Source organism: Cystobacter fuscus DSM 2262 (genome assembly GCF_000335475.2).
In the GTDB taxonomy this organism is placed as follows: Bacteria; Myxococcota; Myxococcia; order Myxococcales; family Myxococcaceae; genus Cystobacter; species Cystobacter fuscus.
Genome location: NZ_ANAH02000075.1, coordinates 1 through 91,427 on the forward strand (window position 1 = coordinate 1; position 91,427 = coordinate 91,427).

The following is a 91,427-nucleotide window of genomic DNA, read 5'->3' on the forward strand; positions in this document are numbered from 1 at the left end:
CTTTACCTGGCGCACTCGAGTCCTTTGACACTGTTTGGGTTATTCGGGCTGGGCCTGGGCCTCCAGCCGTCGCTCATACAAGCGGAACCAGAGCGCGATGCCCGCGTCGGCCCGCACCAGGTGGAAGTCCCCGCGGGCGGGATGCCGGGGCTTACTGTGGCGCAGCAGCGCGTAGTCTTCCGGCTGGATGAGCCACAGTTCCGTCCGGACCAGGAACCACGCCACCAGCCCTCCCACGACTGGGAGACCACTGCGGTAGCGGAAGACCACCCAGGTGTGCTCCGCGTCGATGGGCGTGGCGGCCACCAGCGCCTGGGTGAGGCCGCCAAAGCGGGCGAGCACCAGATGGGGAAAGAGGATGCTGGCGGACCTTCCCACCTCGTCCCGCGCGGCGGACCAGGTCCGGGCCCTGCTGCCCGAGCTGTTGCCTGAATCCGGAGCGGAGCTCGCGCACCTGGCGGCCCGCCTGCGGATGAGTCCCCGCACGCTCCAGCGACGCCTGCGGGACGAGGGCACGTCGCTGGAGGCCGAGCGCGAGGCCTTCCGGCGGCAGCAGGCGCGCGTGCTCCTCGAAGCGGGCACCCCCATCGCCGAGGTGGCGTGGCGGCTCGGTTACTCCGCACCGAGCGCTTTCCATCACGCCTTCCGTCGTTGGACGGGCCAGTCCCCACGGGAATGGCTGCGGGGCAGGTAACCCTTCAGGGACCGCGCGCAAAGAGTTTCCTGGTAGATACGCCTCCGCATGAAGCTCGAAGACATCCAGCCAGAGTGGCTCACGGAACTTCTTCGGGCCGGGGGCTCACTGCCTTCGGGAGCAGTGGCCGCGGTGCAGGTGAACCACTCGTCGCGTCATTTCTCCACGGTGGCGCGGCTGCAGGTCCAGTACACCGCCGACGCGCCTTCCACCGCGCCCACGGCCCTGTTCCTGAAAAGCAGCAACCGTCCCTCGGAGGGGGTGTTCCACGCCGAGGTGAAGCCCACGCTGCGAGACGCCCCCGCGATTCGCTGCCTGGGCAGCCGGGTGGAGCAGGAGGTGACCTGGCTGCTCTTCGACGATCTGAGCGGGACGCATCTCTCACTCCCCGAGGACGTGCCCCCCACTCGGGCCATCTATGAGCAGATGGTGGACTGCCTGGCGGGACTGCATGTCCAGCGCTGGGAGGACGCTCAGATGCGCGAGCGGTTCGCCACCCGGAATGGGGATCCGTCCTACGGCTTCCTCTTCAAGCAGACGCTGGGGGCTTTTGGTGGGTTCGTGGACGCGCTGGAGGATCGCCTCTCCGGCGAGCGCCGCGCGCTCTACGAGCGGGTGCTCGAGGTCTGGCCTCGCATGTGCCTGGAGCGAATCCAGCGAGGACACGGCGTGACCATGATCCACGGCGACGCCCATCCGTGGAACTTCCTGCTCCCGCGGCCAGGTCAGGCGGGGAGGCTCTTCCTGGCCGACTGGGCGGACTGGCGCTTCGACTCAGGCACTCACGATCTGGCCTTCCTCGTCTCGCTGCCCTGCTTCCCGGAGCAGCGCGCGCGGATGGAGCAGGAGCTGGTGCGACGCTACTGCCAGCGTCTGAACGAGGGCGGCGTGCGTTACGGATGGGAGGAGTGCTGGCTCGATTACCGCAAGTCGGTGATCGGCAACCTGCTCTGGCCGGTGTTCTGGTGGTCGCTCGGCAGCCCCAGCAGCATCTGGTGGCCCAACCTGGAGCGGGCGGTGCTCGCGTTCCAGGAGCAGGGCTGTGAGGAACTGCTCTGAGCGCGTTGGTGAATGCCTCCTGACCCACTTCTTCAACGAAGACGAGCCCACTCCATGGGAGATTCCTGGGAGGCTCACCGAATGCCAGAGGCAAGCGATCGGGTAGCCACAGAGAGAGGAGCAGCAGTGACGACCAAGCCGGTGAAGGGACCCCAGTCGTACTTCCCGTCGATCGAGAAGACGTACGGCCGCCCCGTGGAGGAATGGTTCAAGGTCATTCGTTCAGCGCCCGTCAAGGGGCACATGGAGATCGTGAAGTGGCTGAAGTCCGAACACGGTCTCGGCCACGGGCACGCCAACGCACTCGTGGCCTACTTGCGGGAGCAGGACGCCAAGTAGAGGGCCCCGCTGCTGAGAGGTGGCAGGGAGCGCTCAATCCGAACGCCCCCCGAGGGCCTCAGGTCGCGGGAGTTCCCTCCCTCCTGACTCTCTCTGGTACAAGGCCTTTGACACCTCCTCTGGGCCAGACGAGGTACGCCACACCAGCCCACTTCACCACCGAGAACGCGAGTGTCGAGGCGGCGATCAGCACGCCCATCCCCATCGCGACGACGAGCACCTGCGTGACGATGCCGAGCACCAGACCGAAGGTCACGAAGTAGCCGCGACGAAAGCCGTGATCGAGACCCGCGCTCATCGCGGCGACCGCGCCCGCGCCGGGCGACAGGCTGATCGCCCAGGAGGCGGCGAAGAAGGTGAGCCAGACGGACAGGGCCATGCCGGCTTTGTAGCACGGCCCTGTCCGTCCCCGTTCACTGGGGCAGCCTCGGGCCCGCGGCCCTGTCCCGCCAAGTATGGGACGAGGATCGAGAACTTCCGGCGGTACAAGGCGTCGGCTGCCGATCGCCTTCAGATCGCGGACCGCCAGCGCCCGTCGCGGAACAGGTAGAGGTCCTTCGGGCCGAGGGAGTACAAGCCGTCCTCCGCTGGCAGCAGCCGCAGGCAACTGCCGGGGCGGGCGTCGCCGTCGAAGCGGTCGTCCGGGACCAGGCGGTCACCCAGCAGGCGCAGGATGTGGAAGTCGCTGACGACGAAGACCTCGCCGCCGAAGTCGGCCACGTCCTGCAGCGTTTCGCCGCGTCCGGTGTCCACCGTTTCCCAGAGGTCCCCCCGGCCGCGCACCAGCATGCCGCCGTCCCCGACCGCGTACACCTGCCCGTCGGCGGCGCAGCAGACGGCGTTGAGGTTGGCCGACGTGGGGCTGTCGATGCGCGCCCAACGCCCTTGCACGTCACCGCGCCACACCTCCCCCTGCCAGCCCACTGCGTAGAGCTCGTCGAGCGAGAAGCCATGCAGGCCCTCGAAGCCGACGACGCCGTGGTCGTCGGGCCGCGGGCCCGGGCCGATGGCCCGCCACTGTGCGGGGCCGTCCCGCACCAGCACCTCGCGGCCCATGCCGCAGGCGAGAACGACGTGGTTCACCGCCGTCAATGCGGCGAGCGCATGCCGCGCCTGGTGCAGTTCGCCTTCCGCCTGCCGCAGCGTCTCGGTGTTGATCTCGAACATGTCCCGCCCGGCCCCGATGAACACGAACACGCGCTGCTGGCCGGGTGGCTTGACCGTGGCGGCCGCGACGGCCGCCCATCCGACCGACGTCGGGACCTTCTCCACGCCGCCGTCGACGAAGCACAGGAAGGTCGAGTTGTTCAGCCCTTTCGCCGACAGCTCGTCGAGCGCCTTGGCCACGAAGCAGTAGTCGTAGAAGGGCGCGCAGCCAGCGAGGAACGTGGATTCGGAATGGTTCATGGGGATGGAGGCGCGAAGTTCTGGCGCAGCGTGAAGAACAACTCCAGGAGACAACACGAATGAACTCTTCTTTTTCAGAGAGCGTCCACTCCAGCCGTAGGCCAGGAAGGCGCCTTCCATTCCATGGACGATAGCGAGAGGCCGCCTATCGTCGCCCACGAGCGCAGGTGCATAAACAATGATGCCGAGTTCGTCGGGGAAGACCGCCATATCAGCACCAATCCATGACGACGACATCAAGGGTTTTATCCAGCACCTCAAGAGCAACCTTGTGCGCGGTGCTTTTCACGCCAACGACAAAGCCGTATCCGCATGCTTCTTAGAGCAGGACGAGGAGCGCGAGCACCGGGCCCACTCGGGGGAGCGCTTCAGCCAACGTCCCGGAGCGTCCAGCCCGCGCGAGGCCCTCGGCTCCCCTCGCCACCTCCGCGGCTTGCCCGCTCGTCCTCGCGGCGCGGGAGAAGCGCTCGAAGGCCCGTTCCGCCGCGGTGAGCTCGCGGTCCAACTGTTCCCACTGACGCGGCTCGATGTCTTTGCGCGCCCGAGACAGCAGTGACCTGGCCTTGTCCAGGTCCACCTTTCCAATCCACGACCGTTCCGGTGCCGGCTCCATCGGCGCGGAAACGAGCCGGATGCGCGGGCCCGAAGTGGGAGTCGACGCGAAGGCGTGGGGCCGCGGCATCGGCTGCGGGGCGGGCGCGCTCGCGCAGGCGGAGAGCAGCACCAGGAGCGCGCTCCAGGTTCGCAAGCGCATCGTCACGTCCTTTCATCAAGCAGCGGGTAACCGCGCGTCCTGCTTGGGGCCTTCCATCGCCCTGCCCACGGGTTCGAGTCCCGTACTCCTCGCCACGAGCGAGGATGTGGCGCGCGAGGCCCTGACCCGGAGCCGCCGCGAGGGCCTCAGGTGACGGGAGGACCACCCTCCTGGCTCTCTCCACCCTCCGCATTGCCTCCCGGAGTGGGCGTGGCTGCCAGGGCCTGGCCGATATCCACCGCGATCTCCGGCTCGTCCTTCACCAGGTGGAAGAACTCGCGGCGGAACGCCTCGGGGGTGAGCTGGCAGGTCACCGCGAAGCGCGCCAGCTCTCCCGGCCGGGAGAAGTCCTCGCGCTTGAGCCGCAGCATGAAGCTGCGCGCGATGCGGTAGCGATCCGAGTCCACGTCCACCATGCGCACCCGGGGCCGCCCGGTGGCCGGGTCCTTCATCTTCTCGAAGGAGATGGGCTGGAAGCGCCCGTTGATCATGGCCACCACCGCCTCGGTTCCCCCCTCGATGATGTAGCGCGCCGCGCAGTGGCCAAGGTCGCGCGTGTACTCCATGTCGAACGGAATGGGGTCCGCGCAGCGCACCTCGTAACCGATGTACTTGGAGACGATCGTGGACTTGATGCCCAGGACCGCCAGCCGCGCCTTGACGGCCTTCTCGAGCACCTCGGCCAGGGGCACGTCCGCCACGTGCAGGTTGCCCATGTGGTCGCGCGGCAGCTCCGTGTAGCGCGCCAGATCCTCGGGCTCGATGCAGTCGGCGAGCCCCTCGGCCAGGAGCGCGATGCCATCCGGGCGCCCGTACGCGAGCCGCTTGATGACGGAGCCGGCGAGCAGGTCCACCACGGTGGAGAAGGGCACCTTCTTGCCACGGAACTCCTCGGGGATGACGGTGACGGTGGCGCCCACCGCCTTGCCGATCGCCAAGGCGAGGTGTCCCGCCTTGCGCCCCTGGGCGACGACGAAGTACCAGCGCGACGTCGTCTTCGCGTCCACCATCAGGTTCTTGACGATCTCCACGCCCACGTGGCGCGCCGTCTGGAAGCCGAAGGTGCTCGTGTCGTCGGGCAGGTCGATGTCGTTGTCGATCGTCTTGGGCACGTGCACCACGCGGATGCGGCCCCGCGTCTTTTCGGAGATGATCTGCGCGAGCGTGGCGGTGCCATCGCCGCCCACCGTGACGAGCATGCCCACACCCAGGCGCTCCAGCCCGTCGATGGTGCGCTGGAGGTGCTCGGGGGAGCGTGTGGGGTTGGCGCGCGAGATGCCGATGTACGAGCCGCCGCGGAAGTGGATGCGGCTGGTGTCCTCGATGGTGAGGGGAATGACGTGGGAGGTGTCTCCCTCGGCGAGCCACTTGAAGCCATCCTGGATGCCGAGTACCTCCACGCCCGCGAGGCAGGCTCGGATGGTGGCCGCTCCAATCACGCTGTTGATGCCCGGGGCAGGCCCCCCGGCGACGACAATGGCGAGCTTCTTCATGAGTGCGCGTGTCTCCCGTGAATTCCTCGCCGCATCCTCCCCCGGAGCGACGGCTGAACCCAGCGAGAAAAGGTCATGAATCGCGCTCGAGGTGCAGATGGGAGCCGACGAGCCGGATGCCCGCGGCGTCGAGCATTCTCGACTCGGGTGTGTTGCGTGTGATGACCGTCTTGCCACTCGCGATCCAGTACCACCGCTTCACGGTCGCGCCCGGCTTGAGCTCGGAGCGCAGAACCTTTTCGGCGGCGCGCTTCTTCGCGATGAGAACCTTGACCTCCCCAGTATTCGCCGGATGGACCTCGACCGCGATGAGCGGAAGGTTCGATTGGGTCGTTCCCAGCAGATAGTCCCATCGATTCTCGTTGCCACGCTCGGCCGAGGTTTGAGCGTCGAGATCGAGCGAGTCGATGACCCGGACAGCAGCGGACTCAACGACCCGTTCGCGGTCACCCTTTCGAAGGGCCCGTTTGCCCGGATGGACCGCAGCCACGAGCGCGCTCTCCTGCTTCAGCGCCTTGCCGACGCTCACGAGTCCTCCTCGTTGACCGCATCGGAGATGGCTTTTCCGAACCGCCCACTGAAGTCAGTCAGCCCACCCCAGCCCGAGGTCGTCGCATCATCTGCACCTGGATCGAGGCTGGAAATGTCCCGGCTGTGGACACGGAGTTCCTCATCGAATTCCAGAGCGTAGGTCCTCGTGGACTTATGGAGTGCCTCGCTGATGAACCGCGCATTCTCCGCCCCGGCGGGTAGACCGAATGCCTCACGCAGCCTCCGAGCGCCTTGCTTCTTGTCCCGCAGGGACTGGATGGCGAAGACGACATCCAGCACGACAGGCGAGTGGGTCGACAGGACGACCCGATAGCCGCGCCACAACAGATCGAGGACCAAGGCCATGACCGCCGTCAGGGCCTGCGGATGGAGACCCATTTCAGGCTCTTCGATGATGACCCATTCGATGTCTTCATCCTTCCTTCTGCTCCGCTCGGGAAGAACCCGGTAGAGGCCGAGAAGTAGCGGAGTGAACTCTCGCTGCCCCGCAGTCCAGGTCATGAACGGGAGCTGTGTCTTGCCGTAGCCCAGCTGAAGCCGGGTCTGCAATCCAGCCTTCTCCAGCCGCACCGTGCCCCCATGGAAGACGGCATTGTCGATCAGGGTGCGCACCCCCTGCTTCAATCGTCGCTCCACTGGAAACAGATCTCCCGCCTGTTTTCCGGTGAAGCGGTCATACAGGCTCTGGCTGAACAAGCGGGCAACGGCCGGTGTATCCGCCTTGAGCCGCATGAAGGGCGCTGGCCACCCCTCCGTGATGAGGAGGGCACGATGTGCCGGGACGAAGAACACGCGGCCTTTTGCTCTCTTGGCACGTAGCAGCTTCTCTGGGCGCAATGGCCGACCGTTGATGGATACACGCGTCTTCCCCACCCACGCCGTGCTCATCCCCTCACCGAAATAGGCGTCCAGCAACTCGTTCTTGTCCTCCAGGGAAGTTCCGGCATCACGCAACGCCGAGACGATCTCGCCACTGTCAAGCCCCAGCTTCCACGTCTGGAGCAAGAGACTCTTCCCCGCCGCCTGGGGACCCACCAGAACGGTCAAGTCTCCAAACTCGATGCGAGCATGTGCGATCTGCCCGAGATTGCGGACCTCCAGAACATCAGCAGCCACATGTCCTCCCAGAGGAAGCGGACGCTGACACAGGGCGGGAGACTTCAACAAGCATCCTCAACCAACCCACCCTCCACTGGCCCTCGGGTTGCACGGTCCGCCCCGCGTGCTCCAGTCCCTCCTCGAACTACTCTACCCGCCCGCGTGCATCGCCTGCGCGAAGGTGATGCCCGTGCGCGCCGCCTTCTGCGAGACGTGCGACCTCGCCGTGGAACGGCTGCCCACCGCGCGCTGCCGCACCTGCGCCGAGCCCGGCGCCTTTCCCCGCGACACCTGTCCCCGCTGCCACGACGCGCCGCCGCCCTTCTCCCTCGCCTGGGCCCCCTTCGCCCACGAGGGCCCCGTCGCCCGCGCCATCCACCGCTTCAAGTACGAGGACCATCCCGAGCTCGCCCCCGTCCTCGGGGAGCTGCTCGCCTCCGAGTGCCGCCACTTCCTCTCCCAGGCCCCCACGCTGCTCGTCGCCCTGCCCCTGCATGGCAAGCGCTTCCGCGAGCGCAAGTACGATCAGGCCCAACTGCTCGTGGAGGCCCTGGCCCGCGCCACGGGCCGCGAGGCCAGCCTGGGCCTGCTCCACCGCGCCCGCGAGACGCGCCGCCAGGTGGGCCTGTCCGAGGCCGAGCGCGCCCTCAATGTCTCCCAGGCCTTCCGCGCCTCCGCCTCCGTGGCCGGACGGGACGTGCTCCTCGTGGACGACGTGCTCACCACCGGCGCCACCGTCCGCGCCGCCGCCACCGCCCTCCAGGACGCCGGGGCCCTCCGCGTGGAGGTCCTCACCCTCGCCCGCGCCTTCTCCCTCGCCTGAACCCCGGCCTCCGGACACCGGGCCCGCCCCCTCGCACGTTCCTCGACATTTCAGTTGCCTGCCCGCTCCCAACAGCGCATGCAGGGAAGGCTGCCCGAAGTCCGGCTGTTCACCGGCGCCGGGAATGACACCCCGGTCCCCCCTTCCGACGGACGAGGAACACGGATGTCTCGTACCCCACGGCTCGCCCCGCGCTCTCCTGCTCCCTGGCTCGCGACACTCCTCGTGCTCGCCTGCCCGCTCATCGCGCTGGCCGCCCCCAACCCGAGCGCCGCCGAGGCCCAACAGGAGGCCGAACAGGCCCTCTCCCTCGCCTCCTCCCCCCGAGGCGCCGCGCACCTGCTGCGCATGCAGGCGCTCGAGCCGGACCTCGACGATCTCACCCTCCTGGCGAAGACCTATACCGAGGTGGCCACGAGCCGGAAGTTCGTGGACCCCGGCACCCGCGCCACCGCGCAGTTCCTCATGCTGGACCTGGAGCGCGCCCGCGGCCGGCTCAACCGCGCCGCCGAGTGGCAGGACTCGCTGGGCTTCGTGCGCGACTTCTACGTCGTCGGTGGCTTCGACAACGAGGGCAAGGCCGGCTGTGACACCGACTTCGGCCCCGAGGCGGCCGCGCTCGACCTGTCCGCCCGCTACTCCGGCGCCAAGGGCCCCGTGTCCTGGCGCCCCCTGTCCGTCACCCCCAACGACGGCTACATCGACCTGGGCGCCGCGCTGCGTCCCAACCGCGAGGCCGTGGCCTACGCCGTCACCTGGCTGGAGGCTCCGGCCGAGACGCGCGTGGCGCTCGGCGTGGGCACCTCCGGCGCCTTCCGGCTGTGGGTGAATGGTGAGAAGGCCGCCACCAGCGACCACTACAACCTGCCCCGGCCGGATCAGACGCGCGTCTCCGTGCGCCTGCGCAAGGGCCTCAACCGCGTCCTCGTCAAGGTGTGCCAGGAGTCAGGACCCCTCGGCTTCTACCTGCGCCGCGATCCCCCCGGCCGGCTGCGCGTCACCCTGCCCTCCTCCGCTCCCGTGATCGCCAAGGGCACCACCCCCGCGCCCCAGCTCCTGCCCACCCTCACCTCCTCCTTGAGGGACGCGGTGGCCCGCGCCCCCGCGGACGCCGCCCTGCGCGGTGAGTACGCCACCGTGCTCGACTACTTCCGCGCCTTCGACGAGCGCGAGCACACCGCCACCGTGGAGGCCGAGCGCGCCGCCCGCGCCGCCCCGAACGACGCGCGGCTGCAACTGCTCGCCGCATCCACCGCCCGCGAGGATCTCAACCAGCGCCGCCTCTTCCTGGAGGCCGCCACGCGCGCCGATCCCTCGCTGGTGCGCGCCCGCGTGGCGCTCGCCGAGTTCGAGCTGGAGCGCGGCCACCCCGAGCGCGTCCTGGAGCTGCTCACCCCCGCATTGACGAGCGCCCCCGACTCGGCCGGTGTCCGGCTCACGCTCGCCCGGGCCCACGAGGCGCTCGGGGAGTCCGCCCGCGCGCACAAGCTCGTGGAGGAGACGCTCCTGCGGCTGCCGCGCATCCCCCGCGTGGTGCGCGCCGCCGCCAGCTCCGCGCGCTCCCTGGACCGGCCCGAGGAGGCCGCCTCCCGGCTGCGCGTGGCGCTCGCGCTGCGCCATGACGACCGCACCAGCCGCACCCTGCTCGCCTCGCTGCTCGCCGACCGTGGCCAGCTGGAGGCCGCCGTGCGCGAGCACACCCAGCTGCTCTCGCTCTACCCCTTCGACAACGGCTCGCGGCTGAAGCTCGCCGAGCTGCGCGCCGCCAATGGCCAGCTCGACGCGGCCACCACCGGCTTCGCCGAGGCGCGCGCCCTCTCCCCGGACGAGCCCGATCTGTACGAGCGCGAGGGCCGCGCGCTGCTCGCCGCCAGCCACCGCGAGGAGGCCATCGCCGCCTTCGAGCGCTCGCTCGCGCTGCGCCCGCAGAACCCCACCCTCAAGGATGCCCTGCGTGCCCTCAAGGGCGAGGCCGCCAGCGCCGGCGCCCAGTACCTGCTGGACCCCAAGGCCCTGGCGCGCGAGGCCGACGGCTACACCAACGAGGACGCCGTCTACCTCGCGGAGACCACCTTCGTGCGCGTGCAGAAGAGTGGCCTGTCCGGCCGGCTGCACCAGTTCGCCGTGAAGGTGCTCAACGCCCGCGGCGTGGACGCCTTCCGCACCTACCCCGTCACCTACTCGCCGGATCGCCAGGAGGTGCGCATCCTCCGTGCCCGCATCACCAAGCCGGACGGCTCCGTGGTGGACAGCTACGGCGAGAGCGACCGCAACATCAACGAGCCCTGGACGGGCATGTACTACGACGCGCGCGCCAAGATGCTCTCCTTCCCCGCGCTCGCCGCCGGGGACGTGCTGGAGTTGCAGTACCGCGTGGACGACACCGCCCAGGACAATCTCTTGTCCGACTACTGGGGCGACGTGGAGAGCGTGCAGGGCGTCTATCCCAAGGTGAGCTACCAGTTCCTCGTGGAGATGCCCCAGGAGCGGCCCCTCTACTGGAACGAGAAGAAGCTGCCCGGGGTCGCCTACGCCCACGAGCCCGTGGAGGGCGAGCGCGTGCTGCACCGCTGGAGCGCCAAGCACGTGGCCAAGGTGGTGCCCGAGCCCGGCATGCCCGGCTGGGCCGAGGTGGCCGCCAACCTCCACGTCTCCACCTACCGCACCTGGGACGAGGTGGGCCGCTACTGGTGGGGCCTCGTGAGGGATCAGCTCACGCCCAACGAGGAGCTGCGCCAGACGGTGGAGACGGTGCTCAAGGGTGTGGACCGCAAGGATCAACAGGCGGTGATGCGCGCCATCTACAACTTCGTTGTGACGAACACGCGCTACGTGGCGCTGGAGTTCGGCATCCACGGCTTCAAGCCGTACCGGGTGGACCGGGTGTTGTCGCGGCGCTTCGGCGACTGCAAGGACAAGGCGAGCCTCATCCACGCCATGTTGAAGGTGGCGGGGGTGGACAGCCGGCTGGTGCTGCTGCGCATGCGCGACCTGGGCTCCATCGGCGAGGAGCCGGCGAGCCTGGCGGCCTTCAACCACGCCATCGTCTATGTGCCGCAGTTCGGCCTCTACCTGGACGGCACCGCCGAGTTCCACAGCGCGCGCGAGCTGCCCAGCTCGGACCGGGTGGCCAACGTGCTGGTGGTGGAGCCGGGCGGCAAGGCCTCCTTCCTCACCACCCCCGAGGCGAAGCCGGACGACAACGCCACGCGCCTGGCCATGGACGTGACGCTGCGTCCGGATGGCAGCGCCGAGGTGGGCGGGGCCACGACGGTGGGCGGGCAGATGGCGCCCGAGTACCGCCGCGCCTACAGCTCCGTGTCCTCGCGCAAGTCCACCTTCGAGCGCGCCTGGGCGCAGAGCTTCCCCGGCCTCACCGTGCGCGACGTGAAGCTCAACGACACCACGCGCCTGGACGACGACGTGAAGGTGGACTTCCGCATGGCCATCCCCCGCTTCGCCGAGGCACTCCCCGGTCAGTTGCGCTTCCTGCCCTTCGGCACCGGGCGCGCCTATACCCAGACGTACGCCGCGCTCGCCGAGCGCCGCTTCGATCTGATGATGAGCGGCCCGTGGGTGAACCGCTTCACCTTCCGCTACACGCTGCCCGCGGGCTACTCCGTGGCCGAGCTGCCCCCCACCCTCCAGGAGGAGACGCCCTTTGGCCGGGTGCGGCTCACCTACAAGCAGGAGGGACAGCAACTGGTGTGCGATGGCGAGGTGGCGCTCACCTCCGCCCGGGTGAAGGCGAACGACTACGCCGCCTTCCGCGCCTTCCTCGGCCGGGTGGATCAAGGCTTCTCGCGCAAGGTCACCCTGCGCGGCCCCGCATCGCCCACCGCCCAACGCTGACCTCATCCCGGGGGGCCGCGTGTAACGCCCCCGGGGTTGGCGCATCCTGACCCTTCGCGCGACCGCCCGGACGAGGACTCCGGGCCCGCGACGGGGGGGCGCTCATGATGAAGCTGGCGTTGTTGGGAGATAGCTATCCGACCCAGGTCCGGGTCAATCCCCGGGCCCTCGGAGAGCTGGAAGTCGTGTGGGTCGGGCAGTCGCGTGAGTCCTTCTTCCGGGAGGTGCCCAGGCTCCGGCCCCAGGTGCTCGCGCTGGACTTCATGGACCTGGGCCAGGTGCCCACCGAGCTGATTCCCGGGATGCTGGAGAGCACCGGCGCCCGCCACGCGCTCATCAGCTACCGCCTGCCCCACTCTCCCCTCATCGACGCGCTCCGCTCGCCGCGCGTGAGCTTCCTCCGGGGGCCGGTGCCCCTGAGCCTGCTGCGCCTGCGCGTGAACCGGAGCCTCGACGACCTCGAACGCGCGGGCAGGCCCGTGAGGCAGGCCCCCATGAGTCAGGCCCCCGGCGCCCGCGCCCCGCGCTTCAGCCCCGAGCAGCTCGGCCGGTTGATGGAGCTGTCCACCCAGGAGGGGTGCGAGTGCGCCCCCCAGCTCGCGCGGCTCGTCGGTGGCCTGCGCGGCTTCTGGGAGTACACGGCGGGCTGCGAGCAACACGACGAGAAGGAGCAGCGCCTCCACGAGCTGCTCGACCGGCAGATGACCCGCGCCCGGGAAGCCCTGGAGGAGGGGCTCGTGGCGCTGCTGGAGCACGGGAACCTCCGGCTCTGAGTCAGTCCAACAGCGCGGCGAGCAGCCGGCGCACCTCGGCGGGGCCATTCACCCGGTAGCCGGCGCGCGACTCCTTGCCTCCCGCGTGGATGGCGATGCCGTCCTCGGGGAGCGCGGCGAAGAGATCCTCGTCCGTGCGATCATCGCCGATGGCCACCACCCGGGTGCCGGGAGTCAGGCCCTCGGTGACGCGCCCCACCACGCGGCCCTTGTTCACGCCGCGCGCGCGCACCTCCACCACCTTGTCGCCGGGCAGCACCTCCAGCGGTCCCTGGGCGAAGACCTCGCCCAGGTGCAGGCGCAGCTCGCGCGCCAGGCGCGCCCCGAGCACCGGCTCCACCTGCCGGTAGTGCCAGGCGAGCGACGCGGACTTCTCCTCCACCAGGGCGCCGGGCACGCGCGCCGCGAAGGACTCGAGGATGGGGCGCACCAGACTCTTCCACTCCGTGGGCACGTCACGCAGGGGAGTCCAGGCGGACGAGGGCGTGGGACGGGACCACAGGCCATGCTCGGCGTACAGGCCCGCGTTCAACCCACCCACCCACGCCTCCAGCACCTCGCGGCCGCGGCCACTGACGATGGAGACCCGGGTGTGGGGCCGCTCGGTGAGCCGCCGCAAGAGCGTGAGCAACTCCTCGTCCGGAGCGGCCAGCTCGGGCCGCGGCGCGAAGGGCACGAGCGTGCCGTCGTAGTCGAGCAGCAGCAGCAGCTCGCGCGCCTCGCGAAGGAGGGGGAGCACCTCCTGGGCGCCCTGGGGCTTGACCCGGGGAGGCGCCGTGGGCGTGGCCTGGAGCGCCGACAGGAAGGAGTTCACCCAGAAGTGCACGTCGCGGTCGAGCACCCGGGTGCGCAGCGCGCGCATGCGCCGCTTGCGCTCCTCCTGGGGCATCTCCAGCGCGGCCTCCAGCGCGTCCGCCATGCCCTCCACGTCGTAGGGATTCACCAGGAGCGCCTCGTCCATTTCGTCCGCGGCCCCGGCCAGCTCGCTGAGCACGAGCACGCCGTCCTCGTCCGGGCGCGAGGCGCAGAACTCCTTGGCCACCAGGTTCATGCCGTCGCGAATGGGCGTGACGAGCATCACGTCCGCGGCGCGGTAGAGGGCCGCGAGCTGCTTCTGGTTCAACGAGCGGTAGAGGTAGTGGATGGGGACGTTGTGCACCTAGCCGTACAGGCTGTTGATGCGTCCCACCAGCTCGTTCACGCGCTCGCGGTAGGTGGCGTAGTCCTCCACCGTGGTGCGGCTGGGGACGGCCACCTGGACGAAGCGCAGCTTGCCGCGCCAGGCGGGCTCGCGCTCGAGCAACCGCTGCACCGCCAGGAGCCGGCGGGGAATGCCCTTGGTGTAGTCCAGCCGGTCCACGCCCAGCATCAGGCGCTGCTCGCCGGCCTTCTCGCGGTGCCCGCGCACCTCCTCGAGCACCGCCGGCTGCCGCACCAGCTCCTCGAAGGACTTGGCGTCGATGCCCATGGGGAAGGCGCCGACGCGCACCTGGCGCCCGTCCTGGGCCACGTGGTCTCCCACCTTCTCCAGCCCGAGCAGTTGCATGAGCGTGCTGGCGAAGTGCCGCACATAGGAGCTCGTGTGGAAGCCGATGAGGTCCGCGCCCAAGAGGCCCCGCAGCAGCTCGAGGCGCCGCGGCAAGGTGCGGAAGATCTCGCTCGAGGGGAAGGGAATGTGGTGGAAGAAGCCGATGCGCGCCTGGGGCAGGCGCTCGCGCAGCAGGGCGGGCACCAGCATGAGCTGGTAGTCGTGCACCCAGATGGTGTCGCCGGGCTGGTAGTGGCGCACCACCAGCTCGGCGAAGCGCTCGTTCACCTTGCGGTAGACTTCCCAGTCCCGATCCTGGCGGGGCACGCGCTCGAGGAGGTAATGGCACAGCGGCCAGAGGACCTGGTTGGAGTAGCCCTCGTAGAAGCGGCTCACCTCGCTCGAACTCAGGTAGAGGGGCACGCAGCGCTGCTGGGCGAGCTGCTCCTCCACCGAGGCCTTCTGCGCGGGTGTGAGCCGCGAGACATCTCCGGGCCAGCCCACCCACAACCCGCCCGAGTTTTCATGCGGGCCCCTGAGACCGGTGGCGAGCCCTCCAGCACTGGGAACCACGGAGACCCCGTCCTTGTCCGCTTTGACGGTGACGGGGAGCCGATTGGAGACGAGCAGGAGTCTGGACATGACCCCCGCGTCTCTAGCTGGCCGGGCGCGGATGGGTCACCGGAGAATCTCCGGAGGTGCCTGCTTTAGAACCTTCAGCCGCGCCCCGAGGGGCCCACCCCAGCCGGGCGAGCAGGGCCGGCTCGCGGCCCGGCTTCCAGATGAACGCGTCCAGCAGGTAGTGCGTGGCCTGGGGCAGCGCGAGCAGGGGCACCACGAGCGCCAGCACGTCCGCGGGCAGCACCAGGCCCGACTCGCCGAAGAGCCGGGGCCGCTCGTGCCACACGAGTCCGTCCCAGAGCCACTCCTCGCCCAGGGCGAGCACCACCAGCACGCCCAGCACCGCGGGCGCTCCCGCGCGCACCACGGGGGCGAGCGCGCCATAGCCTCCTTCCGCGAGCCGGCCCCGCGCGTAGCGCAGCAGCAGCACGAAGTAGGGCACCCCGTGCAAGAGGACGTTCATCACCGTGAAGGAGAAGTCGTCCCGGGCGAGCACGATGCCCCCGAACCACGTCACCACCGTGGCGAGCACGAGCAGCACCTTGCCCACCTGGAGCCCCTCGCCGCGCACCGCCCGCGCACCCTGGAAGCCCGCCCACGTGGCGAGCACCCCGCCCTGCACGGCGAGCGCCGCGGTGCCCACCCAGGCGGGAAGTCCGGCGATGAAGTCCTCCTCGACGAACCACCAGAAGGCGCGAGGCAGGTGGGCGTGCCACCACACCACGGGGCCGAGCGTGGCGGCGTAGATGGCGGCGGCATCGAGGGCGCGCTCGGTGGAGGAGGCGCGGGCCTTGCGTCCGTAGAGGGCCACCCAGCCGTACTGCTGGCGGATGAAGTGGAACAGGGCGGTGTAAGCGAAGAGGCGCCAGAAGAGGCCGGGGGACTGGCTCCAGGCGAACACGCCCAGCAGGTACGCGGTGAGCGGCGCCGCCGTGTAGAGGCCGGGCCGGCGGCGCAGCTCCTCCCCATCCGCGTAGGTGCGCAGGAGCGTGGACCAGACGTGGGCCACGTCCACGCCGACGACGAGCAGCACCCAGGCCCACGGGGGCGTCTCGCCCACCGCGCCCAGCCCCGGCGCGGCGAGCACGAGCCCCACCGACACGAGCGCGCTGCCCGCGAAGACGGCGAGGTCCACGCCTCGGCCGAAGAGCCACGCCTGGGAGGGAGCGAGGAGACGGGGCATGGGCGGGGCTCAGGGCCGATAGTGCTGGATGCGAGAGCCCGGCACCCGCTGGGCCAGGCGCTCCATGCCGCTGGCCACCTCCGCGAGCACGCGCTCCTTGTCGATCGTGAGCAACCGGCGATCGCGCAAGAGGAGCCGGCCATCCACCATGACGGTGTGCACGTCGCTGGCGCGGGCGCTGTAGACGAGGCCGGCCATCGGATCGTGGAGCGGCTGCCAGTGGGTGCCGCGGGTGTCCACGAGGACGATGTCGGCCTGGTAGCCGGGCGCGAGCGTGCCGAGCCGGTCTCCCATGCCCAGCGCGGCCGCGCTGCCCCGCGTGGCGATGTCGAGCACCTCGGCGAGGGGCATGACCTCGGAGTCGAGCGCGTCGTGCTTCTGTGACAGGGCGAGCAGCCGCAAGGCCTCGAAGAGGTCGAGCGTGTTGCTGCTCACGGCGCCGTCGGTGGCCAGCCCCACGGGGACGCCCGCCTTGCGCAGGGCGCGCACGGGGGCCAGGCCCATGCCCAGCTTGAGCGACGTCTTGGGCGCATGGGCGATGCCCACGTGTGCGCGGTGACGGACGAGCAGCTCGATGTCCTGGGGCAGGAGGCCGCCGCCATGGGCGATGAGGGTGGGCACGCCGAGCACGCCCGTGTCCTGGAGCACCTGGATGGGCGAGAGTCCCCGCCGGTTCACGCTGGCGAGCGTCTGGTTCATGTCCTCGGCGGCGTGGATGTGGATGCCCACGCCGAGCCGGTTGGCGTGCCCCACGCACGCGCGCAGCAGTCCGTCATCGCAGGTATAGGGCGCGTGGGGAGCCATGCACGTGGTGATGCGCCCCTCCGCTCCGCCCTTCCAGCGCTCGGCGAAGGAGGCGGTCCGCGCGAGCTCCTGGTAGCCCCGGCTGGAGAACGCCGTCCACCCCAGATGCGCCCGCGTCCCCGCGCCCTCCACGGCCCGGGCCACCTCGTCCATGGAGAAGTAGTGGTCGGCCACCGTGGTGATGCCGCCCTCGATCATCTCGATGAGGCCGAGCATCGCGCCCCAGTACACGTCCGCGTCGGTGAGGTTGTTCTCCAGGGGCCAGATGAAGTCGTTGAACCACCGCTCGATGGACACGTCCTCGGCCAGTCCGCGGAAGATGACCATGGACACGTGCGCATGGGTGTTGATGAGCCCGGGCATGGCGATCATCCGCTGGCCCTCGAGCACCTCCACCCCGGGCGCCAGCGGTGCTCCAGTGGGGCGGATCTCCGAGATCCGCGAGCCCTGGATCAGGATGTCTTGATGGCGCGCCAGGGTGAGCACGCCGCTCGCGCCCGGAACGAGGGCGTCACAGTCACGGATGCACGTCTGGCGTGCCTCGGGAGTGGAAGCGCTCATGGGGTGGACGGCGACAGGGACAGCAACGCGCGGTGGAGGGACAGACGCGAACGGCTCTGGAACTTCGTCTCGTGATTCATGGCGGGAGTCTACCCAGGCGCCCCGCGCGGGGACATCCCCGCGAACCGTGGGCCTCGCCCCAGGGAAGCCCCGGGCGCGAGCCGGCCCGGAAGCGAAGTCCCGGCCAGGGGCTCACCGGTCTCCCGAGCCCGCCGCGCCGAAGGTGTCGCACGCCTCCAGCGAGCCCTGTTCGAGGCCCCGGCGGAACCAGGAGACGCGCTGCGCCGAGGAGCCATGGGTGAAGGACTCGGGGACGACGTGGCCGCGCGAGCGTCTCTGCAGCGTGTCATCGCCAATCGCCGAGGCCGCCTTCAGTCCCTCCTCGACGTCACCCCGCTCCAGCACCTGGCGTTGCTTCTGCGCGTGGTGGGCCCAGATGCCCGCGAAGCAGTCCGCTTGCAGCTCCTGGAGGACCGACAGGCCATTGGCATCCTCCCGGGAACGGGCACGCATCGCCTGGACGCGCCCGGAGACGCCCAGCAGGTTCTGCACGTGGTGGCCCACCTCGTGCGCCACCACGTAGGCCTGGGCGAAGTCCCCCGGCGCGCCGAAGCGCTCATCCAGCTCCTGGAAGAAGCCGAGGTCCAGGTACACGCGCTGATCCCCCGGACAATAGAAGGGCCCGACCGCGCTCTCCTGGAAGCCACAGGCCGACTCCACCGCGTCCGAGAAGAGCACGAGGTGGGGCTCGACATAGCGCACCCCGACGGCGGACAGCAGCGCGGGCCAGGTGTCCTCGGTGTCGGCGAGGATGACGGACACGAAGTCCCGCAGTTGCGCCTCGGCGGGACTCTCCGCCTGGGCTCCCGCCCCTCCCGTGCCCACCCCCACCGAGGGGCCCTGGGAAGACGGCGGGAGCACGTCCTCGGGATTGCCCCCGAGCAGGTACACCAGCAGGGCCACCACCAGGGACACCGCCCCGCCCCCGTAGGCCAACGGGCGCCCCACGCCCTGACCGCGCCGATCCTCGACGTTCGCGCTGCGCCGTCCCCCTTGCCATCTCATCCGCGTCCCCTCCTGACGAACCCCGTGACGCTGGAAGGTAGGCAGCCTGGTTCGTCCCATCGACCCTGTCAGGCCATGCGCCCGGGTGACAGGAAAGCAAGCGGGGAAGCAACCGCACGGCGAAGTGCTCTGGAGGGCGTCATCCCGGAGCGAGCTTGCGCACGAGCTCGGACCACTTCTCGTCCAGGTAGAAGGTGTGCTCCCGGACCTCGTCGAGCAGGGCCTGACGCACCTCCTCGCCGCCCTCGCGCACCAACTCCTCGAGCCGCGCGTGGGCCTCTTCCCACCGGCCCTGGAGGAAGGCGAGATAGGCCAGGTTGCCCCGGACGATGGGCTCGCGCGGTGCGCGCCGCAGACAGTCCTCCAGCATCTCCTGGGCGCGGCGCAGACAGTCCTCCACGGCGCTGGTGGCGCCCCGCTTCCAGCACTGCCTGGCCTCGCCGATCCACATCCGGCCCGCCTGGTTGAGCCCCACGGCCACTTCCTGGAGGACGGCCGCGTCGGTCGACTCGCCGAACCGGCGCACCAGCTCCGCGTAGAACTCCTGGGACTGCTCGGCGAGCCCCCTCGCGCCGAGCGCATGACCCCGCGTGCGCAGCGCCCGGGCCACCTGCTCCTGGAGGGCCGGCTCGGACGACTCCCCGTAGCGCGCCACCACCTCGTGCAGACACCGGTGGGCCTCCTCGAAGCGCTCCTGCTTCACGTAGAACCACCCCAGGTTGGTGAGCGCGCGGCAGTGCTGCTCCCGGCACCGGGGCACGGGAAGCGCGACGTAGCGGCGGAGTGCCTCCTGGAAATGGGACTCACTCCGTGCCCACTGCCCCTCGTTCCAGTCCAGGAGCGCCAGACCATGGTGGGTGTCGGCGATCATCTCCTCATCGAGCGAGTACATGGGCAACTCGGCGCACCCGCGCAGCACCTCCTCGTAGTGGGCCCGCGCCCGTCCGGCGTCCCGCGAGGATTGATACATCCACCCCAGGTCGAAGAGCGCCCGGAGCACCACGCCCCGCGTGGCGGTGTCCGTCGAGTCGCCATGGCGCCGCGACAACTCGACGAGGCTGGCCAGGGCCTCGTCCACGCGGCCCTCCGCGTGGAAGACATGCGCCAGCCCCCGATGCGCCTGGACGGCCTGCACCCGCAGCCAGTCCTCGGGGACATGGCCATAGCGCAGCATCATCTCCTTGAAGGCGGCCCGGGCCCGGTCGAACCGGCCCTGGAAGCACAGCAACCAGCCCATCCGGTATTGAGCGGCCGGCACCGCGTCGTACGGAGGGGGCCCCTGCGTCGAGCCGAAACGCTGGACCACCGCCTCGTAATGATCCCAGGCGTCTTCCCGCCGTCCCTGCTGCTCGGCGATCTCCCCCAGCTCCAGGAGCGCGCTCGCGATGTCGGACTCCCAGCGCTCCTCGCTCCCGCGCATGCGCCGGAGGAACTCCTCGTGACAGCCGCGCGCCTCCTCCCAGCGCCCCTCCGCCTTGAGCAGCTGCCCCATCCGCACCAGGAAGACCACCGACTCGGCGACCTCGCCGCCCCCAGCGAGGGCGTCATCGCGACGGACGAGTTCCCGCCAGTCCGCCAGGGTCTGCTCCACCAGACGTACCCGCTCCCACCCCGGGGCGCTCCCGTCCGGGAGTTCCCGGGGTGCCGCCTCCGCGTCCCGCACCAGATCGGATGGCTGCTCGGGAGGTGGCTGCTCGGAACCCATCCGCTGGAGCGTGACGCGTCCGCCTGGGACGAGCAAGTCCCCTCCAGGTGCCTCGTGCCAGGGGACGGGGCGCGGCCTGAACATCCCTCGCGGCGAGCGCCCGGCCAGGAGCGGAACCGGCGGGCAGGAGGGCATCCGGGGGAGCGACCCCTGTCGATGTGAATGAGCGGCGCACCCGCGTGTTACCGCGCGCCTTGGTGACTTCATTGCCCCCTTCACCGTCCCTCGCCGCCATGCGTTGTCTGTGCACGCTGATGCTCGCGCTCGCGGGTTGCCAGCCCGGGCCGCCCCAGACGTACCGGCCGCCCTCGCCCGTCGTCCACGTGTCCTCGTGGGGTGACTTCAAGAGCAGGTTCTTCGGAGCCCCGGCCTCCTCCGTGGAAGAGGACCTCGATGCCGCGCAGGCGGCGTCCGAGGGGATCCGCGCGGTATTGCTGGCCCTTCCCCAGAAGGAGCGTGGACGCCTCCTCACCCGGTGGCTCCCGGCCGCCCCCGCCCCCACCTCCGAGTCCTCCGCGCCCGCTCCGGCCGACGCGGGGGTACAGCCCGTGGCCGTGCTCCCCACGCCTCCCGCGCCCCCCAAGGAGGTGGACCTGCTCACCACCGTGCGCGGACTGTTGGAGAGCCAGGGCTCCCGCGATCTGGCGCTGGCGGCGTTCTTCCTCGGTCCGGAGCCGGTGGCGCGCGCGCGCCAGCGGTTGCGGCTGCCTCCGGAGCGCATCAGCCTGGAGAAGCTCGCGGGCCGGCTCCCCAAACGCGAGCTGCGCTACGCGCGCGAGGCCCGGAAATGGGCGGGGCTCTATGGCCTCGCCTGGCCGGTCGAGCGCGGCTGGCGGTTGTCGTCCCAGTTCGGCCCGCGCTTCCATCCCGTCATGGGCAAGGTGCTGGAGCACCAGGGCGTGGACATCCGCATGCCGGTGGGCACCTCCGTCCGAGCCCCGGCACAGGGCGTGGTGGTGGGTGTGAGGGAAGGCCGCGCGAATGGACGCTGGCTGGAGCTGCGCCATGAGGGCGGGCTGCGCACCATCTTCTGCCACCTGTCGCGCGTGGAGGTGAAGCGGGGGCAGAAGGTGAACCGGGGGCAGCTCGTGGCGCTCTCGGGCCAGACGGGCCGCGTCACCGGGCCCCACCTCCACTACCAGGTGAAGCACTCCGGAGCCTGGGTGGATCCGGTGGGCATCCGCGCCTCCGCCGGGCTGGTGGCCACACCCCTGCCCTGGGAGTCCGAACCCCAGTCGGCCCCCACGCAGGCGGCGATGCATTAGGGCCGGCGGGAGCGCTCGTCCAGCTCGCGCAGGGGCAGCAGCCGCTCCAGCAGCGGCCCGCCGTGCTTGAGCCGGGCGATGCGCTGTGCCGGGTAGATGCCCCGCTGCCCCGTGAGCAGGTACGCGGTGACGGTGACGATGAGCACGTGGGGCAGCACCCCCGCGCCGAGCAACTCCACCGCCATGAGGGACAGCGCCAGGGGGGTGTTGGCGGCGGCCCCGAAGAGCGCGGCGAGCCCCACGCCCGCGGCCAGCTCCAGCGGCAGGCCCAGCGGCCGCGCCAGCAGGTTGCCGAGCGCCGCGCCCACGACGAACAGCGGCGTCACCTCCCCGCCCAGCAAGCCCGTGCCGAGCGTGAGGAGGGTGAAGAGCAGCTTGAGGGCGAAGGTCTCGGGCGGCAGCGTGGGGTCCACGAAGGCGCGCTCGATGAGGGGCAGGCCCAGGCCGAGGTAGTCGCTCGTGCCCACGGCCTTCCAGAGCACCACCAGGAGCGCACCGCCCAGGGCCATGCGGAGCGCTAGGGACGGGACGGCCTTCTCCATCCGCTTCTTGAGGAAGTGCACGCCCTCCACGAACACCACGGCCACCGCCGCCACCGCCGCACCGAAGACGAGCCACTTGCCCATGACGCCCGGCGAGAGCGCGAGCGGGGAAACCGCCGGGTACGCCGTGTGGTGGATGCCCAGCGAGCGCGTGACGAAGTCGCCCACCAGGGCGGCCACCAGCGCGGGGACGAGCGCCTCGTAGTTGAGGCGGCCCACGCTGACGACCTCGAGGCCGAAGACGGTGCCCGCGATGGGGGTGCCGAAGACGGAGCCGAAGCCTCCGGCGATTCCCGCGGCGAGCAACTCCCGGCGCGTCGTGGGCGAGACCTGGAGGCGATGGGCCACGGCGTCGGCGAGGCTCGCGCCCATCTGCACGGCGGTGCCCTCGCGGCCCGCGCTGCCGCCGAACAGGTGGGTGAGCACCGTGCCCAGCAACGCCATGGGCGCCATGCGCGCGGGAAGGCGTTCGCCCCCCTCGTGCACGGTGTCGATGACGAGGTTGTTGCCGCCCCGGATGGACGCGCCCCACCGGCCGTAGAGGGCGCCGAGGACCAGCCCCGCCAGCGGCAGGAAGTAGACGAGGACCTCGTGGCGGGTGCGCCAGCGCGTGGCTTCTTCCAGGAGGAAGAGGAAGATCGCCGAGGCCACACCACACACGAGGCCCACCAGGGAGCCCAGCACGAGCCATTGCCCCAGGGCCCGTGCGCGCTTGTCCAGACTCATCTCCCGCCGTCTCCCTCATTTCAAGGTCAGCAGGGCCCCCGTTACCATGAGGACGACCCCGAGGCCGAGCCGCCAGTTCATGGGCTCCTTCAACAGGAGCACGGAGAGCAGCACTGTCAGTGCGAGGCTGAGCTTGTCGATGGGCGCCACACCCGCGAGGCGGGGCCGAGTTGGAGCGCCCGGAAGCAGGCGAGCCAGGACAGGCCGGTGGCCACCCCGGAGAGCACCAGGAAGAGGAGCGTCTTGCGGCCCAGGGACGGCAGGACGTGGTGCTCGCCCCGGGCCAGGGCGATGCCCCAGGCGAAGGCGAGGATGACGACGGTGCGCAGGGCCGTGGCGAGCGTGGACGGCACGCCCTCGACCCCCACCTTGGCGAGAATCGCGGTGAGCGCCGCGAACAGGGCCGATAGCAGGGCATAGCTCCACCACGTCATGGTCGTGCCCCTCGGGAGCAACCTCTCTTGGAGGTGTTCTTCTTCATGTCCTACCCGTCTGCCGAGGATTGCACACCACGCCCCACCGGGCGGAAGTGTTGAAAAAACACAGAAAATCACCAGCCGCGATGGTTTTGCCCGCGAATGACGTCTTTGAAGTCTCGAGAGAGCCGCGCCTCGTCTTCACTGGAGGCGCTCGGAGGGGGAGCCCATGTCGTGGGTGGATTTGAATGGCTGGTGGAGACGCAACCCGCGGGGATGGAGGGGGCTGCATCCGCCACCGCTCGGACCAGCGGAACTCTGGAGCGACCTGCGCTGGCACCGAGCACTGTATGTCGAGGATGGCTTGCCCTTGAGGCAACAGGCCATGTTCCTCGCGCTCCGGGTCGTCCAGCGCGTGTCCTACAACCTGGGCTGGCGAGCCGGAGGCCGACCATGAGCCAGCCGCCGCCCGAGGCCCATGCCCTCGTCCTCGCCCAGCGCAACTTCGACGCGCTGAGCGAGGAAGAGCGCCTTCACTGGAGCGGCCAGTTCCCGAAGGCGAAGCCCGCGCCCACGCTGCCCTATCCCGAGCGGGTCATCATCGAACTCGCCAATACCTGCAACCTGGATTGCCCCATGTGCCGCATCGGCGCCAATGGGGTGAACCTGACGCGCGTCATGCCCCTGGAGGCCTTCCGCGAGCTGGCCACCCAGCTCTTTCCCCACGTCCGGCAGGTCCGGCTCAACGGCCTGGGCGAGAGCACACTCATTCCGGAGTTCGGCGCATACCTGGACGTGCTCGCACGCCATCCCGTCCAGGTGGAGCTCATCACCAACGCCACGGGAAGCGTGCCCATCTACACCCGCATGGTGGATGAAGGCGCCACCCTGCTCTTCTCCTGGGACGCCGCCCAACCCACGCTCTTCGAGCGGCTGCGGCGCCCCGCCCACTGGGACGTGCTCTCGAGGACCGTCCAGGCCGTGGCGGAGCATGCCGGACGAGCCCGGCGCGAGCGGCAACTCTTCCTGCTCTTCACCCTTCAGGGCGCCAACCGCGCGGAGCTGCCCGAACTGGTGGAACAAGCGGCGCGCTGGGGCATCCCCCACCTGCTCGTCAACGTGGTGAAGCAGCGCAGTGATGCATGGATCCAACCGTGTCTGAAGGAACTCCTCGCCGTCTTCGCCGAAGCGGAGTCGCGGGCCCGGCGCACCGGGGTGCGGCTGTTCCTTCCGGACACCCTCGCCGGGCATCGCGTACCCCTGGGCAGCGCGTCTCCCACCGCGGGCTCCGGCTGTGATCGCCCCTGGAAGGAGGTCGTCATCCGGTGGGACCTGGATGTCCAGGTCTGCAACATGTTCAATCCCTACACCTATGGGAACTTGGCCCTGCGCCCCTTCGAGCGAATCTGGAGGGGAGCCTTCGCGCAGCTCTTCCGGGAGAACATCAACAGCGCCCACTGCCACCCCTACTGCCGGGGCTGCTACTACTTGAAGGACGTCCATGTCCGACGGGAATGAGCTGCCCCCACCTCCGCGCAACCTGTTCATCGAGGTGACGACGGAGTGCAACCTGCGCTGCCGGCAGTGTCACATGTGGCGCTCCCAGGAGCCGTCCACGTCCCTGAGCACCCGGGAAAAGACGGCACTGCTCCCCCCCTTCGCCGCCTGGTCTCCCCAGGCACTGGTGGTGCTCACCGGCGGCGAGCCCCTGCTCAAGCAGGAAGAGTTCTTCTCGTTGACGCGAACCTGCCGCCAGAACGCGCTGCGCGTCTCGGTGAACACCAACGCCACCCTCGTGCAAGAAGACACCCTGGAGCGGCTGCTCACCGAGGGCCCCCACTATCTGGTGGTCTCCCTCGACTCGCATCGTCCCGCCCTGCATGACTGGGTACGCGGGAGACCCGGCACATACGCGCGGGTGCTCTCGCTGCTCCAGCGGCTGCTGCACCGGCGCAACGCCTCGAGGAGTTCGGACCTGAGCATCCTCGTCAACACCATCATCTTCGAGGGGAACGTGGAGGAGCTCGACGCCCATGTGACGTTCCTTCGGGGACTGGGAGTGGATGGGGTGAGCTTCCAGATGCTCGCGCGCACCTTCATGCGGGCGTCCCGCGAGGACGTTTTCTTCGCGAGACACTTTCCGCGAGAAGTCTCCCGCGTGGAGGCCGCCATCGAGCGGCTGCTCAAGCTGAAGGCCAGGGGCGCCCCCATCGTCACGACCGAGAACGACCTGCGTTGGATGAAGCTCTACGCCCGGGATCCGGACTTCCTGGGGGAGCAGGTGTGTGGCAGCGCGGAGCGCAACATGATGGTGGACCAGCAGGGGAATGTTCAGCTGTGTTTCTTCATGCGCGAGCTGCTCGATGGACGCGTGATTGGCAATGTCCGCGAGAAGAGCCTGCGCACGCTGTGGGAGTCGGACCTCGCCCGTCATGCCCGTGGCGTGATGGAGGGCTGCCGCAAGAACTGCGGAATGCTGAATTGCCACCGGAAGCAGGAGCTCTCATGAGTCAGAACCCCTTGCCCGCACTGCCCCTGTCCGTGGTCGTGCCTTGCTACGGCCGCGTGGAACTCACCCGGAAGCTGTTGTCCTCGTTCGCGGCCGCGCCAGATCGCTTCCAGGTGGTGTTGGTGGATGACGCCTCCCCCGAGCCGCTCGGCCAGCTCATGGACGAGTTCCGCGCGCACCTGGACATCGACTACATCCGGCAGCCGCGAACACGAGGCCCCGCCGCGGCCCGGAATCGGGGGCTGTCCGCGGCCCGGCACACCTTCGTGGCCTTCACGGACAATGACTGCATCGTGCAGCCGCACTGGGCCCGGGAGCTGACCACCCACCTTCGAGATGCCTCGCCCCAGGTCGCTGGCGTGGGCGGCCGTACGCTCGCGGTGGGCACGGACATCTTCAGCCGCTATTACAGCTACCACAAGCTCCTGGATCCCCATGCGCATCAGGGCCGCTACCTGTATGTCGTCACGGCCAACTGCGCGTTCAAGCGGAGCACCCTGGACGAGGTGGGTGGCTTCGATGAAGACCTCCGTCGGCCGGGAGGAGAAGACCCTGGATTGTGCTTCAAGCTCCTGCGGCGCGGCTACGTGTTGAACTACCGGCCCTCGGCGATCGTCCATCATCATTACCGGCCGGGCCTCGTCGACTTCGCGCGCACCTTGTTCCGGTACGGCAGGGGCTGCCGCATGCAGACCGACCGGTACATGCCCGACCTCGCAACAGCCCCCACGCCGGTTCCGGCGGGTCCCCCCGGTGAACGCGATGTGACCTCCAGGTCCGCCTGATGGCCGCCGGCCACGGACGTCCGGAGCAGCGTGCCCTCAGAGGTTGGCCTCCAGGCTCACGAAGACGCGCCGGCCCTCCATGCGGTAGTCGAAGGGATAGTCGTGCGTCTTCACGAGGTAGCTCTCCGTGTCCAGCAGGTTGGACACCTTGAGCTCGGCGGCGGCCCACGAGGTGAGTTGATAGCGCACGTTGGCATCGAGCCGGAACCAGGCGGGCACCTGCTCCGGGCGCAGGGAGCGGAACAAGGGATCCACCCTGTCCTCCTCGCGGCGCAACACGCTGCCCTGGTAGCGGCCCTGAAGCGCGAGGCTGAAGTGCTCGCGCTGGTAGCTCGCCCCCGCCTTGGCCAGATGCGCGGGCGCCCAGGCGAGGTCCCCTGCGCGGCCCGCCCCCTCGAGCAGGTGCACGTAGGTGTAGTTGCCGAAGGCCGACAGGCGGCCCATCCCTCCCAGGCCCACCTCCACCAGGAGCTCGGATTCCACGCCCACGTTCGTCTGGGACATGAGGTTGTCCTGCACGTTGCTGGCGGAGAAGCCGATGAGGTTCTCGTAGCGCGAGTGGAACAAGGTGCTGCGCCAGCTCAGCTGCGGGCTGATGCTCCAGTCGGCGTTGAGTTCGAAGGTGGTGACCTGCTCGGGGCGCATCCTCTCGACATTGGCTTCCAGTATCCAGGTGTTGGAACCGAAGAGTTCCCCGGGCGAGGGAGCCCGGAAGGCCCGGCCGCCCTGGAACTTGAGGCTGAACACGGGGCTCGGCGTGAACACCAACGAGATCCGCGGGCTGACCTGCTCATAGGACTTGAAGCGGCGGGGCGTCCCGGGCTGTTCGAGGTCGCGGTAGTGGAAGAACTTCAAGTCGTAGCGCAGCCCCATGGTCAGCGAGAGGGGAAGCGACAGCAACCGGTTCCAGGCGAACTGGGTATAGGCGCCCACGTTGCTCAGGGGCTCACCGAGGATGGACTCGTAGAGGGGACCGAGCCGCACCGGGGTCGGGGGAGAGGGAGGGTCCTCCGAATCGACGGAGAGGTCGGCGGTGGCGTAGTGCACGGAGTCCCCGCCATACAACGTGGCGGAGTACTCCACGCCCCCCAGCAGGCTGAGCCCCTCGCCCGGGGAGCCCGAGAGCTGGGCGCGCCCGAAGAGTTCGTCCTGCGCCGTCTCGAGCACCTCGGTCACTCCAAAGCGGTAGCGCCCGTCCTCGGCGCCGCTCGGATAGAAGCGCACATGGCTTTCATACTCGCGCCGCTGGTACTTGAAGACGTACTCCTGCGCCAACGGGCCACCCGGCCGCGAGCGGTAGCTGGCCACGGCGATGTGCCGCCGGTCTCGCATGGGGCCGTCAATATCGGGCACCCACTGGCGCCAACCGTGGCCGGTGCCGTGGTTCCAGTCCTGCAGGTGGTACTGCAGGGACAGGCCGCGCAAGACACGCGAGGGCTCCAGCTTGACGAAGAGGTACGAGCTGTCACGGCGATCGTTCACGAGGAAGCGCTGGAGCGCTCCCGAGGCATCGGTGCGTCTCGAGCCATCATGGGAGAGATAGGAGAACCCGTCCGTGTGCTGGTGCTGGAAGCCGACCACCGCGGAGAGGTGCCGGGAACGGGTGACCGCCACCGCGTCCACCGCCGCCGTACCCAGGTTGCCAACGCGCACCCGAGCCTCGTTGTTGATCTCCAGCCGCTCGTCATCCTCCAGGGTATGGGACGAGGAGAGCGTGTTGAGGGCGATGACGCCATTGATGGCGCTGGAGCCATACAGGGCGGAGGCGGGGCCCCGGAGGATCTCCACGCTCTTGACCAGGAAGAGCGGGGAGATCTCCCAGGTGAACGCGGTGGCCAGGTCGCTGTCGTTCATGGGAACGCCATCCAGCAGCAGCAGCAGGTGGTTGTTGTTCCACCCCTCCCAGAGGCCGCGAGTGCCCACCGTGGTGCGCTCGTAGTCATGAGAGGGAAAGAAGCCGGGCTGGCTGAAGAGGATCTCGTCGATCGTCGCCCAACCGAAGCGGCGCATCTGCTCGCGCGTCACCACCGAGGCCACGCCGGGAGCTTCCCGCGCCAGTTGGAGACGTTTGGAGGGAGTGGACAGCTCCACCCGCAGCAACTCCTCCAGGGTGAGGGACTGGGTCCACTCCGGTGGGGCCTCGTCCTCCTCGGGGACCTCGTGCGCGAGGGCGCAAGTGGAGCACAGGACGGCGGCCAGGAGCATCCCGCGACGACGGGACGCGAGGGGAAACGAACGAGGCATGGAGATTCAACCCGAAACGGTGGGGTGGGAATGGAGGGCGGGAGACTCGACCAGGGCGCGCAGCCGCTCACGCAGGGCGCGCATGTCGATGGGCTTGTCCAGTGCCCGCTCCTGGTGCTTCTCGATGAAGGCGCGCGTCACCTCGGTGAAGGCGCCCCCGGTGATGAAGAGCACCCCTCGGGCCTGCTCGGGGTTGGTGCGCTGGAGCTCCGTGAAGAACTCCATGCCACTCATCTCCGGCATCATCAGATCGCACAGGATGAGATCGAAGGGCGGACCCTGGCGCACCCGGAACAAGGCCTCGTGCGCGCGCGTGGACACCAGCACCTCGTGCTCGCGGCCCAGGGCCCTGAGCAGCGCGGTCCCCACCAGGGGCTCGTCATCCACCACCAGGATGCGCGCGCGCCGCACCGCCCCGGGCGGGGACTCCTCCCGGAGCCGGTGGCCCACCGGAGCGGAGCAGGCGGAGAGCACCACGGTGAAGGTGCTGCCGCGTCCCGGCTCGCTCTGCACCTCGATGCGCCCCCCCAGGTTGGTGATGATGCCCTGGCAGACGGACAACCCGAGCCCGGTCCCCACCCCCACCGGCTTGGTGGTGAAGAAGGGGGTGAAGAGGCGGGCACGCACATCGGGCACCATCCCGCTGCCCGTGTCGGTGATGGACACCCGCACCCGCCCATCCTCGCCCAGGCGCGTGGAGACACGGATCTCGTTGTGCTCCGAGGCGCCCGCCTCGATGGCATGCGCGGCGTTGATGAGCAGGTTGAGGAAGACCTGGGCGAGCCGCACCTCGTTGGCCTCGACGCAAGGAACGGCCTGGAAGTCGCGCACCAGCCGGGCCCGGTGACGGATCTCGTTGCTGGCCATGTTGATGGCGCTCTCGAGCGTGCGCCGCAACTCCGTGGGCTCGCGCTTGCCATCATCCCCGGCCGAGAAGGACTTGAGGCTCTGGACGATGTGCTGCACGCGCCCGCAGCCCTCGCGCGCCTCGGAGAGGGCGCTGAACACCTCGTTCCACTCCTCCTCCTGCGGGCAGGGCTGATCATCCGGGGTGCCCTGGCGGGAGAAGCGGCGCAATTGGGGAATCTCCCGGAGCGCGAACTGGATGTTGGCGGTGACGTAGGCGAGCGGGTTGTTGATTTCATGCGCCACGCCCGCGGCGAGCGTGCCCAGGGAGGTGCGCCGGTCGGCGACGATGAGCTGATCCTGCGCGCTGCGCAGCTCGCGCACCTGGGTCTCGATGAGGGCGCGCTGCTCGTACAGCCGGTCCAACATGCGCGAGAACGCCGCGGCCAGCGTGCCCATCTCATCGTGCCGGGAGAGGTCCAGCTCGCCCCGGGCCTCGTGCTCGCCCTCGGAGATGCGAAGGGCCACGCGGGTGACGCGCTTGAGCGGCCTCATCACCAGCGTGCCCACCACGAAGGCGGCCAGCACGCCACTGGCGAGGATGAGCGCGGAGATGCCCGCGGCGAGCTGCTGCGTCCGCAGGCTCTCCTGTTTGAGACGGGCGAGGTTGAAGCCCAGCAGCAGCATGCCCCGCTGGCCCCCGCGCGTGTGGATGTCGACCCGCGCGAACACCTCGTCCCCCCAGATGAAGGACGCCCGGGGATCTTCCAGGGAATGACTCGGCACGCGTTCCGGGTGCCACGCGGCCAGGGGCGTGCCGTCCTCGCGCAACAGCAGGCCGAAGAGCGCCTCCGGGCTGGAGGCGAGGGTCTCCAGGTGACGCTGCCCGTTGGCCGCGTCCCCGAAGTCGAGCGCGGGCTCGGTGGCGCTGGCCAGCAGCCGGGCGATCTCCAGCGTCCGGTCCAACATTCCCCGCCGCGCCTGGTCATTCATGCGCGCGGGGAAGAAGAGCAGGAAGAAGATGGAGAAGGCCGCGAAGAGCAGCACCACCAGGATGACCAACCGGGCCCTCAAGGAGGAAGGACGAAGCTGGAGGATCATGGTGTGCTCCGGGCGGGTTCGACGAGGTGGGAGAGGCTGAGCAATCCCGCATCGAGGTCCGCGCCCTCCGCGCGGGCCGCCGCGAGTTGGATGAGGATGATGGGCGAGTTGCCCTGCAGGCCGAGTCCGATGGCCAGGCCCCGCTCCAGCTCGGTCCTGCTGCCGGCGAAGGAGAGGATGGACAACTGCCGCGTCACCCGGGCGATGCTCGTCGTGTCGGCCTCGAGTCCCTCGCACGCGTAGAGCGCCACCACGCGTGCCTGGGAGAGGTCATCCTTCAGTTGCGTCGGATCACGGAAGCCCACGAGGACGATCCGCACCGACCGGCCCAACACACTCCTGCCCCGTGAGGCCGACTCCAGTGCACGGATGAACTCCTGGCCCTGGCCTTCCGACTCCGCATTGCCCTCGCGATAGAGGACGGCGATGGTCAGGGGCGGAGGCCGCACCCCCATCCGCCGGTCATAGGCGAGGATTCGCACCAGCAGCGAGGCGCGAAGGTTGGGCGGCAACCCCTCGGCGCGCGCGGCCTCGCTGCCGAGCAGCACGAACATCAGCCCCAGGGCCGTCAGCCACGCGCCGGGTCTGCGCCCACGACGGCCCTTCCCTGACTTCGTGCCCGATGACTCCCACTCGCGATGCATGCTCCCCCCCCGAGGGCAAGCCCAGTGATTGCTACTCAATGTCTCACGAGGACTCACGGAGGGCGATCCCGGCGGCCTGCGCTGTTGCATTCCGGAACCAACGACAAGTGATGAAAAGTGGGTCCCTCGGTCTCGCCACGGGGGATATCGTTTTCCTCGGGCAGGCGAACGACCGCTCGCCGTTCCACCTACCCTCCACATTGCATGACATGGCCCTCTGGCAATTGCGCTGGAGGTCAATCTGTCCGCTCGAGGCGAACCCAAGCGGCGTGAAGGAATGCCGCGGCGAGCGCCGCCCTCCGGAGCTCAGTGCAGGCCCGGCGTGGACTCCGCCTCGAACGACTCCTCGCGCCGCGCCGTGGCCTCCCGGGTGGGCTGGTAGAGCCGCGTCAACCAGAGCGACTTCCAGGACTCGTTCTTCTTCTTGGCCCATGGCATGGCGGCATCCTGGTCGAGCTCTGTCTCCAGGTTGGCGAGCCACTGTTTCAGCGCGGGGTCGGGCTCCGTGAATCCTTCCGCGTGGTAGCGGTGCAGCTCATCCGCCCACCGCTTCTGCCGGGCGGCCGTGGCCTCGAGATCCACCTGCAGCCGCACCGCCAGCACGCTCCCCGGCTCCACGATTCCCGGCATGACCGGGTCCTCGGTGATCAACCGCAAGAAGTCCTCGCCGATGCCCGCGCCCCACAACCCGGGCGGCACGTAGAAGTCATCGCCCTGCCACACCACCACCCGTCTCTCGGGTCCCCCGCCGCCGGACCAGAGCAGCGGCCGTGCCTCGCCCTCCCGGTCCTGGTGGGTGCGCACGATGAGCTGCGCGGCCTGGATGGGGTACTCGGGCCGACCCCCGTGGGGCAGATGGAGGATGTAGGAGATGAGGTGCTCGTGGGGCTTGGGCTTGCGTCCACCTTGCGCCACCCAGCAGGACATCGCGAAGCCCTCCTCCCGCCCACTGAGCTGCCCGACATCCTTGTGCTCCATGGTGGGCAGGCTGAAGCGCTCCTCGAGGAAGTGGGTGAAGCGGGGGGAGTGCAGCGTCTTGAGCAGGGGCCACCACGTCCGCAAGAGCGGCGCATAGCCCCAGCGCGCGAAGTAGTTCATCACCCCCAGGTAGGCCGGGTGGTTGTAGTGGGTAGCCAGCTGCTCGGTGAGGAAGACTTCCTCCATGAAGAGCAGCGCGCGCCGGATCATGTGGAGCGCATCGGTCAGCTCCTGGGGCGTGGGCTTCGAACCGGCCTCGCTCACCAGGGGGGGCGCGTCGGAGTTCGGTGGCGGGGGGTTCACCTTGGCCTGGCGATCCAGCTCGGTGATCTCCTTGAAGATCTCCCGGAACAGCTTCCGGGCGCCCGGGCCTTCCAGCAGTTGATCGAGCGCGGTGGCCCGCTCCACGAAGCGAGGGAAGCGCTCCTCGTACCCGGTGGGCACCGGCATCCACTCATGGCGCACGCGGGCGAAGAGCCTCGCGGTCGCGAGCCTCCTCCCCGACTCCACTTCCCCGCGGACGGACCGGAAGATCGTGAGCGCGGTGTGTTCGCCCAGCCGACGGTACGCCTCCCACTGGGCCTCGTCGTAGAACTGGTCCCCGGTCGTCTCATGCGGGAAGGCCGCGTTGCGCGTCTTGTATTGCAGGATGTCCGGCGGCTCGTTGCCCAGCAGCGAGGGCTTGATCAGCAGCAGCACGCCACTGCTGCCATCCGGGTACTCGAGCTCCCCGGCGACGACGGTGCGGCGCGACAGGCCCGTGTCTCCGTCCGGACGCAGGGGGGACAGCTCGATGCGCAGCTCCACGCCGAAGTCCTCGCGGATGCGCCGCACGGCGTTGGCGAAGTCATCGAACGAGGTGTCCGCGTCCATGCCGCAATCGGAGACGATGATGAACCGGCACTTGCGGCGGACCAGCTCGTAGAGCGCCAGGTTCTCGAAGTGGGCGCCATCCGAGAGCAACACGTCGCGGCCCTTGGCGCGCGAGCGGCCCAGCAGTTCCTTGTAGAAGGGAAGCCCGACACACAGCCGCTCGTACCAACGCCGCCGGGCCCGGGTCGGGTGGGGCCACCACAGCCCCAGCCGGAGGTTGAAGGCGGTCATGAGGAAGGTGACGGCCGGGCCCAGCCGCATGGACATGGAGCCCATGTGGGAATTGAAGGCCGCCGCGGAGGCGGTCATGGCCGAGGCGAGCGTGGGCACGCCGCCGCCTTCTTGACGGATCTTCTCCCACCCCTTCCATTCGGGGCCCACCGAGAAGCCCGCGCTCGAGAGCACCGCGCTGTCCGCGCCCCGGTAGAGATTGGCCATGGGATCTATCGACGAGAGATCATTGGCCGCGCAGCAGATGAGGTGGAGCGGCCCGGGCCGCGGCTTGAGCCGATCGAGTGGAAAGTCATCCAGGGAGTGGATCTCGGTCTGACCGGGTCCCTGACCATGGGCCGCGCCGATGAAGGTGCGCGCGATGCGGTCCCGGTAGAAGGCGTGCAGCCCCACGGAGTTGGCGTCGGAGAGGAGCAGGGTGAGCGCGGTCAGGACGACGACCATCCCCACGAGCTGGGGCAGCCACTCCTTGTCCATCGCCCGGAAGACGAGCATCACCGCGCCGAGGAAGCTCAACGCCAGGACGGTGTACGCCAGGAGCTGGGGCAGGTACGACCGGAGGCGACTGCCCGCGCTGGGGCTGACCGGCCGGGTCGTCCGGCGGCTGAAGAGCTGTTGCAGCCGGGCGAAGACGGCCGAGAGCACCATCACGGTGGCCACCACGCCCGTCTGCAACAGGGTGTAGACCTCCTTCAGGTTCGACGTCAGGAAGAACACTCCGGCCAGCCAGAAGCACGAGAGGACCGACCAGAAGCTCGCCAGGAGCAGCAGCCGGCTGATGACCCGGCCCATCGCGGCCCGGTCCGTCCGCTGCATCCAGGCCGTGGCGAACCGGGAGCCCAGCCATCGCAGCAGCACGAGGGCTCCGGCCGCCCCCACCCAGGCGATGGCGGGGTCGAACACCTGGAGCCGCTCGCGCCAGGCAGGAGCATCCTTCGTGGCGGGCCACCACACGGCGTGGAAGGCCTGGACGTTCGCGGGGTGGGCCTGAACGAGCCATTGCCAGAAGAAGAACACGGCACCCACCGCCAACACCGCGGCGTTGAGGTAGTAGCCGAACCTGCGGCCCTCGCGCTCCTGGGCCTCCTCGTCGGGATTCGCGACCGGGCGGCCGCGGTTGAGCATCACCCGGTTGTCCTGCCGGAACAGGAGCACCTCCCAGAGGAACAGCGCCCCACAGGTGATTCCGACCATCAGGACATACGAGACGGCCCGCGCCACCCACGGAGGCGAGCCCTCCCAGCCGAGCAGCAACAGCCAGGCGAGCAGCAGCCAGAGCAACAGCACCAGGACGAGGAAGGAGAACGCCGCGAGGAGGGAGGGAAGGATGGCGCTCAGGGCCGCGACGAGCATCCGGCCCGTGTCGAGACTCAGCAGTCCCAACCGGGGGTTCAGGAAGTTGCTGAACTCGCGCAGGTGACGCACCTCCGCGAAGCGTGCTCCGCGAGCGCCCTGCTCCTGGGTCATGGGGAAGAGCGCGGCCTTGTCCTGGGAGGCGGGCTCCTTCAGGTGGTAGTGACGCCACGCCGTCCAGAAGCCCCCGATGTACCCTCCGCCCGAGACGGTGGAGAGGTAGTCGAACATCTCCAGCAGTCCCAGTTGTTGCAGGCATTGCAGCAGACCCAGGTTGAAGGTCGCGCTGCGGATGCCGCCTCCGGACAGGGCAAGCCCACACAAGTCATGCCGTGGACCGGTGAGGCCGGGCTCCGCGGGGGCCGGGGCTCCGTCCGAGGAAGGCTCCCGCCGCGCCAGCCAGCGAGCCTCGTCCAGGTACTGCCTTTCATGCGCCAGGAGTCGGTCGAGCCGCGAGGCATCGTCCTCGAGGGGAGCAGGGGGGCCATCCATGAAGTGTCACGGTAGGCGACCCGAGGACCCGGGCCGAGTGTACCGGAGGGTCGGAGAGCTTACGGCACCGAACGGACCCCGCGTCTGCGAGGCCACTCCTCCAACATCGCCCAAGTGAGCAGGAAAAGGCTTCGGCGTGAAACTTGTCCATCTGCATCCTACTCATCCACCCCACATTGCCCAAAAGACAACATCCTCCACCAACGATTCCGCGCGGGTCCAGTACGCCCTCAGGAAGCATGAGAATGTTCACATCAAGAATCCCCACGGTGGGGGGGGCCCACGACCATGGGAACATTCAAGCTCACAGAACAGCAGTTACGCGCATTTCAGGGCGCTCCTATCGCCCAATGCCCTTCCAATTGGATAGAGCTGGAATACCTGCACGCAGATGGCGATCCTGTCACCGGAGCGAAGTACACCGTCAAGGATGCACACAGCGGTTTTTGCTCAACGGGAACTCTCGATGAACGCGGCCAGGCACACGTCAAACTCCCCGTGGGAGTGACTCAAGCCACGTACGCTTTTCATGATGACCCGGACATCCTCCAGGTCAAAAAGCAGCCACAGCCCCATGGCCAAGAGGCCGCTCCCGGATGGATGGAGAGGACCACACGGATATTGATCGACTCTGGATCTTGGGCCTGGGGTGTCATCCAGGGAGACTTCAATGAAGATCCCTCGATTGGACAAACCATCGCGAACACCATCATCACGATGATTCCTGTCGTCGATCAGGCTGCAGACATCCGGGACCTGACCGCCAACCTGAAAGTCCTCATCTGGGATGAAGAATACGACAACTACGCCGCGTGGACCGCGCTCACTCTAACACTCATTGGCATCATTCCCATCCTGGGCTCTCTGCTGAAGGGGATTTGCAAGGCAATCAGGCTGGGCGCACGCAGGGTATCCCTGAAAGACCTGAGTCCACAACACGTTCAAGATCTCATGGGTGCCGTGAACAAGCTCGATCCGGACCTCAAGTCTCGTATCCTGTGGTATCCGTGAGCGAATCGATCTAGAGGAAACTGAAGATGGGACCAGAGCTGGCCAACAAATTGAAGCAACATGCCTTGTGGGTCGAGTCCAGAGGCGAGCGAGGAGAACGACTCACGCTTGAGGATGCCGAACTGCCTGGGTGTGCATTCCAGGCCCAGGAGTTGACCGAGGCGGAACTGCCTGGTGCTTGCTTCGACGGAGGAAATTTGAGCGAAGCGAAGCTTTCCGGAACCAACCTTGCCTCGGCCTCGTTTGTTCATGCCAACCTTGTTGGCAGCCAGTTGATCAAAGCCAATCTGGATTACGCCACGCTGAGAAGCGCTGACCTGCGAAACGTCAACGCCTTGCGTGCGAGCTTCTATGAGGCACAACTCCAAGGCGCGGATCTATCCGGGGCGCAACTCAGTGGGGCATACCTCGTGAACGCCAACCTGGAATCCGCTAATCTGAAGGGTGCCCAGTTGGACGGAGCAATCCTCCATGGAGCCAATCTCACGGGAGTGGATCTGCGAGGTGTTTCAGGCCTCTCTTCCATCCAAGCATCTTGGATCGTTCAAGGCGCTGAACACGCCCGACTTGAAGGGGAAGCCCTCCTCACATGGTTGAAAGTCGCGGCGGGAACATAGGCGGGCAGTTGGGTCACCGCAGTCACCGTCAAGGACAGCTCAAAGCCAGCTCGGGCTCTCGCGGCCCAGGCCCTTCAAGGCCCGCTCCGCCGCCTTCACGCCGAACCAGTTGGCCTCCTCGAAGAGCGCCAGTCCTCCCAGGTCCGAGTGCGCGAAATGCAGGTGCTCGCCCAAGCAGCCCCGCGTCGCCGAGGCCCGCGATCAAGACCCGGGTCATGTGCCGGTGCGGACGCGGCGCGGTGGACGCGGCACGAAGCGCGGCACTCGCTCGATGACGGCCGCGTATGCCGGCCGGCGCTCCAGGCTCCGCTGCTCCATCATCGGGATGCTGGCGAGCTGGAACATCGCGTATATGCAGGCGGCTCCCACGAACACCCACCACGCATCCGGGTCGGCGGCGATGCCGAAGATCGCGAGCGAGACCCAGAAGCTGACCTCGCCGAAGTAGTTGGGGTGCCGCGACCACGCCCACAGACCCTGGTCCATCACCTGGCCGGGCTTGCGGATCCGAATGAACCGGTGCATTTGGATGTCGGCCGCGAGCTCGAGCGCCACTGCACCCACGCCCACGACGACCGCCAGCGCGTCCAGCCACCCGAGGTCGCGGCCGGTGCGGGTGAGGACGACGTAGACCGGCAGCATGCCGAGGAACACCTGCAGCGTGGGGAAGACGTGGATGCCCATGAGGTCGGCCGCCGCCTCGGCCCTGCCGGCGCGCTCGCGCACCATGGGGTAGCGCCAGTCCTCGTGGTGCAGTCCGGGGAAGGTCTGGACCCAGTTGGCCGTGAGCCGGACCGCCCACAGCACGATCACCCCCATCACGAGCCAGGCGCGGGGCTCGTCGGCCGGTGTCCCGGACTCGACCCACCAGGCGAGCATCAGCAGCGGCGGCAGCACGCTCCAGTACGCGTCGTAGAAGCTCGAGTTGTGGTGCAGCCGGCTCGCGCCGAAGATCACCAGCGTCGCGATGAGGTCGGCTATCAGCCCGTCGAGCCACAGCCACGCGGTCTCGGGACCCCACGCGAACCACGCAGCACCCGCGGCGATCGCCACGATGTACGCGATCACGATCCGCACCATGGACTCGGTCCTGCTCGCCTGCGCTGTGGTCATGCCGCGGACCGTACCTAGAACACGTTCCAGTTCGCCAGCGTATAAGCGGGATGGGGGACCTGTTGAGGGGGGGGCTGGAACCGAGAGGTGGAGGAGGGCTGCTGACGGGTGCCAGGCGGGCTGTGCGCCGTGCTGGTGGAGAGACGGTGCAGCCCTAACCGGCGTACCGGCGGCGTTGACGAGCGAGTTGGCGGGAATGGATGAGACAACCTCCAGGGCTGCGGGTGAGGTGCGCCGGAGCCAAAGACAGACATGGCTCCGGCACACTCATGGCAAGGCAGCAAAACGATAAAAACCGGCATTCCAGGCCACCCCCACACTGCCGGTGAATGTTCACCAGTCGACAGGTGACCTGGGGCGTCGCGGCTGGCGTCACCTCACCGAGACGTCGTCCAGCTTGAACACGGTGACGAGGGAGCTGCTGTTCGTGGCGCCGAAGCGCAGCTTCACCGTCCGGCCCGCGTACGCGGCCAGGCTGTAGGAGTACTGCACGTAGCCGGTCCCCTTGTTGAGGTTGGAGAAGCTCGCCAGCGTCACGAGCACCGTGCCCGAGCTGTCCACGAGTTGCACGGCGAGCTGGTCGGACTGGTAGACGGTCGTGGTCTCGCTGCTGGTGATGTACAGCCAGAAGGACAGCGTCGGCGCGCTTCCGGCCGGCAGGGTGAGCGTCTGCTCGGCGGAGCCGTAGTAGTAGGTGGCGCGGCCCAGCTCCAGGTTGCCGGAGCCGCTGTGCGGCGAGGAGCCGCCGTTCATCCAGAAGGCCTGGTTGTACAGCGTCCACGGGCTGGAGGAGCCCTCGAAGCCCCCGTTGACGACGAGGTCATTGAGCACCGTCACGGGGACACCCGCGGAGGTGGTGACGTTGCCCGAGGTGTCGAAGGCCTTGCTCGTCAGCGTGTAGCTCCCGTTGGTGACGGTGGTGGCGTCCCACGTCACGCTGTAGGGCGCGGTGTCGTCCGAGCCCAGCAGCGTGGTGCCCTGGTAGAACTCCACGCGGGCCACCGCGACGTTGTCCGACGCGCTCGCGGACACGGTGACGCCGCCGCTCAGCGTGGCCCCGGCCGTGGGCGCGGTGATGCTGGTGGTGGGCGGCGTGAGGTCGTTGTTCACCGTGACGTTGACGGCCGTGGACGTGGAGGTGTTGCGGGCCGCGTCGTAGGCCTTCGCGGTGAGCGCGTACGCGCCATTGGCCACGCCGCGCGTGTCCCACGTCACGCTGTACGGGGAGGAGTAGCCCGTCGCGATGAGGGTGCTGCCCCGGTAGAACTCGACGCGGGAGACGCCCACGTTGTCCGCGGCGCCCGCCGTCAGGGTGACGGTGCCGAGCAGCACCGCGCCCGCCGAGGGAGCGGTGAGGCTGACGGTGGGCGGCACGGTCTCATTGGCCACCGTGACGGACACGCCGGAGGACTGCGCCACGTTGCCGGTGGTGTCGTAGGCCTTCGCGGTGAGCGTGTACGTCCCATTGGCCACCAGCGTGGTGTCCCAGCTCAGGCTGTACGACGAATACGAGGAGGAGCCGAGCAGCGTGGTGCCCCGGTAGTACTCGACGCGGGAGACGCCCACGTTGTCGGACGCGGCCGCCGTCAGGGTGGCCGTCAGGCTCAGCGTGGACCCCTGCGCGGGCGCGGTGATGCTGACGGTGGGCGGAGTGAGCTCGTTGTCCACCGTCACGCTCACGCTCGTGGACGTGGCGTAGCCGGCGGCATCCCGGGCGGTGGCCGTCACCGTATGGGGGCCATTGGCCACCGACGCGGTGTTCCAGGTGTACGCGTAGAACTTGGGGTCCGAGGCCGAGAAGGGCTGCGTGAGGGTGACGATGGGGGCGCCATCCACGGAGAACTGCACCGAGGTGACGCCCACGTTGTCGGAGGCACTGGCGGCGAGGTTGTAGCGCTGCTTCAGGGTGGCCCCGGCGGAGGGGAACAGCATCGTGCACGTGGGAGGCGTCGTGTCCGGCCCGTCCTTGATGATTTCCGCGCTGGTCAGTGCCTCGGAGCCGCTGACCCCTCCCGCCACGAGGACGCGCAGCGGCGTGCCATTCAGCAGCGTCGCGGAGTGCGAGCTGCGCGCGGTGTGCAGCGCGCCGAACGTGCTCCAGGTGCCGGTGGTGGTGTCGTAGGCCTCGATGGAGGCCACGGCGCCGCCGGAGTCGTTGCGCCCTCCCACCGCGAGGATGCGCGTGGAGTCCAGGGTCACCAGCGGGAAGGAGACGCGCCCCTGCGCCATCGGGCTGATGGCCTGCGAGGTCTGCGTCGCCGGGTTGTAGATTTCGGCGGAGCCCGGCGAGGACACGCCGCCCGCCGTGAGGATGCGTCCGTCGGAGAGCAGGACGACACCCGCCAGGTAGCGCTCCGTGACGAGCGCGCCTCCCGGGCTGAAGGTGTTCGTCGCGGGATTGAACAGCTCCACCTGGGTGGAGACATCCGTGGCGCCGGAGAAGGCCGTACCGCCCAGCACCGCCACCCGGCCATCCTTCAGCAAAATGGCCGAGGCGTCCATCCGTGCGGCGGAAAGGCCCGGGCGCAGGAAGGTCCACGTGCCCGTGGCGGGGTCATAGAGCTCCACCGACGCGAGATAGGTGTCGTTGACGTTGTAGAGGCCGCCCACGACGAGCACCTTTCCGTTGTTCAGCTTCACGGCCTCGTGGAAGCGGCGGCGCTGGTAGAGCGAGCCGGTCAGCGTCCAGGTGCCCGTGGCCGGGTCGTAGATTTCCGCGCTGGCCAGGTTGGTGGAGCCGTTGTTGCCACCCATGACGAGGACGCGGCCATCGTCGAGCAGCACGGCGCGGTGACTCGCGCGCGCGGAATTCATGGAGCCCGTCGCAGACCACGTGCCCGTGGCCGGATTGAAGATCTGGGCCGAGCTGAGCGAGCTCGTCGACGTCGCACCGCCCGCCACCAGCACCCGTCCATCCGCGAGCCGCGTGGCGGTGTGGCTCCAGCGCCCCGAGACGAAACTGCCCGTCCACTCGACGACGTCCTGCCGCGCTTCCCCGATGGGGGCTGACCCAGACTGCGCTCCGCCCTGCTCCGAACCACAGCCAGCGCTCAGCGCCACGAGTGTGAGCAGCCACAGTGATACAAATTGTTTCGACTTGATGACGTGCATGGGTGTCTCCGGCCCGTTGCTCTACCGCTCGCGCAACATTCACGAGCGGTGAGAGGTCACCTCCCCCCGGTGCGAGCCGTGTGCCAGTGTTCCTTCAGACAGCAACCGCTCGAAAAAGAGGGGACTCCCGTCCAGATTGGAGCTCCTGCGCGCTCCAGATTGGAGCGGAGTGCGCCATCCTGGCTCAGGCCACGGCGCTAAACCCCCACCGCCCCGGTCCCGCGCGACCCTGAACACCGGCTCAATCGCCGAGGTGTCGCAGCGTCTTCCGGTAGCGGTCGGCGTTGTGCACGTAGTGGGGGCCCGAGCCTTCGAGCACGTGCCGCTGGCCTTCGCTCACCTGCTTGACGACGCGCGCGGGAGCGCCGAGCACGAGCGAGCCATCCGGAATCTCCGTCCCCTCGGTGACGAGCGCGTGGGCGCCGATGAGGCAGCCCTTGCCGATGCGCGCGCCATTGAGGACGGTGGCGCCGATGCCGATGAGGGTGCCGTCGCCCACGGAGCAGCCATGAAGCATGGCGCGGTGGCCCACGGTGACGTGCGCGCCAATCACCAGCGGCATGCCCGCGTCGGTGTGGAGGATGGCGCCATCCTGGATGTTGGTGCCCTCGCCCACGTCGATGAGGTCCATGTCCCCGCGCAGCACCGCGCCCCACCACACGCTCACGTCGCGGGCCAGGCGCACCCGGCCGATGACGGAGGCCGTGGGCGCAATCCAATACGCGCCGGGAATCACCTCGGGAGACACATCTTCCAGTGCATAGAGAGGCATGGCCCGGCACCCCACCGCAACCGCGCGCCCGAGGCAAGGTCCTTCGAGCCCCAGGCTCGCGCCCGTCGCGTCACGTGTGCCCGTGCCTGTGCCACGTGCTGTGCCACCCCCGCCGTGCGATGGACAAATGGCCGGAATCGCTGGCGTCCTCCACATGCGCGGCATGGCATGGCACATGCTCATGCGCCGATGAGCCGATGAGCCGATGAGCCGATGAGCCGGTGACCCGATGGAGGGGGGAAACAGCATGACGGTGTGGAAGCAATACGGCCTGGTCGTCTCCGTGGTGATATGAGCTGCTGTTGAGGGTGGACGGCCTGTTCGATGACAAGCCCGTGCAGGTGACGCAGGTCTCCAGCAGCCAGGACTCGCAGCTCACGGTCCAGTTCCTCAAGGGGAACAAGCCCAAGAAGGTCACCGGCACGGACCTGGAGCGGCTGGTGCTGCGGTTCTGGCTGGGAGAAAACTCACCGCAACAGAGCGCCCTCTCGCACGAGCTGCGCATCCGCGTCAGCCACGTGAATGGCCGGGACGAGTACCGGGTCATCCACCGCCGCCCGGACCAGACGGTCTGGTCCCACCACTGCCTCAATCCTCCCGCCGAGCCACCTCCACGCCCCACACCGCCCGTCGACCTGCGCGTCTCGTTCCTCCCCGGCTGGTCCATCGACGCGAAGATGGCCTTCGTCTCCGCCGATGACTCCGTGGTCACCATGGCGTGCCGCAAGGGTGCCATCGCCACCTGTCTGGACTGGAAGTACGCGCCCTGGAAGCAGGGCGCCTCTGCGAGCGGCGCCACCGCGGCCGAGGCCTTCGGCGCCTGTCTCCAGGCGAAGCGCGCGGCCTTCTGCATCGGCTCGGGAGACCCCCGGAGCTTCACGAAGAACGGGACGCCCATCGTCGTCGGGGACCGCGAGAAGCAGGCCGCGTCCCAGAACCTGGGTGACCCGGCGTTCCTCGAAGCGCTCTGGAATCCCCACGGCGCGACGTGCCTCAACGCGTCCAACCGCCGCCGCAAGGACGACGCGGACGTGCCCGCCCCCGACTGCGCCCTGCCCCAGTGCACCAGCCCCCAGTCCGAGTGGTTCATGAAGGCCAGCCTCTCCACGAGCGTCCTTCCGCAGTGAGGGGCCCCCTGTGCAACGTCACTCGCGCGTGGCCTCCTCGTATTCCTCCCGGAGGAGCGGGTTGAGAGTGAAGGCCCGCGCGAGCAGGTCCTGCCCCTCGCGGGCCACGGCTTCATCCCGGGACGCCCGCGCCTGGAGCAGGAGGAGGGCGCCGCGAAGGGCCTGCGCATGGGGCAGGCCCGGGTCGATTCGCAGCGCCTGCTCGGTCTGCGTCAGCCCCCTTCCTTCACGAAGGACCCCGCCCGCGCCGGAGGCTGGGCGCGCGCCAGCAGCCAATACACCCGCGCCAGCTCCTGATGGGCCTCGCCATAGGAGAACAGCGCGACGGCCCTCCGCGCCTCGGCGAGCGCCCGCTGGAGGTGTGGCAGGCCCGGCAGGCCACGCCGCGCCGCCCAGGCCGCCGCCACCTCTTCGAGCTGCGCGCCCACGACGTGACACTCCACGCACCGGGCGTCGAGCCGGAGGGCCTGCTCCAGCGCGAGGCGTCCCTCGTCGAGCCTCGCACCGGCGTCTCCGCCCTCGCGCAGCGCGAGCAGCGCGGACAGGTGCCGCACGCGGGCGAAGCGGAACCACGTCCTCCCGTAGTCCGGGTTCGCGCGCCGGGAGCGCTCCAGGTACTCGAGCGCCCGCTCCAGCAACGGGCGCGGGTCCCCGCCCCGGCGCAGCAGGTACTCCGTCTGGAGCAGCGCCGCGTCGGCGGCCGCGTTCAGCGCGGAGTAGAAGCCGGGGTCGATGCCGAGCGCCCGGTCCGCGGCCCGCAGCGCCTTGCGCACGTGGGGCTCGGGGTCCACGCCGCGCTGGAAGTCGGACTCGGCCAGGTCGGTGTACAGGTCCACCTGGTTCACCTGGGCGAACAGGTAGGTCGGGTCGGCCGCCGCGCGCTCGAAGCACTCCGCCGCGCGCGCGAAGGCCTCGGTGGAGTCCCGGCCATGTTGCCGCAGGTAGAGCCCCTTCGAGCGCAGCACCAGGCCCAGGTCATTGAGCCCCCAGGTGAAGTCGGGCCGGAGCTCCAGCGCCTTCGAGCGTATAAGCGGGATGGGGGACCTGTTGAGGGGGAGGGCTGGAACCGAGAGGTGGAGGAGGGCTGCTGACGGGTGCCAGGCGGGCTGTGCGCCGTGCTGGTGGAGACGCGGTGCAGCCCTATTGGGCACACGTCGGCCCAGGTGGCCCCCCAGGGGGAGGCAGCAGGGGCGTGGGCGTCTTTGGCCGCGTGACTGCTCGAGGCTCAACACCACGCCTGCTGGGGTGGCCCCTGCGCTGCAGCCAGCTGAGCTAGCCCGCTTCAGCCCTCGACTTCGGGCAGGTCGCGCAACCAGCGGGCCTCGCCCGGCGCCGGGCTCCGCGCGGAACTCGTGGCACGCTGGAGCACCCGGAGCACCTCGGCCGGGTCGCACTCGTACAGCCCCGAGCTCCAGGCGGGATTGGCCTCCACCACCGCCCAGCCCCGTCCCTCGATCCGGCCCACGTCGAGCACCACCGCCGGCGGGAACACGCCGCCCGCCCGGGCCAGCACCTCCGCCGCGAATGTCCGCGCCGCCTCCACCTCGAAGGCCGCACCCGAGGACTCCTCGCGCTCGCCCTTCCACGCATACGGGCTCGTGGCCACCACCCGGCCCTCGAGCACGAAGCAGCGGTACTCATCGCGCCAGTCCACCGGCTCGGCCGTCACCACGGGCAGCTCTTCCTCCAACAGGCCGGGGCCCGGCAGCGCGTCGGCCGAGGCGTAGACCGCCGCCCGGAACCGCTTCTCGTCGGCGGGTTTGACGAATCGCGGGAAGGACTCGCCCCGGGCGTCGCCCAACGTGGTGAAGCGCACGTCCCGGCGCAGCAACTCCACGGGCAGCGAGGTCAACGTGTCGGCGGCGGGCTCGAGCAGCGCCAGCTTCAGCGCCCTGCCCACCGTGTCCGCGAGCAGCGACTCGCCGTAGAAGACGAGCGGCTCCTCGGCGAGCCGCGCGGGCGGACGCCGATCATGCAACCGGTGCACGCTCCAGCCCAACCGGGTGGCTTCCGTGGCGAGCGCGATGGAGTCCGGACCAAAGCGCGGAGAGAGCACGAGGACGGGAAGTGGGTGGACGCTCATGGCTTCTCCTCAATTTGCCAGGGACGTCCGCCTGACACATCCTCGGTGTGAGGAAATCTCCATGCCCACACCGCTCCCCACTGAAATCACCCTGCTTGGTTGGTCCGTCGTCCTGCTCCTCGTGCACGTCTTCCTCCAGAGCGGCCTGAACGCACGCGAGCGCGGGCTCGCCTGGGGCGCGGGGGCGCGCGACGAGGGACATTCACCGCTCGGCAAACACGCGGGCCGGGCGCAGCGCGCGCTCGACAACTTCAAGGAGACCTATCCGGCCTTCATCGCGCTCGCGCTCGCGCTCACCGTCACCGGCCGCACGGGCGGCACGGGAGAGACGGGCGCATGGCTGTGGTTCGCCGCGCGCGTCGTCTACCTGCCGCTCTACCTGCTCGGCGTTCCGTGGGTGCGCTCGGGGGTCTATTTCGTGTCAATCATTGGCCTGGTGATGATGCTCGGCCATCTGTTGTGATCCGGCCGCCGCCGCGGAACCCTCAAAACTCCTTCAGCATGGCGAGCCGCTGTTGCGCCAACGCGCACCCGAGGACGTCCGCCGGGGCTGACGGCTAGCGACCCGCCGCGCCCTCTCTCACGCTCCCCGCAGGCTCTGCTTCGGCGTCGTGGCGTCTCCCCTCTGACCCTCGCCGTCCGCCGCTGGCCCTTGGGGCTTTCACCCGTCCGACAGGACAACGCCCGCAGGTTCCGTATGCCAAGAGCCCCCGCGAAACCTCCCGCCGCTGCACGCTCCCGGCGCCCCACGGAGCGCAACCGCAAGCCCTCCCCACTGCCGCGACACATCGAGATCCGGCAGCGCCGATTACCCGTCACCCTGAGCGCGGCCTTGAAGCAGGCACGCAAGGGGGCAGGCATGACTCAAGCAGAAGCAGCCGAGGGCATCGGTATCGCTCCCGAGGTGTACGGGCGCATGGGGCGGGGGGGCGTGCTGGGGAGCTTCGCCTCGTGGACAGCGAACGGATCGGCGCGCAGGTGCTCCGGCTGACCTACGTCCCCGCCTGACACTCCCCGCTTGGAAGCCTGCCGACGCTGGCGCAGGACTCCTGGCGCGGGATCTCGGTGGCGCTAATCTCCCTCCTCGTCGCCAGCGTCACGGCTCAGGCGTTGGCCCTCGTCTCCGCGATCAACGAGGACTTCATGCCCGTCCTACGCTCGCGCCCAAGGTGACGAGAAGCTCGTCCAGTTGCTGGAACGTCTCGACCAGCGCATCCGCCGCCCCGGTGCCGGCAGCGTCGAGAGCTTCCTTCGAGGGGTAGAGCTCGCTCAGGACCAGCAGCGTCTTGCCCCCTTTTTCCTCGAAGGTCACCGTGGTGACGGACCCATTGTCACCACCTTCCTCATTGGTCCAGACGAGGCGCGAGTGCGGTGTCACTTCGGTGTACCTACCGAAGAACGCCATCCCTTGGCCGAACACCAGACGGTACTTGCCCCCGGTACGAACATCCATCTCGCAGGAAACCAGGGTCATTCCCATCGACTTCGGCACCCACCACTTCTTGAACAGCTCGGGCTTTGTCCACGCCTCGAACACGATGCGTGCCGGACCATCGAAAGTTCGCGTGACGACGATCTCACGCTCGGACTTCCGTTCCACAGTCGTGCGGTTCTTCATGGGTGTGGGCTCACTCTCTCTTCTTGCGTCCATCGACCTGCTCGTTCCGTTTCAATTCCTCGACAACCTTGTCCAACTCGTCGAAGCGTGCGTCCCAGAGCTGGCGGTACCTCTCGAGCCATGCCATCTCTTCCTCCAGTCGGCGCGGGCCGATCTTGCAGGTCCGCACGCGCCCGACCTTCTCCGTGATCACGAGCCCGGCCCGCTCCAGGACACCGACGTGCTTCTTCATGCCCGTGAGGGTCATGTTGAACTTCTCGGCGAGGTCCGTGATCGAGGCCTCCGCACGCCCGAGCTGCTCCAGAACACCGCGTCGGGTGGCGTCGGAGAGCGCGGCGAACGAAGCATCGAGGCCGACATTTACATACTGAACCATGTGGTTCAGTGTCTAGCACGCGGATAGATGGCACGCAAGGGCAGTTCGAGCGCGCGCTGCTTGAACAGCTCGCGGTGGTGCGGACGGGAGCCGCCCGAGCTGTGTGCCAGGCCCGTGTAGGGGGCCGAGCACCCCCATAGGGCACCCTGCTGCCCAGGCCGCCCTCCCATCAGGGCGCGGCAAGAGCCTGAGCTGGGCCTGTGGGTTGTCTTGAGCGCCTCAACACCACGCTGCCTGGGGTGGCCCTCGCGCCGGGGCTAGCCTCGCACCTGCAGTGGCCAGGCCCAGGTGCTTCAGAATCGCGCGCACCCCTCGTGCTCCCTTCACGTACGCCAACACCCTTAAGCCTGCCTCCACACCTCACGCAGGCGAACACGTCCAACGCGAACGTCCTCCTCGGCCACTCTGCCTGGTCCACTCGCGGCGTCCTCTTCTTCTTCGGCTCCTTCCTGGCCGCTGCCTCAGGCGCCACGCTCGCCTCCTCCGCTCCTGCTTGGGGGAGCAGGCGCAGCGTTTCCTACGGGACGCGGGTCTGGTCGTCAGGAGTGCGGGCTGCCGAGCATTCAGGACAGGTCTTCTTGAGCTGGAGGGGCGAGGAGCCGTCCCTGGATCCTGGCGCTGGTGGCGCTTTGGATTCTGGCCAACACGCCCGGTGTGTATGCCCTGCACCTTCAGCGGACCATCCCCACTGTAGCGCCTCGAAAGCGGCTGCAAGGGAGGGGTTCATGCGGAGTTGGACACGGTTCGCGGGTGCGCTCGTGTGCGTCTGGCTGGCGGGGTGCGTCGAGTCGAAGACGGAAGAGGGGGGAGCGGAGGTCCCCGACACGACACAGGACTGCATTCCGACGAGCTGTGATTCCGCTGGCGCGAGCTGCGGCCTGCTCGGGGATGGATGTGGTGGAACGCTGAACTGTGGAACCTGCGCCGCGGGGACGACGTGTGGCGCGTCGGGCGCGGCCAATGTCTGTGGGGCGGGCTCGTGCACGCCCAAGACGTGTGCCGAGCTCGACGCGCACTGCGGACAGGTGAGTGACGGCTGTGCCGCGGTGCTCGACTGTGGCCGGTGCGCGGCCGGGCAGAGCTGTGGCGCTTCCGCCGCGAACCAATGCGCCACGCCGCCGCCCGCCTGGGGAACGATCAGCTGGGTGGGGTTGGGCGGTCCGCTCGCCTACCGCTCCGTGACGGCCAACCCGGGGGGCACGCGCATCTTCATCGGCACGGCGAGCGGCGGCGAGGACCGGTTGCAGGCGCTCACCGCCGACAACACCCCGGTCTGGTTCCAGCCGTCGGAGATCGAGATCACCCAGCTGCGCATGTCCCCGGATGGCCTCGGTGTCTTCGCGACGGGCTATCCCGTGCGGGGCATGCCCCGGCCCGAGCTGACCTACCGCTACAGCCTCAATGGCGCGAATGTCAGCCTGCTCGGCAATTCCATCAGCGATGACTGCGGGCTCAAGGCCGCGGGGACGAACAGTGGCCAGGTGGCACTGCTCTCGACCTGTGCCTTCTACACGACGCTCCGGCTTCGCCCGAGCGCGACGTGGGAGTTCGAGCCCGAGGACACCTTCCGGATGTGGCGGGTAGCCGTCGATGGCCAGGGCAACATCCTCGTGGCCGGCTACACCACCGGGCCCACGGCGCTCGGGGACAAGCACTTCGGGGCGCAGGGCCAGCGGGGCCTGTTGGTGGTGAAGTTCAACCCCCAGGGCGGCGTGGTGTGGGCGCACGAGCTGATTCCCGAGGGCGGCGAGGCCCTGCCCAGCGCGATCGCCGTCTCGTCGCTCGGCACGGTGGTCGTGGCCGGCACCTTCCAGGGCATCGCCCACTGGGCGTCCAAGGATTACGACAGCGCCAACGGCGCCACCTTCCTCCTGACGCTTGAGGCCAACGGGGCCTCGCGCTGGCTGCGCCAGTCCCGGGTGGCCGACGCGGTGATGGCGCTCGATCCCTCCGGACGCGCCTTCCTCGCGGGGCGGGCGGCGGACTGCGCGGGCGGCATCCGCATCGAGGAGATCAACCTCGCGGGCGACCCGCTCGGCACCAAGCGCCTGGGCTGTGGGGGCAACCTGGCGGCGAGGGACGCCGCGGCGCTCGGGCACGACCTGGTGCTCCTGGGCGCCTATTCCGGCGCGAACGACTTCGGCAATGGGACGCGCACGGACGCGGACGGCTCCGGGACCTTCCTGCTCCGGATGTCCGCGCCGTAGGCCCCAAGGCTCGGGCGGCCGGGGACGAGCGCTCCCCGAGCCGCTGGCCCACGCGGTGCCGGCGCGACCTGGTGAGCACCTGGTGGAGGTAGCGCCCCGGTGTGGCTCTCCTTCACCTGGGCCACGTCCTCGGGGGTGCCCACGGCGAGCAACTGGCCGCCGACCGCGCCGCCCTCGGGTCCCATGTCGATGACCCAGTCCGCGCTCTTGATGACGTCCAGGTTGCGCTGGGGCTCTTGACGGCCCCTGCCGCGCTCCCAGAAGGGGCGCGGCAGGGGTGCTCTTGGCTGGGGCGGCTGGAGCCTCTACCCCACTCCCCCCCGCCATTCATTGCTCACGAACTACCGGCAGGTGGTGTAGCTCGCCCACAGCGGCGAGCCGCTGGCGCTGTACACCACGAGGTTGCAATCCTGCTGCATCCACAGGGTGGCGCCCGCATTGTTCCCGGTGGTCGTATTCCAGAGCGCACTCATCGAGCTCGGATACAGCACGAGGTTTCCATCCGTCTGCATGACGAAGGTCGAGGTGACCTTGCCCCAGGTGCCCGTGTTCCAGAGCGCACCCTTCTGGTCGTAGAGCACCACGTTCCCGTCGGTCTGGTGGGCGAGCCAGAGCTTGCCGTCGCAAGACCAGAGCGTCTGTCCGGGCGCGAGCGCCTGGCCACTGCTCAGAGTCCCACAAGCGGGAGGCGGATTGCTGTAGAGCAGGCGGGTGGTGGAACCGCTGCCCGCGTTGCTCACCTTGTTGTCCGGGGAGTTGATGACAATCGCCGCGGCCACCGTGGCGGGAGAAGCGCCCGGGTTGCTCTGGAGGTACAGCGCCGCCGCGCCGGCCACGTGCGGGGAGGCCATGGACGTGCCGGTCTCCGGCCGGGAGGTGCCGTTGAGAGCGGCGGAGACGATGTTGACCCCCGGAGCGAAGACGTCCAGGCAGGGGCCAAAGTTGGAGCCCTGATAAACCTGCGAGTTCCCGAGGAACCTGGAGTCCGTGCTGTCGACGGAGCCAACGGTGATGGCATCGGCGACACGCGCGGGCGAAATGTAGCACGCGTCAATGGTTGGGGAATTGTTGCCCGCGGCGACGACGATGGTGACACCCGCGGCGATGGTATTGCGCACCGCGGCGTCCAATGCGTCGTTGGTGGTGCCTCCCAGGCTCATGTTGGCCACCGCGGGCTTGACGTGATTGGCCGCCACCCAATCCAGGCCCGAGATGATGCCCGAGAGGGAGCCGCTTGCATTGCAGCCGAGGACGCGCACGGAGTGGAGCCGGACGCCCTTGGCCACGCCCCAGGTGGTGCCGCCCACCGTGCCGGCCACGTGCGTGCCGTGTCCATTGCAGTCAGTGGCTCCATAGCCATCGTTGATCGCGGTGAAGTCCCCCGAGGCCCGGCCACCGAAGTCCGGGTGGCTCGTCATGATGCCCGAGTCGATGATGTACGCATGCACCCCGGCGCCGGTGCCGTTGTAGCTATAGCTGCCGTTCAACGGCAGCTTGAGCTGATCGATGCGGTCCAGGCCCCACGTCGCATTGGACTGGGTTGCCATGGCGTGAACCTCGCCATCCTCCACCACGAAGTCCACTTCGGGCCTGGCCGCGAGTGCGCGCGCCGCCGCCTCGTTGGCCTGCACCGTGAAGCCGCGCAGCGCGTGGGAGTACGTCTGGAGGACGGTGGCGCCACGCTGGAGGGCGAGCGCCTGGGCGACCTCGGGAACCCTGGAGGCACCGAGGGTGGCGGCCTTCAGCACGACGATGTATTGCCCGGGGATGGCATCGGCGGATTTGCGGAACTTGCCCCCGGGAGTGGAGGCCGCGTCAAGCGCGGACTCCTGCGTGCCGGTCTTCAGGGCGAGGTCTGCCGTCTGTCCCAGGTCCCCGGTGGCGTCGAGGGACGGGCTCCCGCATGCGGGCAGGAGGGTGAGGCCACCGATGAACATCAGGTTCTTCCAAGCGGGTTTATGCAAGGCGGTTCTCCAGTAGGACGTGTACCCCTCTTTCGTGGGGGAGCGGTCGTATGGCTCCCACGGAGCAGAGGGTGAGGGACGCGGACGGGAAGCCCATGAGCCGCACGCCGGGCCGGCGCAGAAGCTTTTCATCTCCAGCAGACACACGCCAGCCCAGCCCAGCCGCCTTCCCAGGAGGGGCGCGGCAGGGGCATCAGGTCTCTTCGCTGGCTGTGGCGGCTTGAGCCTCAACACCCTGCGCCCTGGGGTGGCGCTCGCGCCGGGGTCAGGCTCGCACCTGCCGCGGGCAGTCCCAGGTGCTCCCAAATCGCGCGCACCCCTCTGGCTTGCTTCACGGCCCGCCAGCACCCGCCGCCTGCCTCCACACCTGACGCAGGTGAAGCCCGTCCACCGCGAATGTCCTGCGCGGCAGCCCCGCGAAAGTCTCCTGGCGGCGTCCTCTCCTTCCTCCGCTCCTGCCTCGCCCCTGCCTCAGGCGCCACGCTCGCCGCCTCTGCTCCTCCCTGGGGGCGCGTCACGCTCCTCTCCTCCGCTCCTGCTTGGGGGAACCTCTGGCGGGGATGAGCGAGCCATGAAAGCACACCTCTCGTGGCCTGGCATACCTGCCAGCGGCGAGTCAGGCCTTCGGTCGAGGTGGATGAGGACCATGTTCGCCTCAATGGGAGAGCGGCCAAGCCTCCGCTTTGAACCACTCGGGATGATGAAGGGTGACATCCCCGCGGGAGCCAGGCGCGCCTTGGAGCTCGTGCCCAGGGAGCAGGGTGACTTCAGGCCGAGCCACCAGCAGTGCACGAACTTGATTGCGCACGTCAGCCGCGCGCTGGGAGTCCACCGCGACACGCTCCACGTCGTCAGAATGCAGCCATTCTCGGTGAACAACGGCATCGCCGGTGAGGAGCACCGGCCCCCCCGGTAGGGCGAGGAGAGCCATGACGTCCTCCCGCGCATGGCCACCGCCACGCAGCAGCACGACGCTGCCATCTCCGAACAAGTCGAGCGAGGCATCGAAAGGCGGGAGGGCGCGCGTGTCGTGGAAGTCCACTTCGCGCCAACGAGGCGCCGACAGGCCCAGCACCTTGCCGGCCGTTCCCAGCCCACCGATGAAGGTCGCGCCCTCGAAGGACGCGGCGGCGCCAATGTGATCGTCGTGCAGGTGCGAGATGATGACCCATCGGGCGCGGGCTGGCTCCAGTCCGGCCTCTCGCATCTGTGCGTCGAGCGTCCTTCCCTCGCGTCCGCGGCTCTCGAAGAGCCAGCGCATCGGCACAGGCAGAGCGGACTCGCCCTCTCGGGCGACGGACGTGGAGAGCCCGCAGTCGAACACAATGAGCCCTTCTCGCGGATGTTCGATCACGAAGGCAGGAGCCGGCCGCCATGGGCGGTGCTCACCGACCAGGAGCGCCGACATGCGGTTCATTCCCGTGTTGAAGACGTGGAGCCGAAAACCGGCCACCGCCGCGGGCATCGGATAGGGACCGGGAGGCGGCTGGGCCCCACTCACGATAACGGGACGGTAAGGGAGCAGGACGGCTCCGAGCGTGACGAGCGCACCCGCACTCAGCAGGCCCAGCGCCACGAGACGGCGACGTCGAAGACTCAAGGGCATGGCCTCACAGTGCGGGAGATTGACATGGAAGTGCTCCGGGTGAAACGGGCCAGCTGGGCGTGCGCTCCTTCTGAGGTATATCCCTGCTCCCAGAACAGGACCACTCCGTGGTTACGCCTGGGAGACGGGCCGCATGTTGCTTCAGTGTGAGCAGGTGCCGGTGGCTCCCCCGAGGAAGGGTGTCAGACGATTCGTAGGAGACGAGGTGTCGGATCGAGTCCTTTGACACCTTCCCCGCACGCCGGGCCGGCGCAGAAGCCTTTCATCTCCAGCAGACACACGCCAGCCCAGCCCAGCCGCCTTCCCAGGAGGGGCGCGGCAGGGGCATCAGGTCTCTTGGCTGGCTGTGGCGGCTTGAGCCTCAACACCCTGCGTCCTGGGGTGGCGCTCGCGCCGGGGTCAGGCTCGCACCTGCCGCGGGCAGTCCCAGGTGCTCCAGAATCGCTCTCACCCCTGCTGCTCCCTTCACGTCCGCCAGCACCCGCCGCCTGCCTCCACACCTGACGCAGGTGAAGCCCGTCCACCGCGAATGTCCTGCGCGGCAGCCCCGCGAAAGTCTCCTGGCGGCGTCCTCTCCTTCCTCCGCTCCTGCCTCGCCCCTGCCTCAGGCACCACGCTCGCCTCCTCTGCTCCTCCCTGGGGGCGCGTCACGCTCCTCTCCTCCGCTCCTGCTTGGGGGAGATCCTCGATGGCGCGCACCTGCTCGGGGTCCGTCACCGTCACGCTCGGGTTGGGACGGCCCGAGTACATGAGGAACGTCACGCGCAGGGCCTTCTGCGATTGCTCGGCCTGGACGTCCGACGCGAAGACACTCGTGGAACCGCCGAACCCGAGGCTCAGAACACCGCACAGGAAGGCCGCTTTGAATGAATGGCGAGACATGTATTTTTCTCCCGGGTACTGGATGACCTACTGGATGTTCTCGTGGCCGTGGCCTTCGGCGATGTCCGACCAGATCATGAAGAAGCCGCAGAACTGCGTATAGAGTCCCCGATTCGCGGTCCGCGGATCGGTAATCACATTGCCCGAGTTGTCGAGGTTCGTCGCGGGAGAGCCACCGGGCTTGTGGCTCCACGTGCCATTCTCGCCGAGCCGATACCAGTGATAGTCAAGCCCCGGCGCGACCACCAGGGCGGCGCCGCTCTTGAAGTTCAGGAGGGTGCTCGGGTCCGGGCTGCGCGAATGTGTTGGTGGCCTTGTTGTTGGTGTAGTTGTAGCAGTTGTTGCTGCCCTGCCGGTCGTTTCCATTCCAGTAGCTCGGCTCGAAGCTGAGCCGGCCCGGGTTCAGGACGTTCCACACCTCCCACTTGGACAGTGCGCGGTTGTAGACGAGGACCTCGTCGAGGCGGTCATTGAACCGGTAGTAGCCGCGGTTGTCGATGATGGTCTTATGGACCGGGTCGTGTCCGTCATCCGGATCCACTCCGACAGCGTGAAGCATCCCGTGCCAAAGTTCAGCGACGAGGAGTTGTTCACGCGGATGTACTTGTCTCCAGACAGGTCCATTCCCGAGGAACTCCAACCGTAGGACGAGGCCCGACCGCCGTAGACGTTCCCCGTCTGCCCCAGTCCACTCGTGCCGACGCCCACGCCCGCTGTGGCGTCCTCTCCGATGGCTGTGGCGGCTCCCTCGACTGTGGCACCTGCCCCGCCTGCCAGCCCGAGGAGATGAATCGCTGCGGCGTCTGCATCCCCAGGTCCGAGGGCCGCTGCCCCGACAACGTCCACTGTCCCGCCGCCGCGAGCCCCCAGGGCCTCATCGCCGCTCCCCGGCGTCCTCCTGCCACAACAAGGGCCGGGTGAGCGCCCACAGCCAGATGGCCATCTCCTCGGGGGTGTGGCGCATGTCCTCCAGCCAGGACTCGAGCACCCCCAGATATGCCGAGGCCAGGAAGCGGCTGCGGATGGCGAGCGGCGCACTGCTCACTTCCTGCCGGAAGTGCTTCTCGACGACGGGAGTCATCAGCCGCTCCACATGCCGCCGCAGGTACGTGTCGAAGCGCCCCGCCCCCGCCCGGCCGAACATGAGCCGGTAGAACTCCGCGTGCGCGGCGGCATGCTCGAACCAACGTACGAGGAGCTCCGGCGGCAGCCCCGGTGCCTTGGGCCACAGACCCTCGTTCCGCCGCGCCTCCGCGTCCAGCTCGTCCAGCACCTCCCGCATCGTCTGTACGAGCAGCTCCTCCTTGGCGCGATAGTGCAGGTAGAAGGTGACGCGGTTGACCCCGGCCCGTGTGGTCAGATCCCGCACGGTGATGGCGCCGAAGTCCCTCTCCCTCAGCAGGCCCAGCAGCGCGTCCCGCAGGACGCGGCGTGTGCGCCGCACTCGAAGATCGTCTTCCACCCGCCTGGACGACACTGGAGTGCTCCGTGTCGCTTTCGCGACGCCCCGCGCCCCGGTGTCCGTTGCTCTTTTCCTCACGCCCGCCGATTCAATCAACTACCGCGTGTCGGAACAACAGCGTGACTCGACACCGACCCCCCCTCTGCCTGGATGGTGTCCCTTGCAAGCCGCCCTCATCACCAACCCACGCTTCCTCGTGGAGCCGTTCGCCGAACTCGAGCGGCTGCGCGCCGCTGGCCCCCTGCATCACATCGAGGAGCCCACCGGCCTGCGCTTCTGGCTGGTGACGCGCTTCGCCGAGGCCTCCCAGCTCCTCAAGGACCGGCGCATCGTCGTGCACCGCCCCGGCGGTCAACGCATCAGCGCCGTCACCCTCTCGCCCGACGTCGATCGCATGATCGGCCGCTCGATGCTGGCCTCGGATCCGCCGGATCACTCGCGCCTGCGGAGCCTGGTGTCCAAGGCGTTCACGCCCCGCTTCGTCGAGGAGCTGCGCCCCCGCATCCAGCGGCTCGTCGACGAGCTGATCGACGCGGCCGAGCCCCGCGGCCGGATGGATCTCATCAACGACTTCGCCTTCACCCTGCCCATCGTCGTCATCGCCGACATGATGGGCCTGCCCGCCCAGGACCGCCACCGGGTGCGCTTGTGGTCGGAGGCCATCACGGAGTCCATGAGCACCCAGTACGAGGAGAACCCGGCACGGGACGCGAAGGCGCGCGACTTCGTGGACTACATGCGGGCGCTCATCGACGAGAAGCGCCGCTCGCCCGGTGAGGACCTCGTCAGCAAGCTCACCCAGGCCGAGGAGGGAGGCTCGCGGCTCGACGAGCACGAGTTCCTGTCGATGATTGGCTTGCTCATCTTCGCCGGGCACGAGACGACGGCCAACCTCATCGGCAATGGGATGCTCGCCCTGCTCACCCAGCCCGAGGCGCTCGCCCGGCTGCAACGCGAGCCCGCGCTCATCCCCTCGGCCATCGAGGAGTTCCTGCGCATGTTCGGCCCCGTCACCGTGGCGCCCCGCTTCGCCGCCGAGGACATCGCGGTGGCGGGAGAGACGATCCGCCAGGGGGACATGGTGATCATCTCCCTGGCCTCGGCCGACCGGGACGAGCGGCAGTTCTCCCACGCCCAGACGCTCGACGTGACGCGCGAGAGCGCCCGGCACCTGGCCTTCGGACAGGGCATCCACTTCTGCCTGGGCGCGCAGCTGGCCCGCATCGAGGCCGATGTGGCCTTCACCACCCTGCTGCGGCGGCTGCCCGGACTGCGCCTGGACGCCCCGCTCGAGGCCGTGCAGTGGCGGGCCAACATGATCCTCCGGGGCCTGCAACGGCTCCCCGTCGCCTTCTGACCGGTGACACTCCGGCCTCCCACACGGGAGGCCGTATGTCCTCGGACAAACGCGCCGTGGGGTTGAACCCCTGACCGTCCGTCAGAGGGACGACGGGTGACCCTGGAGGCTTGCGCCGACGTCTGGATGAAGATATCCTCACCGAATGAAGAATCGCTCACCGCGAGTGCCGAGGAAGAGGATGCTCCGAGAGCGCCTGCGCGAGGAGACGGAACAGACCCTCCTCGAGGCGGCCGAGCAGGTCTTCGCCGAGCAGGGCGTGCTCGGCACGCGCATCGAGGACATCGCGAAGCGCGCGGGCGTGGCCGTGGGCACGCTCTACAACTACTTCGAGGATCGCGAGGGGCTGCTCGCCGCGCTCATGACCCGCCGGCGCACGGAGCTGGTGAAGCTCCTCGACGAGGTGAGCGAGGTGAGCCGGGGCAAACCCTGGCTCGGGGAGTTCGAGTACTTCCTGCGCGCCACGCTCTCGCACCTGGAGCAGCACCGGCGCTTCTTCGCCATCCTGGTCCAGGGCGAGTTGGGCACCCTGCCCCACACCGGCACGGCGGAGGAGCCGGGCGGCTCGGGCTTCGATGACGTGTATGCCTGCGCGAAGCGGCTCGTCCAGCGCGGCGTGGCCGAGGGCCAGCTCAAGCCCGCCTTCGCGGCGCTCTACCCGGGGCTGCTGCTCGGCATGCTGCGCGCCGCCATCGTCCAGGAGCGCTACATGGACACGCCCGCGCCGCTGCTCGGGCTGGTGGAACCCTTTCGCGACTTCTTCCTGACGGGGGCGGGGAAGGAGCGCTGAGCCGTGCATTCACTGCCGCCCTTGATGTGATTTGGGAGAGTCTTTCAATGCAATCCAGTGACTACAATCCGTTTTCAGCCGCCGTGCAGGCGGATCCCTATCCGTATTACACGACGCTCCGGGACCAGGGTCCGGTCTATTTCAACGAGCAGTTCGGCTGGTACATCGTCAGCCGTTACGAGGACGTCGTCGCCATCATCAAGAACCCGGCGGTCTTCTCCTCCGTGCGCGCCGTGGTGTCACCGGACAAGTTCGACGCGGCCGAGCAGGTGGCGCCCCAGGCCCTGCGCCCCGTACGCCGGGGGGTGCTCATCGGCGAGGACCCGCCCACCCACACGAAGAACCGGGGACTGGTGAGCAAGGCGTTCACCCCCAAGCGCACCGCGGAGATGGAGCCCCGCATCCGGCAGCTCGTCCGCGAACTCATCGCCCGGTTGCCCCGCTCGGGCGAGTTCGATCTCATCCGGGACCTGGCCGAGCCGCTGCCCGTCATCGTCATCGCGGAGATGCTGGGCGTGGAGCCCGAGCGCCGGCACGACTTCAAGCGATGGTCCGATGACGCCGTCGCCACCGCCTACGCCCTGGTCCGTGGCACGGACCTGTCCCGCATCGAGGACAGCGCCCGCGAGATGAATGCCTACATGGTCCAGTCCCTGGACGCCCGACGCCGGGAGCCCCGGGAGGATCTCACCCAGGCGCTGCTCGACAACGGCGTGCGCGAGGGCGTGCTCTCGGTGGAGGACGCGGTCGACTTCTGCCGGCTGCTGCTCTTGGCGGGCAACGAGACCACGACCAACCTGCTCGGCAATGGCATGCGCGCGCTACTCGGCCAGCCCGACCAGGTGCGCAAGCTCACGCGCGAGCCCGCGCTCATCCCCAACGCCGTGGAGGAGATGCTGCGCTACGACTCGGCCGCGCAGGCGCTCTTCCGCAAGACGACCCGCGAGGTGGAGGTGGCCGGCACGCGCATCCCCGCGGAAGCGAGCGTCCTCGTGCTCGTGGGCTCGGCCAACCGCGACCCGCGCAAGTTCCCGGAGCCGGACCGCTTCGACGTGACGCGCGACATCGTGGGCCAGGTCGCCTTCGGCCATGGCATCCACTTCTGCCTCGGGGCGTCCCTGGCGCGGCTGGAGGCCCGCGTGGTGCTGGAGGAGCTGCTCACCCCGGACCGCCAGCTCTCCCTCGTTCCCGACCAGCAGCTCAAGAACGTGGAGCACTTCCTCCTCCGGGGCCTCAAGTCCCTGCGCGTGCGCACCGAGCCCGCCCCGGCCTCCCTCGCGAACGCCTGAGCACCACCGGCAGCTTCGCACAGCAGCGCGACGAAGCCTTCTTCCAATCCTCTCATAAACAGAACACCGCCAAGTATCGCAACTGCGAGTTGCGGTGAGTGAAATCCAATTCTATTCATCATCGCAACTTGGAGTTGCGGTCCACCGCGTGTGCGGAGGGGACCGTTTGCGACTTCTTGGGGAGAACGACCATGGCATCCACGAATGATGTTTCCCGGAGACCCGCGACCTTCCTGCTGGCGAGCTCGGGGGCGCCGGGGCATCTGCTTCGCGTCCTGGACCTCGCGCAGCAGCTCACCGCTCGGGGCAACCGGGTGCTGTTCAAGGCGAAGGCGAGCCTGGCGGCCGATGTGAAGGCCGTCGGCGCGGAGCACCTGCCGCATGAGCGGATGCTCGACGTCCAGGACATTGGCGATCTCGCCCAGCTCACGAGTCTGCCGCCCTGGATGCCGTCGATCCCCTTCGGCATCACGATGTTCCGGAGCATCGGCCAGGCGAACAACGTCCAGCTCGCGCGAGAGCTGGAGCCTGTCTTGAAGCGCGAGAAGGTGGACTGCGTGGTCCACGACATCTTCGAGATGGGCGCGGCCTGGGCCGCCGAGCGCGCCGGCATTCCCTGGGCGAGCGCCGGGAACATGGGCACGGTTCTCACGGAGGATGAGCTGCCGTTGCTCTTCAGCGCGATGCCATCCATGAAGCCCTTCTTCCGGTTCCCCGCGCTGACGCACCTGCTGATGGGCCAGCTGATGCCGTTGAACGAGGCGAGGGCCCAGCTCGGTCTGTCCCCCTATCGTGGCCGCCCGGCGCACCTCGTCCAGGCCGCGGCCTCGCCCAAGCTCCACATCATCATGGGCCACCGGGGACTCGCCGGGGACATTGCGCTGCGCGACAACCAGCTCTTCGTCGGGTCGACGACCGCCAACATCTCCACGAGCCGCAAGGAAGCGCCGCACGTCGAGCCCGGGACCGTGATCGTCAGCACGACGACGACCCATGCGGACAATGGCTTGTTCCGGCGCGTGTTGGAGGCGGTCTCGCCCATGAACGTCCCCGTGCTCGCCACGGCCGCGGGGGCCCAGGACATCCCCTCCGGGCTCGGCTCCCACATCCGTATCGAGCGCTACGTTCCCCACGACGAGGTGTTCCCCAAGGCCCGGGCGTTGATCACCCACGGGGGTTGGGGCGCGGTGGGTCGCGCCCTGTACACGGGTCTGCCCATGCTGGTCATCCCCCTCGTTGGAGACCAGACCCTCAACGCGTCGCTGGTCGAGCGCGCGGGGCTCGGGCGCTACCTGCCCCTGGAGAAGGCGACCCCCGAGCGGATCCGCTCCGAGTTGCAGGCGCTCCTGGCCGACGAGTCGCTGCGGGCCCGCGCCCGGAAGGTCGCCTCGGAGATTCAGCAGCTCAAGAGCGGGCAGGTCGCCGCGCGCGCCCTCGAGAAGCTGGCCTTCGAGGGGAACGTGGACGTCAAGAGCATTTCCGCCGCGGCCTAGCCTTTCTGGCGTCATGCTACGGGTTCCAGCAGTTGGCGGGTTGATTGATGATACGCACCCAGAATTTCGTGTCGTTGCGGATATCCCCATAGGCATGAAAGCCCCAGCCCCCGCCTCCGTCATGGTGCTCGGCCATTCTCCAGCCCGTGCCGAAGTAGTTGACACAGATTTGGTCGGCGGTGGCCTGACTGCTCAACCACGTACCGGGAATGGGTTGCGTGGTCGCGATATGGCCATGTACCCAGCCACTATAGAAGTCCGTATACAGCCCCGCCCGGGTTGGCGAACCATCATTCTTGATACACAGCACGGGCAACGCGGTCATGCAAGAGGTGTCTCCTACGTAGGCGTTGCATGAATAGGAACCGACGGGGCAACCCACGAAGTCCACGCCTTACGCGTTTTCGTGTCTGATTTTTACCCAGGTCATTCCTCTTCCACCGCTCGCCAGAGCGGGCACCGATCCAACCACAACAGACAGCATCCCCGCTCCCACCAAATGAAGCAGTTTCATTGTTCCTCCACTCCATTGCGGACTTGTTCAAAGCGCTCGCCAGTGACTCTGCGGCGATGAGCGCTTGAAAACAATGAAGAAAGGGCCCAGAGCCATCAATCGTTGGTGACTTCACGTATAGCATTCTGGATATATTCGCCGTTCGTTGTCTTTCTCTGTTCCACGGGGCAGTTATTTTCTGCACGTTCAACCAAACCTCGGCGTGACGCTGACGGGCGAATCGGAAATCGTCAGCGTCAAGTGCCGCCACTGCCGGTTGGAGAAAACCTCGACGTATTCGAAGAGCAACAGCCGCGCCTGTCTCATGGGAAGGCGGCGGGAGTCGAAGCCGTGAGTGGCGAGCCCTTCGCCAGCCGACTGATGCCAGCTGACGAAGCGACCGGATTTATGAATTTGTTTTCCTGGAGGGCAGGAATCAGGACGTGCGAGCTGCGTGCGTGAGCGTCTGTTTGTTCTCCAGCATCCATTCCCGGACTGTTTTTGCGGGTCTGCCGAGAATATAGGGGACGTCATCTTGAACGGTCGCCATATAGGCCATTCTTCCATCAAGGATCTGCCTTACGAACTCAACGCCCCCTTTTGCGTACCAGGCCTCACCTGAAAAACCTGGCGACTCAATCATCCGGCTGAAGTCATTGACTCCCTTCATCTCGCATTTGATTTCCAGGCCGGTCACTTCACTCAAGAGCTTGGCTATTTCGTTTCCGTTCAGACTTTCGGTGCTCAACCAGTAATTCTGTCCCGCGTGGCGGCCCGGACCATCGACGAGGATCTTCGCTGCAACGGCAGCAATATCTGACGCGGCAATGTATCCGATCCTTCTGTCTTCAAAAAAAGTTGTGTACGTAAAATTCTTCGGAAGAAAGAGCCCCGAAAGGGCTTCCATGAACATGTTCGGATGAAGATGCGTCCACGCAATGCCACTGCTCTCAATGTATTTCTCAATCATCTGGTGCCATACGAAATGCGGATCCGTACAGTCCCATTCCGCAAAGACTCCGACGTGCACGATATGGCTCACGCCTGCTTTTCTGGCCGCATCGACTAGAGTTTTACTTTGGGTGAGCATCGCAACCGTATAACCGGTCAAAAGAAAGACGCGGTCGACATTCGCCAGTGCGAGTCCAAAAGTCCGGGGATCGTCTAGATCTAAAAGTACGGACTCTTTGCCTTCAGCGCGGAGTCTCTCCACAACATCTTGCTTTCGGGAAGCAATCCGTACATTGACGGATGTACCTTCAAGCTCCTTGAGAAGGTGCTGTCCAACGGTTCCGCTCGAACCGATAACGAGGACGGTGGGAAACCTATTTTGAGCCATACTGGTCTTTCCGAATGAGTGGGTCACTAGCGCTTGGGGACGTGCATGGAGGGTTACGTGTACAAAAGCCGGTTCAGCCGAGCGATGTAGCCCGGTTCAAGAACTGACTTTCCGTCGCTCAATCGCTCGCCGATGATCGCCATCGCAAAGTCTCGGCGCGCGGGCAGGCGAGAGCGTTCAGTCACCGCAAGCGCAGCTGGCAACTCACCGAGTTTCAATTCAGTGCAGTAACCGGGTGCGCCTGGCTGAAATCTCCATGAATCGCCGATTGAGCCCGCGTGGTAAGCGTCAAAGCCTGTTGCCTCGACGAGTTCGGCTGCGATGTTCTGCTCACGCTCTCTGTCGGCAGCGACTGCGATCGCCAGTCGGTCGGGATGTCCAGCCGGATGGTTTTTCTCCGCTAGTGATTCAGAAAGAATCATGTTCCACGCTTTCGCGATTGGGTGGCCGATCTGTTCTTGAACCCACTCGCTTTCCACCTGCCCCTTATCGAGCGCTTCAATCCTGCTATCGCGCCCTGGGTAGTAGTTCGATGTGTCGATAACAACGGTCTCACTCGGGAGTGCGGAGATGAGAGGCTTGAGCGTTGGCATCTTGAAAAGCGGAATCGACAAGATCACGACGTCGACGCCCTCGACGGTCTCCGCCGTGGTGACCGCGCGCGCTCCGGTGGACAGCGCCTCGGCCTCGATGGTCTCCGGACCGCGCGAGTTGGCCACCTTCACGTCATGGCCAGCCGCGGCCAGATTGCGCGCCAGGGTCTTGCCAATGGAGCCGGCGCCGATGATTCCAATCTTCATGTTCTGCTTTCTCCTTTTGTCTTCGTCAATCTGGACTGCTTTGCGCTCGAGTGGGCGGCTGCCTACCTGTGGAAGGTCACGCTCTCCGAGACGGGCACGCGCCCCATTCGAATGCCGTTGACCGGCGCCGAATAGTCCGGATAGCCGAAGGAGATGGCGAACATCAGCTTGAGTTCGTCGGAGATGCCGAGGTACTCGCGGATGGTCTGCGCGAAGAAGCCGATGGAGGTCTGCGGAATGCCTCCCAGACCGCGAGCCGCCAAGGACAGCAGGAACGTCTGGCCGTACATTCCAATGTCGCCCGCGACGCGCACATTGTCTCCGAAGGACGGCATGAACAGCAGGGCGGCGTGCGGAGCGCCGAAGAACGAGTAGTTGCTCGCGGAGGCCTTGTCGCGACCGGCCCGGTCCTCGCGCGCCACGCCCATCGCCTCGTAGAACGTCTTCCCGTGCGCGCGTCGGCGCTCGCCGTACGCGCCGTAGAAGCACTCCATGTCGAAGGTGAAGTCCGGCGTGAAGCGCTGCGCCTCGTTCTCCGCGGTCAGCAACCGACCCAACCCGGCGATCCTCTCGCCCGAGACGATGTGCGTGTTCCACGGCTGCGTGTTGCAGTTGGATGGAGAGCGTTGCGCGTCTTCCAAGACCTGCAGGATCTGAGCGTCGGGAACGGGCGTCGGCAAGAATTGGCGAAACGAGCGGCGCGTGCGTACCGTCTCCTCGAAGGAGAGCGTCTGCGACGGTCCGCCGTTGGATTCGACGAGACCGTTTGTGGACAGTGCTGTGATTGACATCGTTGATTCTCCTGATGAGCGTTAGTCGGTGATGGGCTCGGAAGCGTTGTCCGTAGGGGCGATGCCAAGACCGTTCAAGGTGTCGCGGAGGGCGATTATGTCTTCGTCGGAGAGCTTGCAGGCGGTCTTGATCTTCTCCGGCACGGAACACACCGCCCCCCGGAGGCCCTCACCCGCCTTGGTGAGAGCGATCAACACGCGCCGCTCGTCGCGTTCGTCCCTCGTTCGGGTCACCAGCCCCGCGCTCACGAGCCGCTTGAGCAGGGGCGTCAGCGTCCCGTTGTCCATGCCAAGCTCGTTTCCCAGCTCTCCGACCGTTCGGGGAACGCTCTCGTAGAGCGCGAGCATGACGAGAAACTGCGGGTAGGTGAGCCCCAAAGGCTCCAAGAAGGGCCGGTGAAGGCGAATGATCCGGTTGGCGGCGCCGTACAGCGCGAACGAGAGCTGCGCCCCCACCCGACGCCACTCATCACTGCCTCGCCTGAGTCCTGCGCCTGCATCCTTAGCCACCTTATTTCCCATTGTTCATCAATATGTAGCGCACTACATAATAAGTCAATGGGTTTAGGGGTCAGGCAGGGGGCACCTGCGAATACCACCGGGTCGAAAGGACCCTCGGCGCCCTTTGTGCCCTCGGTGAAAACCCTTCGCACACCACTGAAGGGAGCTGCGCGAGACACAAGGGAGATGGGTCGGCAGCAGCGCGACGATCCGAGCCTGCGCAGCCGTCCCGTCGTGGTGGCCTGATGCGGCAGCCGATCGGTGGTGTTCGCGGCGTCGTACGAAGCCCGCAGGTCCGGCGTCCGCTCGGCCATGCTCGCTGTCACCGCGGAACGCCTCTGCCCGCACGCGATCTTCGGCCCGCTCGACTTCACGCGCGACCGCGCGGTGGCCCACGCCTGCCGCGAGCTCTGCCTTCGCCATACCGACCGCATCGAGCCGCTCTCGCTCGACGAGGCCTGCCTCGCCAATCCGGAGACCTCCAGCGCCTCATCAGGCTCGCCTCCGACTGGCGGAAGCCGGATGGGCTGATGGAGATCGTGGGAGTCCACGCCTCCCCGTCAGGAGTGGGTTCGACTCAAAGCGGCGGGCAACCTCGACTGGGAGAGGCGGCAACCGACGCCACCGCCGCCCCCTCCCCCACCCCGCTCAGCGCACCGGAGAGGGATTGCGCTCGGTGAAACCGCGCTGGTGGAAGTACGGGTAGGCGAGCGTCGTGGTGCTCGCGACGTCCAGCCGGGCCACCTGCTCGGGCGTCAGGTTCCAGCCAACGGCGCCGAGGTTCTGCCGCAGCTGCTCCTCGTTGCGCGCGCCGATGATGACGTTGGCCACCGTGGGCCGCTGCAAGAGCCAGTTCAGGGCGATCTGCGGCACCGTCTTGCCCGTCTCCTTGGCCACCTCGTCCAGCGCGTCCACCACCCGGTAGAGGTACTCGTCCTCCACCGGCAGTCCGCCCTGCATCGTCGCCGCCGACTTCGTGCTGGATGGATCACAGCGCTCTAAATAGGAGTGAAGGCGCCGCTCGTGATGGCGCCGGTTCGAGTCCTTTGACACCGTCTCTGGACACCGTCTCTGATTTGTCCTGAAGTGCCGCCGAAGGTGGAGTATCGTCTCAGCGAATGGGGCCAGACGCTTTGTCCCGGGCTAGACGCCATTCTCGCATGGGCGGAACGCCGACCCGGGAAATCCTGAAACATCGGCGGCCGCCGCCCGGCGCCGCCGCGATGCGGGTCCGCCAGTTTGGCTTCCGGATTGCGGCCCGGACGAAGTCCCCGTCACAACAGAGAGGATAACCGCCGTGCCGAGACAGCCGCGAATGCCAACCCTGTTGCTGACGGCGATGGTGCCAGCGCTGATCGGCATGGCCGGGTGCGACCGCGCCGCGGCCCAGGTCCAGGCGAACTTGACCCAGCGGGCGGCGGACGTTGGCGGTGGAACAGCCTCGGCGCTCCGGGCCCGGATCGCGCCGCCGCATGACGAGACGGTGGCGACCTATCGGCAGGCCGGTGCGGTCAACGCGAGCGCACACCAACTCACCGATCGGGAATGGACGCTGGTCGAACGCGCCATCTCCGACTTGCCTCCGCCGCACCGGGACGTCCTCGAACGACGCCTCGCCCGGCTCAGCTTCATCGACGCGCCGTCAAGCGCAGGGACCGCCCTGACCCGCGCGTACGACGGTCCTGACGGCGGACCGCTCTTCGACATCACGATCCGCGCCGACGTGCTCGACAAGTCGCTCAGCGAATTTCTCACAGAGAAGGAGTCGATGCTTTTTACCGATGACGGCTCCGGTTATAGCGTCCGTCTCTCGGCAGGCCGTGCATCCGCCCTGACCTATCTGCTTCTGCACGAAGCGACCCATGTGGTTGACCGAACCCTTGGCGTTTCGACGGATATGCGCCCGTTCAGCGCCCTATGGGTGGATTACCGCGACCTCGCCGCCCCCTATGCGACCGGGCCAATGGGCGTCACGATCTATCGGCGGGGCCGACCGATCCCGCTCGCCGAGAGCCCAGAGCTGTACAAGGCGCTCGGCGCCTCGCCGTTCGTGTCCTTGTATGCCACCGCGTCCGCCGGCGAGGACCTGGCCGAGTTGGCCGCCTGGAGCCACCTGGGCCGGTTGCACATCCCGCTGACCGTTGAGGTCCGCGATGCGACGGGACGCGCGGTCGTCACGGTAGAGCCGTTGAGGTCGCCCGCCGTCCAGGCGCGTTTCGCTGTTGCCGACGCCGTGCTCGCCCGCGCCGCGGCCAAGCCGTCGCAGACGCCTTAGAAAGTGCAGCATCACCAGATAGGTGTCCTCACGCTTCTCCCAGCGCACCAGGTGACGGCGGAAGCTCGTGAGCCAGGAGTGGGTCCGTTCCACCACCCAACGCCGTGGGGCATGGACTCCACGGTGCCGCGCATCACCAAGGCGTCGTTCCCATGCGCCAGAACGAGGGGCGAAGGGCTCGCCGCCTATCACCCCGCCAGGGGTCCAAGGGGACCGAACCGGACGGACGCGCATGGACTGGCCCGGACAGATGGGCGCCCCATATTCAGAGCTTGGCGCACTCGCCCTGGCGCGGCGCTGAGCGCTGCTCAAACGCCCCGCCTCTGGCCCGAAGGCGCGTGATGACTACTGGCAGGCGAGGGCCGTGGACATCTCCGTGTCCTGGAGGAGCGCGCTGGAGGCGCACGGCGTGTTGCAGTAGTTGCAGCTGGAGTACCCGTTGTTCGTGCAGATCTGCATGCACTGCAACGCGCCCTGGTTCGCCGGCCGGCAGGCCGGGGGGCACGGCGTGTTGCAGTAATCACAGCTGGGATACCCGTTGTTCATACAGAGCTGCATGCATTGCAACCCGCCCTGGTTCGCCGGCCGGCAGGTCGGGGCGCACGGCGTATTGCAGTAATCACAGCTGGGATACCCGTTGTTCATACAGAGCTGAATGCATTGCAACCCGCCCTGATCGGGCGGCCGACAGGTCGGCGGGCACGGCGTATGGCAGTAGTCACAGCTGGGATACCCGTTGAGCAGACACAGCTGCGTGCAGGACAACGGGCTGTCGGACGGCCAGCAGGTCGGGGCCGAGGCCGCGGCTTCGACGGAGGAGTCACTGACGCTGGACGCCATCTCCTGGGCCCGTGCGAGGGGAAGGGCGAGGAGGAAGACGGCGGACCAGACAACGTTCACAAGACCTCGAGGCAGACGCATGGACGGCTCCAGACGCCCCAGAGGACATCCCTGGCGGCGGTCGCGGAGTCTACCCATTCACCCGGGGTCCTGCCCGGTGGGTTCAGGACCCGGCCGGGTAGAGAAAGCGCAGCACGTCGCCGAAGCGCTCGCTTCACGCGGCCTCGTTGTGCCGGGCCCCCTCGAACACCGTGAGCTCGAGGTCCTCGTCGCTCCAGCCCTTCTCGCGCAGGGCCGAGCATAGGAAGGACAGGAGCCCTCGTGGGCGGAGCGGGCGGGAGCAGAGCGGGAGGTGAGGGACGCGGACGGGGAGCCCATGAGCCGAGGAAGGGTGTCAGACGATTCGTAGGAGACGAGGTGTCGGATCGAGTCCTTTGACACCTTCCCCGGGCTACACCCCCGCGGGTGCCGGTGCGTCACCGCTCGGCCAGCCGTGGCAACCACCAGGCGTCCAGGTGGAGCGCTCACCGAACCGGCGGCTCCTCCCACCGACGCCAGAGCCGGGCCTTTGGGCAGCGGATGAGGTAGGAGCGGTCAAACGGCCGAACTACAATGATATGCCCGCCATGATGGCAGGTGTCCGACTTCCCTCACCGAAAGGCGAGAGCACCGAGGCCACGCGTTGGTGTGCTGACTCCATGAATCACGCGCTCTGGGGGGCGCGACTTCATGAAGCAATGGCCAGGCTCCATCCAGACATCCGAGCATGCGTCGTTGCGCGCTATTTCGAGTATTGCTCCATCCAGCGAGCGTTTCGGCTACATAAAAAGCTCATGAAGGCAAATGCCGAGCCCTCCCGTGCATTGGAACAACGCGAGGCGGCCATGGGCGTTGCCGTCCTGTTCTCCCAAAGCGCCTGCAACGAGCAGACGTATCCACGTGATGCAGCGGACCTCTACAATCAAGCAGCGAATGAATGGGCCAGGCAGAACCGTATGGTGGAGGAAGGTTCGTGAGGACACCGCCTGATCCTCAAGCACCGATGACTCCAGGGGAGGACGAGGCTTTCGACAGACGGGACACCTATGTGGGGTGTATCGTCAATCTCTATTGTGCGAAGGCCTGGGCGGAGCGCCGAGGGCGGACTACAGCCGGCCGGAGACGCTCGGGCCGGCGCTGGCCGGGGTGGAGAAGGTGCTGTTCATCTCTTCCAATGAGGTGGGGCAGCGCGCCACGCAGCACCGGGCCGTGGTGGACGCGGCGAAGAAGGCCGGGGTCCGGCTGCTGGTGTACACGAGCATCCTGCACGCGGACACGACGCGCATGCTGCTGGCCGGAGAGCACAAGACCACCGAGGAGGCCATCCGCGCGTCCGGCGTTCCCTTCGTGTTCCTGCGGGATGGCTGGTACTTCGAGAACTACACCGAGAACCTGGGGCCGGCGCTGGCGCACGGCGCGCTCGTGGGCAGCGCGGGCGAGGGCCGTATCGCGGCGGCCGCCCGGGCGGACTACGCGGCGGCCGCGGTGGCGGCGGCGTTCCCGCGCTGAAGCTCCATCGAGCCGCCTCGCTGGTGGCTCATGAAACGCGCTGGCTCTCGGGCGCCATTGGCGTGGCACCCCGGTGCTGAAGCGCGTCAACGCCACCGGCTCCCGCCCCCACTGCGCCCTGTTCCGGGGGAGGCCGGGCTCGTGCCCTGAATCAGCCGACGCTCTTCACGGACTGCATCCGCGCTGGCCTGGCGGAGGCCGCCGCGAGGAACGCCTGGATGAGCGGGTGGGGCTGGCCGGTGCTCGCGCTGCGCTCGGGCTGGAACAGCGTGGCCAGGAAGAAGGGATGCCCCGCGAGCTCCACCACGCGCGCGGCGCCCTCTTCGTCCACTCCGGTGACGCGCAGCGCGGAGCCGTCGAGCACGTGCCGGTAGTGCGCGTTGAGTCCGTAGTTGCAGTGGTAGGCCTCGGTGGACTCGGTGCGCCCGAAAGCCCTGGCCGCGTGCGAGCCCGCGCTCAGGGTGACCTTGCCCTTCACGCCTACCAGCGAGCAGGAGAGGGCACCGACCAGGGGCATGGCCGCGTCCGGGTTGGACTCGGCATGGTCCGCGTCCTTCAGGCCGAGCACGTGGCGCGCGAACTCGATGAGCGCGTGCTGGAAGCCTCCGCAGGTGCCGAGGAAGGGGATGCCCTGCTCGCGCGCCAGGCGAATCGCCGCGAGCGCGCCGTCCATGCTCTCGTACGGACTGCCGGGCACGCACCAGACTCCGGAGAACGGGGTGAGCGTGTCACCGCTCGCGCCGTCCAACTGGCGCGTGCCCAACCACGTCACCTCAGCGGACATGCCCAGCGCCTGGCCCGCGAGTTCCAGGGCCACGGGGATGACGGCATGCGCGTGCACGGCGGGACTCCGGTCTCCTACGAGACCGATACGGACGACGGGGTGGCTCACGGTTCCTCCTGACAGTTCGACCGCTCCGGGAATCGACAGCAGCGCGAGCGGGATGCGCCAGGGACCTCGCGGATAGCAGCCCGGAGTGTGCGAGACAAGGATTCAGTGACACGCGTCCATTCGCCCTCGTCGAAGGCGCCTCCGAGACGTGACTCATTCAGGACGCGGACGGGAATTACACGGAATGGAGTGGGAGGGCCCGGGCAGTACCTGGAGCGTGCTGTTCGGAAATGTCGGGAGGTTGGACGCGCGAAAGGGAGCACCCGGACCGCGTCCTGACTCAGGCGCCGCGCTTCGCGTCCGCGGGGGCATTGGGGTGGCGGGTGAGGAGCGTGCGCAGTTGAGGTTGGCGGCGGACCGCTTCCTGTCGCAGGAGGTGCGCGATGAGGGCCGGTGGCGCCGCGCTCCAGCGCGCGATGTTCTGGATGAGCATCGGCGAGCGGTAGGTGCGCCCGCACAGCGTGGGGAGGTCCTCCTCCAACTCACTGGCTGCTCCCGGCTGGGGATGGCTCACGGCTCGTGCCGGGTGCGCGCGGCCGTGAGGGGGACTCGCGGCCTGCACCGAGCCGGTAGGGCCGGTGTGGAGGGGACCCCTGCCGTGCTCCGGAGCCGCGGCTGCCACGGGCGGCCGGGCGGCCTGGGCTCCGGGGGCCGGGGCTCCACCCGGGCTCGCGGCCACGGCGGGGAGCAGGGCGCCCTCGGAAATGAGTCGCGTGAGGATGGTCCTCAGCCGCTCCACGGGCAGCCCCGTCAGGGCAGGGAGGTTCCTCGCCGGGGTGGCCCCGTCCAGGCGCGAGAGTACGAATCCCTCCTCGGCACTGAGCGCCAGCTTCCGGAGCATAGGAAGGACAGGAGCCCTCGTGGGCGTAGCGGGCGGGAGCAGAGCGGGAGGTGAGGGACGCTGACGGGGAGCCCATGAGCCGCACGCCGGGCCGGCGCAGAAGCTTTTCATCTCCAACGCGCGGCGGATCCCATGTGGGGTCCGCCGCTTTCTTTTTGGCCCTACGTGCTGCGCCCCGACAGCGACGGGGAGGTCCCGCATCGGCCGCACACCACGCAACGTGTATCCCGGAGAAAACCTCGGTGCCGTCAGGATAGCTCTGTAGCTCTATCGGCCGAATTGGGACTGCAGGCTCTCTGGGACGCGCGCTCCTTGGATCTGGATGTGCGCGGCTGCTTCCTCGATGCTCTGCAGGTCTCGAGACGTCAGCTCAAGGTCGATAGCGCCCAGATTTTCTTCCAGTCGATGCAGCTTGGTGGTGCCGGGGATCGGCACAAACCACGGCTTCTGCGCCAGCACCCAAGCAAGCGCGATCTGCGCCGGGGTCGCCTGTTTGGCGGTAGCAATGTGCTGGAGCAAGTCGACTAGCGCTTGGTTGGCTCGCATGGCTTCGGGCGCAAAGCGGGGCAGCAGACGGCGTAGATCGTTGTCGGCCAACGATGTGGTGAAGTCCATTTTGCCAGTAAGAAAACCCTTGCCGAGCGGGCTGAAGGGTACAAACCCGATACCCAGCTCCTGAAGCGTTGGAATGATTTCCAGTTCGTGCTCTCGCATCCACAGCGAGTATTCGCTCTGCAACGCAGTCACACGTTGCACGGCGTGGGCGCGGCGAATGGTCGTCGCACCGGCCTCTGACAAACCGAAGTGCTTGACCTTGCCCTCTGTAATCAGGTCTTTGACTGTCCCGGCTACATCTTCGATAGGCACGTTCGGATCGACACGGTGCTGGTAAAGCAGGTCGATGCAATCGGTTCCAAGACGCCTGAGCGACGCTTCGGTCACTCGACGGATCTGTTCGGGCCGGCTGTCGACGCCCGAGAGCGGGCTTGGCCCGTGCTCGCCGTGCTTGATACCAAACTTCGTTGCGATCACAACTTGGTTGCGTACAGGCGCTAGCGCCGAACCGAGTAACTCCTCATTGAGGAATGGGCCGTAGACTTCGGCAGTGTCAAAGAAAGTCACGCCACGATCGACTGCAGCGCGCAGCAACTGTGTCATCTCTGTCGAGTCGGGCGGCGAGCCATAAAAGAAGCTCATACCCATGCAGCCCAAGCCCATGGCAGAGACTTCGAGTTCTCCAAGTTTGCGCTTTTGCATTTACGATTCTCCTTTGTGTGTCGCGCGAGGGCGATAGGACGGACAAGCAGCGATTCGCGGTCCGATAAGGTTTCTTCTATTACCCTGGCTCTCCTCCGTCATCGGCAAACGCTCCCCCCGAACCCCGCCGAGTGATAGATCCCTCCTCCCAGGCGCGAGAGGCCGCGCACGGCCTCAGGGCTCGCCAGACGGCAACAGTTGACGTTAGCGAGCGTTCTTCGGCGCTCTGCCTTGGTTGCGTAGGAACTCGATCATCCAGCCCGGGTATTCGGCGGGCAGTGCGCTCACCTTGTCGAGCTCGGCGAGCTCGGCGGGGTCGAGCACGAAGTCGCTCGCCTTCAGGTTGTCCCTGAGCTGCTCCTCGTTCTTCGCGCCGACAATGATCGCAGAGACGTGGGGCTTTGCGAGCAGCCACGCAAGCGCGACGCATGCGACGCTCGCGCCCTTGGCGTCGCCAATCTTCCGCATCGCGTCGATGCAGTCGAAGGCGCGGTCCTTGTTGACGGGCGGGAAGTCGAAGCTGGCTCGGCGCGAGCCGTCAGGGCCTTTGCCGTCACGACCATGCTTTCCGGACAGCAGGCCCCCGGAGAGCGGGCTCCATACCATGAGCCCCATCTGCGCGTCGTTCAGTAGAGGCACGAGTTCGCGTTCGAGATCGCGGGTGGCGATCGTGTAGTGGGCTTGCAATGACTCGAAGCGAGCCCAACCATGGCGCGCCGCGATGCCGTTGGCCTTGGCGAGCTGCCATGCCGCGAGATTCGAGCAGCCGACGTAACGCACCTTGCCAGAACGGACAACGTCGTCGAGGGCGCGCAGCGTCTCGTCGAAGGGGGTCACCGGGTCGAAGCCGTGAATCTGGTAGAGATCGACCCAGTCGGTCCCGAGGCGCTTCAGGCTGCCCTCGATGGCGCTCATGATGTGAGCGCGGGAGAGGCCCTGCTGGTTCGGACCCGTGCCGACCTTGCCGCGCACCTTCGTGGCGAGCACGACGTCTTTGCGGCGCGCGCCGAGGGCCTTGCCGAGGATCTTCTCGGACTCGCCCTCGGAGTAGACGTCAGCGGTGTCGAAGAAATTGATGCCGCTCTCGAGCGAGATTGACACGAGCTCGTCGGCCTCGGCCTGGGCCGTCTGACCAATGGGCTCGTAGAAGCCCTTCCCGCCGAATGTCATCGCTCCGAAACAGAGTTCCGAGACGTAAAGGCCAGTGCGGCCGAACAGTCTATAACGCATGCGAAATTCTCCTGAACGCAGGCCACCGGACGCCCCGGTCGGCCTGCTCACGGCGCTCACGATACGACCGGCGTGAAAGGTTGCCAGAGGGAGATTTTATCCTGGGACTGCCACCACCAGACTGAAGGCGTAGCTGATGAGGGCTTCTTTAGCCCGCGGTCCTCGCGGACCTCTGGCCCGCGCTGCGCCAGGCCCACGGCGCCCGCGTCGTCGCCCTCACCTCGCGCGGCCACCTGCGCTCGGGCGTCGACCTTGACGACCCGTTCTTCGCGCACCGCGCCGACACGGCCGATCGGCTCTGGGCGGTGAGCGAGCGCTGGACCGGCGCGCCGTTCACCTTGTGATCGGCCCGAAGAGTCGCCTCGTGCGCTCCTCGCTCTCGCCAGCCTGCGGTGAGTAGAACGTGACACGAAGCACGCGCCCGTCGGGCTCCGCCTGCGTGAGCGTCACGTAATCGAAGCGCACGAGCCCCACGTCCGAATGGAGCAATTCCTTCGAGCCCTCGCCCACCTCGACCACGTCATGGTCGCCCCACCAGCGGGCGAACTCGGGGCTCACCCGCGACAGCGCGGCCGCCAGCTCGTCGAAGGCCGAGCGGTCGGCCGAGCGCGCCGCGTCGAGGCGAAAGCGCTGCACGCTGGCTCGCGCGTTCTGCTCCCAGGCGGGTATCATGCGGCGCCTGTCCGGGTCGGTGAACAGTCTCCAGAGCCCGTTGCGGAGCGCGGGCGTGAGCTTTGAGAAATCTCCGTAGAGCCTCACCGCGGCCGTGTTCCAGGCGAGGTAATCCCAGCGCATCGTGGCCACGAGCGCCGGGAACGGGTGCACGTCGAGCACCCGCTGCAGCGCCTCGCTCACGCCGGCCGGGGCGATCAGCGGGCTCGCCGCCGGCCGCCCCTGGGCGAGCGCAAACAGGTGCGCTCGCTCGGTCGGAGTCAGCCGCAGCGCCTGCGCCAGCCGCTCGAGGAACGGCTCGGACACATGGATGTCGCGCCCCTGCTCGAGCCACGTGTACCAGCTCACCCCCACGTCGGCGAGCTGCGCGACCTCCTCGCGCCGCAGCCCCGGCGTGCGCCGCCGCGCGCCCTCGGGCAGCCCCACATCGGACGGCCGCAGCCGCGCCCGGCGGGTCCGGAGAAAGTGCCCCAGCTCGGAGCGCGGAGACGACAGGGACGCGGCGGTCACGGGCCGCAGTCTAGTGGAGTGTCCGGCAAATCGTTGGACAGAGTCGCGGAGCCCGTACTGTTCCCGGCGCAGGAGTCCGGGCGCTGGGCCTTCGACGACTATGTCCAAGAACTTCGCGGACACTCCACTAGCGCGCCGCGCGCCTCACCTCCGCCGGTGACCCCGTGAATGAGCATAGGAAGGACAGGAGCCCGCTTGGGCGTAGCGGGCGGGAGCAGAGCGGGAGGTGAGGGACGCGGACGGGGAGCCCATGAGCCGCACGCCGGGCCGGCGCAGAAGCCTTTCATCTCCAGCAGACACACGCCTGCCCAGCCCAGCCGCCTTCCCAGGAGGGGCGCGGCAGGGGCCTGGCTCTCTTGGCTGGCTGTGGCGGCTCGAGCTTCAACACCCCGCGCTCTGGGGCGGCCCTCGCGCAGGGGCCAGGTGCGCACTCGCCGGGGGCTACCCCAGGTGCACCCCCTTGCCCTCGCAGTCCGGCACCGAGGTGCTCCCAATGTGCTCCACCGTCACCGCGGGCAGGAACCTGCGCACCTCGTCGCCCACGCGCCGGGCCACCTCCACCCCGCGCGCGTCATACGGCCGGCAGGCAAGCCCGTCACGCACGTAGGGGCCGATGCGAGTCACCGTCTCGAACATGAAGTCCTCACAGCACCACCCGATTCTTCCGGGTGTCGTCCTCGAGCCATACGTCCACATGGAACAAGGCGCTACCCGCGCGTCCAGCCGTCTCGGAGCCTGGACGCCCCCACGGCGGGCAAGCCAGACGCGCCTGGATTGTTCCGAGCAGTCCGCGTGCGCATCGCCCACCAGGACGGTCACCCCACGAGAAGCCCGGGAGACGTCATCGTGCGGAAGCCACCTGCTCCCGCGCGTAGTGCGTTGGCGGAAGTCCGACGTGGCGAGTGAAGGCAACGCTGAAGGTGCTCGCGGAGCTGTAGCCGACTTGCTCCGCGACCTCGGCGACGGTGACTTCCTTGCGCCGCAGGAGGTTCTTCGCCAAGGCCATGCGCCAGCCGAGCAGGTACTCCATCGGGGCGACGCCCACCGCGCGACTGAATCGCTCGAAGAACGTCGAGCGGGACAGCGCGGCCTCTTTCGCCAACTGCGCGACAGTCCACGCCTTGGTCGGACTCTCGTGCATCCGTCGTATCGCGACGGCAAGGCGCTCGTCGGCGAGTCCGCGCAGGAGGCCCGGCGACGCCGCGGTGCCCGCCGTGGAGCGCAGGGCTTCGATGAGAAGAACCTCGAGGAGGCGAGCGAGGATGACCTCGCGCGCGGGCCGCCGTTCGCGGGACTCCTCGCTCACGAGTTCCACGAGGGTGGAGAGCCTCCGCTCGCCGCGAACGTGCACGAGCTGCGGGAGGAGCGGGACGAGCAAGCTCGCGTCCGGGGAAGCGAAGACGCAGTAACCCACCAGCATTCGAACATCAGGCGGACCACTCGGATCGCCATGTCTGACTTCGCCATCGGGCAACACGACGTGCGCGGTGTCGCGTCTACCCGGCGGCGGTTCGAGGCTCGACGCCGTGAAGTCGAACGCCGACGGGATCAACACGAAGTCCCCCTTCTCGAGGATCATCGGCGCCCGTCCATCGACGGCAAGGCGGAGCGCCCCCTCGAGGACGGCGCAGTAGAAAGGCCTCCCGGCTTCCGCGCGCCGAACGCGCCACCGGCCCGCACCGCGCACCAGCTTCGAGAACGGGGCGCCCGGCTGGAGCAGCGAGACCACTTCTGCGAGCGGATCGATCATGACCGGACTCCTACCAACGAGATGCGGACTTCCTGTTGTAGCACGTCCGGCCCTCGCCCCCTATCGTCTGGGACAGAAACCACCACCGATAGGAGGCACCATGAAAACGATCTTGATCACCGGATGCTCGTCTGGATTCGGCCTCGAAACCGCCCGCTACTTCCTCGAGCGCGGCTGGAAGGTCATCGCCACGATGCGCACGCCGCGTGAGGACGTGTTGTCCCGATCCGAGCATCTGCATGCGCTCGCGCTCGACGTCACCGACCCACAGAGCATTCACAGGACGGTGGAGGCCGCCGGACCGATAGACGTGCTGGTCAACAACGCGGGGGTCGGCCTGCGGAGTGTCTTCGAGGGCACCTCGATGGAAACGATCCGCTCCACCTTCGAAACGAACACGTTCGGTGCGATGGCCGTGACCCAGGCGTTCCTGCCTCAGTTCAGGCAACGGAAGGCGGGTGTCGTCGTGAACGTCTCGTCCAGCACGACGCTGAAGTCGCTCCCGATGCTTGCCGTGTACACCGCGAGCAAAGCGGCGCTCAACGCGTTCACCGAGTCGCTCGCGCTGGAGCTCCAGCCCTTCAATGTGCGGGTGAGCCTCGTGCTCCCGGGGCAGTCCCCGGAGACGCCCTTTGCTCAAAACGCACAGGCTCAGATGAGGAAGCAGGGCGTCGCCGTGCCCGAGGCGTACTCCGACTTCGCGCGGAGCGTCTTCGAGAGAACCAGGGGGCAGAACTCGGGGCCGTTCACCCGGTCGCTCGACGTGGCAGAGGTGATCTGGCGTGCGGTGAACGATCCGTCGTGCCCGATCCGCCAGCCCGCCGGCGCGGACGCCGTGGAGTTGGCCAGGTCGAACTGAGAGGCTCCCACGGAACTCCGCCAGCCCCGCTCCGGGAGTGCCCAGCGCGGGTTCGATTCCCGCTGCCCCCACGAGCTGGCCCCCCAGGGGGAGGCAGCAGGGGCGTGGGCGTCTTTGGCCGCGTGACTGCTCGAGGCTCAACACCACGCCTGCTGGGGTGGCCCCTGGCACATCACCCAATACGGTTACCCCAGCAGCCCTTCCTGGAAGGTGGCGCTCGGTCTGCCTTGAGCACGACGCCTAGGATCCAAGGCTACGTTTCTCATGGCTGATCCCGCCTTGGTCCCGTCGATTGCGTCTCTGAACGCGTGGGGGGGTCGGGGCGATAGTCCCCAGCAGGCGCGGGCACGGCTCCGGCGCTCCGGTCGAAGACCTCGGGGCGCCGGAGTTGAATCATACACGGCAACTTATCGATGACGGACCTGTTTGTTTCATGCGGTTTATGATGGGATCGATAGGGTGTCGCCGTTCATCCGGCGCTCCTCACGGGCGCCCCCGAGCGAACGGAGTTGCGTTTGGAATCGAAGACAGAAGCAACCGCCCAGGGGTCCTGGTGGCGGCGCGCCCTCGGAACTGGGCGAACCATGCGCCCCGGCCTCCTTGCACTCTCCATCCTGCTGACCTGCTCCGGCGCCTTCGCCAAGGAGTACGGCAATTACGATCCCAAGCGCATGCTTGTGACCGCGGAGACTTCCGCTGGCAAGAGACACAGCCTGGATGCGGTCTATCTCGACCAGATGCTGAATGATCTGGCAAGCCACGCGAAGAACTACCCGGCCCGCTTCGATACGCCCCAGGATCGGCAACGGGCGGTGCAGGACGTCAAAGTGCTCTCCGGCATGCTCGACATTCTGATCAATGGCCCCAATCCGAACCCCGAGCTGCTGCTGCGCGCCGGCTTCCTCAACAGCATGGGTCATAACCTCGACATCGCCGGCTCCGCTGACAAGGCGAACGCCATTTTCCAGAGGCTGCTCACGGCCAAGCCCTCGCACCCGCGGGGCAACTACATGTACGGCACCTTCTTGGCCGGCACAGGCAAGCCGAAGGAAGCGCTGCCCTATCTTGACAAGGCGCTCAAGGCTGGCGTGGCTGAAGCGGCCTACGCTAGCGGCATGAGCTACCTGGCGCTGGGGGACAAGGCCAAGGCGCTGGACAGTCTCGCGGACTACAAGCGCCACAACCCCAGCGACGGCAACGTGGACAAGCTCATGGACGCGATCCGCAGCGGAAAGCTTGAACTCAAGCAGAGCTCCAACTGAGGCGGTGGCGTCGGAGCTCACACAGAGCCAACAGGTCACGTCTCCTAGCAGGCTCTCGCTTTCTCATGTTCCAAAACCAGTTCATGGAATGCGTGGCTCCTTCCGGCCCCCGCTCCACACGTTCGAAATCATTTTCAATCCGTTCAAAACATGTTAGTTTTCTCTTGCTCGTATTCCGAATCTGGCTGGAGTCTTCCGTTCGGACGAGCCTCTGCCTCTATTCCGCTGTTGGACCTAACTGAACACGCTCCCTGGAGCACTCGCAGGAGAAGGACTGTCATGCCATTGATGCCGAACCGTTGGACCCTCACGACCGCTGCCCTGGTGACCGCCTTTGCCCTGAGCGGTTGCGGAGGGGTTGTCGAGTCTCCCACTGGCGGGGAGCAGCTGCCCGCGGAGGAGTTGGCCACGGAGAGTGGCGCGCTCACGCCCGCTGGCACGGCTGGCGGCTGGTTCGCCTACCAGTTCAAGATTGGCGCCGGCAGCGAGACCGCCTGCACGGGGGCGCGCTACGTGCGTTACGTGTCCAAGTACAGCAAGTGGGTGGGTGCGGTCCTGTGTGGCAGCAACACCCGCTACAAGCTGTACATGAGCGACAGCCAGACGGGCACCTACTACCAGTTGGCGGACTACTCCGGCCACGGTCAGGACCACTGTGAGCTGGTCAATACGCAGTTCACCCTGCCCAACGACGACGACATCACCAGTGGTGGTTGCACCAGCTGTGCCCTCGGCAACCTGATCGACCCCATCGGCGTTCCGGTCTATTCGCGCGGCTATTTCGGTGAGGCCTTCAACCTCGTCACCGCCAAGGACTGGGGCGATCTGTCCACCGACGCGTACGAGTGCGGTGTGCCGGTGACCGAGTGGCGCACCTATACCTTCAAGACCCATGGCTCCGTGCGCTACTGCTCGGGGGCCCGCTACGTGCGCTATGTGCCCAAGTACAACAAGTGGGTGGGCGCCGAGCTGTGCGAGTCCACTCGCTACAAGCTGTACATGAGCAGCAGCGAGACGGGCACCTACTACGAGATCGCCGACTACGCCGGGCACGGTCAGGACCACTGCGAGCTGATCAATTCGAAGTTCACCCTGCCCAACGAGGACGACATCACCAGTGGTGGCTGCACCAGCTGTGCCCTCGGCAACCTGATCGACCCCATCGGCGTTCCGGTCTATTCGCGCGGCTATTTCGGTGAGGCCTTCAACCTCGTCACCGCCAAGGACTGGGGCGATCTGTCTACCGACTCGTACCGCTGCGGCGTCACCATCCAGTAGCCCGAGTCCGCCCCCGGCCCGCCGCACACCGTGCCGCCGGGCCTGGGGCAAGCCCACCACTCCTCGGCGGAGCGTCAGCCAACTCGGATGGGCGAGCAGGGACGAGCGAACCCGGTTGCCGAGCGCCAGGGGCCCCGCGCTCCTCACTGCCCGAGCGACGAGGGCGGGGGTTTGGCGGCGCTGAAGGCGGGCGAGTAGCACTTGCCCTGGTGCTCGTAGAGCACGTCCGGGCACGGGGCCTTCAACTCGTGAGGCATCCAGCAGGCACCGACCAACTCGACCTCGGCGTAGCGATGGCAGGGAGGGCGCTTCTGTCCCTTGAAGGGCTCGCGCGGCAGCGGACGGGCGAGTACGGATTGCCCCGCGTCCGCGGCGTCCACAAGCACGCCATGGGCGGGCATGTCCGGATTTTCGCCCGCCGCGGGATCCTCGTGGCTCCCAGAAGCGGGCGGGGCGCTCGGGGGTTGGGACTCCGAGGGCAGGCGCACCAGCGCGAAGAGAAGGGCGCACACCATGGCGGCGCTCGCCATGCCCCACCCCAGGCTCCACCGGAGGCGGGGCTCGTGGGTGTCGGACACGGCGCGGGCCATGCGCCGCACTTCCTCGAGCACACTCTCCAACGTGAGCAGCAGCGACTCCGCCGACTGCCTGTCCAGGGCCCTGGCCCAGTCGGTGTGCTCCACTTCCATGGCGGAGTAGCCCCGCGAGGCCCAGGAGCCGAAGAGTACCCGCCAGTCCTTGCGCGCTGCCGCGTCCTCCTTGGCGGCGTGCTTGCGCACCAGGGCCGTGGCCCCGCTCGTCTCGTGCGTGGCCAGGTAGAGCTCCTCCTGGCAGTCATGGGACTGCTGCACCTGCTCCTGAATCACGTACGGCCCCAACCGCTCCGGTTCCTCCCCGCTCGCTTCGGACTTCTTCTCCTCGTCCATGCGTACCCCTCCGCCCTGACCTTCCCGCCTGCTGGTGGCCAGGAGCCACGGTGTTCGCATGGACCGCGCCTGACTTCCAGGAGGTACTCGGTTCGTCAGGTGGGGGCCTACTCCTGGGGAAGGTGTCCGGCGAAGTCTCCGAGAAGGCGTCTCCACACCCTTCCTGGACATCCTTCCTCAGCCTACGAATCGTCTGACACCCTTCCTGCGCGGAGAGGGACAGCAGGCAGAGGACGGCAAGGGATGACAGGGACTGGCGGTGCACGGAGACTCCTGGGCAGGGCGGGCGGTATGCTCACCCAGGAGTCAGGAAGGGGCGCCTCAGACGCGGGGCCGCCACCACCAGCCATCAACGGCTGTCGCGGGCTGTGGCGCTGCGGGCGTCGGTGAGGCGCTCGACTGCGCGGGCGAGCCGGCCGAGTTCTGCGGCCATGCCATCGAAGCGTGCCTCGACAAGCGCCTCGAGGCGTGCCAACTGGGTGGCCTCGGTGACCTGGACGGAGGACACGCGCGCCAGTTCGGCTTCGGTAGCGGTGGCGCGGCGCTCAAGGTTGCGTAGGTCCGCGCCCAGCGTGCCCCACTGCACGGCGAGGCCGAGCAAGGAGACGACGATGGTCACGGCCATGGTGAGCCACGGCGAGGGTCGGGACTCGGTGAGGAAAGGGGCGGGGGTGACGCTCATACTCGCCGAGAAGGGGTGGGCCAAACATCGCATGGCCACCAACTCCGGCCAGAATCGCCTCGAAGCCTGTCAAGTGCAAACAAGGCGGTGGTGTAATACCAAACCAACACTCAGGAAGAGTCGGTCGCCGTCTTGGTTATAACCTGTGCATACTGCGCCGCGCGCTCCTTGTTCTGTTGCCACATCTCGAAAAAATAGACGATACTCTCCGAAAGATTCTTGGCAACAGCCGCGGACTCCTTGTCCGACAATTTATGCAACCCCTCGCTGAACGCCCCATACATCACATCCAGCGGATTGTGATTTCCTGGCTTGAGGTGCGAAGGAGTGTGCTGCGCTGCAATCTTCAGGCGATCGGTTGCAAAAAGGTTCTTTTTGGCATTCGCAAGCTGTTCAACGGCCGCAGCATCGCCTGCGGCAACTGCACTTTCATATACCATATCAATAATACGGTCTATGTGGTCCTCAATGATGCGGCGAAAATAGGCAACCGCCCCAATTCCTCGGCCAGCCCGCAATGAGGAGGCACCCTTGATGAACAGACTCCGCCCTTCCTTCCCGAAAGCCCGACCCAGTAGTGGCGGGATCTGAATCTCCCATGGGGGGTATTGGCCAACCTTTTCAATAGTGTAGGACGAGACGCTGTATTCCTTCCTCACGACAGCGCCATCAAGCATTTTCGTCGCCACCAACTTTGACTCGACCGCTGCTACGGACAACATGAAAGTCACCCAGTTGCTGTCACAACTCATGCACTTGTAGCCATGCATGTCCAGACGGCTGGACCTCGGCGTGACCTGGAATGCCCATGTGGTCTGCCCCGCTTCTGCACACGTCGTACAGTCCATGTGGATGCGCCGAGGAAGAACCCGGAACATCTCATGGTCGGCTATGGGTCGTGGCGGTTTTAGCTCAACTCGCTGATACAGGCCGCCATTGAGAAGTAAATCTGCCACCTCCCTTGTAGCTGACGCAAACCAAGCTGTCGTCTCGGCGTCCTCTTTGGCGGGGTTCGGATCCTTCGGTGTCACCACGTATCTCCACGGCAATTCGTGTCAAAAAGCGGGCACGTCGACCCCGCGCATCCAAGTGTCGCGTATCGGCAATGTCCGTCAAAGAAGAGGATCAGGCACTGCCGAAGCGGCATGCAGGTGGGTGTGGCGCACATGCACACCCCCACCCCCAAAAACCGCGCGCCGGGCCAAAACTACGATTGCTTGGCGCGGTGCAATCTCGTGCTCGCGGCTACCCCACGCTCCCCCACCAGCACCTGGAGCCGAAACTGTCGGACGACCCCCCGAAAAATCGGGTTCTGGGTGCTTACCTCGGCCGCTAAAGGCCCGAAACCACTAACGGCGCCGTTGGGCGAGGGAGTCTAAAATAGGCAAAACCGGTGCATTTCTGGCGCGTTTCGCACCCCTTTTCGGACGTGTCACGCCCTCACCAGTACCTGGAGCGCCCATGTCCGAGTCGTCACCGCCCCCTTCCCTCCCCGCCCGCTACACGCCCCGCCCGAGTTGGTGCATGCGGCCGAGTCTCTGCTCCAGTCCGCGTCGCCGCATGAGCTCCGGCGCGCGGAACAGGCCTACCGCGCTTATGGCTGCCCCACCGCGGGACGCTCGGCCATCACCGGCGTCGAGCTGCCCGGCTTCGAGAGTTGCCCTCCGCTCGTGCGCGCCGGTTGGCTCTCCGTGGTCCGGACCTTCACCCAGTGGGGCGCGCCCCTCCTTCGCCCGGACAGCGACGAGCACGCCGAGGACGAGGGCCAGGTGGACCCCTTCCTCATGGGCCTGGGTGGCATCGCCGCCGCGACGAAGGACCTGGCCGAGGCGTCGAGGATGGCGGTGACCTCGCCGCACAACGCGGTCCTCGGCGAGCTGATCAGCACCATCACCGGCGCGCTGCACGCGCGGGTGAAGGAGCTCGCGCTGCCGGCCTCCTCCTGACGGAGAGGGAGACGGGACGCCGCTTCTGCCCTGCATGACCACGATCGCGAGCGCCCCTGCCTCTGAGCATGGAAGGATAGGGGCGCTATTGGGGTAGTAGGCGGGAGCAGAGCGGGAGGTGAGGGACGCGGACGAGGAGCCCATAAGCCGCACGCGGGGCCGACGCACAAGCCCTTTATCTCCAGCAGACACATGCCTGCCCAGCCCAGGCCACCCTCCCATGAGGTGCGCGGTAGGGGACTGGCTCTCTTGGCTGGGGCGGCTTGAGCCTCAACACCACGAGCCCTTGGCGGGGCCCTCGCGCCGGGGCCAGCCCCGCACCTGCCGTGGCCAGGCCCAGGTGCTCCAGAATCGCTCGCACTCCACCCCCTCCCTTCACGTACGCCAGCACCCGCCGCCTGCCTCCACACCTCACGCAGACGAACATGTCGAAGTCGAACGTCCTCTTGAGCAACTCTGCCCAGTCCACTCGCGTCTTCTCCTTCATCGGCTCCTTGCTGGCCGCTCCCTCAAGCCTCGCGCTTGCCTTCTCCGCACCTGATTGAGGGAGCTGGCTGCACGAGAGAAGCTTGCCTGCCCGCAGCGGGTGAAGCACATGAAGTGCGGGAGAGCCACAAAAACGGATCAGGCCCACTGCCGCCGCCACGTCCGACGTTGCACCCGAGAGCGGGATGAAAACTTGCGGCGCAACTTCACTTGGTAATAATCTCGCCAGCCAGAAGCTAAAAGCTTCGTCATCAACAAGAAACATGTCGCCGGCGCAACTGCGCCGACACACCGGCAGGCAGGAGTAAGAACAAGTCAACCCGAGCAACCTACGTGTACCACATGGGCTAGCACTCAAAACACCAATCCCAATTTGAGCGCTCGGACGCCTGCCCGGGAAGCTATGCATCCAGCATAGAAAACTGAAGGAGAAAGAATGAAGACTGCAGCATTGATCCTTGGTGCATCGCTCTTCTTCGTGAGCAACTCTGCGCATGCTGCCGGGTGGAGCAGCGAAGTAAAGATAAAGGCCATTGAAACCAATGATACTGGCATTGGCATGCGCATTTTTCTCACTTTTACCACCCCCCCATCCACTGGTGGACCCTGCCTGAACATGAGCCAATACAGACTGGGTGGAAGCGCGGACAATATCAAGCAAATGTCGACGTTTGCTGTTTCGGCACTCTTGGCATCGCGACCAGTCAAAGTGCTATTGAGCGACGCTTGTGATGGCGGCACATATCCTATCATTGTCGGGCTTGAACTCCGGTAATTGAAGGTCACTGTGGGGTGGCTCGCCTCCGCCACAATTGAGGGGTGCTATGCGAAATTTATCCCTGACGCTGGCTTCTTTGTTTGTCGGGTCAGCGTTCACGAGTTGCGCTGACTTTGAGGCGGGAGAGACAATACCTGAGAACAGGTCGTCCGCATTTCCAATCGCAGGAGGAACAACAGCAGATCCACATCAGTGGCCATGGATTGTATCCCTCAGAAACAGCAACAATTCGCACATATGCGGAGGCTCCTTGATCACCCCAGACTGGGTGCTTACTGCAGCACATTGCCCCCAGCCTGCAACGGTCAGGGTCGGCCCGATTGCATCAGCGGCTGTCTCGCGGAATATTTCAAGGCGAGTCGTGCATCCAGGTTACAACGCGAGCACGGGTGAGAATGATGTTGCGCTCATTCAACTCTCACAGGCAGTTTCTGGCGTTGAGACAGTCTCTTTGAACTTGGACCCCGGATTTCCTTACGGCATCCCTCTTGCTGAATCGACAAGTGCCGCTCTGGTAAATACCAACGTTGCCGGATGGGGTGCCACGGTCGAGGATGGTGGCAGCACGGCAACACTGCTCGCTGCGGCAATGCCGGCCGTTGCAAATTCCAGTTGCGCGGACGCCTACAGCCCATACCCAAGCATTGGAGTGGTTTTCCCCTCTAATCTTTGCGCGGGGTATCAGGGTGGTGGCGTGGACACTTGCCAGGGGGACAGCGGTGGACCTCTTACGTTTCTTTTTGGGCCCCCTCAACTCGCTGGTGTTACGAGTTGGGGGCTCGGGTGCGCTCGCCCTGGACTACCGGGAGTTTATGCGCGCGTCAGCAGCTACATCGAGTGGATCACCCAACATGTAACCAACGCCAGGACGTTCAGCTCTACAGCAGTCATTGTGACTGTAACGTCAAATTGACTTTCCCGACGCTGGACCTTGCCTCACAGCGGGAACACTACGTTCCCGAGGATGGCTGTGCGCAGCCCTTGCGCTTCCCACAGTTTTAAGGTGAGCATAGGAAGGACAGGAGCCCTCTTGGGCGTAGCGGGCGGGAGCAGAGCGGGAGGTGAGGGACGCGGACGGGGAGCCCATGAGCCGCACGCCGGGCCGGCGCAGAAGCTTTTCATCTCCAGCAGACACACCCCAGCCCAGCCCAGCCGCCTTCCCAGGAGGGGCGCGGCAGGGGCCTGGCTCTCTTGGCTGGCTGTGGCGGCTTGCGCTTCAACACCACGCGCTCTGGGGCGGCCCTCGCGCAGGGGCCACGTGCGCACTCGCCGGGGGCTACCCAGGTGCTCCACAATCGCTCTCACCCCTGCTGCTCCCTTCACCTCCGCCAACACCCGCCGCTTGCCTCCACTCCTCTCTCTGGCGAACACTTCCACCGCGAATGTCCTGCGCAGTCGTTCTGCCCAGTCCACTCGCGGCGTCCTCTCCCTCCTCGGTTCCTTCCTGGTCTCTGCCTCAAGCGCCACTCTCGCCTTCTCTCCTGCTTGGGGGACCAGAAATGGCCGCAGTTGCGCACCTGGAGCGAAGACGCCGTGAAATCTCGTGAGGTTTGTCCGAGGCGGAGGCACCAGGGACGCCACACGCCGTCACAGTTCCAGCCCTGTGAAGAGCAGGTGCGTCGTGCCGGCTGTCGGTGGGCGGCGGCGCGGCCCGCCAGGTCGCCCTGAGCCCGACGGGCAGCTGGGACGCCTGGGGCCTCAGCGCCACGGCGACGCCGCCGCGGGCGGGCGCCGGCACCGTCGCGGTGACCTTCGGGGCCGCCGACAGCGGCAACGTGAACATCGACAGCCTCACGGTGCGCCCGCACCCGGTCGGCTGACCGGCGCGGGCCCCCTGCCCGACAGGCTCCTCCGCTGCCTGACAACGTTGCCAACCGCAGGCCGGGGTGCTCTGCTCGGGGCCTGCACAGCCCCTGCACCCGCGCCCGCAAGGGCAGCGGTGTAGGCCCGCACCACCCACGACTCCCGCGACCTTGACCCACGACGGCTCAGGAGGCCGACCGATGCGCTTCGAACCGCCACGCCCCACGGCACCGCGACGCTCCCGAGCCGGCGCCCGCAGGCTTCTCGTCGCCGTGGGCGTCGCGGCCCTCGTCGCCCCCCTCGCCGCATGCCGGCCCGCGGACGCGGCTGACGCCGCGGACCCGACCGACCCGACCGGCCCGACCGACCCGACCGGCCCGACCGGCCCGACCGACTCGGCGTGGACCCTGAGCACCACGGACCCGACCCGCGACTACTCCCCCACGTTCGTCGGCAACGGCTACCTCGCGGCGCGCGTACCGGCCGAGGGTGCCGGCTGGTCCAGCGCGCCGGTCCCCACCCAGGCGCAGGTGGCCGGGTTCTACGCCCACCCGCGGGGCGACGTCGAGATCCGGGCCAGCCTGCCCATGTGGACCTCGCTCGGCTTCTCCGACGGCAGCGGCAGCTACGGCGGCGGCCCGGACGCGGCCCTGTGCCGCTACGGCCTGGTCTGCGAGGCCGAGAGCGGGGAGCTCGCGGGCGGCGCGACCCGCGCGACCGACCACTCCGGCGCCTCGGGCGGCGCGTTCGTCGCCGGCTACGGCGACCAGGGCCACCCGGTCATCGGCGCGCGCATGACGCTGCGGGTCACCGACGTGCCGACGACCGGAACCTCGACCCTGTGGGTGCGCTACGCCAACAGCGACGGCGGGGGCGGGGTGCGTACGCGCAGCCTCAGCGTGTGGGTGGGCGGCACGAAGCAGGGCACGGTGGCGCTGCCGCCGACCGACGGCTGGGACAGCTGGTCCACCGCGACCGTGCAGGTCCCGCTGAGCGCGGGGACCGACACTGTCGCGCTGTCCTGCGAGGCCGGCGACGGGTGCATGGTCAACGTCGACTCCCTCGCCCTCACCACCGACGGCACACCTGCTCCTGCCCCTGGCAGCGGCACGACCAGCAACTACCGGCAGACCCTGGACCTGTGGCGCGGCGTCCTCACGACCTCGCTGACCTGGACCTCCCCCGCCGGCCGCGCCACCGACCTGCGCTACGACGTCGTCGCCGACCGGGCGCGGGCGCACGTGGGAGCCGTGCGCCTCACCGTGCGGCCGCACTGGAGCGGGACCGCGAGCGTCACCGACGCCTTCGACGGGCGGGCGGTCCACGCGGCGGCGGTCTCCGGGACGGGGCTCGACCCCGCCCGCGGCCAGCTGCGGGAGACCGTGACGGCCGAGGGCACCGGAGCGGTGGCAGGCCTCGTGTCCACCCTCCGCGTCGGGGATGCGGTCACCCCGACCGCGCTCGTCGACGGGCTCGCGAGCTCGAGCGCCGCGCAGTGGGCCCGCTTCGAGGTGCGCGACGGGAGCACGTACACCGTCACGAAGTACGTGGGGATCGCGACCAGCGTCGACACCGACCGCGTCGACGGGCTGGCGCCCGTGGCGGCCGCGGCCCAGGCGTCCGGCGACGCCGCCACCGCCGGCTGGGACTCGCTGCTGCGCGGCCACGAGGCGGCGTGGGCCGACCTCTGGGCCTCCGACATCCGCGTCCCCGGCGACGACGCCCTGACGCTGCAGGCCCGCGCCAGCATGTTCTACCTGCTCGAGAGCGTCCGGTCCGGCGTCGACTGGAGCACCTCGCCGGGAGGCCTGTCCTCCGACGGCTACTCCGGCCACGTGTTCTGGGACATGGAGACCTGGATGTACCCCGCGCTGCTCGCCCAACACCCGGACATCGCGGAGGGTGCCACCGCGTACCGGCAGCGGCTGCTGCCGGGGGCCGAGGCGTACGCGGCGGCAGGCGGCTGGCAGGGCGCGCGCTTCCCGTGGGAGAGCGCCTCGACCGGTGACGAGCAGACGCCGACGTGGGCCGACACCGGCAAGTACGAGATCCACGTGACGGCCGACGTCGCCCTGGCCCAGTGGCAGTACTACCAGGCGACCGGCGACGAGCAGTGGCTCGCCGACAAGGCCTGGCCGGTCCTCGAGGCCGCTGCGGACTTCTGGGCCAGCCGCGCCACCCGCGCCGACGACGGCAGCTACCACATCGACGACGTGATCGCGCCGGACGAGTACGCGGTGCGCGTCGACGACAACGTCTACACCAACGTCGCGGCCGCCTCCACGCTGCGCATCGCGACCGCCGCCGCGAAGACCCTGGGCCGGACGCCCGACGCGCGCTGGTCCACCGTCGCCGACGGCATCGTCGTGCCCTTCGACTCCGCGCTCGGCATCCACCCGGAGTACGACGGCTACCGCGGGCAGACCATCAAGCAGGCCGACGTGGTCATGCTGCAGTACCCCTGGGGCTACCCGATGCCGAAGTCGGTCGCGCAGGCCAACCTCGACTACTACGTGGGGCGCACCGACATCGGCGGTCCGTCGATGACGGACGCGATCCACGCGATCGACACCGCCGAGCTGGGGACGCCGGGCTGCGCCTCGTACACGTTCCTCAAGCGCAGCGTGGACCCGTTCATGCGGGCACCGTTCGACCAGTTCAGCGAGACCCGCGGCGGGGGCGCCTTCACCTTCACCACGGGCGCGGGCGGGTTCCTGCAGGAGTTCCTGTACGGGTTCCCCGGCCTGCGCTGGGATGCCGACGCCCTGCGGCTGGACCCGATGCTGCCGCCGCAGCTGCCGGGGCTCGAGCTGACCGGGCTCGCCTGGCAGGGACGCCGGTTCGACGTGAGCGTCGGGCCGAGGACGACCACCGTCACGCTGGTATCGGGGGCTCCGCTGCCCGTCTCCGTCGCCGGTGCCGCGGCGCGCACCGTCCAGACGGGCGGCTCGCTGACGGTCCCGACCCGCCGGCCGGACCTCGAGCCCACCTTCGACACCGCCCGCTGCGCCGCGGTGTCCGCGAGCTCCGCCGACGCCAGCTTCCCCGCGGTGGCAGCGGTCGACGGCAGCGTGACCACGCAGTGGCGACCGACGACCGCCGGGGCGTCGTTGACCGTCGACCTCGGCAGCGCGAGGACGGTCCGCCGGGTGCGCGTGGTCTCGGCCACGGGGCGCACCACCGCGTACAACCTCGCTGTCTCCGCCGACGGCAGCACGTGGACGCCCCTGGGCACGGTGGGCACCGCCGACGACGCCACCAGCAGCGTCGTCACGGCACCCACGACCGCGCGCTACGTCCGCTACACGGCGGCGTCCGGCGTCACGCCCAAGGTCGCGAGCCTCGAGGTCAACGACACCTCGGTGCCCGACGCACCGACCGGTGTGACCGGCGTCCCCGGTGACGGGCAGGCGACGGTCTCGTGGACCGCACCGCAGTGGGACGGCGCCGAGCCGGTCGACCACTCCACCGTCACCGCGTACGTCGGCGGCTCGGCGGCGGCGTCGGTGACCACGAGGGACGCGTCGACGTCGGCGGTGGTGCCCGGGCTGGTGAACGGCGTCGCCTACACGTTCGTCGTCACCGCCCACAACCGCCTCGGCGACGGGGCTGCCTCGGTCGCCTCGGCACCCGTGCAGCCCCGGGTGGCGCTGGCACGCATCGACGCCGCCGTCGACCGGCTGGCCGCCTCCGGGCATGTGGCCGCGGGCACCGCCCGGAGCCTGCACGAGCTGCTCGCCGCGGCGAGGACCGCCGACGCAGCAGGCGATGCCGCGACGACGCTGCAGCGCCTGCGGGCCGTGCGGACCGCGGTCGACACCGCGCCGGAGAGCGAGCTCGACGGGACCGCCCAGGCGCAGCTGGAGGACCTGCTCTTCCAGTGGCTGCACTCGCCGGCCGGGCTGGACGCGGTCGTGCACGAGCTCGCCGCCCTGACCCGCAGCGGGGAGGTGGCCTCGGCCACGGCCCGCGACCTGCAGGCGCAGCTGGCCTCGGCCACGGCAGCCCAGCAGGCAGGGGACTCCGCGCAGGTCCGCGCGGCGCTCTGGTCCGTGCGCGGCGTGCTGGCGGCGGCGAAGCCGAGCAATGTCAGCACGCACGCCCGCTCGGTCCTGCTCGCGCTGGTCGAGCCGCTGCTGGACCGGACCCTGGAGGCCGAGGACGCCGTGCTCGGCGGCGGGGCGTGCACGGCCACCGACCACGGGGGCTACACCGGCAGTTCCTTCGCCGCGTGCTTCGACCGGAAGGGCGCCGCCGTCGGGTTCCAGGTCGAGGCCGCCCAGGCGGGCACGTACGAGCTCTCCCTGCGCTACGCCAACGGGACGGGGTCGGACAAGGCACTGACCCTCACCGTGGGCGCAGCGCCGGCACAGCAGGTCACGCTGCCGTCCACCGGCGGCTGGGACACCTGGGGCCTGCAGACGGTGCGGGTGGCGCTGCCCGCGGGAGTGACCACGGTGTCGTACGCGTACGGGCCCGAGGACAGCGGCAACGTCAACATCGACAGCCTCACCGTGCAGCCGCGCTCGGCGTCCTGAGCAGGACGGGCGGGCCGCGGGGGTGGTGGTCGTGCCCATGGGCGGGGCGATGGGCATCCGATCCTTCCTCGACCTGCTCGGGCCCTCCGGCGCCGGCCTGCGGCTCTCGGGGCTCTGCGACCAGGCCGAGGCAGGGGACTACTGCCGCGGCATCGAGCGCGCCGGCCTCGGCCCGTGCCCGGACCGGCGGGCGCTCGAGGCGCTCGGCTTCGGCGTGTGCGAGAGCGACCTCGAGGACGAGCTCATCCGCGCCCTCGGTCCGGCCGCGGTCCTCGACGTCGTCGCGGCAGCCGGGGAAGCGGCGTCGCCGCGCAGGCTGCAGGCCCAGCCGGCGCAGCGCGGGCGCCCGCTCCCCCAGCAGCTGCACCGGTTCTTCGGCAGCCAGGGCGGGCGCAAGGAGCGCTACGCGACGCTGCTCGTCGAGGCCCTCGCCCCGTCGGCACTGCCGGCACCGCTGCTGCACGCACTCGCCGGAGCATAGGAAGGACAGGAGCCCTCTTGGGCGTAGCGGGCGGGAGCAGAGCGGGAGATGAGGGACGCGGACGGGGAGCCCATGAGCCGCACGCCGGGCCGGCGCAGAAGCTTTTCATCTCCAGCAGACACACGCCAGCCCAGCCCAGCCCCCTTCCCAGGAGGGGCGCGGCAGGGGCCTGGCTCTCTTTGCTGGCTGTGGCGGCTCGAGCTTCAACACCCCGCGCTCTGGGGCCGCCCTCGCGCAGGGGCCAGGTGCGCACTCGCCGGGGGCTACCCCAGGTGCTCCACCATCGCTCTCTCCCCTGCTGCTCCCTTCACCTCCGCCAACACCCGCCGCCTGCCTCCACTCCTCTCTCTGGCGAACACTTCCACCGCGAATCTCCTGCGCAGTCGTTCTGCCCAGTCCACTCGCGCCGTCCTCTCCCTCCTCGCTTCCTTCCTGGTCTCTGCCTCAAGCGCCAC

At 68.0% G+C, this 91,427-nt stretch carries 80 protein-coding genes and 6 pseudogenes; 33 read left to right on the plus strand and 53 right to left on the minus strand.

The window, feature by feature from the left end; all coding sequences use genetic code 11:
• Positions 1-39: 39 nt before the first annotated feature.
• Positions 40-378 carry a hypothetical protein gene (locus D187_RS48755; protein ID WP_002630560.1) on the minus strand — a complete coding sequence of 113 codons (339 nt, stop codon included), beginning with the start codon at positions 376-378 and terminating at the stop codon, positions 40-42.
• Between D187_RS48755 and D187_RS48760 the strand changes: the two genes are divergently transcribed.
• From D187_RS48760 to D187_RS48770, 3 genes are all read left to right on the plus strand, one after another.
• Positions 359-694, plus strand: coding sequence for a helix-turn-helix transcriptional regulator (locus D187_RS48760; RefSeq protein ID WP_002630561.1), 336 nt, complete (start codon positions 359-361; stop codon positions 692-694). The two genes, D187_RS48755 and D187_RS48760, sit on opposite strands and share 20 nt — an antisense overlap.
• Before the next feature lie 48 nt (positions 695-742).
• The gene (locus D187_RS48765; protein WP_002630562.1) at positions 743-1,753 is read left to right on the plus strand and encodes an aminoglycoside phosphotransferase family protein; all 1,011 of its coding nucleotides are present in this window, start codon (positions 743-745) and stop codon (positions 1,751-1,753) included.
• A gap of 126 nt (positions 1,754-1,879) precedes the next feature.
• Positions 1,880-2,092 (plus strand): DUF4287 domain-containing protein, encoded by a 213-nt coding sequence (locus D187_RS48770; protein ID WP_002630563.1) that lies wholly within the window; start codon positions 1,880-1,882, stop codon positions 2,090-2,092.
• Positions 2,093-2,150: 58 nt separating this feature from the next.
• Here D187_RS48770 and D187_RS48775 read toward each other — a convergent pair whose 3' ends face one another.
• The 7 genes and pseudogenes from D187_RS48775 to D187_RS48805 all read right to left on the minus strand — a co-directional run bounded on the left by D187_RS48775 (position 2,151) and on the right by D187_RS48805 (position 7,462).
• Complete coding sequence (locus tag D187_RS48775) at positions 2,151-2,471, minus strand: LysE family transporter (RefSeq protein WP_002630564.1); 321 nt, start codon at positions 2,469-2,471, stop codon at positions 2,151-2,153.
• A gap of 131 nt (positions 2,472-2,602) precedes the next feature.
• Positions 2,603-3,709 carry a beta propeller repeat protein gene (locus D187_RS54530; RefSeq protein WP_162159775.1) on the minus strand — a complete coding sequence of 369 codons (1,107 nt, stop codon included), beginning with the start codon at positions 3,707-3,709 and terminating at the stop codon, positions 2,603-2,605.
• 1 nt (position 3,710) lies between these two features.
• A pseudogene (locus D187_RS58615) lies at positions 3,711-3,806 on the minus strand (DUF6310 domain-containing protein); the annotation flags it as partial.
• Positions 3,807-3,818: 12 nt separating this feature from the next.
• Complete coding sequence (locus D187_RS56230; RefSeq protein ID WP_155894102.1) at positions 3,819-4,253, minus strand: hypothetical protein; 435 nt, start codon at positions 4,251-4,253, stop codon at positions 3,819-3,821.
• A 146-nt stretch (positions 4,254-4,399) separates the two neighbouring features.
• A complete protein-coding gene (gene pfp / locus D187_RS48795) occupies positions 4,400-5,746 on the minus strand; it encodes a diphosphate--fructose-6-phosphate 1-phosphotransferase (RefSeq protein ID WP_002630568.1) in 1,347 nt (448 codons plus the stop codon).
• 73 nt (positions 5,747-5,819) lie between these two features.
• Complete coding sequence (locus D187_RS48800) at positions 5,820-6,275, minus strand: hypothetical protein (RefSeq protein WP_002630569.1); 456 nt, start codon at positions 6,273-6,275, stop codon at positions 5,820-5,822.
• A complete protein-coding gene (locus tag D187_RS48805; protein WP_245592028.1) occupies positions 6,272-7,462 on the minus strand; it encodes an AAA family ATPase in 1,191 nt (396 codons plus the stop codon). The genes D187_RS48800 and D187_RS48805 overlap by 4 nt, the downstream gene beginning before the upstream one ends.
• 58 nt (positions 7,463-7,520) lie before the next feature.
• Between D187_RS48805 and D187_RS51800 the strand changes: the two genes are divergently transcribed.
• The 3 genes from D187_RS51800 (at position 7,521) to D187_RS48820 (ending at position 12,844) form a co-directional block, all read left to right on the plus strand.
• Positions 7,521-8,219 carry a ComF family protein gene (locus tag D187_RS51800; RefSeq protein ID WP_002630571.1) on the plus strand — a complete coding sequence of 233 codons (699 nt, stop codon included), beginning with the start codon at positions 7,521-7,523 and terminating at the stop codon, positions 8,217-8,219.
• Between the two features lie 165 nt (positions 8,220-8,384).
• On the plus strand, positions 8,385-12,071 hold the full coding sequence (locus D187_RS48815) for a DUF3857 domain-containing protein (protein ID WP_002630572.1): 3,687 nt from the start codon (positions 8,385-8,387) through the stop codon (positions 12,069-12,071).
• Between the two features lie 104 nt (positions 12,072-12,175).
• Positions 12,176-12,844, plus strand: a complete 669-nt coding sequence (locus D187_RS48820; protein WP_002630573.1) for a hypothetical protein — start codon at positions 12,176-12,178, stop codon at positions 12,842-12,844.
• 1 nt (position 12,845) lies between these two features.
• On the opposite strand, the pseudogene D187_RS48825 reads toward D187_RS48820, so the two are convergent.
• The 5 genes and pseudogenes from D187_RS48825 to D187_RS48845 form a co-directional block, all read right to left on the minus strand.
• A pseudogene (locus tag D187_RS48825) lies at positions 12,846-15,014 on the minus strand (bifunctional alpha,alpha-trehalose-phosphate synthase (UDP-forming)/trehalose-phosphatase).
• A 13-nt stretch (positions 15,015-15,027) separates the two neighbouring features.
• Positions 15,028-16,176, minus strand: coding sequence for a hypothetical protein (locus D187_RS48830; protein WP_002630576.1), 1,149 nt, complete (start codon positions 16,174-16,176; stop codon positions 15,028-15,030).
• A 9-nt stretch (positions 16,177-16,185) separates the two neighbouring features.
• Entirely contained in the window at positions 16,186-17,541 is a 1,356-nt protein-coding gene (locus tag D187_RS48835; protein WP_002630577.1) for an amidohydrolase, read from the minus strand.
• Between the two features lie 192 nt (positions 17,542-17,733).
• Positions 17,734-18,606, minus strand: a complete 873-nt coding sequence (gene ypfJ / locus D187_RS48840) for a KPN_02809 family neutral zinc metallopeptidase (RefSeq protein WP_002630578.1) — start codon at positions 18,604-18,606, stop codon at positions 17,734-17,736.
• Between the two features lie 139 nt (positions 18,607-18,745).
• Positions 18,746-20,347 (minus strand): tetratricopeptide repeat protein, encoded by a 1,602-nt coding sequence (locus D187_RS48845; protein WP_002630579.1) that lies wholly within the window; start codon positions 20,345-20,347, stop codon positions 18,746-18,748.
• A gap of 170 nt (positions 20,348-20,517) precedes the next feature.
• On the opposite strand from D187_RS48845, the gene D187_RS51530 reads away from it, so the two are divergent.
• Positions 20,518-21,576 carry a M23 family metallopeptidase gene (locus D187_RS51530; RefSeq protein WP_002630580.1) on the plus strand — a complete coding sequence of 353 codons (1,059 nt, stop codon included), beginning with the start codon at positions 20,518-20,520 and terminating at the stop codon, positions 21,574-21,576.
• Here the strand turns inward: D187_RS51530 and D187_RS48855 are convergent.
• The 3 genes from D187_RS48855 to D187_RS48860 are packed head-to-tail and all read right to left on the minus strand — an operon-like array spanning position 21,573 to position 23,278.
• Positions 21,573-22,844, minus strand: coding sequence for a chloride channel protein (locus D187_RS48855; protein WP_002630581.1), 1,272 nt, complete (start codon positions 22,842-22,844; stop codon positions 21,573-21,575). The genes D187_RS51530 and D187_RS48855 overlap by 4 nt on opposite strands.
• 15 nt (positions 22,845-22,859) lie before the next feature.
• Positions 22,860-22,994, minus strand: a complete 135-nt coding sequence (locus D187_RS59135) for an EamA family transporter (protein WP_002630582.1) — start codon at positions 22,992-22,994, stop codon at positions 22,860-22,862.
• Entirely contained in the window at positions 22,961-23,278 is a 318-nt protein-coding gene (locus D187_RS48860; RefSeq protein ID WP_002630583.1) for an EamA family transporter, read from the minus strand. Before D187_RS48860 ends, D187_RS59135 begins: the two co-directional genes overlap by 34 nt.
• Before the next feature lie 435 nt (positions 23,279-23,713).
• Between D187_RS48860 and D187_RS48865 the strand changes: the two genes are divergently transcribed.
• The 3 genes from D187_RS48865 to D187_RS48875 are packed head-to-tail and all read left to right on the plus strand — an operon-like array spanning position 23,714 to position 26,554.
• Positions 23,714-24,778, plus strand: a complete 1,065-nt coding sequence (locus D187_RS48865) for an SPASM domain-containing protein (protein ID WP_002630585.1) — start codon at positions 23,714-23,716, stop codon at positions 24,776-24,778.
• Positions 24,762-25,769 carry a radical SAM protein gene (locus tag D187_RS48870; protein ID WP_002630586.1) on the plus strand — a complete coding sequence of 336 codons (1,008 nt, stop codon included), beginning with the start codon at positions 24,762-24,764 and terminating at the stop codon, positions 25,767-25,769. The genes D187_RS48865 and D187_RS48870 overlap by 17 nt, the downstream gene beginning before the upstream one ends.
• Positions 25,766-26,554, plus strand: coding sequence for a glycosyltransferase family 2 protein (locus tag D187_RS48875; RefSeq protein ID WP_002630587.1), 789 nt, complete (start codon positions 25,766-25,768; stop codon positions 26,552-26,554). Before D187_RS48870 ends, D187_RS48875 begins: the two co-directional genes overlap by 4 nt.
• A gap of 36 nt (positions 26,555-26,590) precedes the next feature.
• On the opposite strand, the gene D187_RS48880 is transcribed toward D187_RS48875, so the two are convergent.
• From D187_RS48880 to D187_RS48895, 4 genes are all read right to left on the minus strand, one after another.
• The gene (locus D187_RS48880) at positions 26,591-28,798 is read right to left on the minus strand and encodes a TonB-dependent receptor (RefSeq protein ID WP_002630588.1); all 2,208 of its coding nucleotides are present in this window, start codon (positions 28,796-28,798) and stop codon (positions 26,591-26,593) included.
• A gap of 6 nt (positions 28,799-28,804) precedes the next feature.
• Positions 28,805-30,745, minus strand: a complete 1,941-nt coding sequence (locus D187_RS48885; protein WP_002630589.1) for an ATP-binding protein — start codon at positions 30,743-30,745, stop codon at positions 28,805-28,807.
• Positions 30,742-31,389: a YfiR family protein gene (locus D187_RS48890; protein WP_162159776.1), complete on the minus strand. Its 648-nt coding sequence runs from the start codon at positions 31,387-31,389 to the stop codon at positions 30,742-30,744. The genes D187_RS48885 and D187_RS48890 overlap by 4 nt, the downstream gene beginning before the upstream one ends.
• 306 nt (positions 31,390-31,695) lie before the next feature.
• Entirely contained in the window at positions 31,696-35,316 is a 3,621-nt protein-coding gene (locus D187_RS48895) for a patatin-like phospholipase family protein (protein WP_002630591.1), read from the minus strand.
• A 288-nt stretch (positions 35,317-35,604) separates the two neighbouring features.
• On the opposite strand from D187_RS48895, the gene D187_RS56235 reads away from it, so the two are divergent.
• On the plus strand, positions 35,605-36,327 hold the full coding sequence (locus tag D187_RS56235) for a hypothetical protein (protein ID WP_155894104.1): 723 nt from the start codon (positions 35,605-35,607) through the stop codon (positions 36,325-36,327).
• A gap of 26 nt (positions 36,328-36,353) precedes the next feature.
• Positions 36,354-36,944, plus strand: a complete 591-nt coding sequence (locus D187_RS53490; protein ID WP_076606365.1) for a pentapeptide repeat-containing protein — start codon at positions 36,354-36,356, stop codon at positions 36,942-36,944.
• 39 nt (positions 36,945-36,983) lie between these two features.
• On the opposite strand, the pseudogene D187_RS59065 reads toward D187_RS53490, so the two are convergent.
• The 4 genes and pseudogenes from D187_RS59065 to D187_RS48920 all read right to left on the minus strand — a co-directional run.
• Positions 36,984-37,118: pseudogene (locus D187_RS59065) on the minus strand (hypothetical protein); the annotation flags it as partial.
• 39 nt (positions 37,119-37,157) lie between these two features.
• Positions 37,158-38,024: a DUF1295 domain-containing protein gene (locus D187_RS48905; protein WP_002630596.1), complete on the minus strand. Its 867-nt coding sequence runs from the start codon at positions 38,022-38,024 to the stop codon at positions 37,158-37,160.
• Positions 38,025-38,429: 405 nt separating this feature from the next.
• Positions 38,430-41,168, minus strand: a complete 2,739-nt coding sequence (locus D187_RS51540; protein WP_002630597.1) for an Ig-like domain-containing protein — start codon at positions 41,166-41,168, stop codon at positions 38,430-38,432.
• Between the two features lie 241 nt (positions 41,169-41,409).
• Positions 41,410-41,940 carry a gamma carbonic anhydrase family protein gene (locus D187_RS48920; protein WP_002630598.1) on the minus strand — a complete coding sequence of 177 codons (531 nt, stop codon included), beginning with the start codon at positions 41,938-41,940 and terminating at the stop codon, positions 41,410-41,412.
• 308 nt (positions 41,941-42,248) lie between these two features.
• Between D187_RS48920 and D187_RS48925 the strand changes: the two genes are divergently transcribed.
• On the plus strand, positions 42,249-43,067 hold the full coding sequence (locus D187_RS48925) for an ADYC domain-containing protein (protein ID WP_002630599.1): 819 nt from the start codon (positions 42,249-42,251) through the stop codon (positions 43,065-43,067).
• Positions 43,068-43,279: 212 nt separating this feature from the next.
• On the opposite strand, the gene D187_RS48935 is transcribed toward D187_RS48925, so the two are convergent.
• Positions 43,280-44,032, minus strand: a complete 753-nt coding sequence (locus D187_RS48935; protein WP_002630600.1) for a hypothetical protein — start codon at positions 44,030-44,032, stop codon at positions 43,280-43,282.
• A gap of 317 nt (positions 44,033-44,349) precedes the next feature.
• Positions 44,350-45,150: an ATP-grasp domain-containing protein gene (locus tag D187_RS48940; protein ID WP_002630601.1), complete on the minus strand. Its 801-nt coding sequence runs from the start codon at positions 45,148-45,150 to the stop codon at positions 44,350-44,352.
• A gap of 61 nt (positions 45,151-45,211) precedes the next feature.
• Between D187_RS48940 and D187_RS48945 the strand changes: the two genes are divergently transcribed.
• A complete protein-coding gene (locus D187_RS48945; RefSeq protein ID WP_002630602.1) occupies positions 45,212-45,613 on the plus strand; it encodes an MAPEG family protein in 402 nt (133 codons plus the stop codon).
• A gap of 678 nt (positions 45,614-46,291) precedes the next feature.
• On the opposite strand, the gene D187_RS48950 is transcribed toward D187_RS48945, so the two are convergent.
• Positions 46,292-46,768, minus strand: a complete 477-nt coding sequence (locus D187_RS48950; RefSeq protein WP_002630603.1) for an SRPBCC domain-containing protein — start codon at positions 46,766-46,768, stop codon at positions 46,292-46,294.
• Between the two features lie 10 nt (positions 46,769-46,778).
• A complete protein-coding gene (locus D187_RS48955) occupies positions 46,779-47,144 on the minus strand; it encodes an ArsR/SmtB family transcription factor (protein WP_002630604.1) in 366 nt (121 codons plus the stop codon).
• Between the two features lie 725 nt (positions 47,145-47,869).
• Between D187_RS48955 and D187_RS56240 the strand changes: the two genes are divergently transcribed.
• The gene (locus D187_RS56240) at positions 47,870-49,351 is read left to right on the plus strand and encodes an NHL repeat-containing protein (RefSeq protein WP_002630605.1); all 1,482 of its coding nucleotides are present in this window, start codon (positions 47,870-47,872) and stop codon (positions 49,349-49,351) included.
• A 341-nt stretch (positions 49,352-49,692) separates the two neighbouring features.
• On the opposite strand, the gene D187_RS48965 is transcribed toward D187_RS56240, so the two are convergent.
• The 6 genes from D187_RS48965 to D187_RS48990 form a co-directional block, all read right to left on the minus strand.
• A complete protein-coding gene (locus D187_RS48965; RefSeq protein ID WP_002630606.1) occupies positions 49,693-51,315 on the minus strand; it encodes a S8 family serine peptidase in 1,623 nt (540 codons plus the stop codon).
• Between the two features lie 655 nt (positions 51,316-51,970).
• Positions 51,971-52,723 carry an MBL fold metallo-hydrolase gene (locus tag D187_RS48970; protein ID WP_162159777.1) on the minus strand — a complete coding sequence of 251 codons (753 nt, stop codon included), beginning with the start codon at positions 52,721-52,723 and terminating at the stop codon, positions 51,971-51,973.
• A 663-nt stretch (positions 52,724-53,386) separates the two neighbouring features.
• Entirely contained in the window at positions 53,387-53,803 is a 417-nt protein-coding gene (locus D187_RS57320) for a hypothetical protein (protein ID WP_002630608.1), read from the minus strand.
• Between the two features lie 27 nt (positions 53,804-53,830).
• The gene (locus tag D187_RS48980; RefSeq protein WP_002630609.1) at positions 53,831-54,049 is read right to left on the minus strand and encodes a hypothetical protein; all 219 of its coding nucleotides are present in this window, start codon (positions 54,047-54,049) and stop codon (positions 53,831-53,833) included.
• Positions 54,030-54,362: a hypothetical protein gene (locus D187_RS48985; protein WP_002630610.1), complete on the minus strand. Its 333-nt coding sequence runs from the start codon at positions 54,360-54,362 to the stop codon at positions 54,030-54,032. Before D187_RS48985 ends, D187_RS48980 begins: the two co-directional genes overlap by 20 nt.
• Positions 54,363-54,677: 315 nt before the next feature.
• Positions 54,678-55,247, minus strand: coding sequence for a TetR/AcrR family transcriptional regulator (locus D187_RS48990; RefSeq protein WP_002630611.1), 570 nt, complete (start codon positions 55,245-55,247; stop codon positions 54,678-54,680).
• A gap of 178 nt (positions 55,248-55,425) precedes the next feature.
• Between D187_RS48990 and D187_RS48995 the strand changes: the two genes are divergently transcribed.
• From D187_RS48995 to D187_RS57325, 4 genes are all read left to right on the plus strand, one after another.
• Positions 55,426-56,622 (plus strand): cytochrome P450 family protein, encoded by a 1,197-nt coding sequence (locus D187_RS48995; RefSeq protein WP_002630612.1) that lies wholly within the window; start codon positions 55,426-55,428, stop codon positions 56,620-56,622.
• 181 nt (positions 56,623-56,803) lie between these two features.
• Positions 56,804-57,412 carry a TetR/AcrR family transcriptional regulator gene (locus tag D187_RS51545; protein WP_002630613.1) on the plus strand — a complete coding sequence of 203 codons (609 nt, stop codon included), beginning with the start codon at positions 56,804-56,806 and terminating at the stop codon, positions 57,410-57,412.
• 47 nt (positions 57,413-57,459) lie between these two features.
• Complete coding sequence (locus D187_RS49005; RefSeq protein ID WP_002630614.1) at positions 57,460-58,701, plus strand: cytochrome P450; 1,242 nt, start codon at positions 57,460-57,462, stop codon at positions 58,699-58,701.
• A 191-nt stretch (positions 58,702-58,892) separates the two neighbouring features.
• Positions 58,893-60,194 carry a glycosyltransferase gene (locus D187_RS57325; protein ID WP_020918794.1) on the plus strand — a complete coding sequence of 434 codons (1,302 nt, stop codon included), beginning with the start codon at positions 58,893-58,895 and terminating at the stop codon, positions 60,192-60,194.
• Between the two features lie 16 nt (positions 60,195-60,210).
• Here the strand turns inward: D187_RS57325 and D187_RS51550 are convergent, their stop codons facing one another.
• The 5 genes from D187_RS51550 to D187_RS49035 form a co-directional block, all read right to left on the minus strand.
• The gene (locus D187_RS51550; RefSeq protein ID WP_002632015.1) at positions 60,211-60,519 is read right to left on the minus strand and encodes a hypothetical protein; all 309 of its coding nucleotides are present in this window, start codon (positions 60,517-60,519) and stop codon (positions 60,211-60,213) included.
• Between the two features lie 604 nt (positions 60,520-61,123).
• Complete coding sequence (locus D187_RS49020) at positions 61,124-62,026, minus strand: NmrA family NAD(P)-binding protein (RefSeq protein WP_043435883.1); 903 nt, start codon at positions 62,024-62,026, stop codon at positions 61,124-61,126.
• Positions 62,027-62,079: 53 nt separating this feature from the next.
• Complete coding sequence (locus D187_RS49025) at positions 62,080-62,856, minus strand: NADPH-dependent F420 reductase (RefSeq protein WP_281171843.1); 777 nt, start codon at positions 62,854-62,856, stop codon at positions 62,080-62,082.
• A 32-nt stretch (positions 62,857-62,888) separates the two neighbouring features.
• Positions 62,889-63,617: a nitroreductase gene (locus D187_RS49030; RefSeq protein ID WP_002632018.1), complete on the minus strand. Its 729-nt coding sequence runs from the start codon at positions 63,615-63,617 to the stop codon at positions 62,889-62,891.
• Between the two features lie 21 nt (positions 63,618-63,638).
• The gene (locus tag D187_RS49035) at positions 63,639-64,073 is read right to left on the minus strand and encodes a MarR family winged helix-turn-helix transcriptional regulator (protein ID WP_002632020.1); all 435 of its coding nucleotides are present in this window, start codon (positions 64,071-64,073) and stop codon (positions 63,639-63,641) included.
• A gap of 309 nt (positions 64,074-64,382) precedes the next feature.
• Here D187_RS49035 and D187_RS53520 point away from each other — a divergent pair, with 309 nt between their 5' ends.
• Positions 64,383-64,649, plus strand: coding sequence for a Y-family DNA polymerase (locus D187_RS53520; RefSeq protein WP_281171844.1), 267 nt, complete (start codon positions 64,383-64,385; stop codon positions 64,647-64,649).
• A gap of 117 nt (positions 64,650-64,766) precedes the next feature.
• Here the strand turns inward: D187_RS53520 and D187_RS56250 are convergent, their stop codons facing one another.
• Positions 64,767-65,171 (minus strand): aldo/keto reductase, encoded by a 405-nt coding sequence (locus D187_RS56250; RefSeq protein WP_368665068.1) that lies wholly within the window; start codon positions 65,169-65,171, stop codon positions 64,767-64,769.
• 33 nt (positions 65,172-65,204) lie between these two features.
• Here D187_RS56250 and D187_RS53525 point away from each other — a divergent pair, with 33 nt between their 5' ends.
• Positions 65,205-65,309 carry a winged helix-turn-helix transcriptional regulator gene (locus D187_RS53525; protein ID WP_281171842.1) on the plus strand — a complete coding sequence of 35 codons (105 nt, stop codon included), beginning with the start codon at positions 65,205-65,207 and terminating at the stop codon, positions 65,307-65,309.
• A 124-nt stretch (positions 65,310-65,433) separates the two neighbouring features.
• Positions 65,434-66,393, plus strand: a complete 960-nt coding sequence (locus D187_RS49050) for a hypothetical protein (protein ID WP_051256872.1) — start codon at positions 65,434-65,436, stop codon at positions 66,391-66,393.
• Here D187_RS49050 and D187_RS56255 read toward each other — a convergent pair.
• Both D187_RS56255 and D187_RS56260 read right to left on the minus strand, forming a co-directional pair.
• Positions 66,394-66,498: pseudogene (locus tag D187_RS56255) on the minus strand (IS5/IS1182 family transposase); the annotation flags it as partial.
• A gap of 240 nt (positions 66,499-66,738) precedes the next feature.
• On the minus strand, positions 66,739-67,314 hold the full coding sequence (locus D187_RS56260) for a hypothetical protein (RefSeq protein WP_155894107.1): 576 nt from the start codon (positions 67,312-67,314) through the stop codon (positions 66,739-66,741).
• Between the two features lie 617 nt (positions 67,315-67,931).
• Here D187_RS56260 and D187_RS56265 point away from each other — a divergent pair.
• A complete protein-coding gene (locus D187_RS56265; protein WP_155894108.1) occupies positions 67,932-68,249 on the plus strand; it encodes a hypothetical protein in 318 nt (105 codons plus the stop codon).
• Between the two features lie 121 nt (positions 68,250-68,370).
• A pseudogene (locus D187_RS49055) lies at positions 68,371-68,763 on the plus strand (NAD(P)H-binding protein); the annotation flags it as partial.
• A 169-nt stretch (positions 68,764-68,932) separates the two neighbouring features.
• On the opposite strand, the gene D187_RS49060 reads toward D187_RS49055, so the two are convergent.
• From D187_RS49060 to D187_RS49090, 7 genes and pseudogenes are all read right to left on the minus strand, one after another.
• Positions 68,933-69,673: a CTP synthase C-terminal region-related (seleno)protein gene (locus tag D187_RS49060; RefSeq protein ID WP_020918795.1), complete on the minus strand. Its 741-nt coding sequence runs from the start codon at positions 69,671-69,673 to the stop codon at positions 68,933-68,935.
• Positions 69,674-69,953: 280 nt separating this feature from the next.
• Positions 69,954-70,133 (minus strand): annotated as a pseudogene (locus D187_RS59675) (hypothetical protein); the annotation flags it as partial.
• Between the two features lie 648 nt (positions 70,134-70,781).
• Positions 70,782-71,771 carry an aldo/keto reductase gene (locus tag D187_RS49070; protein ID WP_002632033.1) on the minus strand — a complete coding sequence of 330 codons (990 nt, stop codon included), beginning with the start codon at positions 71,769-71,771 and terminating at the stop codon, positions 70,782-70,784.
• Between the two features lie 204 nt (positions 71,772-71,975).
• The gene (locus tag D187_RS49075; protein WP_002632034.1) at positions 71,976-73,001 is read right to left on the minus strand and encodes an aldo/keto reductase; all 1,026 of its coding nucleotides are present in this window, start codon (positions 72,999-73,001) and stop codon (positions 71,976-71,978) included.
• A 333-nt stretch (positions 73,002-73,334) separates the two neighbouring features.
• On the minus strand, positions 73,335-74,183 hold the full coding sequence (locus tag D187_RS49080; RefSeq protein WP_020918798.1) for a helix-turn-helix transcriptional regulator: 849 nt from the start codon (positions 74,181-74,183) through the stop codon (positions 73,335-73,337).
• A 441-nt stretch (positions 74,184-74,624) separates the two neighbouring features.
• The gene (locus D187_RS49085) at positions 74,625-74,819 is read right to left on the minus strand and encodes a GrpB family protein (RefSeq protein WP_002632036.1); all 195 of its coding nucleotides are present in this window, start codon (positions 74,817-74,819) and stop codon (positions 74,625-74,627) included.
• 205 nt (positions 74,820-75,024) lie between these two features.
• Complete coding sequence (locus D187_RS49090; protein WP_002632037.1) at positions 75,025-75,933, minus strand: helix-turn-helix transcriptional regulator; 909 nt, start codon at positions 75,931-75,933, stop codon at positions 75,025-75,027.
• Positions 75,934-76,033: 100 nt separating this feature from the next.
• Between D187_RS49090 and D187_RS49095 the strand changes: the two genes are divergently transcribed.
• The 3 genes from D187_RS49095 to D187_RS49105 all read left to right on the plus strand — a co-directional run bounded on the left by D187_RS49095 (position 76,034) and on the right by D187_RS49105 (position 79,332).
• Positions 76,034-76,792, plus strand: a complete 759-nt coding sequence (locus D187_RS49095; RefSeq protein ID WP_002632038.1) for an SDR family oxidoreductase — start codon at positions 76,034-76,036, stop codon at positions 76,790-76,792.
• 584 nt (positions 76,793-77,376) lie between these two features.
• Positions 77,377-78,054 carry a tetratricopeptide repeat protein gene (locus tag D187_RS49100; protein WP_002632039.1) on the plus strand — a complete coding sequence of 226 codons (678 nt, stop codon included), beginning with the start codon at positions 77,377-77,379 and terminating at the stop codon, positions 78,052-78,054.
• A gap of 279 nt (positions 78,055-78,333) precedes the next feature.
• Positions 78,334-79,332 carry a hypothetical protein gene (locus tag D187_RS49105; RefSeq protein ID WP_020918799.1) on the plus strand — a complete coding sequence of 333 codons (999 nt, stop codon included), beginning with the start codon at positions 78,334-78,336 and terminating at the stop codon, positions 79,330-79,332.
• Between the two features lie 143 nt (positions 79,333-79,475).
• On the opposite strand, the gene D187_RS49110 is transcribed toward D187_RS49105, so the two are convergent.
• The 3 genes from D187_RS49110 to D187_RS56270 form a co-directional block, all read right to left on the minus strand.
• Positions 79,476-80,258, minus strand: a complete 783-nt coding sequence (locus D187_RS49110) for a hypothetical protein (protein WP_002632041.1) — start codon at positions 80,256-80,258, stop codon at positions 79,476-79,478.
• Between the two features lie 349 nt (positions 80,259-80,607).
• On the minus strand, positions 80,608-80,883 hold the full coding sequence (locus D187_RS49115) for a hypothetical protein (RefSeq protein WP_076606370.1): 276 nt from the start codon (positions 80,881-80,883) through the stop codon (positions 80,608-80,610).
• Between the two features lie 167 nt (positions 80,884-81,050).
• Positions 81,051-81,971: a hypothetical protein gene (locus tag D187_RS56270; RefSeq protein WP_155894109.1), complete on the minus strand. Its 921-nt coding sequence runs from the start codon at positions 81,969-81,971 to the stop codon at positions 81,051-81,053.
• Positions 81,972-82,460: 489 nt separating this feature from the next.
• On the opposite strand from D187_RS56270, the gene D187_RS56655 reads away from it, so the two are divergent.
• From D187_RS56655 to D187_RS49135, 6 genes are all read left to right on the plus strand, one after another.
• Positions 82,461-82,886 (plus strand): hypothetical protein, encoded by a 426-nt coding sequence (locus D187_RS56655; protein ID WP_002632043.1) that lies wholly within the window; start codon positions 82,461-82,463, stop codon positions 82,884-82,886.
• Positions 82,887-83,808: 922 nt separating this feature from the next.
• Positions 83,809-84,147 (plus strand): hypothetical protein, encoded by a 339-nt coding sequence (locus tag D187_RS56275; RefSeq protein ID WP_155894110.1) that lies wholly within the window; start codon positions 83,809-83,811, stop codon positions 84,145-84,147.
• A gap of 49 nt (positions 84,148-84,196) precedes the next feature.
• On the plus strand, positions 84,197-85,063 hold the full coding sequence (locus tag D187_RS59490) for a serine protease (protein ID WP_076606366.1): 867 nt from the start codon (positions 84,197-84,199) through the stop codon (positions 85,061-85,063).
• Positions 85,064-85,784: 721 nt separating this feature from the next.
• A complete protein-coding gene (locus tag D187_RS56660; protein ID WP_002632046.1) occupies positions 85,785-85,970 on the plus strand; it encodes a carbohydrate-binding protein in 186 nt (61 codons plus the stop codon).
• Positions 85,971-86,153: 183 nt separating this feature from the next.
• Positions 86,154-90,491 carry a carbohydrate-binding protein gene (locus D187_RS51555; protein ID WP_051256873.1) on the plus strand — a complete coding sequence of 1,446 codons (4,338 nt, stop codon included), beginning with the start codon at positions 86,154-86,156 and terminating at the stop codon, positions 90,489-90,491.
• A gap of 22 nt (positions 90,492-90,513) precedes the next feature.
• Positions 90,514-90,972, plus strand: a complete 459-nt coding sequence (locus D187_RS49135; RefSeq protein WP_051256874.1) for a hypothetical protein — start codon at positions 90,514-90,516, stop codon at positions 90,970-90,972.
• A 263-nt stretch (positions 90,973-91,235) separates the two neighbouring features.
• On the opposite strand, the gene D187_RS57330 is transcribed toward D187_RS49135, so the two are convergent.
• Positions 91,236-91,427, minus strand: a 192-nt coding sequence (locus tag D187_RS57330) for an ATP-dependent helicase HrpA (RefSeq protein WP_245592030.1), incomplete at its 5' end; no start/stop codon positions are given.

Excerpts from the sequence above, each read along its gene's own strand:
- D187_RS48760 (WP_002630561.1), top strand. The coding sequence starts at position 359 with ATGCTGGCGGACCTTCCCACCTCGTCCCGCGCGGCGGACCAGGTCCGG.
- D187_RS48765 (WP_002630562.1), top strand. The coding sequence starts at position 743 with ATGAAGCTCGAAGACATCCAGCCAGAGTGGCTCACGGAACTTCTTCGG.
- D187_RS48775 (WP_002630564.1), bottom strand. The coding sequence starts at position 2,471 with ATGGCCCTGTCCGTCTGGCTCACCTTCTTCGCCGCCTCCTGGGCGATC.
- D187_RS54530 (WP_162159775.1), bottom strand. The coding sequence starts at position 3,709 with ATGGCGGTCTTCCCCGACGAACTCGGCATCATTGTTTATGCACCTGCG.
- D187_RS56230 (WP_155894102.1), bottom strand. The coding sequence starts at position 4,253 with ATGCGCTTGCGAACCTGGAGCGCGCTCCTGGTGCTGCTCTCCGCCTGC.
- pfp (WP_002630568.1), bottom strand. The coding sequence starts at position 5,746 with ATGAAGAAGCTCGCCATTGTCGTCGCCGGGGGGCCTGCCCCGGGCATC.
- D187_RS48815 (WP_002630572.1), top strand. The coding sequence starts at position 8,385 with ATGTCTCGTACCCCACGGCTCGCCCCGCGCTCTCCTGCTCCCTGGCTC.
- D187_RS48820 (WP_002630573.1), top strand. The coding sequence starts at position 12,176 with ATGATGAAGCTGGCGTTGTTGGGAGATAGCTATCCGACCCAGGTCCGG.
- D187_RS48830 (WP_002630576.1), bottom strand. The coding sequence starts at position 16,176 with ATGCCCCGTCTCCTCGCTCCCTCCCAGGCGTGGCTCTTCGGCCGAGGC.
- D187_RS48835 (WP_002630577.1), bottom strand. The coding sequence starts at position 17,541 with ATGAGCGCTTCCACTCCCGAGGCACGCCAGACGTGCATCCGTGACTGT.
- ypfJ (WP_002630578.1), bottom strand. The coding sequence starts at position 18,606 with ATGAGATGGCAAGGGGGACGGCGCAGCGCGAACGTCGAGGATCGGCGC.
- D187_RS48855 (WP_002630581.1), bottom strand. The coding sequence starts at position 22,844 with ATGAGTCTGGACAAGCGCGCACGGGCCCTGGGGCAATGGCTCGTGCTG.
- D187_RS48860 (WP_002630583.1), bottom strand. The coding sequence starts at position 23,278 with ATGACGTGGTGGAGCTATGCCCTGCTATCGGCCCTGTTCGCGGCGCTC.
- D187_RS48865 (WP_002630585.1), top strand. The coding sequence starts at position 23,714 with ATGAGCCAGCCGCCGCCCGAGGCCCATGCCCTCGTCCTCGCCCAGCGC.
- D187_RS48870 (WP_002630586.1), top strand. The coding sequence starts at position 24,762 with ATGTCCGACGGGAATGAGCTGCCCCCACCTCCGCGCAACCTGTTCATC.
- D187_RS48875 (WP_002630587.1), top strand. The coding sequence starts at position 25,766 with ATGAGTCAGAACCCCTTGCCCGCACTGCCCCTGTCCGTGGTCGTGCCT.
- D187_RS48880 (WP_002630588.1), bottom strand. The coding sequence starts at position 28,798 with ATGCCTCGTTCGTTTCCCCTCGCGTCCCGTCGTCGCGGGATGCTCCTG.
- D187_RS48885 (WP_002630589.1), bottom strand. The coding sequence starts at position 30,745 with ATGATCCTCCAGCTTCGTCCTTCCTCCTTGAGGGCCCGGTTGGTCATC.
- D187_RS48890 (WP_162159776.1), bottom strand. The coding sequence starts at position 31,389 with ATGCATCGCGAGTGGGAGTCATCGGGCACGAAGTCAGGGAAGGGCCGT.
- D187_RS48895 (WP_002630591.1), bottom strand. The coding sequence starts at position 35,316 with ATGGATGGCCCCCCTGCTCCCCTCGAGGACGATGCCTCGCGGCTCGAC.
- D187_RS56235 (WP_155894104.1), top strand. The coding sequence starts at position 35,605 with ATGGGAACATTCAAGCTCACAGAACAGCAGTTACGCGCATTTCAGGGC.
- D187_RS53490 (WP_076606365.1), top strand. The coding sequence starts at position 36,354 with ATGGGACCAGAGCTGGCCAACAAATTGAAGCAACATGCCTTGTGGGTC.
- D187_RS48905 (WP_002630596.1), bottom strand. The coding sequence starts at position 38,024 with ATGGTGCGGATCGTGATCGCGTACATCGTGGCGATCGCCGCGGGTGCT.
- D187_RS51540 (WP_002630597.1), bottom strand. The coding sequence starts at position 41,168 with ATGCACGTCATCAAGTCGAAACAATTTGTATCACTGTGGCTGCTCACA.
- D187_RS48920 (WP_002630598.1), bottom strand. The coding sequence starts at position 41,940 with ATGCCTCTCTATGCACTGGAAGATGTGTCTCCCGAGGTGATTCCCGGC.
- D187_RS48940 (WP_002630601.1), bottom strand. The coding sequence starts at position 45,150 with ATGAGCGTCCACCCACTTCCCGTCCTCGTGCTCTCTCCGCGCTTTGGT.
- D187_RS48945 (WP_002630602.1), top strand. The coding sequence starts at position 45,212 with ATGCCCACACCGCTCCCCACTGAAATCACCCTGCTTGGTTGGTCCGTC.
- D187_RS48950 (WP_002630603.1), bottom strand. The coding sequence starts at position 46,768 with ATGAAGAACCGCACGACTGTGGAACGGAAGTCCGAGCGTGAGATCGTC.
- D187_RS48955 (WP_002630604.1), bottom strand. The coding sequence starts at position 47,144 with ATGGTTCAGTATGTAAATGTCGGCCTCGATGCTTCGTTCGCCGCGCTC.
- D187_RS56240 (WP_002630605.1), top strand. The coding sequence starts at position 47,870 with ATGCGGAGTTGGACACGGTTCGCGGGTGCGCTCGTGTGCGTCTGGCTG.
- D187_RS48970 (WP_162159777.1), bottom strand. The coding sequence starts at position 52,723 with ATGTCGGCGCTCCTGGTCGGTGAGCACCGCCCATGGCGGCCGGCTCCT.
- D187_RS57320 (WP_002630608.1), bottom strand. The coding sequence starts at position 53,803 with ATGTCTCGCCATTCATTCAAAGCGGCCTTCCTGTGCGGTGTTCTGAGC.
- D187_RS48985 (WP_002630610.1), bottom strand. The coding sequence starts at position 54,362 with ATGCTTCACGCTGTCGGAGTGGATCCGGATGACGGACACGACCCGGTC.
- D187_RS51545 (WP_002630613.1), top strand. The coding sequence starts at position 56,804 with ATGCTCCGAGAGCGCCTGCGCGAGGAGACGGAACAGACCCTCCTCGAG.
- D187_RS49005 (WP_002630614.1), top strand. The coding sequence starts at position 57,460 with ATGCAATCCAGTGACTACAATCCGTTTTCAGCCGCCGTGCAGGCGGAT.
- D187_RS57325 (WP_020918794.1), top strand. The coding sequence starts at position 58,893 with ATGGCATCCACGAATGATGTTTCCCGGAGACCCGCGACCTTCCTGCTG.
- D187_RS51550 (WP_002632015.1), bottom strand. The coding sequence starts at position 60,519 with ATGACCGCGTTGCCCGTGCTGTGTATCAAGAATGATGGTTCGCCAACC.
- D187_RS49020 (WP_043435883.1), bottom strand. The coding sequence starts at position 62,026 with ATGGCTCAAAATAGGTTTCCCACCGTCCTCGTTATCGGTTCGAGCGGA.
- D187_RS49030 (WP_002632018.1), bottom strand. The coding sequence starts at position 63,617 with ATGTCAATCACAGCACTGTCCACAAACGGTCTCGTCGAATCCAACGGC.
- D187_RS49050 (WP_051256872.1), top strand. The coding sequence starts at position 65,434 with ATGCCAACCCTGTTGCTGACGGCGATGGTGCCAGCGCTGATCGGCATG.
- D187_RS56260 (WP_155894107.1), bottom strand. The coding sequence starts at position 67,314 with ATGCGTCTGCCTCGAGGTCTTGTGAACGTTGTCTGGTCCGCCGTCTTC.
- D187_RS56265 (WP_155894108.1), top strand. The coding sequence starts at position 67,932 with ATGAATCACGCGCTCTGGGGGGCGCGACTTCATGAAGCAATGGCCAGG.
- D187_RS49070 (WP_002632033.1), bottom strand. The coding sequence starts at position 71,771 with ATGCAAAAGCGCAAACTTGGAGAACTCGAAGTCTCTGCCATGGGCTTG.
- D187_RS49075 (WP_002632034.1), bottom strand. The coding sequence starts at position 73,001 with ATGCGTTATAGACTGTTCGGCCGCACTGGCCTTTACGTCTCGGAACTC.
- D187_RS49085 (WP_002632036.1), bottom strand. The coding sequence starts at position 74,819 with ATGTTCGAGACGGTGACTCGCATCGGCCCCTACGTGCGTGACGGGCTT.
- D187_RS49090 (WP_002632037.1), bottom strand. The coding sequence starts at position 75,933 with ATGATCGATCCGCTCGCAGAAGTGGTCTCGCTGCTCCAGCCGGGCGCC.
- D187_RS49095 (WP_002632038.1), top strand. The coding sequence starts at position 76,034 with ATGAAAACGATCTTGATCACCGGATGCTCGTCTGGATTCGGCCTCGAA.
- D187_RS49100 (WP_002632039.1), top strand. The coding sequence starts at position 77,377 with ATGCGCCCCGGCCTCCTTGCACTCTCCATCCTGCTGACCTGCTCCGGC.
- D187_RS49105 (WP_020918799.1), top strand. The coding sequence starts at position 78,334 with ATGCCATTGATGCCGAACCGTTGGACCCTCACGACCGCTGCCCTGGTG.
- D187_RS49110 (WP_002632041.1), bottom strand. The coding sequence starts at position 80,258 with ATGGACGAGGAGAAGAAGTCCGAAGCGAGCGGGGAGGAACCGGAGCGG.
- D187_RS49115 (WP_076606370.1), bottom strand. The coding sequence starts at position 80,883 with ATGGCCGTGACCATCGTCGTCTCCTTGCTCGGCCTCGCCGTGCAGTGG.
- D187_RS56275 (WP_155894110.1), top strand. The coding sequence starts at position 83,809 with ATGAAGACTGCAGCATTGATCCTTGGTGCATCGCTCTTCTTCGTGAGC.
- D187_RS59490 (WP_076606366.1), top strand. The coding sequence starts at position 84,197 with ATGCGAAATTTATCCCTGACGCTGGCTTCTTTGTTTGTCGGGTCAGCG.
- D187_RS51555 (WP_051256873.1), top strand. The coding sequence starts at position 86,154 with ATGCGCTTCGAACCGCCACGCCCCACGGCACCGCGACGCTCCCGAGCC.